The organism is Sedimentibacter sp. MB35-C1 (genome assembly GCF_030913635.1).
Taxonomy (GTDB): domain Bacteria; phylum Bacillota; class Clostridia; order Tissierellales; family Sedimentibacteraceae; genus Sedimentibacter.
Genome location: NZ_CP133188.1, coordinates 173,014 through 288,356, shown reverse-complemented (window position 1 = coordinate 288,356; position 115,343 = coordinate 173,014). Strand labels below are relative to the sequence as shown.

The following is a 115,343-nucleotide window of genomic DNA, read 5'->3' as shown; positions in this document are numbered from 1 at the left end:
TTTAATCGTGGAACAGAAATAACTCCTGAAGAGATCGTTGAAAAAGCAATAAGATACAAAGATTACTTTAAGAATAACAACGGTGGCATAACATTCTCTGGGGGAGAGCCTTTGATGCAGCCCGAATTTCTACTTGAGTGTCTAAATCTGTGCAAAAAAGAAAATATACACACTACAATAGATACTGCTGGGGTAGGACTTGGAAAATATGACGAAATTTTAAGAAATGCGGATTTGGTGATTCTGGATATAAAGCATCCTGATCCTAAAAAATACAAAAGTCTGACCAGTAGGGATATGGCTGATTACCACATATTTAAAGATTCTGTAATAGAAAATAAGACACAGCTGTGGCTTAAACATGTGGTAACGCCTGGTATAAATGATACATCAGAGGATATGAGGAAATTAGAAGATGAAGTCAATACATTTCCTAAGGAATTGATACAAAAAGTAGAGCTGCTTCCATATCACACCTTGGGGGTGTTCAAATATGAAGAGCTTAATATTGACTGCAAATTAAAAGATGTTCCTGCCATGTCAAAGGAAAGGCTTGAAGAATTAAAAAAGAGCTTAAGCATAGAAAAGTTAGTAAGACAGTAAAATGTATAGCAGAGCCTACGTGTAGAGGCTCTGCTATACTTATAATATTCTTAACGTAATAATTATTCGTCGCTTTCATCGTTGATAATTAACACAGGACATGGAGCATCGGAAATTACCCTTTGTGTAACAGAACCTACAAAAAATCTTTTTACGGCCGAGAAACCTCTTCTGCCCATTACGATTAAATCAAATTTTTCTTTTTTTGCATAATTCAGTATTTTGTCTGAAGGCTCGCCATGCAGTACTATTTTTTCAACATTTTTATCATCAACTTCCAACGAAGATACAAAAATATCCAAGAATTTTGTTTTTACTTGAATTAATTCTTCGGTAATTTTCGGATAATTAAAAGGAACGCTGATAATTCCGCCCACATCGTATGTATATATTCCGCGGGTATCTACAACATATATAAATACAAGCTTGCTGTTATATCTTTCTGCCAATTCTATGGCTTTTTCCGCTGCCTTTTGAGATACAGGCGAACCGTCTATCGGAACAAGTATTTTTTTCATAACTGCCTCCTATAATTTTTTATATATAATATTATACCCGATTAATATGCATGCTAAACTAAATATATGCAGAAGTTAATAATTCAATTCTGATAGCATAAAAAGCTAATAAATAACAAATATGTTTGAAAATTTTAAAAATAAGGTTGACAAATATACTTTATTAGTGTAAAGTATCACATGACAACTAAATAAGAAAAACTTCTTATCAAGAGAGACGGAGGGATCGGCCCTGTGAAGTCTCGGCAACCTACAGTTTACTGAAAGGTGCTAAGTCCGGCAAAGGTATCTTTGGCAGATGAGGAGACGGTTAGAACATTTACCCTCTCTTCGAAGAGGGTTTTTTATATTTAGGAGGATATAAATGTCTTTAGAAAAAGTAAGCGAATATTTAAAGAAATACAATAAGGATAATGATATTCTTATTATGGATGAATCGACGGCTACCGTAGAACTGGCAGCAAAGGCCTTGGGAACCAAGGAAGCAAGAATAGCCAAGTCGCTGTCATTTTACAATGGCGATAATGCAATGATAATTGTAGTAGCTGGAGACGCAAAGGTAGACAATAAGAAATTTAAAGGAAAATTCGGATTTAAAGCGAAAATGCTTGCTCATGAAGATACTGTAAGCTTTACCGGACATGCCATAGGTGGTGTTTGTCCGTTTGCTCTTCCGGAGAACGTAGATGTATATCTTGATATTTCCATGAAACGATTTGATACAATGTTTCCTGCGTGCGGCAGTTCAAATTCTGCAATAGAACTCACCTTAGACGAGCTGGAAAAATTATCTCAATGCAGGGAATGGGTTGATGTGTGCAAAAACTGGGAATAAATATTATTAGCAGCAGGAAATAAACATAAAATATTGTGATTAAATTTAAGCAAAGAAAGGGTATTATGCTAAACGAATTTTCAAGAACACAGCTTTTACTTGGCAAGGAAGCTATGAATAAATTAAAAAATTCAACAGTTGCTATATTTGGAATAGGCGGAGTTGGAGGGTATGTTGCCGAAGCTCTTGCACGAAGCGGGGTGGGCAGATTTGCCTTGTTTGATGATGACGAGGTATGTATTACAAACATAAACAGGCAGATTATAGCCACAAGAAAAACTATAGGAAGAAAGAAAGTTGAAGTGATGGCCGAAAGGATTGGAGATATCAATCCAAAGGCTGAAGTGGAAACATATGCAACATTTTATCTGCCTGAAAATGCAGACCTCTATGATTTTACAAAATATGATTACATCATTGATGCGATAGATACAGTAGCGGCTAAGCTTGAACTGATAGTCAGGGCAGAGGCTGCCGGCGTTCCGGTAATGAGCAGCATGGGTGCGGGCAATAAGCTGAGCCCTGCAATGCTGGAGGTTGCGGATATATATAAGACCTCCGTAGATCCCCTTGCAAAGGTAATGCGACGTGAGCTTAAAAAGAGGGGCATAAAAAAATTAAAGGTTGTTTATTCAAAGGAAGAACCTATTAAACCAATATATGACGAAGAGGCTAGCAATCCTCACGATTCTGAGGAAAAAGTGACAAGCAGAAGAGCCACACCAGGCAGCGTATCATTTGTTCCGTCAGTGGCTGGACTCATAATCGCAAGCGAGGTAGTAAAAGATTTAGCGGCTAAGTAAAGGAGAAATCAGCATGGGTACGACTCCATTGATTCAGTTAAAAGATTTAGAAAAGCATTATATCAGTCAGAATAATAAAGTGACTGCCCTGTCGGGAGTTAACCTTGACATTAATAAAGGTGATATATGCGGAATAATAGGAATGAGCGGTGCAGGTAAAAGCACCTTGGTCAGATGTATAAACTTTTTGGAGAGGCCTACGAAAGGTACTGTTATCATAGGCGGCAGGGATTTGCTGAAACTTAATGAAAAACAGCTTAGGGGTCTTAGGCAAAAAGTAGGAATGATTTTTCAACAGTTTAATCTTCTTATGCAGAGAAACGTTGAAGATAATGTGTGCTTTCCGCTTGAAATAGGCGGTGTAAGCAGAAATGAAGGAAGAAAAAGAGCAGGAGAACTATTGGATCTTGTAGGGCTTGCGGATAAAAAAAAGGCATATCCGTCCCAACTGAGCGGTGGGCAGAAACAGAGGGTGGCCATAGCGAGAGCTTTGGCAACAAATCCAGAGATACTGCTTTGTGATGAAGCTACCAGCGCTCTCGATCCAACCACAACTCGCTCTATACTTGAACTTCTGAAAGACATAAATAAAAAACTTGGAATTACTATTGTTATTATTACACATGAAATGTCAGTGGTTGAAGAAATATGCGATTTCGTAGCAATCATAGACAAAGGTAAATTGGCCGAAAAAGGCAGGGTTGAAGATGTGTTTTCAAACCCGAAAACCGATGCTGCTAAGAAGCTTGTCTACCACAGCGGAACTTCGGCAAAAGAGATGACAGGAAACAGGTGTATACGCATTGTATTCGATGGGAAGTCTTCTTTTGAGCCCGTTATTGCAAACATGGTTTTAGAATGCAGGGCGCAGGTTAATATACTGTTTGCAAATACAAAGGATATAAAAGGACAAGCATTCGGTCAAATGGTACTGCAGCTTCCTGATGATGAGATGCAGGCTGATAAAATTATAAACTATTTAAAAAATAAAAATGTTAATGTAGAGGAGTTGATTGGTTATGTTGGCTAACGATACGGTTATGATGCTGTTGGAAGGAACAAGAGACACTTTATACATGACAGTTGTATCAACACTCTTTGCATATTTATTTGCTTTTCCAATCGGAATAGCATTAGTAATAACTAAAAAAGACGGTTTACATCCTATTGGATTTATTTATAGATTTCTGGATATTGTTGTAAATGTGGGGCGTTCAGTTCCGTTTCTGATACTGTTGATAGCGGTTATACCCTTGACTAAATTTATAGCCGGCAAAAGTTATGGGCCCACTGCTACAATAGTACCGCTTGTAATTGCAGCTACGCCATTTATAGCAAGATTGATTGAATCTTCACTTCAAGAAGTAGATCAAGGAGTTATTGAAGCAGCACAAAGTATGGGAGCATCACTTTTAACCATAGTGTTCAAGGTGCTGATTCCGGAAGCCAAAAATTCGCTGATTGTAGGCGCAACAATTGCGATAGCGACAATACTGGGATATTCTGCAATGGCAGGTATTCTTGGTGGAGGAGGATTGGGAGACATAGCCATAAGGTACGGTTATTACAGGTACCAGACCGAAATTATGCTTATGACGCTGGTTCTTTTGATTATACTCGTGCAGCTGCTTCAGATGATAGGAATGAAAATCGCACAAAAGACAGACAAGAGAACTGTCTAAAAAAACAAGCTGAAATAACGCCAGATATGTCCGAGCTAGCTAAGGGCATACTGAATAGTAAACTCAGTGACATATTAAATACGACATAAAGGAGATAACTATGAAAAAATATATAAAATTATTATTAGTGGTGTCAATATTAGTGCTATCCCTTGCAATATTTGCAGGGTGTCAAAGAAATGAGCAGGCATCAGAAGAAAAACCAGAGGCGGAAGTGCCTTCAGAGAGTATGGCTAAAGGTAAAATTACCGTAGCAGCATCGCCGACACCTCACGCTGAAATTTTAGCGCAAGCTAAGGATATACTGGCAGAACAGGGATATGAACTGGAAATAATTGAATTTTCTGACTATGTACAGCCTAACCTTGTTGTTGATGCCGGAGACGTAGATGCGAATTTCTTCCAGCACAAACCATACCTGGATAACTTCAATGAGGAAAACGGAACGAATCTGGTTTCAGTAGCTCCAATTCATTATGAGCCACTTGCAATATATGCAGGTAAATCAGAAAATCTATCTGACATACCAGACGGTGCCGCAATAGCAGTTCCAAGTGATACTACTAATGAAGCAAGAGCATTGTTGCTTCTTGAGGCTAATGGCCTTATTGAAATAAAAGAAGGCGCCGGACTTGCAGCTACGAAAAATGATATTGAAAAAAATCCTCACAATATTGAAATTATTGAATTGGAGGCAGCTCAAGTTTCAAGAGTAATAGGCGAAGTGGATTTTGTAGTATTAAACGGTAACTATGCACTTTCTGCCGGATTAAATGTGTCAGATGCATTAGCAAAAGAAGAACAGTACTCAGATGCTGCTCAGGTCTATGCCAATATATTAGTTGTCAAAGAGGGAAACGAGGAAAGAGAAGATGTTAAAGCTTTGATTGAAGCTTTGAAGAGCGATGAAGTAAAACAATATATTGATGAAACATACAACGGAGCAGTAGTTGCAATAGATTAATTAAATTATAACAAAAAATATTCAAAGATGATAACTTTGCACTAGAATGGATGGTTATTAAAAAGAAATATATATGAAAATAACAGCTGAGGCTGTCCGATTCAAGGGCAGCCTTATTAAAGTGTTATTATTGTACCAATAAACATCTTTTATAAACTTGATTTTTTAATAGTTTATCCGATATACTATTAAATACACAAAAAAACACTGAAGGCGGATCATGGAACATACAGATAAAATATTTCATAGATTTTTAACAGACCCTATAAATGATTTGTTTAACAAACTAACAAACATTTCAATTATAGATAAAAATTTGAACATTATTCCCGATGAAGAATTAGTTCCTGTAATTAAAGAAATTAATCTGGGCTTTAACAAGCTGGATAAATTAATAGAACTAATAGAGAACATTAATAAGGATGTGTCATTTGAAGGAATTTTAAAGTTTATATACTCTACATTCTCAGAATTTATTCCTTATAATCACATAGGAATTGCTCTGCTAAAAGATGAGGATAGAATACTGGAAGCTTCCTATGGTATTTCCGACCCTATGTTGTGTGAACTTCCTAAGAAACTTATGGGACTTAGGGCGGAAATAAGCAGGACAAGTCTTGAAAATATTGTAAAAAATGGGACTCCAAGAATTATAAATGATTTGAATAGTTATACGAAAAACAAAGATGCAAATTATAACAAAATCCTTATGGAAGAGGGAATAAAGTCTTCAATTTCACTTCCTTTGAGTGTTAATGAAAAGCCAATCGGAATTATATTTTTCTCTAATGTTATGCGAGATGTTTATAATGAGGAACATGTGGATTTTTTAAAAACTTTATCAAGCAGTATTGCCATAAGCTTGAATAAAAATATATTTATTGACGAAATGCTTTACTCTACACTTCTGGCACTGACAAAGATGGCTGAAACCAGAGATGAAGATACTGCCGACCATCTTGACAGAATGACTGCATATGCGGTTAAAATTACAGAATTTTTGCAGGACGACAGAAAATATGAAGAAGAAATAACCATTCAGTTTATTAAGGGAATTGAGAGGTTCAGCGCTATGCACGATATCGGCAAAGTTGGTGTTAAGGACGGAATATTGCTAAAGCCGGGGCGCTTGACAAAAGAAGAATTTGATGAAATGAAAAAGCATGTAACATACGGTGTTGAAGTTTTAAAAACAGCAGAAAGCAACATAGCAAAGCAAAAATACAGCATGTTCAAAATGGGAATTGAAATAGTTGAGTGCCATCACGAGAAGTGGGACGGTTCGGGATATCCTAACAACAAGTCTAAAACAGATATTCCGTTAAGCGCCAGAATTGTAGCAGTTTCAGACGTATTTGATGCGCTGACCAGCAAAAGGCCTTACAAAGATGCCTATGGTTTTGAAGAAAGTTTTGAATATGTAATTGAAGGAAGCGGCCGCCATTTTGATCCTGTAATTATTGAGACGCTAAAAAAACATAGAAATGAATTTTATGAGCTGTACAATAGTTTTCAAAAGAATAAGCCGTCCGATTAGGACGGCCCATTCTTTATTCTCTCATCGTCTTCATAGCTTCAGACCATGATATTAGCTGGTTAAATAGTTCAGATACTTCATCATTGTGCCTTGGGTCAGGATTGAACTCGCTCATATTTACAAAATCAGTAAACAAATTCAGCATTACCTGAGCTCTTATATCGGCCATTTGAAGTCCACCTGTTATTTGTCGCAAGTGGTCAACAGCTCTTGCCCCGCCTACACTTCCATAGCTTACAAATCCGACGGCTTTATTTTTCCATTCAACGTTCAAAAAATCAATTGCATTTTTCAATGCTCCGGGTATGCTGTGGTTGTACTCCGGGGTTACAAATATGTAACCGTCAAATTCATCGATTTTCTGCGACCATTTTTTTGTGTGTTCTTTTGTATATTTCTGCATCATTGCAGGATATGGCTCATCATAAAGAGGTAAATTGTAATCAGCTATATCAACCAATTCGAATTTTGCATCTGCTCTATTTTCTGCCAGCTTATATATCCACTCAGCAACAGCTTTTCCGTTTCTCCCGGGCTTTGTGCTTCCTAAAATCACAGCTATTTTTACCATATTAACTCCTCCTGTGAAAATATCTTTAATAAAAGATTTGTGTTTATAATATATATACCCAAATTTCTAAAAACAAACAACTAAATATGTAATGTTTAGTGAATTGAAACAGACTATTAAAATTTAAACATCATGTATTTTATGTATTGTAATGGATGAAGCAATATGTTAGTATTATCTTAAAACTGCATTATAATGATAGAAGGGAAATAAAACTATGAAAAATTATATTATAGTAACAGATTCTACTGCGGATTTGCCTATAGACATTATTGAGAAATATGGAATTGTGGTTATTCCTTTGGGATTTGGCTTTGAAGGTGAAAATTACCTAAACTATCCTGATCACAGACAACTAAGCATAAATGAATTTTACGAGAGGATAAAAAAAGGAGAGAGATCTAATACTACCCTTATAAATGCAAAAACTTTTGAGGAATATTTTGAACGCATACTTATGGATGGAAATGATATTTTATACTTGGGATTTTCATCGGCACTAAGCGGAACATATAATTCTTCTCTGATAGCAAGGGAAGAGCTGTTGCAAAAATACAGCAATTTAAGAATTGAATGCATTGACACATTTGCAGCTTCATTAGGGGAAGGGCTGCTGGTATACTATGCATCAAAGATGAAGCAGGAAGGCAAAAGCATCGACGAGGTTATGAACTGGGTGGCAGATAATAAATTTCATTTGTGTCACTGGTTTACTGTAGATGATTTAAATCATTTGAAACGCGGCGGCAGAATAAATGCTATGACTGCTACTATTGGAACAGCTTTGGGAGTTAAGCCCATACTTCATGTGGATAACGGAGGATATTTAGTTCCCGTTTCGAATGTGAGAGGAAGAAAAAGATCAATCAATGCCCTTTTGGAGCGCATGGAGACAACATGCATAAATCCTGAAGATAATTCAGTTTTCATAAGTCATTCAGAATGCTTTGAGGAAGCAGAATATCTTGGCAACTTAATAAAAGAAAAGCTGCATGTTAAGGAAGTTGTTATAAACTACATAGGACCTGTAATAGGTTCACATACCGGACAAGGCACAATAGCGCTGTTCTTCTTCGGAACAGAAAGATAAGATTTGGAAGTCGATTCATTATTGCTTTACTGAATCGACTTTTTTATTTGGTAATTTATAAAAAAGGAGCACAATTTATATCCAAGATAAAGTGATGTGCTCCGCTTATTTATGAAATAAAATTGAATAAGAATATTAACTGGTTAATGACAATACTACAGATATTCTCTTAAGCTTTTAGAAATTTTGTTATCTCTGCCAATTGTTGTATCAGCATGGTATAAGGAGCTTATTACTGCTTCTTCTACTGCTTCTATGGCTCCTCTGAACACAATATCAATATTTTCGTCATAAATCATTTTTGTAGCGATAACATCCGAATCGCTGTAATGCTTCAAATTATTAGCCGTAGTGAAGGATAAGCAAATATCACCGCTTCCGTTTCCCATATGAGAACCTGTTCTCGCAATTCCAATAGCAGAACGCTTTGCCACCCTTTTCAGCTGCCTTTCATTCAAGGGTATGTCAGTTGCAATTATAATTATTATTGATCCCTTTTCTTTTTTGTTAAGATCAATTTCTTTCATCTTAGCGCCAACATTTTGTCCGCATATTGTTAAATCACCTTTGTTCCCAAAATTGGACATAACAATGGCGCCTATAACATACTCTTTGTTATCTAATTCCACAACTCTTGAGGAAGATCCGATTCCGCCTTTAACACCTAAACAAGACATTCCTGTTCCTGAACCGACTGCGCCCTCTTCAAAATCTTCAGCCGCATTGCTGATTGCTTCAAATATATGCTCTTCTTTAACATGAAGTCCTCTTATATCATTCAATCTTCCGTCGTTACATTCAGTAACCACGCAATTTACTGTGCCTGTCTCAAGACCTATATCGCTGTTTTGATCTAACATATATTTTATCAACCCGTTTGCAGCAACTCCTATGCTGAGAGTATTAGTCATAATTATGGGTGTTTCAATAGTTCCGAGTTCATCAATTTGCAGCAGCCCCATGCTTTTTCCGAATCCGTTCAGTACATATGATGAGGCCATTACTTTTTCTTTAAATATATTTCCTCCATGTGGCAAAATGGCAGTTACACCTGTTTTTACACTACCGTCGTTTAATGTAACATGACCGACTTTTACTCCCTGAACATCTGTTATAAGGTTTTTTTTGCCTTTTTTTAGTTTTCCTATAGTTATTCCGCTGTTTTTATCCAGTCCCATTTTATTTCCTTTCTTAAATGTCTCAACCTAAGAATACTCCGAAAGAGTATTTAATTATTATATATAAACATTATTTATGATATTTTTATTTGCTATTGAGCTTTAGATTTTAACTCGTCTTCATAAAATAGCTTGAAGTCGGGATCAACTGTACCTATTCCCATATATCTTGCTTTGTAGTCCTTTAGCAGTTCAATAAATTTACCACCTATCATAAACAGTACAGCTACGTTGATAAACGTAGGTATTACAGATGAGAAATCGGCCAAAACCCATATTTGCTCTGGAGTTCCTCCGAAGTATACGGAAGCTACTAATATGAAAAAGCCCCAAAGCGGATTTCCAATAACAAATAGCTTTGTGAATATTTTCTTTGTTTTTGAGCCGTCTTCAAATGCATGATTCAACAGGGTCATATAATATGCAAACCAACCTGTATTTGTTGTTAACCCGAACAAAAATATACTCAATGCTACAATTACTCTTGCAGTATAACCTATAACTGATTCGAATGCCGATAATGTTAAGTTTGCTCCTGACATACCTGAATTCCAGTATCCTGTAATTATAACTACAAGTCCTGTTATTGAGCATACTAAAATCGTATCGGCAAATACTTCAAATGCTCCTAATAAGCCTTGCTTAATCGGATGATCAACATCAGCGGTCGCATGTACCATAGGAGATGTTCCCCAGCCGGCTTCATTACTATAAACTGATCTGGCAAAACCCAGCCTCATAGCCTTTCCTACCGTGGCGCCTAAGAAACCGCCAGCTGCCGCTTGAGTTGTAAATGCTCCCTTAAATATTAACATAAAAGTATTAGGAACCTCTGAAATGTTAACTAATAAAATATAAATTCCACATAAAATATAGAATCCGCACATTATAGGAATTAAATAAGAAGCAATAACACCGATCTTTTTAAGTCCGCCTATTGTTACCAGATAAATGCAGATTACCAGTGCAATAGAAGGAATTATAAACGGTATGTTAAATGTTGTTCCTATAGCTTCTGATATGGTGTAATTCTGAATTGTTATAGGCCATGTCATAAATATACCTATTCCAAAGATAACAGCTAGAGGCTTCCAGAATTTAACTCCTTTTTCTGCACCCAAAGCTTTCTGAATATAGAATGTAGGACCTCCTCTAAAAGTGCCGTCATCGCCTGTCTCTCTGTAATACACCGCCAATGAAACCTCAGCCATTTTAATTATCATGCCTAAGAGAGCAGCAAACCAAATCCAAAATAACGCTCCAGGTCCACCTGTAGCAATCGCTGTTGCAACACCGCTTATGTTACTTACGCCGACTGATCCGCCAACAGCAATTGAAATCGCTTGGAATGGAGTCAATTTCTTTTTGTCGTCCAAGCTTTTTGATTCTTTATTGCTTTTAAAAATATTAGTAATAATAAAACCGAAATACTTAAATTGGAATCCGCGGGTTTTAACAGTAAAATAAAATCCTGTTACTATAATAACCACTAATAATGGCATGCCCCATAAAAAATTTGTAAAATTAGTAAAAAGTTCGAACATAGTAGCCTCCTTTAAATTATTTTTTATTTATATATAAGCAATTTATATGCCAATACACATAATAAAAATATTAATTGATAATACTAACGTTTTTATCTTATCAAAAAAGTCTAACAAGTTAAATGCTAATATTTAATAAGATTAAAATAAAAATTAATCCTATTATTATCCTATTATTTTAGTATTTGTGCTATAATAATATAATTAATCTTTAAGCAGGGGGATGCTTTTATGAAAATAATATCAGTAATTTACAGAAACAGAGAGAATATGCCGGCAATCGAGTATTTGAAAAATAATTTAGAATCTATCTTTGAAAAGTATATAAAAGTAAACAATATTTTTTTAAATGAGCTTTTTGATGATGAAATTATTGAGGGTGATATATTTTTAGTTTTGTTTGAATATATGATATACCCATTAAAAAAGCATATACAAAATTTTGATAATGTTATACTTATGACCAGAGGTATTGATAAAAAATTTATTTCTGATATTCTTGCGATTCCCCAAAATACTGATGTTTTAGTTGTAAATGATTCTTATGAGAGTACCATTCAAACAACAAATACTTTTTACGAACTGGGAATAAGCAGTGTCAATTTTATTTCTTACGAAAAAGACTTAGATACGGATAATTATTACGATGATATTAAAATAGCAATAACTCCCAATGAAGAAGATCTGGTGCCGAAGCATATAAAAAATATTATAAATATCGGCTACAGACAAATCGGATACGACACTCTTATTAAAATAATGCAAAAATTGCAATTAAGCCATAAGCTTATAAACAGAAACATAATCAGACATATGAACAGCATTGTTGAGCCTAATGCTACTTTTAAAAGCAATTACTTAAACAGCTATTTGAAAAGTGAAATGTTAAACATGGTGATTTTCAATTCTCATGAAAGTATACTGCTGACGGATAATGATTATAACCTAGTATATTCGAACAATAAATCAAATATTATTTTTGGCATTGACTATAACAGCTACGACAGGAGTATAAGAAATTTTGTTGACAAATCAGCTTTTGAAAAATTAATCAATTCTAATACAAAAACCAGACTTATTAAAATTAACGAAGAGAATTATACAGTTGAAAAAACTACAGTAATGCTTATGGATCAAATTGTAGGTTATTATATAATACTTAGAAATGAGAAGGATATAAGAGATTTAGAAATAAATTTGAAAAATCATTTGATAGATAAAGGGCTTTTTGCTAAGTATTCTTTTAGTGATATTGTGTATAAATCGGACAGTATGATGCAGTGCATAAACCTTTCAAAAAAGGCATCTCTGACAGATTTTACTATAATGATCAGAGGAGAAAGCGGTACGGGGAAGGAATTGCTTGCGCAGTCAATTCATAAATTTTCTTATAGAAGGAGCATGCCCTTTGTTGCGGTTAATTGTGCAGCCCTCCCTGAATCACTTCTGGAAAGTCAGCTTTTTGGATATGAAAGCGGATCGTTTACCGGAGCAAGCAAGAGTGGGAAAATAGGATTGTTCGAGCAGGCTAACACGGGCACATTATTTTTGGATGAAATAGGAGATATATCTCAAAATCTTCAAGTTCAACTGTTAAGGGTAATTCAAGAAAAGCAAATCATGCGTATAGGCAGCAACAGGCTGATAAATGTTGACGTAAGGATTATCGTGGCAACAAACAAAAATTTGGAAGATGAAGTGCAGAAGGGAAAATTTAGAAGTGATTTGTACTACAGGCTTAATGTAATTCCCGTTGAAATTCCGCCATTAAGGGAAAGACAGGAAGATATTTTGCTGTTGGCGGAAAACTTTTTGGGAGATTTGTATTATAGTTTGACAGAGGAGCAAAAAAAATCCATATTGAATTACTCTTGGCACGGAAATGTCAGAGAATTAGAAAGTGCTGTCAACTATTATAAGACACTTGGTATATTTCCAAATTATATGTCAAATAAATCTAATAATAAATCAACTGCGAATTCAAAAAACGATTATATATCTTTAATTTTAAGTATTATAAAAGAAAATACAGACAGTTTTCACGGTATAGGGAGAACTCAATTAATGTATGAGCTCAAAGAAAAGGGTGTAAAAATAAGCGATTCCAAAATCAGAACATTATTAAAATGGCTGCATGACAATAATTATATTGAAACAAGAAAAGGAAGAGCAGGAAATATGGTAACTCAAGAAGGGATTAATTACTTGAATTCTTTGTAGCCGAATAATTCGATCAAAGATAATACATATTAATTATTGGAGTTTGCGGGTTATTTGTACCTCTGGCAGTAATGCGAAATTCCAAATTTTTCTTTTAAGCTAACAGCAAAAAAACATTGACATAGAACATCTTTTCAGGTTATAATATCATTTGCTGTAAAGCACTTTGGAGAGTTGTCCGAGTGGTTGAAGGAGCACGCCTGGAAAGCGTGTATACGGGGAACCGTATCGCGGGTTCGAATCCCGCATTCTCCGCCAAATGAAAATCATGTATGAGTTCACATTTTATACATGATTTTTTGTTTTACTTATGATAATATTAATTAAAGAAAATTTATAACGGAGGGATTAGCTGTGATTATTGGGTTAATTATTATGCTGTCAGCCGGCTTGTTTTGTACTTGCTTTGGTTTTCTCATTTGGAAAAAAGAAAAAATCTCTCTTATACATTCCTACCATTATACAAACGTGAAAGAAAAAGATAAAAAAGCTTATACCACGCTGTTTGGGAAAGGAATTGTGCTAATTGGCACAGGGTGTATATTAGCAGGTATCCTTGATTATGTAACCTATACCGCTTATTGGTGGACTTGTTCTGTTCCATTCTTTATAATCGGGTTTATATTGATTGGAACGGCACAAAAGAAGTATAATGGAAGTTTATTTTAATTTCGCATTATGAGCAAAACACGAAGTGATGGTCTTTTCAGCATATTACCAGCATTTTGTGTTGTTGTCATTTTGAATTGAATTAGCTGCATAGAGAGCCAATAAAGTTGAAAAATGTTATAAATTGTAAAATGGTATTGATAATAAATGTTTTAATTGGTATAATTTTGGTAATTATATTATTAAAAGGAGGGATTGGGAAATGTCAAACTTAGATGTCAATGTTAATATTAATGGCTTAAGTTCAAGACAAGAATCGTATTTTGATGGGGGGGTATTGCAATTAATTGGATGGAGTATTCTAGGAACTTTGATTACAGCTGTAACATTTGGGATATGCTACCCTTAGGCACTATGCATGATATATGGATGGAAAACAAACCACACTGTGATTGAAGGGAAAAGATTAAAATTTAACGGAACAGCAATTGGACTTTTTGGTAATTGGATAAAATGGTTCCTGTTAACAATTATTACTTTGGGCATTTACGGACTTTGGCTAGGAATAGCGTTAGTAAAATGGAAAGTAAAAAACACAACATTGCATAATAACAATTATAATATTAAATATCTAATAATGGAGGCACAAAGTGAAAGTGAAAATTTTTAAGGGAAATATAAGTGAAACAATAGACGTTAACAATTTAGAAGGAGAGCTTAATGGCTTTATCAGCGACAAAAAAGTGTTGGACATTAAGCAGTCACAAAGTTACAATCATGAAACAGATCTTACTTTTCTAGTCGTAAGCGTGTTTTATGAATAAGAGTACATAAAAGTATAGGTTCAAGATTATAAGCTGCATATTGTTAATTAATATGCAGCTTGTTTTTATATTCAAATCAGTATTTAAATAATCTTTAACTTTAATTTCTGCTGTAAGTAAATAATTATATTTAATCTATATTCCTGTAACATGAGATATCGCAGCAAGTATATCTTTTTTTATCTGCTGGGAATCCAATGAAGGATCCTGGCATTTCTGCATTAGTTTATATTTGCAATAACTTACGGTAATTTCATTAAGCATAGATACGTTTTTATCTGTAACAAGATTTTTTTCTTTAATCAGCGGGTGCAAAAGATTTAAACATCTTTCATTAATATTGCTGCCAAAATACATAGATTCAATATCTTCGGAGAACTGATCGCGTTCTTCAGGGAAAATTTGATAATACAAATTCATAATTTCTTTCAAGTTGTCGCTTCTCTTTCCAAAGAAAAAATTATAAAATATGTGAGGGTTTGTTAAAATTGCATCAATAAATAGATTCCATATAGAAAGGAAATTTTCGACGGTAGATAACTGTTTTTGGCTCTGCAACTCAAGGGAGTGACTGTACTCTCGAAAATACTTCATAGAGGCAAGCATAATTAATTGATCAAGGTCCTTAAAATACAAATATATAGTCGAATTATGAAAGCCTGCTCTTTGAGAAATCTTTCGTATAGAGGCACCTTTGAGCCCTTCTTCATCAATTATTTCTTGAGCTGCATTAACAAAACGAATTGTATTATATTTTTTATTTTCTTCTTTTTCTAGTAATTCAAGCTCTTTCATAGTAAACTGCCCCTCTCTTTACGGCATAATCATAATTGAAAGTGCCGTGTAGTTTTTTATTTAAATTATGAAAAATAGTTATAAGTAAGTAAGAAGTTATAAAAATAGCTTGACAATAAGCGCGCTTATTGATATTATTTATACAATATCACATGCAATAAGCGCGCTTATTTATATTATTTGTATAATATCCAAATTATACAATAGCACAAATTATTGTGTTTATCAATAAGAAAAAGATGTGACATTAGGCAAGTGCAGTATCGCCGATATCTAAGATGCAAATAGCATAAGGAGGATTTACCATGAAATTGGAATTAGGAAATTTCTATGTAAAGGATATCGTTTTCGGAGATAAACTGTCATTTGATAATGGAGTCCTGACAATAAACAAACAGGAAGCTCTGGACTTTATCAAAAATGATGAACGTATCACGGAAGCGGACTTATACATAGCGAAACCAGGAGACAAGATTCGTATGTGTCCGGTTAAGGAAGCCATTGAGCCAAGAATCAGGCTGGATGGAAGAAGTGCTTTTCCGGGATATACAGGACCGTTGCAGCCGGCAGGAAACGGAACGGCACACGCATTGAAAAACTGCAGTGTATTAGTGGTAGGCAGACATTGGGGAGGCTTCCAGGACGGACTTATTGACATGAGCGGCGAAGGACAGAAGTACACTTTGTTTGGAGAATTGAATAACATTGTTCTTGTAGCAGACACTAACGAGAAGTTTGAACATCGTGAGCAGCAGAAAAAGAATGATGCTTTAAGAAGAGCCGGACATAAACTTGCAGAGTATGTTGCGGAATGTGTGAAAGAATTAGAGCCTGAAGAAAAAGAGGTATATGAACTTGGTGAAATTACAAAACGTGGGGATGAATTGAAAAAATTATTCTCTGTCGTATATGTAATGCAGCCGCAGTCTCAGATGGAAGAAATGGGCTATAACGATTTAGTCTACGGATGGGATATGAATCACGTTGTTCCTACAGTAATGCACCCAAATGAAATTCTGGATGGAGCGATGGTTTCGGGAAGTTTTATGCCGGTTTCCTCTAAGTGGTCCACATATGATTTCCAGAACTGTCCTAACATTAAGGCTTTATATAAGGAACACGGAAAAACAATTAATTTCCTTGGTGTTATAATGTCTAACCTTAATGTAGCATTGGAACAGAAAGAGCGTTCTGCATTGTTCGTAGCTCAAATTGCAAAGACTCTTGGTGCTGATGGAGCTGTTGTTGCGGAAGAAGGATACGGAAACCCTGATGCAGATTTTATAGGATGCTATGTTGCTTTAGAAGATGCTGGAATTAAAACGGTAGGCGTTACCAATGAATGTACTGGACGTGATGGACAGTCACAGCCTCTTGTAACATTGGATGAAAAATGTGATGCGATCGTATCTTGTGGAAATGTGTCTGAATTAATTGAACTTCCTCCGATGGAGACTGTATTGGGAGAACTGGAAGCTTTGGCAAGAGACGGATTATCTGGTGGATGGCCGGATGATGAAATCTTAGGGCCTTCAGTAAGACCGGATGGCTCCATTATTATGGAAAATAACTCCATGTTTTGCGGAGACCGAGTGTGTGGGTGGTCCCCCAAAACAATGAAAGAATTTTAGAGGAGAGATAAAATGAAAAAAGCGATTTTGTACGTTAATCAGTTTTTTGGACAAATAGGCGGTGAAGATAAGGCTGATTTTGCTCCGGAAATCAGAGAAGGAAAAGTAGGGCCTGCTCTTGAGTTCGCTAAAAAATTGGATGCAGAGATTACCCATACAGTCATATGCGGAGACAACTATATGGGAAGTAATACTGAGGATGCAGTTAACACTATATTGGGAATGCTGGAAGGAAAAGAAATAGATATCTTTCTTGCGGGACCTGCATTTCAGGCGGGACGATATGGAGTTGCCTGTGGAACCATATGTAAAGCTGTAAAAGAAAAATACAATGTACCGGTTGTGACATCTATGAACATAGAGAATCCAGGCGTTGAGATGTTTAAAAAAGACATGTATATTATGCAAGGCGGTAATATTGCATCTAAGATGCGTAAAGATGTGGCCGCAATGGTTAAGCTTGCTAATAAAATACTTAATGATGAAGAAATTCAAAGCGCTTCGGAAGAAGGATATTTTGCAAGAGGAATCCGTCGTCAGATGTGGCTTAATGAAGGTACACCTGCTTCTGAAAGAATGATAGATATGCTTCTTAAAAAGTTAAGCGGAGAAAAATTTCAGACAGAACTTCCGATTCCGAAAATGGAACGTGTTCCTATTGCTCCTGCTCTGAAAGATCTGAAAAAGGCAAAGATTGCACTTGTTAATACAGGTGGAATTGTACCTGTGGACAATCCTGACCGTATTCAGTCTGCATCAGCTACACGTTGGGGAAGGTACAATATAGAAGGTATAGATGCATTAAAAGCAGGAGAATACAAAACCATACATGCCGGTTTTGACCCTGCGGCTGCAGATGCAAATCCTAATGTAATAACACCAATCGATGCATTAAAAGTTATGGAGAAAGAAGGAGTGTTTGGAAAACTTCATTCATATTTCTATACTACCGTAGGAACGGGAACAACTCAAGCTGAGGCCATGAGAATGGCAAATGAAATTTTGCCGTATCTGCAAGAGGATAGTGTAGATGCTGTAATACTAGTATCAACCTGAGGCACCTGTACACGTTGCGGTGCAACGATGGTTAAAGAATTTGAAAAGGCCGGATTACCGGTTGTGCATATGTGCAACTTGATTCCGGTGTCGTTGACAGTAGGAGCAAACAGAATTGTTCCAACTATCTCCATACCGTATCCGTTAGGAGATCCAGGTACCTCAAAAGAAGAACAGTGGAAGCTTCGTTATCATAGAACTAAAGTAGCATTGGAAAGTCTTGCTACAGATGTGAGCGAACAAACTGTATTTAAGGTATAAGCGGGTACTGTAATTATGGAAAAGAAGGGAGAAGTGGTTTGATCAAAGAAAAAAATTATGTTTTTTATCTTTCTATGTTGCTTACAGGAGGAATTGCCATATGGGCGGTAGCATTGAATGATAGCTTTGTCTATGTTTCCAATGCTGTATATAATTTCCTTACAATAAAATTTGGATGGCTGTATTTATTGGCTATGCTGTTGTTTGTCATATTTATAATAAGCATTGCTTTTAGCAAGTACGGAAAGCTTCGTCTGGGAGATGATGATTCCAGGCCGGAATATAAGACTTCTTCATGGTTTGCCATGCTTTTTGGAGCAGGCATGGGTGTAGGATTAGTATTCTGGGGAATATCAGAACCGCTTTCTCATTATATTAACCCTATGGGCATGGAAGGTGGAACTGCTGAAGCTGCGTATTTTGCAATAAAGTCTTCATTTTTACACTGGGGAATTCATCCATGGGCTAATTATTCAATAATTGGACTGGCGTTGGCATATTTTCAATTTCGTAAGAAGAAACCTGCACTGATTAGCTCTATATTTGAGCCATTGATTGGCGAGAAGGGAGTTAACGGTGCATTGGGAAAGACGATTGATGTATTTGCAGTGTTCGCTACTGTTGCAGGTGTAACTACATCACTGGGCTTGGGAGTTCTGCAGATTAACAGCGGATTGGAATACATGTTTGGAATTCCATCGACGCTTCTGATACAGATAATTATTATTTCTGTGATTACAGTTGTTTATATATGGACAGCTGTGGCAGGAATAGAAAAAGGTATTAAAATTATATCTGATGTAAATCTGTACATTGCATTTATATTGATGGCTTTGGCCATGGTTGTAGGGCCCAAAGTTGAAATTTTGAATAATTTCACCAATGGGTTGGGACAGTATATCTGCAATATTATTCCTGACAGTCTTATGCTGGTAGTTTACGGAGATAACAGTTGGATTCAGGATTGGAGAATATTCTACTGGGCATGGTGGATTGCATGGGCACCATTTGTAGGAGTCTTTATTGCCAGAATCTCAAAAGGAAGAACTATACGCGAATTCATTGCAGGTGTAGTATTGGCGCCTTCAGTAGGCTCAATCGTATGGTTTGCGATTTTTGGAACATTAGGTATACACCTTGGAGAAGAAGGGATTTTATCCATTGAAGCACTGGAAAAAGTAGCGGCTGTTCCGGAAACAGGATTATTTACAGTGCTTGAAAAATATCCTATGGGTATAGTGCTTTCTGCAGCTGCATTAGTTCTGGTATGTACATTTTTCATAACATCAGCCAATTCAGGCACATTTGTACTTTCAATGCTGACTTCAAACGGCAATTTAAATCCGCCGAACAGTAAAAAGGTACTGTGGGGAATCGTACAATCCTTAATGGCAATAGGGCTGTTAATTGCAGGTGGGCTTAAACCACTTCAAATAATATCAATAGCGGCTGCATTTCCGTTTATATTTGTTATGCTCGCTGCCTGTGTTTCATTGTTAAAGGCATTAAAATCAGAACATGTTTAAATGATTTACGAAATGAACAAAGATGCAATTTGAAAGTGTGGCACCTGTTATAACAGACAAAGAATTATATTTCTTAAGTTATGCATAGAAGAGTTTTTTAGTTTAGAACGTGAAGAAAATTATTTCTCGGTGAGAAATAAAATACCTTGTTTTGTAAAAAAATTTATAAAACATTTATAACCATTACAATGATGAAGCATAAATGATGTTAAAATTTCATAGCAAAATAAAATTATTAAAAATCTTCAATATGGTATATATTTTGCTATACAGATGTTGGTAACCAAGAAATGAGGTATGTAATGAGCAAGGCTTATAATATTTTATAAGCATCGGATATCAGGCAGCTCTTACATCTGAACAAATTGAATGCCATGTAGAAAAGTATTTAACATTTTTTACTTCGCAACCTGTACGGGCATTCTTTTAAATCTTTATGGAGATTAAAAAATATAAATAAGGAAGTGAAGTTAATAATGAGCAGATTAGAAATTGCTTCACCGAGTAAAGCTAAAATTGTAATGGAAGGACTTTATAAGGACTTGGAGCGAAGAATTGAATCCAGTCCCCCTGGACTATGTCCGGTGGATATGTCGAGGGCATTTTTGGAGCTGTGTCATGCTCAGACTTGCGGGAAATGTGTGCCTTGCCGGATTGGTCTTGGTCAGTTAAATCATTTTATTAAAGATGTGTTGGACGGAAATGCGACGATGGAAACTCTTGATATTATGGAGCAGACAGCATTGTCTATCATGGATTCCGCAGATTGTGCCATTGGTTATGAAGCTGCCAACATGGTATACAAAGGGTTGATCGGATACAGAGATGATTACATTGAGCATATAAATAATGGACGTTGTACTTGTACGTATAATCAGCCGGTGCCGTGCGTGTCTCTGTGCCCTGCACATGTAGATATTCCGGGATATGTGGCATTAGTTGGAGAAGGCAGATATGCGGATGCAATTCGCTTGATGCGAAAAGATAATCCATTTCCGACAACATGTTCATATATATGTGAACATCCGTGTGAAGCCAGATGCAGAAGAAATATGGTGGATGATTCTATAAATATACGCGGTTTAAAACGTGTGGCAGCAGATTTTGCCGGGATAGTTAATCCTCCAGCATGTGCGAAGAATACCGGCAAGAAAATTGCAGTGCTTGGCGGCGGACCTGGTGGTTTAAGTGCAGCATATTACCTTCAGTTAATGGGACATAATGTAACTGTATATGAGATGCTCCCAAAACTTGGAGGAATGCTTCGATATGGAATTCCAAATTATCGCCTTCCAAAAGAACGGCTGCAGGAGGACATCGACAATATTTTGAGAACCGGTGTAGAAGTAAGGCATGGCTTGAAAATAGGTCGGGATATAACCATTCAGGAACTGAGAGAACAGTATGACGCAGTATTAATTACCATAGGAGCCAGTACGGACAAGAAACTTGGGCTCAAAGGTGAAGATGCAGATGGTGTACTGTCGGCTGTACAATTCTTGCGAAATGTAGGCAAGAACGAGATTATGGATCTGTCAGGGAAAGAAGTTGCAGTTATCGGCGGCGGCAATGTCTCAATGGATGCAGTCCGTACGGCAAAACGCCTTGGAGCTAAAAAAGTGAGCATAGTATACCGCAGAAGAGTTGCAGATATGACAGCGCTTCCAGGCGAAATAGAAGGAGCAGTTGCAGAAGGTGTAGAAGTGCTTACGCTTAAAGCTCCGGCGTCATTGGATGTGAATGAACATAACCATATTAAAGGGCTTTATGCCACACCGCAGATGGTAAGCGCCATCAAAGACGGTCGCGCAAGCATTAAGCCTACCGGCGAAAAAGATGTTTATATTCCATGTGATGTTTTGATAGTGGCAATAGGCCAAAACATTGAAATCCGTCATTTTGAAGAGTTTGGTATACCTGTGGAGCGGGGAAAAATTGTTACAAAAAGCAGCGGAACTTTTGAAAACTTCCCTGATGTATTTGCGGGAGGCGATTGTGCCAGCGGACCGGCATCTGTAATCAAGGCAATAGCTGCAGCTAAAGTTGTAGCAGCGAACATTGATGCATATTTAGGATATAGGCACGAAATTTCCTGTGATGTAGAAATTCCGGCCGTTAATCTGGATGATCATAGTCCTTGCGGAAGAGTGAATCTGACTGAACGGGAAGCGTGCGAGAGAGTCTGCGATTTTGAAGGCGTAGAGAACTGCATGACAGAAAAAGAAGCTAGACAGGAGGCATCTAGGTGCTTGCGCTGTGATCACTTCGGATATGGAATACTTAAAGGAGGCAGGGAAAGATTATGGTAAATATCACGATTAACGGAAAGAAAATTTTAGTTAAAGAAAATACCACGATTATGAAAGCTGCCGCAGAGAATGAAATTCCAATTCCGAGCCTTTGTTATCTGAAGGGGATTAATGAAATTGGTGCCTGCCGCGTTTGTATGGTTGAACTAGAAGGAAAAGATAAACTTATTACTTCTTGTAATAATGTAGTTGAAGAAGGAATGGTAATTTATACAAATAGCCCTAAGGTGCGAAAACATAGACGTACGACTGTAGAATTAATTTTATCTCAGCACGACTGCCAGTGTGTTACATGTACAAGAAGCGGAAACTGTAGCCTTCAAAAGATAGCCAATGATTTAAATATCCTGAGTATTCCGTTTAAAACTGAACTAGAGATACAAAAATGGAATCAAAATTTCCCACTGATACGCGATTCCAGGAAATGTATTAAATGCATGCGCTGTGTTCAAATATGCGAAAAAGTTCAGGGACTTAATATTTGGGATGTTGAAGGAACGGGCTCCAGGACTACAGTAAATGTTTCTAACAATGGTAAGATAGAAGAATCAAATTGTTCATTGTGCGGTCAATGCATTACCCACTGTCCCGTAGGTGCTCTGAGAGAAAGAGATGATACGGAAAAGATATGGGATGCTATTGCTGATAAGGAAAAGATTGTGGTTGCACAGGTCGCTCCGGCTGTTCGAGCAGCGTGGGGAGAAGAATTGGGACTCGCAACAAAAGAAGCTACTGTAGGAAAGATAATGGATTCCTTAAAGCGTATGGGTGTAGACTATGTATTTGACACAACTTTTTCAGCTGATTTGACAATTATGGAAGAAGGTAATGAATTTATAAAAAGATTTACCGGCGGTGAACTTAAGGACAGACCTATGTTTACTTCCTGCTGTCCGGCATGGATTAGGTTTATAAAGTCTCAGTTTCCGCATTTAGTTAAACAGCTTTCGACGGCAAAATCACCGCAGCAGATGTTTGGAGCTGTAATGAAAACTTACTTTGCAGAACGACTTGGTGTGTCACCGGAAAAGATTTATACAATATCTGTAATGCCTTGCGTAGCAAAAAAAGAAGAGCGCGAGATGGAATTATTCTACGGAGAATATGCAGGCCATGACATTGATACAGTTATTACAACAAGGGAGCTTGTGAAAATGATCCGTTCTGCCCATATAAGACCTGATACTTTACAGGATATTGAAAGTGATCGTCCGATGCAGGAAATTACCGGCGCCGGAGTTATATTTGGAGCAACCGGTGGTGTAATGGAGGCCGCACTCCGATCAGCATATTATCTGATCAAAGGAGAAAACCCTCCTGTAGATGCTTTTAAAGCAGTGAGAAGCCAAGGTTTTAATGATAATGAAGGACTTGCAGAAGCTGATTTTATTGTTGATGACATTAAAGTAAGGACGGCGGTAGTCAGCGGGCTGGGAAATACACGGTCACTGCTTGAAAAAATCGAAAGAGGAGAAGTTCAATACGATTTTGTAGAGGTAATGGCTTGTCCAGGAGGCTGTGTAGGTGGCGGAGGCCAGCCGATTCATGACGGAGAGGAGCTGGCATTTGAACGCGGAAAGAATCTTTATTATCTGGATGAAAATGCAAAATTAAGATTTTCTCATGAAAATTCTGATATACTGAAACTGTATGAAGAGTATTTCAAAGAACCAATGTCCCATAAATCTCATATGCTGCTTCATACAAAACATGAGAAAAGGGAATAGCATCAATGCATTGCTGTGATTAGCTGTCACGAATGATGCAAATAAAGCAATAACTATGTTATACAAATTTGCAGTTGCTTTACAGTAAATTATAATATGTTGGAGGTGTGAAATGAGCAAAGTATATGACGTTTTAATAGTCGGAGCAGGACCGGCGGGATTATCAGCAGGGCTGTATGCCGGAAGAGCAAGACTGAGCACTTTGATAATCGAAAAAGAAAAAGACGGAGGGCAAATAGCGCTCACATCAGAAGTAGAAAACTATCCAGGCTGCCTGGAAGGAGAATCAGGACCTACATTGATTGACAGGATGGCAGAACAGGCAAAACATTTTGGAGCCGAAAAAGTATACGATGAAATAGTAGAAGTAAAACTCGAAGGCAAAGAAAAAGTACTAGTAGGAAAAAAAGGCGAATACGTAGGAAAAACAGTAATAATCGCCGGAGGAGCAACATCCAAACCAATAGGATGCCCTGGAGAGAAAGTATTTACAGGAAAAGGCGTTTCATACTGTGCGACTTGCGACGGAGCATTCTTCGAAGACTTTGAAGTATTCGTTGTAGGAGGCGGAGACACAGCAGTAGAAGAAGCAATGTATCTGACAAAATTCGCAAGAAAAGTATCCATAATACACAGAAGAGACGAATTAAGAGCCGCAAAATCAATACAAGAAAAAGCCAAAGCAAACCCAAAAATTAACTTTATATGGGATTCAGTAGTAAAAGAAATAAAAGGCGACGGCATAGTAGATACAATGGTTTTAGAAAATGTAAAAACCAAAGAAACAACAGAAATAAAAGCCGACGAAGAAGACGGTACATTCGGTATATTCGTATTCATAGGATACGAGCCAAAGACCAAACTGTACGAAGGAATACTTAAATTAGAAAGAGGCTATGTAGAAACCGACGAAAACATGAAAACAAACATAGAAGGCGTATACGCAGCCGGAGATATTAGAGTAAAAAGCCTGAGACAAGTAGTTACGGCAGCCGGAGACGGAGCCATAGCAGCAGTACAGGCAGAAAAATATATAGAATCATTATAGGAGGGAAAGAATGTTAGTACTCGATAAAACCACATTTGAACCAGAAGTATTAAAAGGCGAAGGATACATATTAGTAGACTTTTTCGGAGACGGATGCGCACCATGCGAAGCATTAATGCCCCACGTAGAAGCACTGTCAGAAAAATACGACGGCAAAATAAAATTCACAAAACTAAACACAACAAAAGCAAGAAGAGTAGCAATAGGACAGAAAGTACTTGGCTTACCAGTTATTGCAATCTATAAAGACGGAGAAAAAGTAGAAGAACTCATAAAAGAAGACGCTACACCCGACAATGTAGAAGCAATGATAAAAAAATATATATAACAAAAAAACCAAATAAGGAGGAAAAAAATGAGCTTATTAAAAGGTAAAAAAGTAATAATAATAGGCGACAGAGATGGAATACCAGGACCAGCCATAGAAGAATGCGTAAAAACCGCAGGCGGCGAAACAGTATTTTCATCAACAGAATGCTTCGTCTGAACAAGCGCAGGAGCAATGGATTTGGAAAATCAAAAAAGGGTTAAAGAATTTGCAGAAAAGTACGGTGCAGAGAACCTAGTAGTAGTACTTGGAGCAGCAGAAGGAGAAGCAGCAGGATTAGCTGCAGAAACCGTAACAAACGGAGACCCAACATTTGCAAGGTCCATTGACAGGAGTTCAGTTAGGACTCTCAGTATTCCACGTGTGCGAACCAGAAATAAAAGAAGAAGTAGACGAAGCCGTTTACGACGAGCAAATCAGTATGATGGAAATGGTATTGGATGTTGACGATATAATAAGCGAAATGACACCAATAAGAGAAGACTATTGTAAATATCTTTAATATTTAGTACTTTATATAGACAATCGAATTTATTTGCTTCGCAGAAATGCGAAGCAAATTTTGAATAACGGAGGTTATTATGAACAGTGTAATAAAAGGAGCCAGCTATATATTGGCATTTACTCCTGATATGGTTATCCATAACGGAACAACCCAAACAACTGAAAGAACCGTAAATCCAAACTCAGAATACCTAAAACAAATAAAAGACCACCTGAGAACCTTTGAAGAAGTAGTGAACTATCTTCCAAACCAGACATATATAGGAAACATAACACCAGAAGAACTTGCAGGATACGCACAGCCATGGAACGACAAAAAGCTCGAAAAAGCAGAAAGATGGGGAAAATTCGGAGAAATAATGCCGCAGGACGAATTTATAGTTCTGATGCAGATGTGTGACGTATTCGACCTTGTAAAAATAGAAAACAACTTCTTAGCCGAAACAAAAGCAAAGCTTGAAAAACATCCATTATTTGATGAAGCATTGCTAAGCAGAATCAAGCAGGGAGAAGAAGCAGAAACAATAAAAAAATACGTTGATGAAGAACATTCAGAACCATTATACAACGACGGCAAACTAGTAGGCTGCGTAAAAAGAGCACACGACATAGACGTTAACCTAAGCGCCCATGTAATGATGGAAAACTTAGTATCAAAAGCATCAAACGTACTTGCATTATTAAACCTCACATACAAAAACGACATAAACAAAGAAGAAATAGACTATGTAATAGACTGCTGCAGAAGAAGCATGCGGAGATATGAACCAAAGAGGCGGAGGAAACTTTGCAAAAGCCTGCGCAGAAGTAGCAGGATTTGTAAATGCAACAGGATCAGACACAAGAGGATTCTGTGCAGGACCGACCCATGCGCTGATAGAAGCAGCAGCATTAGTAAAAGCAGGAGTATTCAACAACGTTGTAGTATCCGCCGGCGGATGCACAGCAAAACTTGGAATGAACGGAAAAGACCACATAAAAAAAGGACTTCCGATTTTAGAAGACGTATTAGGCGGCTTTGCCATACTCATAAGCAAAAATGACGGAGTAAGCCCCGAAATAAACCTAGACCTGGTAGGAAAACACACAGTAGGAACAGGATCATCACCACAGGCAGTTATATCATCATTAGTTTCATCCTTAGAAAAAGCAGGCATGAAAATAACAGATGTAGATAAATACTCAGTAGAAATGCAAAACCCAGACATAACAAAACCAGCAGGAGCAGGAGATGTGCCATTGGCAAACTACAAGATGATAGGAGCCCTGGCAGTAAAAATGGGTCACATGGAGAGAAAAGAATTAGCAGAGTTCACAGCTAAACATGGTATGGTTGGCTGGGCACCTACACAAGGACATATACCTTCAGGAGTTCCTTACATAGGATTCTGCAGACAAGATATCATGGACGGAAAAATAAAAAATACTATGATAGTAGGAAAAGGAAGTCTCTTCCTAGGAAGAATGACAAACCTGTTTGACGGCGTATCCTTTATTATTGAAGCAAATAAAGGAGAACAAGAACCGCAGTCAACAATTTCAGAGGAAAAAGTAAAAGGACTTATTGCAGAAGCTCTGAAGAACTTCGCTTCAAATCTATTGGCAGAATAGGAGGGCATTTATATGTCTGAAAAACAAGTAAAACAAATAATAGGCAAAGTGTTCGATCAGCTGGCAGACACACTGATTAGCGGAGAATACGGACAGAAGCCGAAGGTAGCCGTTACTGCCATGGGAAGCGAACACGGTGAAGATAATATTTATTCAGCAGCAGTAAAAGCAGCAAAAAGCGGAATAGATACTACCGTAATCGGATCAAAAGAAGCAGAAGGTGTAAAAACAGCATTTGTAAATACAGAAGACGAAGCACATACAATCATGGAATCACTACTTAATTCCAAAGAAGTAGATGCAGCGGTAACGATGCATTATCCATTCCCCATAGGAGTTTCAACAGTAGGAAGAGTATTAACTCCCGGAAAAGGAAAAGAGATGTTCATAGCAACAACAACAGGAACATCCTCAACCGATAAAGTGGAAGGTATGGTTAAAAATGCTATTTACGGCATAATAACAGCCAAAGCATGCGGGATAAAAAATCCTACAGTAGGTATATTAAATGTTGACGGAGCAAGACAAACAGAAATAGCACTTAAGAAACTTAAAGACCAAGGTTACGACATAAACTTCGCAGCATCGCAAAGAGCAGACGGCGGTGCGGTTATGAGAGGAAATGACCTTCTCACAGGTTCTGCAGACGTCATGGTAATGGATTCGCTGACAGGAAATTTAATGATAAAAATCTTTTCTTCCTATACAACAGGCGGAAGCTACGAATCATTAGGATATGGCTACGGCCCCGGAATAGGAGAAAACTTTGATAAACTGATTCTTATTATTTCAAGAGCTTCAGGTTCGCCGCTGGTTGAAGGAGCAATCAAATTTGCTGCTGAGCTGGTTAAGGGAGGATGCCTTGAAATAGCTAAAAAGGAATTTGAAAAGGCTCACAAGGCCGGCCTGACAGAAATATTAAGCGGGCTTAAATCTTCTAAAAAGCCTGCCGAAGAAGAAATAAAGGCTCCGGAAAAACAAGTGGTAACTTCTCAGATTTCAGGTGTTGAAATAATGGACTTGGAAGATGCCGTTAAGCTTTTATGGAAAAACGGAATTTACGCTGAAAGCGGAATGGGATGTACCGGACCTATAATTTTAGTAAATGATGCAAATATTGATAAGGCAATTGAAATTCTTGCCGAAAATGAGTATATTGCTAAAGAAAAATCTGATTGTTAGACGTGAAAAGATAAATTAGCTTTTATTAATTTTTAAGCTGAAATTTTAATGTAATTAAATATTGTATTAAAAGACTGTAGCAATTTTTGTTTTGCTACAGTCTTTTTTGTTTTAGTCTATATTTTTAAAATTGAATAAAATATCGACAATATTGGTCTATTATGGTAACATCTAAATAAAGATTTAAACCATAAGAAGATATGGGAAAAAATTAAGGAAATGGCTGAGGGGGATCAAAATGGGCAGTTTATTTGGAAAAAACAATGTAAATTCAAGAATAAAGAATTCTTTAAAATATAGAAATCTGCCGCCTGTGGTAACGATAACAGTTTCCATAATTGTTGTTATTCTTGCTGTAATTCTGGTGGCTAATTCGGTGTCTAAACGGGATGAATTGATAAGATATGTAAACAATTATGAAACATATCCTGAATTCATTGAAATAATAGACGGTGAAGATATTGCCAGAATTAACGAAATAATGGGAAATGTACGCTGGACAAAAGAAATTGCAATTCCTGCAGATGAGGGAGACATCAGCTTTTGGACTGAAAGAGAAGGGTTCAAAGAGAGATTTTTTGATTATGATATATGGTTTAATGTACAAACCATTGTATGGGATCCTTCAACAAATAAATATGGATTAATTGAGAACGCTGAGGACATAGATTATTTAAAATATATATTTTCCCATTATTCAGCAACAGATATAAATTATAGCTTAAAAATGGACATTTATACTTTTTTTGATACTCTTATTTCTCCTGAAACATATAAAATAGATATGTTTAACGATCCGGAAAAAGTATATGCTATTTTTGGCAAGTATTGCAATGAAAGAGGATTGAATGTTTTGCTTAAGAACAGAGTTGCGTTTAAAAATCGAAAAGTATTTGAAGAAAACAATATAACGGACTATTTTAATCTAAGAGTGGAATTAATTGGCGAAGAAGCCGACGCAAACTTATTATTCCAAAAATACAGAGTTTCTTATGAATATCAGGATGATAATTTTGATCTGCATGAATTTAATGATTATTATATTATAAATATAAAAGATAATAAAATAGACTATATAAAGCTTGATTTAAATGCTGGCGAAACGCGTTAATTAAGAATTTTATTTTATTGCTAAATTTTATAGCTTTTAAGGGAGAAACCTGGTATGTATAAATGCAGCTTATGCTCGGATAGATTTAAGTACAAAGACGTATTAAAATCAATATGGGTTAAGGGATATGCTCCGATAATATGTACAGTATGCGGCACAAAGCACTACCCAAAAATATCAACAAGGATTGTTATAAGTCTGGCTATGTTTTTGCCTCTGATAGTTATTAATTCGTTGAATTTATTTTTTGACGGATATGTTAAACTGCCGAATTTGTTTATAATTTATTACATCATTTGGACAGCGCTCCTTATATTAATAACGCCGTTTATTGCCGGGTACTATACCAAATCAGCAGATAAAAGCGACGAAACCAAGTCGCTGCTCATATCAAACCTTACTGTTGCGCAAGCAGATGTAATTATTTCAATGCTTGAATCTTATGATGTGCCATATTTTAAAGAAGTCGAAAAATCAGAATCTTTAGAAGTATTTCCGCTAAACAGCAATATAAACATATATATTCCGCCGAAAATGCTGAAAACAGCTAAAGAGCTGATAGATGTAAATAACATTATCCACTGAATTAAATATATAAAATAGTGCAGCAAGATCAATGATAACAGCGGTATTATTTTGGCTGCTGTTTGTGCTTTGTGGCAAGACATAAATAAGTATAAAATTTATTCGTAAAATAATTGAAACCTTGGAACTTAATTATAAATATGTAAATTTTTATAAAAAATTTAACAATATATTTCATATTGTGCTATAATTATAGTAAGCTTATATTTATTATAAATAAATGAGGTGCTATATGCAAGATCGGGAGTTTGTAATTCTTTGGATTCTTTTATTTTCAGCATCTGTTTTTATATACCAATTAATATTGCTGCAAAAATATAAAAAGCTTTTGATCAGATATGAAAACATAAGAAAATTGCTCTTTGAAACCAGCGAGAAAATATCTAAAACAAACGATGAGAATAAAATATATTACATTGTGCTGGATGCTGTGGTCAAGTTAATACCTTATGCAACAAATGGCAGTATTCTTCTTTATGATAATGAGAAAGATAAGTTTGACTATGAAGTGGTTATAGGTTATAGCAATGAGCTTAAAAATATTTCAATACGAAAAGAAGAGGCATTTCTCTATAAGATAAACGGTTTTAAAAAGGCCGCGGTAATATGCAATCCTGAAGAATTTGACAGACTAAATGCGGATAAAGGAACAACGGAAGGGCTCAAAAGAATTGATGCCCTTAATATCAGCTGCACTTTATCTGCTCCCATATATATTGACAGGCATTTAATCGGATTAATAAATATAGATTCTAGTATTCCACATCACAGGTTTACAGAAGAAGACCTTAATTTAATGGAACAAATTAAATGTGAACTGGAAATTTCCATTAAAAATGCACTAGCTCAGAATAAGCTAAAGCATCTGGCCAATTATGACGAACTTACAGGACTTATTAACAGGAGAAAGCTTATAAAGGAATTTGATGGAGAATTAAATGGTAAAGACAATTGTTTTCCATTTTGTCTTGTTATGATTGATCTTGATGATTTTAAGCTTATCAATGACAATTACGGGCATTACTACGGAGATATGATATTGAAGAATTTTTCTTCCAGACTCAGAAACTTTGCGGATAAATCCAGCATAGTTTCAAGGCTTGCGGGAGATGAATTTGTTATTCTTTTTAAGGGCCATGATTTAGAGATGACCGAAAGAAAAATGAAAGACATAGCTGAAGAGATTATGTCAGAAGAAATTTACGGTATAACAGTGGCATTTAGCTATGGAATTTGTGAAGTAAGCAGTTCTGAAAACATGAATTTTGACGAGGCACTTGCTTTTGCCGATGTTAAAATGTACAGGAATAAAAAAATGAAAGTATTAAATTCACGCATTTAGGCGTGAATTTTTATATGCTGAAAAATGAAAAGCATTTTATGCCGAAGGAACAATGCTTTATACATTTCATAAAACTATTTATGTAAAAATTACCTGATTTTTACTCTGTGAAGCTTTTGATTTTATATTATTTAGCTAATATGTAAGTGAAATATAATAATAATTATAATCGGAGGTTTCAATGAAGAAAATTTTATCTGCTATACTGTGTATAGTAATGGTAGCAGGAATTTTGACAGGCTGTGCAACTGCAAACGCTCAGCAAATATCACAACAGGAAGAACCGGCTGTAAGTCAAAAACTGGCGGCACAATCAAAATCAGCGAAGGCACCTAAGTACATATTTATGTTTATCGGAGACGGTATGAGCTTTGCACAAGTAAATTCGGCTCAGATATATGAGGGAAACAACACAAAAGGAGAAGTAGGTCTTAATTTGGTAAACTTCACTCAGTTTCCCATAGCAGGTATTGCAACTACGCAGGATTCAACATCTTTTGCACCTGACTCGGCTTCTACTGCAACATCACTTGCATGCGGCATCAAAACTCACAGTGGTACAATAGGTCTGGAGACTGACAAGACTACTGTTGCACCTATTATTACTGAACTTTTGAAAAAACAAAAAAATATGAAAATAGGAGTTATATCAAACGTAACTTTAAACCATGCTACTCCTGCAGCTTATTATGCTCATGCAGCATCAAGAAATAATTACTATGATATAGCTATGCAGATGGCTGATTCTGGATTTGACTTCTTTGGAGGCGGTACTATAAATAAGGCTACAGGTGCCGATAAAGATCAGAAAAATGCATTTGCAGTTTTGGAAGAGAAGGGATACGAAGTAGCAGATACAAAAGAAGAAATTCTTGCTCTTAATAACAAATCAGGAAAAGCATATGCATTAAGTCCTGTTCTTCAAGACAGCGGCGCAATGCCTTATGCGATTGATACTAAAGAAGATGATCTGCAGCTTGCAGATTTTGTTAAAAAGGGAATCGATGTTTTAGATAATAGAAACGGATTTTTCTTAATGACTGAGTCTGGAAAAATTGACTGGGCCGCTCATGCAAATGATGCAAAATCAGTAATTACAGATGTTTTAGCGTTCGAGGATGCTATTCAGGTTGCTTTAGATTTTGCTGAAAAGCATCCGTCAGAAACACTTATTATAGTTACAGGGGATCATGAAACAGGAGGTATGTCAATAGGATATGCTGCAACAGGATACAATACGGCATTTGATATACTTGATCAGCAAAAAATGTCTTACGTTGCATTTAATGAACTGATAAGCAGTATGAAAGAAGAAAGTGATGATTTGAAATTTGAAGATGTTATGCCTGTTATTACTGAAAATTTTGGCCTTGTTGCTCCAAACGGAATTGACGAAGAATCTTTGGGACAAGATGTAAATCCTTTAGAAATGACGGAGAGCGAATATAAAAAATTGCAGCAGGGTTTCGAGGAATCTATGAAGGAAGAAAAAAGCGACAGTGATGATGCGTATTTGTTATACGGTGGATATAATCCGCTGTCAGTTACACTTACTCATATTATAAATAATAAAGCAGGTATAGGCTGGACTTCTTATTCTCATACAGGAGTTCCTGTGGCAGTATATGCAGTGGGAGCTGGAGCTGAAAAATTTAGCGGATCGTATGATAATACCGATGTGTTTGAAAAGTTAGCAGAAGTTACAAAAATTAATACAAAATAAATATAATCGCGTTATCATTCAGGCAGCCAATCATTGCGTCTGTTCAGATATGTTGAGGTTGGTTGCTTTGATGACTTAGTTAATGAAACAGACCGGGTGTCCGGTCTGTTTGTATATCTAAATAATTTTGCACTGCATTACAGCTGAAAGGATGATATTTTGATAAATGTAAACAAAAAAGAAATTATATATGTCTTGGTAGTTATTGCTTTTATAATAATTTTAAGCACTATTCAAACTGGATTTGATAAACAAATTTATTTTAATTCAGAAGGTGTAAGAGCTAAAGTAATTTCAGCTGACAATTCAACAATACACAGCATAGGGCTTGTCAATCAGGGAGAGCAGAGATGCTTGATAGAAATTGAAACAGGAAGCCACAAGGGAAGCAGGATTGAAGCTGTAAACTTATTTACTGGAAAATATGAATTTGATAAAGTTTTTGAAAAAGATGATAAGGCGTGGGTTCTTTTGGAGTTTGATGACAAAAATAACATAGCCTATGCTAATATGGTAGATCATTACAGGATTAACAAGGAAATAGTCCTCGCAGGATTATTTGCTGCGGCAATTATAATTTTCTCGGGATTTACAGGAGTGAGGACTTTATTATCATTTGCTTTAGCGATGCTCAGCATATGGAAAATTTTAATTCCATGTATGCTGAACGGATATAACCCGCTTATCGTGGGGCTTATCGTTGGAAATATATTAACAATTACAACTTTGTTGTTGGTGGCAGGATTTACCCGAAAGGCATATGCAGCTATAATAAGCTCAATGCTGTGCTCGTTTTTAACTGCTTTGATGGCTGTTTTCTTTACCGGCTATTTTAAAATTGACGGTACGGTTATGCAATGGTCTGAATCATTATTATATTCAGGCTTTATGTCACTAAATTTAACGGCGATATTTCAAGCGGGAATTTATCTGGCATGTTCGGGAGCAGTTCTTGATTTGGCAATAGATATATCCTCCGCTTTAGAGGAGATTGCTTTAAGCAATCCTGAGGTTTCAAACGCAAGTTTGATAAAATCTGGCCTAAACATTGGAAAGTCAGTTGTGGGAAGTCAGACTACTACATTGCTTCTGGCTTATATGGGAAGTTATATTTCGGTAATGATGGTTTATATGGCGCAGGGAACTCCGATGCTTAACATTTTAAACTCTAAATCTATAAGTGCGGAAATAGTTCATACTTTTGTAGGATGCTTGGGTCTTGTATTAGTATCCCCATTGACATCACTAATTTGTGGATTAATTTATGAAAATGGGAAGGAAGCTGTGGATAAAAACTTACAGGTTTAAAATTCTTTAATTAAGTGTAGCAGCATGGTAGCTGTACAGCAATTTTTTATTGCCATATTTTATATTTAGGTTATAATTAAGTAAAAAGAAATGAAGAAGGCTTAGATGATAATTAAAAATATTCCAAAAGAGGTTAAGACTGCATTAAATATCTTAAATAAAAATGGATTCGAAGCATACATAGTGGGTGGCTGCGTAAGAGACAGCCTGCTTGGTGTTGTTCCTAATGATTGGGATATAACTACTTCAGCGAGACCGGAGGAAATAACCAAATGTTTTGATGGCTTTAGGACTATAAATACAGGGCTTAAGCACGGAACTGTTACTGTTATAATAAACGGCAGACAGCTTGAAGTTACAACCTACAGAATAGATGGAGAGTACACTGACAACAGACGTCCCGACTCAGTAATTTTTACAAAAGATGTATCCTGCGATTTAAAACGAAGAGATTTTACCATTAATTCACTTGCTTATAACAAGGGCGGTATAATAGATCTGTTTGGCGGAGCGCGTGATATTGAAAGCAAAATAGTTAAGTGTGTGGGCGACCCGGATGAAAGATTTAATGAGGATGGGCTTCGAATTTTAAGAGCGCTTAGATTTGCTTCTGTTTTAGATTTTAATATAGACGCAAGAACATCTTCGAGCATACATAGCAATAGAAATCTTCTGAGCAACATTTCAAGAGAGAGAATATCTACGGAACTAAATAAGCTCATTACAGGTGTAAATTATTACGATATACTGAAGGAATATAAGGATGTAATAGAAGTGTTTATTCCTGAAATAGCAAACATTAGTGAAGATAATTGGAGTGTGATTTTAGATTCAATGGGTTATGGGGAAGGTGTGGTTTTAAGGCTTGCTTTGATGCTGCATGAAACAAATGAAGCAGAAAAAATATTGAGAAATTTGAAATATGACGGAGCGACGATTAAAAGTATCAAGTTTATAGCAGCACACAAAGATGAAGAAGTGGTACCTAGTAAAGTGCTTATTAAAACGATGTTGAGTAAAATCGGTTATGATAATTTTGTAAACTTATTAAAGTTTAAAACAGCTGTATTTAAGGCGTTAAAACGTGAGCGTGAGCTGGAAAATATAAAAAGTGCGGAAAAAATATTGAATGAAATATTAATTAACAAAGAATGTTACAATTTAAATATGCTGGAAATAAACGGGGAAGATTTGATTAGGGAAGGATTTACTAAGGGAGTTGTTTTAGGTTCTGTTTTGAATGAAATTCTGAAACTTGTGATTGAGGAGAAGCTAGAAAATCGCAAAGAAGCGTTATTTGATTGCGCAAGAAAATTAAAAAATAATTGTTGACAAACAAAAATTACGGTGATACAATCCTATTCAAATACAAAAACAAACCGTTGAAGCGAAGATTAAACTGATACGTGCACTTACAGAGAGCAGGTGGGGATGAGAGCCCTGCAGAACGCAGTACAGACAAATGGATCGCCGAGGGTGAGGTGAACGAGTTAACACTCTAGTATCTGAAACGTATGCCTACGTTACAGGCAGAAAATGTGATGGCATTTTTGTTAAAGTGGATTGAATTTTCAGTCAATTAAGGTGGTACCGCAGGTTAGACCTGTCCTTTTTCTAAAGGACAGGTTTTTTTTATGCACTGCCGGAAATTGTAAATAATCAGGAAATGATACGGCGAGTTTTGTATAATATTCTAATACAAAAAGGAGAAATAAAATGAAAAAAATAGTATCTATTATCACAATTATTTCAATTATGTTTATGTTGTTGGTAGGGTGCACAACAAGTGCGGAAACTAATGAAGCAGATCAGGATTCTCAGACATCAACTGAAAGCTCTAAAATTAAAATAGGGATAATTCAGCCTGTTGAGCATCCATCATTAAATCAAATCAGAGAATATATAATTAAAGGGCTGGAAGAGCAAGGATTGGCAGATAGAGTTGAAATAACTTACAGGGATGCTCAAGGAGACCCATCAAACATCAATACAATAATATCACAATTCACAGGTGATAAAATGGATATCATAGTTCCAATAGGAACCGGAACTGCTCAGTCTGCCGCTGCAGCTACAAAGGAAACTCCCGTAATTTTTGCGGCTGTAAGCTACCCTGTTGAAGCAGGCTTAGTAGAGGATTTAAGCAGACCTGAGGGAAATGTGACCGGAGTTTCTGATGCAATTGATGTTAAGCAAATATTTGACCTTGCTTTTGAAATTACTCCCGATATAAAGACATTCGGTTTTGTATATAACACAGGAGAAGTGAATTCGGTAGCGGCTGTAAATAAAGCTAAAGAGTATTTAGATGAAAAAGGCATAAACTATGTGGAATCCACTATTACAAATTCAAGCGAATTGATGCAGGCAGCTCAGTCATTGGCAGCAAAGTCAGATGCTATATTTACGCCTACCGACAATACGGTGGCATCTGCAATGCCTGTTCTGGCATCAGAGGCTCAAAAAGCTGGTATTCCCGTATATACGGGTGCTGACTCACTGGTTGCAGACGGAGGGTTTGCAACAGTTGGTATTGATTACACTGTTTTAGGAAGACAGGTTGCGGAAATGATCAAAAAGGTTATTGAAGGCGAGAGTATAGAAAATATACCTGTGGAAACCTTAAAGGAGTATGAAAAAATAATTAACACGAGCACAGCAGAACAAATAGGAATTGAGATTTCAGATGAAGCATTAAAGGAGTTTAAGATCGTAGAATAATGCTTTTAATAAATAAATTTTATGCTACAAGGGCTGTTAAAACAGGAGGTTTAAAGTGAGTTTAACATCATTTATGGGAGCAATTGAATTAGGGCTTGTTTATTCGCTCCTGGCATTTGGAACGTATATATCTTTTAGAATATTGAATGTGGCCGACCTGACGGTTGATGGAAGCTTTGTGCTTGGAGCTTCCGTCTCGGCAGTATTTGCATTGGGAGGCAGGCCTGTACTTGGTCTTATTCTTGCACTCCTGGCAGGAGCGATAGCCGGTATAATAACAGCAGCATTGCAGACGAATATGGGCATACAGCCTATTTTGGCAGGAATATTGACAATGACGGGATTGTATTCAGTTAATCTAATGGTTATGGGCGGCAGAGCAAACATACCTTTGCTAAACAAGGAAAGTCTGTTTACCTATGCCGAAGCAGTATTTGGCAGCAGTGCGTACAGAGTATTGACGCTAATATTGATTGTTTTTTCAATATTTGTAATTTTGAATTGGTTTTTCAGAACACAGCTGGGATTGTCAATAAGGGCGACAGGAGATAATGAAAGCATGTGCAGAGCATCCTCTGTTAATACGGATTTTGCTAAAATGGTCGGATTTGCCATTTCAAATTCAATAGTTGCATTGTCAGGAGCTCTTGTGGCGCAGATGCAACAGTCAGCTGATGTGAACATGGGCGCTGGAATGGTGGTTATAAGCTTTGCATCTATAATTATAGGAAGTGTTGTAATCAAAAATATAAATATTACAGTAGGATTTATATCTGTAATAATAGGTTCGGTTATTTACAGATTTATAATTGCCCTTATACTTACGACTAATTTTCCTCCATCATATTTGAAACTGATATCCGCACTGGTTGTTGTATCTGCTCTTTCGGTTCCAAGTATTAAAAAGAAAATGGAATTTAGAAAACTAAGAAGCGGGAGGTTGAAATGCTGAAGATAACTAATGTGAACAAGGTATTCAATAAAAACACACATGACGAGCACAAAGCATTAGATAATTTGAACCTGGAAGTCTGTGAAGGCGAATTCGTAACAATAATAGGGGGAAACGGTGCAGGAAAATCAACTATGTTCAATATTATATCCGGTTCGCTTCTTTGTGATTCTGGGAATGTTATTCTCGGTGGAGAGAATATAACATATATGCCGGAACATAAGCGGGCTTCATTTATAGGACGTATTTTTCAGGATCCTATGAAGGGCACTGCGCCGAATATGACTGTAGGAGAAAATCTCGTTGTAGCATATATGAGAAGCTCTATGAAAGGTTTATTAAAAATGCCTTCCAGAAAAGAAAAAGAATATATAAAAGAGCACCTTGCTGATTTAAATCTTGGACTTGAGGACAGGATAGATACTAAAATAGGCTTGCTTTCCGGAGGCCAAAGACAGGCTGTTACATTGGTTATGGCTACATTAGTCAAACCTCGTTTGCTGTTGCTTGACGAGCATACGGCAGCTCTTGATCCTTTGAGTGCTGAGACTGTGCTGGAATTAACAAACAGAATAGTATCGGAAAACAACATTACAACATTGATGATAACTCATAATATATCATCTGCACTTAAACTGGGTACAAGGACTATAATGATGGATTCCGGAGCTGTTGCCATTTGTATTAACGGCGAAGAGAGAAAAGGACTTTCTGTACCCGATGTGATTCAAGAATTCAGCAGAATAAAAAATAAAGAGTTTGATGATGATAACATGCTATTGTAAGCACTTTAGACAGCTGATGCAGTACTTTTTTACAGTATTGCATCAGCTGTCTTGTTAATCTGTATAAATAAATACTTCTTCAAATTCACACTGTGGACAGACAACTGTAATTTCATAGCTGTTAGCGGAAAGAATCTTTACATTTTTGCATTCGCTGTAATTTTCATCTTTACCTTTAAATTTTGCTTTATTTTGAGCAGCTTCTCCCTTTGCATAAGTGTAGTAGTATTTTTTGCCGCAGTTTTCGCATCTGCGTCTTCCTTTAATTGCAATCATTCTTTCACTTCCCAGTAAGATTTATTTCAGACATAACTGATTTGCTTAAAAGTATAACATAATTAAAATAAAAATCAATTGTCAGATAAATTATTTACATATTTTATAGTTATGTTTATGAAGCCTATGACAATATTTATTAACTAAAATGTTTTCATAATGCTAATTGAGAAAATCGTTAACAAATGCTATCATAGAATATATTATTCGGAGGGAAAGCTATGGATTGGATTTGTGAAGATAGTAATTTAAGCGAAAATAAGCTTTACAATTTAAAAGTTAAAGGACAATTTACAGAGCTCAGTGACGATACAGAAGAAGGATATCTAGAAACTCCGGTTGTTGAAACAGAAAAATTTACTGAAATAACACCTTCGTGGAATTCTATAACTGACTCCCACAGTTCTGTGGAAGTGCTTATAAGAATGAGAGTTGAAAGCATTTGGACACCATATATCAGCTACGGAGTTTGGTCTGCCGGAGGAAATAATACAGGAATTAAAAATTATTACAGCGATGAGATAATCAGAGGTACAGAAGACAGAATATTTGTCAAAAACGGAAAATTGGGAGACGCTGTACAAATAAAGGTTTTTTTAAGAGGGAGAAATCCAAGGCTTAGACTTGTTGCTTTTTCAACTGACGGAGGTGAGGATGAAGAAGTTCAGGGAAATTATCTTCAGATATTGGAAGGTGTTCCGCTGATTTCGCAGATGGTAAGCGGGCACAAAGATGCTCGTGTTATTTGCAGTCCTACATCACTTACAATGGTTTTGAAATATCACGGGAAGAATGTTGAGTTGGATCAGGTGGCTAAAGGGACATTTGATTTGGGAAATGAAGCTTACGGTAATTGGCCTCAAAATACTGCGTTTGCAGGAGAAATGGGTATGAGGGCTTACACGAGAAGGTGTAAATCTATAAATCCTGTCAAAAACTACATAGCAAAAGGAATGCCTGTAGTTGCTTCAGTTTGTATGAAAGAAAAAAATATGCTGGATGGAGCGTATTCTGCTTTTCCCACAGGCCACTTAATGGTAGTAGTTGGATTTTCGGTCAAAGAAGGGGTCGAATACATTGTAGTGAACGATCCTGCTGCAGGCTCGGATGAAGAAGTGCGTAAATATTACAGGCTGGATCAATGGATTAAGGTGTGGAGACACTATATTTACGCGGTTACAAAATAATTATATTTAAACAAAAAAACCGGCATGGATTCAAATAATAAAATCATGCCGGTTTTTTAATTAACTATATTTCAAGCTCCATTAAGTGTGAAGCAAGAATGATTTCACCGCTGTAATGTTTAGATGCCTGTGTAATTAGGTCCCCATGATTTCCAAAATGGGGAAGGTGGGTCAACAGCAGTTTTCCTACGTTTGATTTCTGTGCAAGCAGCCCTGCTTGTGAGCTGTTTAAATGTCCCGCTTGGGTTCCATCCATGTCAGCATAGAAGCTGCATTCGGATATTAGAAGATCCGATTCACTGAAAAAGTCGGAAAGATCATCAAAATAGGACGTGTCTGAAGTGTAGGAAAATACTGTATTTCCGCATCTTATTTTAACACTGTATGCTTCAACGGGGTGGCGGTTTTTAAAAAAACTGATTTCGAATGGACCAAGATTAAGTACGCTGCTTCCATCAAAGCTTACGCCGTAAGTATAGGTTTCCCATTTTAAAAGACTGAAAAAATCTCCCATGGGGGCATATATTGGAAGACTTTTGTTCATGAGCCCGAGAAGTGTCTTGATTTGCGCGGCATATTGAAGTGCACCTATATCACAGAAATGGTCATAGTGATAGTGGGTAACCAGCACTGCGTCCAATTCCTCCAGATTAATCTTTTTCTGCAGGGAGCTGATAACTCCGCTGCCGCATTCTAAAAGAAGTTTGTAATTGTTATGTTCAATTAAGTATCCTGAAGTTGCCTCCCCAACATGGGGGAAGCCTCCCCATTGACCGATTACAGTAATTTTCATTGAATCTCCTAAGCTATATCTTTAAATTGGGAATTATATAATTCTGAATATATTCCTTTTGTTTTTATTAAATCTTCGTGCCTTCCTCTTTCCAGAATGCCCTTATCTGTAATAACTATTATTTCATCTGCATTTTTTATTGTAGAAAGTCTGTGGGCAACAACAACGGTTGTTCTTCCTTTTGAAAGCTCTTCCAGAGAGTTTTGAATCATCAGCTCAGTGGCGTTGTCAAGAGCTGATGTTGCTTCATCAAGTATTAATATAGGAGGATTTTTCAAGAATACTCTTGCTATGGAAATTCTCTGCTTCTGACCGCCGGATAATTTAACTCCTCTTTCGCCAACGAATGTATCGTAGCCTTCCGGTAGAGACATTATAAAGTCATGTATGTTTGCCATTTTTGCTGCTTTTATAACTTCTTCATTTGTGGCATCAAATCTACCGCATTGAATATTGTCTGCAATGGTGCCTGTAAATAAAAATACGTCCTGCTGAACAATTCCTATGCTTTTTCTCAAGGATTTAAGGGTATAATCCTTAACATTTGTATTGTCAATATATATGTTTCCTCCCTTAGTTTCATAGAAACGCGGTATAAGGTGGCAAAGAGTTGTTTTTCCTCCTCCTGACGGTCCAACAAAAGCTACGGTTTTGCCTGCTTCAATATTAAAAGAAATATCATTTAATACCTGTTTGTTCTTATCATAAGAGAATGTTACATCTTCAAATTTTATATCACCTTTAACGTCATATATATCTTTAGCGCCCGGTTCATCGGTTTCAATTTTCTGATCTATAACTTCAGTAAAACGCTTAAAGCCTGAAATTCCTGATTGGTATTGTTCAACAAAATTTATAAGCTTTCTTATTGGGTTTAAAAAGTTGCCTATGTACAGTATGAATGCTGCAAAGTCTCCAAAATTTATATATCCTTTGAAGAAAAATATGCCGCCTGCACTTAAGACCAATATATTTAAAAAATCTATTATAAATGACGAACCTACATGAAATTCAGCCATTACCTTGTAGGCTTTCTTTCTTGCGTTTTTAAATCTTTCGTTGTTGTTTTCGAATTTTTGTATTTCGTTTTCCTTATTGCTGAATGCTTTTGAAACTCGTATTCCAGAAATGCTGTTTTCAATTGTTGCATTAACTTCACCTATTGTAACTCTTGTCTCCATAAAGGAATCCGCCATTCTGATTCTCAGTTTCATGGCAAAATAAATCAGGAACGGTATAATGGAGAATACTATGAGTGCAAGCGGTAAATTGATTATGCTGAGAGCTATGAAAGAACCTATAAGCATAACCAGCGATATGAACAGATCCTCAGGGCCGTGGTGTGCAAGTTCAGAAATATCCATGAGGTCGTTAACTATTCTGGATGACAGAGTACCTGTTTTGTTTTCATCAAAAAAAACAAATGGCAGATCCTGAAGATGTTCAAATATGTCTCTTCTCATATTTGCTTGCATTATGACTCCCATTATGTGACCGTAATACGTTATGTAATAGTTCAGCCCAACTTTAAGTATGTATATTAGACCTAGAAGCACAAGCCATGTGATCATTAAGTTAAGTTGCTGGTTAGGTACGTAAATGTTAATAATGTTTCTTGTAATCATTGGATAAAATAAGTCGCACAAAGCCATGATGAATGCGCAAGTCATATCCAGTATAAATATTTTTTTTACCGGTTTCGGTTTATAATATGAAATAAATCTTTTAAGCATCTACATATCTCCTGTCTTTAATTTTGAGCAAATATAGGCAATAGCAACATAAACTGCAATTGTAAGAATGTCAAGTATGATTATTAATAAAACACCAAGCTTATTGAAATAACAGAATGCAGCGATGGCCGCAAGAAAAATAATCATAGCAGCATTAGCTGCTGGTGAGTATTTGATTTTAAATAGCTTTTCAGATAATGTTCCCACACTTTTACCATGAAGAATAAGGCTAATGAGTATTACCGGAAGAGTGTATCCTATGCTTGACCTTATTATGGACGAGCCTTGAGAAAATAAAAAAATTGCGGTTGCAAGCAATGCGTAGGGATACCATTTTTTCTGCTTTAGTTCCTGCATCTTTTTTTGACGTATTTCGTACATGCTACACCTCAATATATACAATATATATATAATAATACCATTATATTAACTATTAATCAACGAGCAAAAAAATATCTTCCGAAGCCTGCTCTTTCCTAAAATATGTTGACATTTTAATAAAATTATGATAAGACTAAAAAGGCTTATAATAATGTTGATTTAAAAATTTTATTACAGGTACAGCAATGATTTGATTATAAAAGGTGAAAATCGAAAGAATATTATTATAACTACTTCAGTAAAAGATATTAAAAAAAATTTTATTAACTGAAAGGATACGAAAATGAAAAAATTCAAAATTACTTTACTTATTGCTGTCGCTTTAATGCTTTTTATGGCAGCGGCATGCTCAAATCAAGAAGACATTTCAGATGATGCAGGCAACACCAAGACGGAATTAACAATGGGCTATACAACCGAGCCCGAAGGTCTTGACCCGCATAGAACTGCAGCAGCTTCCACTTTTACTGTTACAAATAACATATATGATACTTTGGTAGGAGTAACACCAGATTGGGAAATTATACCCAGACTAGCAAAGGAATGGGATATTTCAGAAGATGGAATGGAAATTATATTTAAATTGCGAGATGATGTTAAATTCCATAACGGCAGGCAAATGACTGCAAAGGACGTTTTATATTCATTTAACAGGCTTAAGGATGAGGAAAGCCCTAAAGCTAGGGATTATGAAAATATAGTGGGTATAGATGCAGTTGACGACTATACAATTAAATTTACTACAGAGAAACTGGATGTGGAACTTCTGAAAAGTTTTGCTTATCCATGGACGGCAATTGTTCCGGAGGAAGCAGCTGACAATTTAAAGAACAACCCTGTGGGGACAGGTGCTTTTACGCTTAAGGAATGGATTCCACAACAGCACGTTGTTCTTCAGCGAAATAATGATTATTTTGGCGACAAAGCAAAGCTTGAAACGGTAAAATTAGTGCTGATACCTGACGCGACGTCTATGATGGCTAGCTTCCAGGTTGGAGACCTTGATATAGTTCCGCTGACCGGTGATCAGGTTACAATGGTTCAGAACAATTCAGACTACAAGGTTATATCTCAGCCCATGAATGCGGTTCAAGTAATGTCGCTGAATACGGATAATGAAATATTGGCCGATGAAAAGGTTCGAAGAGCAATAGCAATGGCGATTAATAAGCAGGAAGTCATAGATGCGTCAATGTTCGGATACGGAGACCAAATAGGCTCGCACCTTCCGCCAACATCTCCTGATTATTTTGATACGAATGACATAATAGAGTATAATCCTGAGAAAGCCAAGGAGCTTCTAAAGGAAGCGGGATATGAAAATGGGTTTGATATAGATATGTCTCTTCCGAAAAACTACCAGCTTCACGTGGATGCAGGGCAGGTTATTGCTGACCAGCTGAGTAAGATAGGTATAAATGTTAACATAGAGATGGTGGAATGGGGAACGTGGCTCAGTGAGGTGTATGGAGCTAAGAATTTTGAAACAACGGTTATAGGTCATACAGGAAGGCTTGATTCATATGCGTTTCTGTCAAGGTACTATTCCGACAGTAACGATTACATCAGCTTGAAAACAGGCGAAATTGATGAGCTTCTTGATAAAGCAAAACAGGAGCTTGACGATGAAAAGAGAAAAGAAATATACAAGGAAATTCAGATTATTCTTGCAAACAAGCTTCCTGCCATATATCTTCAGACACCTCAGACGATGCTTACGTTGCAGAAAAATGTCAGCGGAATGGAGATATTCCCTATAGATTTTTATGATTTTAAGGAAGTATATTTTACTGAATAAACAGGTGCGAAATGTTAGGATATGTAATAAACCGAGTTAAAAGTTCAATAATCGTTCTGCTGGTTGTTTCAATGATTACATTTTTTGTTCTCATGATTATACCGGGAGATCCGGCGCAGCTTATTTTGGGTACTGATGCTACTCAGGAAATGGTTGAAGAGCTTCATAGTGCAATGGGGCTTGACAGGCCTGTTTACCAGCAGTATTTTGGCTGGCTTGCTGACCTTGCCGTATTTAATCTGGGAACATCGTATGTTTACGGTGAATCGGTTTTGACATTGATAATAAGAGCTTTGCCTGTAACGTTGGCACTTTCGGTGCTGGCAATGACAATTGCGGTGGTGTTTGCTTTTTTATTCGGAATGCTGTCTGCAATTATGAAAGACAGTTTTATAGATTATTTTTCAAGAAGCATTATGCAGCTTGGAACAGCCATTCCTTCCTTTTGGATAGGAATGGTTTTTATTGTTTATTTTGGGCTTAAACTAAAAATATTTCCTGTTCCCGGTGTTCCCGTAACAGGCGTTGGGCTGTCTGGATTTATGAGAAGCATAATACTGCCTTCCATAGTATTGGCTATAGGAGAAACAGGGACGCTTTTACGCATTGTCAGGAGCTCGGTTCTTGATTCGCTTAAGCAAGATTATATGGATATGGCTAAAATAAAGGGATTGAGCAGTGGAAAGGTGTACTTAAAGTATGCCTTGAGAGGTGCTTTGGTAGCACCTGTTACAATAATTGGAATGCAGTTTGCGAAACTTGCCGGAGGAACGGTGGTTATCGAAACTATTTTTGCTCTGCCGGGAATAGGAAGGCTTGTTCTCACGGCTGTGGAGCACAGAGATATTGTTCTTTTACAGGGACTGGTCATGTTTATAACCTCGTCTGTAATAGTTATTACGCTTCTGGTTGATGTTCTGATTATGGTTATCAATCCCAGGATAAAGTCCGTTGAAAGAGGGGAATAATAAATGAAAAGGAAATTAAGCCTAAGCCTTGGAATTATACTTGTTTTAACAATAGTTGCGGTATGGGTGGTTTCATTTGTATACATGCCTTACCCACCTAATGAAATGAATATATCTCAAAGATTTATTAAACCGGGGGAAGACAGCGGACATATATTGGGTACCGATAATTTTGGACGAGATATATTTTCAAGAATTATGTATGGCTCAAGAAATGTATTGCTGGTAGGAATAGGTTCAGTTACACTTGGGACGATAATAGGCATTATTCTTGGTGCGTCGGCAGCGATGTTTAAGAAAATGAGCTCTGTAATAATGAGAATAATGGACGGGCTGATGGCATTCCCGGGAATACTTCTGGCGTTGATGCTTGTAACTGTTGTGGGAAAAGGAACAAAAGGATCAATTGCAGCAATTAGTATTTTTATGATTCCAGTATTTTCAAGGCTGGTTTATTCGATGATTCTAGATACGGAAAATCTTGTTTATATAAAAGCCGCAAGAAGTTATGGCAGTACGTATTTTCAAATATTTACGAGGCATTTTGTCCCGGCTATGCTTCCAAGACTTATAACACAGTACAGCTCAGCCATCGGTTCGGCAGTAATGATTGAAACATCACTCTCTTTTTTGGGGCTTGGAATTCAGCCTCCGCATGCTAGTTGGGGAATGATGCTTAGCGAATCAAGACAGTTTTTTCTGCTGCATCCTTATCTAGCTGTAGCGCCGGGAATTGCAATTATAATTACGGTTCTCGGGTTTAACCTCATAGGTGACGGATTAAATGACATGCTTATTAACAGGAGGTCTGCCAATGAATGAATCCGTGGTTTTGAAAAATCTAAGCATTAAAGCAGGAGAGAAACATCTTGTCAGGGAGCTGTCTCTTAATATTCAGGAAGGCGAAATATTCGGACTTGTGGGAGAATCTGGATCTGGTAAGACGCTTACGGCTAAATCCATAATAAATGTACTGCCGGAGGGATTAAGTTATGCAGCGGATGAAATGCGGACCGCAGGCAGAGATATATTGAAAATGTCGAAGAACGAAAAAAGAATTCACATAGGTAAAAATGCAGGATATATTCCGCAAAACACGGTTTTTTATCTTCATCCCATGATTAAAATAAAGAACCAGATAGCCGACGGTTATATGTACCATATGAAAAAAAACAAAACAGAAGCATTACTAAGGGCTTCTGTACTTCTGGAAAAAGTAGGATTTGATAATCCACGGAATATTTTGAATTTTTACCCGTGGCAGCTGAGCGGAGGCATGCGTCAGAGAGTTAACATAGCAATGGCGTTGATGAACGATCCGAAGGTAATTATAGCCGACGAGCCTACAACCGCCTTGGATTCCACCGTGCAGAGGCAGGTAATGGAGTTGTTTAAGGAAATAAACAAGGAATTGGGCATTTCCATATTATTAATTTCTCATGATTTGGGACTAGTAAGGCATTACAGCCGCGGCTTGGCTGTTATGTATGCTGGTAAGGTAGTAGAATCAGGACGAACAGAAGAAATATTCAATAACCCCAAGCATCCATATACTCAGCTTTTGATGAAAATTATACCGTCTCTTAAAATGAGAAAGAACGAGCCGCTTGCAGAAATTCATGGATACGTACAGGATGAGGAGAGAGATGCCGAAGGATGTTTGTTTATAAAAAGATGTCCTCATGCAACGGATGTATGTGCAAAGTATGCTGAGGAGCATAATAACGACGGACATTATTACAGATGCAATCTGGAGTAAAAATTTCTGCTGTTATGTCAGGGGAGAAGCAATATGGAAACCAATAATAATGAAATAATTTTGGAAGTTAAAAATATAAGAAAAGAATATGCCGTTAAGAAACATTTCTTAACAGGCAGGGTGTTGGAAAAAATTGCGGCTGTAAAAAACACTTCTTTTGAGGTCAGAGAAGGGATGGCTTTGGGAATTGTGGGAGAATCCGGAAGCGGTAAGTCCACAACTGGAGAAATAGCAGGCGGATTACAGAGACAGACATACGGCAGCGTATTTTACTGCGGAAAAAATATTGATGAAATGTCAGACTATGAGTATCAGGAATATAGACGCAATGTCCAGTTTATATTTCAGGACCCCAAAAGTTCAATGGACCCTAATTATACAATAGGAGACAATGTTTCATTTCCGATTTTAACATTAAAACTTGCTAAAAACAAAAAAGAAGCGTACGAACTGGTTTCGGAAATGCTTGAAAGAGTGGGCCTCAATGAAAAAATAAAAGACAAATATCCGTCTGAAATAAGCGGAGGGCAATGCCAAAGGGCAGCCATAGCCAGAGCGCTGATTGTGAATCCAAGAGTCATAATATGCGATGAGCCGGTATCTGCTCTTGACGTTTCAATTCAGGCGCAGATATTGAATCTTTTGAAGCAGCTTCAAACAGAACTTAAAATTTCATATATTTTTATTTCTCATGATATTGGAGTAGTAAACTATATGTCAGACACTATACTTGTTATGAACAGGGGAAGCATAGTTGAATCGGGAGAGGCAAGGGAAGTCCTTATTAATCCACAGAATGAATACACAAAGAAGCTCATAAACAGCGCATTTATAAATTAGTATAAATGCATGATGCGTTAAATATAATCAATTAGGAAAGGATGCTATGGAAGTAGAATTAAGAGAAAATGAAAAAATAGAAGATCTCCAGTGCAACGGACTGAAAATAATTCAAAATAAAAGCTGGTTTTGTTTCGGCATGGATGCTGTTTTGCTTACAAATTACTGCGATATAAAAAACAATTCTAAAATAGTTGATTTGGGAACCGGTACAGGAATTATTCCAATACTTCTGAGCGGAAAGAGAAATTATTCAAAGGCATATGCGGTTGAAATCCAGGAAGAAGTTGCAGAAATGGCAAGGCGCAGCGTGGGGCTTAATAATCTGCAAGATAAAATTGAAGTACTTAATATAGATTTGAAAAATGCGTTGGATCACATGGAACCAAATTCTTTTGATGCCGTAATCTCCAATCCTCCGTACAAGCTTGGCAACAGCGGAATTGTTAATCCCTCTGATAAAAAGGCAATTTCAAGACATGAAATTATGTGTTCGCTGGAGGATGTAATAAGTACCGCGGCATCTCTTTTAAAGCAATATGGAAGGTTTTACATGGTGCATCGCCCTGACAGACTGGCTGATATTATGTGCCTGTTCAGAAAATACCGGTTGGAGCCGAAACAGATTCGATTTGTTCATCCCAGATCTGCTGCCAAACCTAATATGATGTTGATAAGGGCATCAAAGAATGGTAATCCCGAGTTGAAATTTGATCCTCCGCTTTACATCTATGGCGATGACGGAAATTACACCAATGATGTGTATGAAATTTACGGGATGGAAAAATAATTATAAATTTAATAGAAAAGCTCTGTTTGCTATCATACCTAATCGGACGGCAGTTTAAACAATTTTCGCTCATAGTTGACCCCCTAAAGAAAGTATTTGTTAATAGTCTAATTACTTAATGTGTAAAAAAACATACTGATTGTAAAATAATACTTAATAATACCGTGCTTCTAACGTGTAAGTGTTAATAAATGTATATTGTTTTTAAAAAGCAATTTATTCCTTGACTTTGTCTGCGTTTTAATATATCATTATACAGAAATAAAATAAATAAAGGCAGTGATTGGAACAGTAGGCACAGAGCGGTCTATAAGAGATATAATCGAGTGGTGAAAGATTATAATTCCAAATGTGTTGAAGATCATCCATGAGCTTGATTTCTGAAACTAAGTAAGAAATTACGTATAAATGCGTTAAATTTTTGAGTGACATATTTAGTGTATTTATATGTAATTTGGGTGGTACCGCGGATTTCGTCCCATGTCTTAAGACATGGGATTTTTATGTTGGACAGAGAGTTAACCTTTTTTGCCGATTAATCTGCGGCAAACCGCTTTTACAGCAGAATTAAGACAGGATATATGTGACAATCAAGCCGAATTATTATATTAAATAGCAGGAGGAAAAAATGAAGCAATTTAAAGATATCTCAAAAGCCGATTATAAACAGACAGAGCAAGAAATATCAAAATATTGGGATGAGATAAACTTGCTCAAGCAAAGCGTTGAGACAAGAAATGATAAAGAACCGTTCATATTTTATGAGGGGCCGCCGACAGCTAACGGCAAACCAGGAATTCATCATGTTATAGCAAGAACTCTGAAAGATTCTGTATGCAGATTCAAAACAATGGAAGGTTACCAGGTAAACAGGAAGGCAGGATGGGACACACATGGACTGCCGGTTGAAATTGAAGTTGAAAAACAGCTGGGACTAAAAGATAAGACAGATATCGAACAATATGGAATAGACAAGTTTAACGAAAAGTGCCGTCATTCAGTATTTACTTATGAGGCGCTGTGGCGTGAAATGACAAAGAGGATGGCATATCTTATAGATCTTGATCATCCATATATAACACTTGAGAACGACTATATTGAATCCGAGTGGTGGATACTTAACAACATATTCAAACAGGGACTTATGTATGAAGGTCACAAAATCCTTCCATACTGCCCGAGATGCGGAACCGGTCTTGCTTCACATGAAGTTGCTCAAGGCTATGAAGAAATAAAGACTATGACTGCATATGCAAAATTCAAGAAAAAAGGCGCAGATGAATATTTCCTTGCATGGACAACAACTCCATGGACGTTATTGTCGAATGTTTCGCTGGCAGTGCACCCGGATGTAGAATATTTGAAGATAAAGATAAAAGATACCGAAGATGCCAAGGGAGAAGTTTTCTATATTTCCAAACCGTTGGTTGATAAAGTAATTTCAGAAGAATACGAAGTGCTGGAGGAAATGAAGGGCAAAGATTTGGAATTCATGGAATATGAGCAGCTCATGCCTTATGTTGAAATACCTTCAGGCAAAAAAGCATTCTTTGTAACATGTGCAGATTACGTCACTACCGAGGACGGAACAGGTATAGTTCATACAGCTCCTGCGTTCGGTGAAGATGACTACAATACGGGAAGCAGATACAATCTTCCGGTTATAAATCCTGTTGATGATACAGGAAGATTCAGAGGAACACCATGGTCAGAAATGTTTGTAATGGATGCTGATAAGCCTATATTAAAATGGCTGAAGGAAAACGGAAAACTGTATAAAAAAGAACAGGTTCTCCACAACTACCCACACTGCTGGAGATGCCATACGCCGTTACTTTACTATGCAAGACCAAGCTGGTACATTCAAATGACAAAACTGAAAGACAAATTAATAGAAAACAACAACTCTGTGGAATGGTATCCTGAGTTTGTAGGTGAAAAGAGATTTGGCAACTGGCTTGAAAATCTAAATGACTGGGCTATTTCAAGAAGCCGTTACTGGGGAACTCCGCTGCCTTTGTGGAGATGCGAATGCGGTCACGTGGAAAGCATAGGCTCAAGGAAAGAATTAGCCGAAAAGGCAGTTGAAGAAATAGATGAAAAAACAATTGAGTTGCACAGACCATACGTTGATGATGTGCACATTGTCTGCCCAAAATGCGGCAAGCATATGACTAGAGTAAAGGATGTAATAGACTGTTGGTTTGATTCAGGAGCAATGCCTTATGCACAATGGCACTATCCGTTTGAAAACAAGGATGAATTTGATAAGTTATTCCCTGCGGATTTCATATGCGAAGGAATTGACCAGACAAGAGGCTGGTTCTATTCATTAATAGCAATCTCAACATTTGTTATGGGAAAATCACCATATAAGAGAGTGCTGGTTAATGATTTGATACTTGACAAATACGGCAAAAAAATGTCTAAATCAAGAGGAAATACAGTTAATCCGTTTGACTTGTTTGATAAATACGGTGCAGATGCGTTGAGATGGTATTTGCTTTACGTATCTCCGGCATGGGCACCTACAAAATTTGATGAAGACGGATTAAAAGAAGTGTTAAGCAAGTATTTCGGAACTATCAAAAATGTATATACGTTCTTTGCACTGTATGCAAATACAGATTCCATAGACCCGAGCAAGTTCTTTGTTGAGTACAAAGACAGACCGGAGTTGGACAGATGGATAATTTCCAAATTCAACAATTTGGTTAAATATGTGAGAGAAAGCATGAATGCTTACGACCACAACAAGAGCGTAAGAGCAATTCAGGAATTTGTTAACGAGGATTTGTCAAACTGGTACATCAGACGTTCGAGAAGAAGATTCTGGGTGACAGAGCTTACAGAGGATAAAAAAGCCGTTTACAATACAACATATGAAATATTGGTAGGCATTGCACAATTAACTGCTCCGTTTGCTCCTTATTTATCAGAAGAAATATACAGAAACCTGACAGGAGAAGTATCTGTCCACATCAGCTACTATCCTGAAGTTCATGAAGAGTTAATAGATGAAAATGTTGAAAAGAGAATGGATCTTGTAAAAGATCTTGTCAAGTTGGGAAGAGCTTCAAGAGAAAATGCAAAAATAAAGGTAAGACAGCCTATACGAAGAATTCATATAGATGGAAAATATCAGCAGCTTATTGACGATTTAGTTCCTTTGATCAAGGAGGAGCTCAATGTCAAAGAGGTTGTCTTTGAACACGATTTAAATGAATTTATGGATTTCGCATTAAAACCAAATTTCAAGGTTGCAGGCCCGATGCTTGGGAAAAATGTAAAGGCATTTGCCGCAACGCTGGCAAAGGCTGATTCTTTGGATATAATCACAAAAGTTCAGGCAGGGGAAAAATGTGAGTTGACAGTTAATGATCAGACTGTGGAACTTAACGAAGAAATACTTGATATACGTATTTCAGCGAAGGAAGGCTACGATGTTTCAACCGGAAACAACCTGTTTACAATTATCGACACTAACCTTACAGAAGAGTTAATAAATGAAGGATATGCCCGTGAGTTCATATCAAAGGTTCAACAGATGAGAAAGAATAACGGATATGAAATGATGGACAGAATTAAAATATTCTATAACGGTTCGGAAGAAATAATTAAGGCTGTTAATAAGTTTGAAGAATTTATCAAGAGTGAAACATTGGCTGATGTAATAGAAAAATCAGAAGACAGCTCTATGGAAGTTCAAAACCTGAACGGTATTGAAACAGGAATGAAACTTGAAAAAATTAAATAAATAATATTACTTTTTAGGTATAAACGGTATAGAATTTTACTATACCGTTTTGCCTGTTTCTGAAAAAAATTTATTTTCTGTGATTTCCCACATCGGAACAGCACAAATTCAACAATGAAAACATTATCCCTTAAAATGTTGAAATTGCAATATTTTTTTCGTTGACAACAGCTTGCTATGGGTAATATAATAATATAAATTGGCGAAAATATATCTATAAGAAAATTATCATTTTAAACATACAAAACAGATAATTGTAAAATCTGAAAGGTAGTGATTAGATGAAAGGGTTAGGCGTTTCACCGGGAATTGGGATTGGAAAGGCTTTTTTAATAGAGAAAAAAACTATGGATATAAGGAAAATTTATATCTCAGATGTCAAAAAAGAAATTATAAGGCTCAGAAATGCTGTTGAAAAGGGAAAAAAGCAATTAGACGAATTATTTTTGAAAACCCTCGACGAAGTCGGTGAAAAGGAAGCGCAAATTTTTAAATCCCATGAAATGATGCTTGAGGACGAATCATTTATTTCAGAAGTAGAGACAAAAATTGAAAGCCAAAAAGTCAACGCTGAATATGCTTTGAACGAAGTGTCGATGTATTATATAAAGATGTTTGAAAACATTGAGGATGAGTATCTCAGAGAAAGAGCAGAAGACATAAAAGATGTAATGTACAGAGTTATAAAAATTCTTTCTGGTATAAAGACTGCAGATTACTCAAAACTTGAAAAAAATTCAATAATCATTGCAAAGGATCTGACCCCTTCAGATACAGCGCAGTTTGAAAAGGGTAAAGTGGCTGCCATGATTACGGAAATGGGAGGCAAGACATCCCATGCTGCCATAATTGCAAGAATACTTGGAATTCCTACAGTAGTAGGGCTTGATAATATAACGGAAAAAATCAAGGATGATGACATCGTCGTATGTGACGGGAAAACAGGAAAAGTATTAATTAATCCAAATGATAAACAGCTGGATTATTTTACTCAAAAAAAATTAAGACTTGAGGAAATTAACAACGAGCTGAAAAAGCAAGTCGGTCTGCCTACAGTGTCCGTGGATGGATTTAAGGTTTCACTGTCTGCAAACATTGGAACTCCTCACGATGTGGATATGGTTTTGGAAAATGACGCAGAAGGAATCGGACTATTCAGGAGCGAATTCATTTTTATGAATCGTGAATGTCAGCCATCTGAAGATGAGCAGTTTGAAGAATACAGAGAAGTTCTCCAAAAAATGGGGAATAAGCCCGTAATAATAAGAACTCTTGATATAGGTGGGGACAAAAATGTTCCGTACATAGATATACCGGCAGAAATGAATCCGTTTTTAGGATATAGAGCTATAAGGCTGTGTCTTGGGAATGTAGATGTTTTTAGAACACAGCTGAGAGCAGTTTTAAGAGCAAGCATTTACGGAAACGTAAAAATAATGTTTCCTATGATATCAACAATGAAAGAGCTCAAAGATGCAAAAAAAATTCTGGAGAAAGCTAAGCAGGAGCTTGACAGCGAAGGAATTCCGTACAGCAAAAACATTGAGATAGGAATTATGATTGAAATACCTTCAGCCGCAATTATATCAGATTTGCTGGCTAGAGAAGTGGATTTTTTCAGTATCGGAACTAATGATCTCATACAGTATACACTGGCGGTTGACAGAATGAATTCAAAACTGTCTCATTTATACAGTCAGTACCATCCTGCAATGCTGAGACTGATAAAGGGAATTATTGATAATGCTCACAAAGCGGGCATATGGGTAGGAATGTGCGGTGAAGCTGCCGGAGACCCGAAGCTGATACCTATATTTTTGGGTATGGGGCTGGATGAGTTCAGCATGAATTCGCCGTCAATCTTGAGCACCAGATATATAATAAGAAATTTAAAGAAAAGTGAAATGGAAAAAATAGCGGAAGGCACACTGAACATGGAAACAGCAGTTGAAGTGGAAGATTACTTAAGCTGTCTGTTTGCAGATGAAGGTGACTATTTAAACAGATGCAGACCAAGGAGAAAGAACTGATGAGTAAAAAGGTATCAATAGTATTTCACAGCGTATGCGGCAACTGCTACCTTATGGCAAGGGAATTTTATGACGAATTTAAAAAGTGCGGTGCGGAAACTCAGATGCTGAGAGTAAAAGATCCCAACTACGCGGAGCTTGCTAAGCAATTTGCGGTGGCAGGTCAGTATAAGAACGAGATAATGGATATAGAAGAGGCAAAAGCCGAAAAACTTCTTGACAGTGATATTATAATAATGGGTTCTCCCACATACTACGGAAATGTGTCGGGAGCTATGAAGTGTTTTATGGATTCATTTTCTCCATATTGGACGGAAGTTGCGTTTTGGGGAAAGAAACTATTTGCATATACGACTGCTGCCACAAGCGAAGGCGGAGCAGACATGTGCCTGAATGCAATAAATATTTTTGGGCAGCACATGGGAATGATTCCTGTTCCTGTCCCATCAAATCTTTTGTCCACTCAAAGTTTCCCAGCATACGGGCTGGCGCATTATGTGGGCGACTATTCAAACTTGAGACCTGACAGGGATACAGTGCTGGCAATAAAGGAAATGACCGATAGATTAATGAACCTATAAACATACGACTGCCTTCGGCGGTCGTTTAACATATAAAAGAATAGAAAGTAGAGGGGCGCTATGAAGTATAAAGTACAGAAAAAACAATTTGTAAGTAAAAACTGTTTCGTGTGCGGTACAGAAAATGATGAATCGCTGAAAACAAAATTTTATGAACTAGAAAACGGTGAGCTCATGTCGATTTCAACCCCTGCACTCACACACCAGAGCTATCCTGACAGAATGCACGGAGGAGTAATATCGGCAATATTGGATGAAGCTATCGGTAGAGCTATAATGATAGAAGAACCAGATGCGTGGGGAGTGACTGCAGAGCTCAATATTAAGTATAAAAAGCCTATATCTCTTGACAGACCTGTAAAATGTGTCGCAAGAATAACAAGAAACACAAGGTTAATATTTGAAGGGACAGGTGAAATAATACTGGAGGATGGAAATATAGCTGCGACAGGATATGCTAAATATGTTAAAATGAGCATCAATAAGATTGTAGACGAAATGGATGCGAATAAATCATTGATAATAGAAGATACAACAAAAGCACCGGATACAGTAGAATATTAATAACCGGTGCAATTTACAGATTAGAGATTTTGCCTGAAAGGCCGTTTCCATGCTGTAAAGCGATGAAGAGTAAAATACTAACCAGGAGTACAAATGAAAAAGAACGATATAATTGAAGTAACAATAGATGAAATTAACTTTCCAAACGTAGGTACAGCAGTATACCAAGGTAAAAAGATTAAAATAAAGAATACGCTGCCAGGGCAGAAAGTAAAAGCCAGGATCAGCAGAACAAGAAAAGAAAGAGCAGAGGCAAAGGTAGTCGAAGTCATAGAACCTGCATGCTTTGAAACTGATTCCGGCTGCAGTCATTTCACTCTCTGCGGAGGATGCTCTTACCAGACCGTACCATACGAAAAACAGCTGGAGATCAAATCATCACAGGTAAAAACCATACTGGACAGAGTGCTGACAGACAACTATGAATTCCTTCCTATAGTTCAAAGTCCGAAAAAAACCGAATACAGAAATAAAATGGAATTCTCATTCGGAGATGAAGTGAAGGAAGGTCCGCTGACACTGGGCATGCACAGGAGAAACAGCTTTCACAGCATCGTGAACACAAGCGGATGCTCCATTGTTGACGAAGATTTTCGACAGATCCTATGTCAAATTCTAGGTTATTTCCAAGGAAATAGTCAGACCTTCTATCACAAAAGCACCAATATAGGATTTCTAAGGTATTTATTGGTGAGAAAAGCAGAAAGAACGGGACAAATTTTAATAAATCTTATTACAACCTCTCAAAGCTCATTGAATGAAAAAGAATTTGTTGATTTAATATTAAACATTAACCTTGAAGGTACAATAAAGTGCATAGCACACTCCATATTTGACGGAGTAGCTGACGTTGCAAGGGCAGATGAAATGAAAATACTGTACGGCGAAGACAAAATAGTTGAGGAGCTTCTGGGACTACATTTTAATATCTCTTCATTTTCATTCTTTCAGACAAATTCCCTGGGAGCAGAAAAGCTTTATTCAATAGTCAGAGACTTCATAGGAACAACCAAAGACAAAACTATTTTTGACCTCTATTCCGGAACCGGAACTATAGGCCAGATCCTTGCGCCAACAGCCAAAAAAGTCATAGGAATAGAAATAGTGGAAGAAGCCGTAGAAAAGGCAAATGAAAATGCAAAACTTAACAACCTGAACAACTGCACATTCATAGCCGGAGATGTCCTCAAAAAAATAGATGAGCTGGACGACAAGCCCGACATAATAGTCCTTGATCCTCCGCGGGAAGGCATCCATCCTAAAGCAATACAAAAAATAATCGACTACAAACCAGAAACATTTATCTACATATCCTGCAAACCAACCTCCCTGGAAAAGGACCTGCCATACTTCCTAGACAGCGGATACAAGGTGGAAAAAGCACAGTGCGTAGATATGTTCCCGATGACGCCGCATGTTGAGACGGTGATTCTGATGACACGTTGTGGTGAAAATGATAAATAAGGCGTCGAAACCACAAGATGTTGTGGTTTTGGAGTGAAAAACGGGCAAAAATCAGGCTAAAAAATGCCCGATTTTTGCCCTGAATTTTAGGGGAAAATATAGATGACATCATAAAGATTGATACTTTTAATAAACTGTAATATATTATATATAATACAATAAACAAAAATGGAGGAATAAAATGTATAATCAAAATTTTGATCCATTAAGTATAAAATACACAGGAACTGAAGAAGTTGTAATCAAGTCTTTGAAGAGAGAGATTAAAAATATTTTGAGTTCTTATGTTGGCTGGTTTGATACTTTTTGCGAATTAATACAGAATGCACTTGATTCTGTTGAGGAAAGACAAAAGTGTGCAGAGAAAAATTATATTCCTAAAATTAATATTTTAATTAATATTATGGATAATTATGTGGCAGTAACTGATAATGGAATGGGTTTTTCAGAGGAACAGTATGTAAAGTTTTTGGCGCCGAATTTTTCATTTAAAAGTGGTCAAACAAGAGGTCATAAAGGTGTTGGTTCAACGTATTTGGCATATGGATTTAATTATATTCAAATATCAACTAAAAATAATGATTTTAATGCACGTGGGGTAATGAGTAATGCGCGTAATTGGTTAGATGATGAAAATCCTGCGGGCAATCCAAGAGTAGTTCCAGATACCAAAGATACCAAAGATGATTTTTATAAAACAATAGATCAAGGCGTATCGGTATGTGTAAAATATGATACTAATACTTATCCAAAAGATTTATCGTGGATAAAGGTAGATGATGCAGATAATTGGTTGAAGCTTTTAAGAGTGAAGACAGGATTAGGTGCTATAATTGAAAATCCTAAAATACATACCAGCGTAAAAGTGATATCGAAACAAGGAAAAGAAACTTTATCAGAAATGGAAGGAATAAGGTATTTATCCATTGATGAGTTCGTAAAAAAATCATTGAAATATACAGATATAAAAGTTAAATTTGATAAACTGTATAAAGAATATGGAGCAGAGTATAGAATACCTTCTAAATATTGCAACTTAGATTCAATATATGATATGTGGAATTATAATAGAATTTTAGAAGAAATATCTCTTGATGATAATCAAAAAATATTAATTAATAAATATAAACCGACAGTATATTTCTGCTACGTATATTCTGTTCAGATTTGGAATAAAATTAATTCTGTTCTTAAGCTTAGATCCGGTGTTAATGCTCTATATGGTGGCATCCAGCTTGCTGCTAATAATATGCCTCAGGGTGAATTAATTCAAATACCACTAACACGTAACATTGGTAGACAAAATCAAGCACATATAGTTGTTCATTTTGAAAATTGTAGTGCAGATTTAGGAAGAAAGGGTTTTCAAAAAGAAATTACTGATTTAGCCAAAGAAGTTGCTAGAAAAATTTTGGATGGGCCGCTCTTAAAGATGAAAAAATGCTTTAGAAAAAATACTGGTACGGCTCCAGATTTAATGAGAGAACAGAAATTAGACGAGTGGAAAACTATAATGCTTGAGCATGAAAAAGAATGCCCTCTAGAATTAATAAATGAAAACTTTTTTATACCACTTAAGCAGATTTCAATTACTTCAATTCCAACAAGAGAACAGGATGTAATTGCATTATTTAATCAGCTAATAGCAGGTGGAGTAATTAGGGGGATTAGGATAATGTCCACTAATGAAAGATTTACTTATGATGGGTTATATAAGATTGTGATAGAAGAACCTACAGAAAATCATATATATAACAAAATAACTAATCCATTAGGAGTATCAGAAGAAAATGTTGTGGATATTCTTGATAAATCTCCACATGGTTTTTCTTCTTATCCGAAGGTATTGGAATATAAATATTCGTTAGATGGGCTGATTGAAGACTTGGAAAGTGGATTGAAAAATTCAAATGATATAGGATTAATTATCGCTTGGAATGCCGGGCAGTTATATAAAAAGAGTTTTTATATAGAGTCTTTACTATCGGAAGACAATATACAATTACGTCAATATCATGGTGTTACACATAGATTGCTAGATATATCTAACAATGAAATTGTGGCAGACATGATTTTATTAGAGGATTTAATATTATATTTAAACAATCCAAATGAGTGTGCATTACAACAAGAAAAATACGATGAATAGTTGATTAAAATTAAATAAATCTGCCATTGAGCAAAAGTTAAGAGGTTATGTTCTTCGTTACTGAAAAACATAGCCTCTTTTTTGCTGTCTGATTTGTAGAAAAAGAAAGGACTGAATGAAGTGATTACAAGATTTATGAGAGATACACCTCTCGCTGCTATAGAAATAGAAATGCAACTTATTCCCGGTTTTACTCCTCGTGCTTGCGGAACATTCCGAAGCCAGCAAAGATATGCGAATCAATCCCCAAATCGGTATGAAGAATTGCTGGGACTATTCCTCAAAGAGATAGAGTTACAGGCATTCGCTCTTCGAGTGCAAAGAATTATAGAGGTTACGAGCAATCTCGGAGAAAGTGAGGTAAACCAAATGCTTTTTAGAAATGCAGAGCATAAAAAGAGATTTCAAAGTATCTGTAAAAGCGGTCTGTTTCCGAAGCTAGAAGAAAGCTACGGATATGCAGCCGCTATTTTTTTACTCTCTGCAGATGCGTTTGTCTGGAGTAAGGCAAAAAATTGTATAGACAGCCAACTCATTCATTTTGAAGCTATCCGTATTCATGGTGTGGATTTAGATGGATATGTCATCTTTCATATGGCAAAGGAGCTTTACTCTGGAAAGAGTGGCAAGGGGACGTTTTGTTTGCCATTAAATAGAAGTCGTTAAATAAAGTGTATAAAATTATTTGTTGAATTATGGATAAAATTGGATTAAAATAATATAAATATTTTGCTTTTTAATTATCAGTTTTAAAGGAGGTGTATATATGCCGCGAAGCGCAAGACTTAAAAGCGAATCAGGAATATATCATGTAATGCTAAGAGGGATAGATAAAAGAAATATTTTTTTAAAGCCTGGTGATTATGAGAAATTTATTGAAAGTATGATTAAAGCAAAAGAAAAGGTGAAATTTTTTGTATATGCATATTGTTTGATGACAAATCATGTTCATATTTTAATTAAACGAGATACTGAAGATATAGGAGATACTGTAAGAAGAATAGCTGTTAGTTATGCACAGTATCATAATAATATGTATGGAAGAACCGGACATCTTTTTCAGAATAGATTTTTAAGCGAAGTAGTAGACAATGGCCAATACTTTTTGACTGTAATTAGATATATACATCAAAATCCCCTTAAAGCAGGTATTATAAAAGATATTAATGATTATAAATGGAGTAGTTATAATGAATACATTAATGATAATGAATTTATAGTAGATTCAGAGTTTGCATTGAGTTATTTTAAAAGTATCGAGGAATTCATTAATTATCATAATGAAACAAATGAAGATGTATGTTTGGATTATGACGAGAAAAAAAGGTGGACCGATGAAGAACTGAAAAAATTCATATTAACTTATCAGAATATTTCTTGCTTGCAAGCACTTGATAAGAAAACTAGAGATACAATAATTAAAAAGATAAAAGAAGATACAGGAGCCAGTAATAGACAATTGGCAAGAGTACTCAATATTGGAAGAGGAATTTTGGATACTATTAAATGATAGTAATAATATCTATAGCATGGCATGGCAAAAGAAACGTCCCGGTGGCACGGTGGCACGTCCCGGTGGCAGTCCGACGTTGATATGTATGATTGAAGAAGTAATACGGCAAAAATAATGTTATGCAATGTGAAAGGAGCAATTATGGATATATCGTGGGATGAGATTACACAGGAAGAGCTAAAATATTTATATTATGATGAGGAGTTAACTGACCGACAGATTGCTGATATATTTGGTGTTACAATAGGTAAAGTGACCTATAAGAGAAAAAAATTTGATATAAATATAAAAAATAAGGTATACCAAGAGTTCATGAATCAAAATAGTGATTTGCTTAAAGAAGCAAACTCAAATTCTAAAGAACGTTTATTAAAGCGGGAAAATATTGATTCCATATCTAAAGCAATTACTCATTTTGTTTTCAGAAATGGGCCTGTAGAAGATATGCATGCTAACAATCAACTTTCGGAAGTTGATATGAAAACACTGAATAAATTTATGGTAAATAGAATAGCTGGTCTGCTTACTGCTATAGCAGATAATAAGTGGTTACAATTAGAGCTATTATTATCTTACTATAAACTATTTGGAACTGAGTGGGATAAGGCTGAGCCAGATATGAAAGAAATCAATTTAGCTATGAAACTTTTACTCATTGATAGACTTTAATAAATACACTTCAGTAAAGTTAGTTACAAAGAAAATAAAATTCGTACAAGGCAAACCTAAGTCAGAGATAATTCAATTATTCAACAGGTATAAGTAATTGAAAAAATCGGTTTAGATACAGTAAAAAATTGGAATAAAAATAATGGAACATCATATGTTATTTTTCACCAAGGGTATAACATATACACTTGACATCATTATTGTATACTCGAGCCATGTAGAGCCTGTACTTTTTATAAACAAATTCAGCGACCCCAAATCCAAAAATAAATTCTATGGCAAATAATATTTCTAAACATATAAATTAACTTACAATTCATGACTTATATATGAAACAACTTAATATGAATACGTAAAAACAAGACTGGTTTGATCGGTCTTATTTTTTATATATGGAAAAAATTTTATTTTCAATTTATTGTACATGGTGAATATAGATTTTTCTGAAAAAAATTAAATTGCAAAAGATTTTATTTGGATACAAAAAAGATACATTTATATGATATTATGTACATGGAGGTGGAATATGGTATTTAAACTGTTCGTGTAAATGATGATGAAGTTGTTCTTGCTCCTATAGAATTCACAATTTTAAAAATCCTTATTGAAAGTAATGGTAAGGTGGTGAACCGTAACAGACTTATTATTAGAATTTGGGGATATGATTTTGATGGTAATGACAGAGTGGTAGATAACCATGTGAAAAAATTGCGTAAAGCTTTAGGCAGTGCTTCTGCTCAAATTAAAACTGTATTTAAAAAAGGTTACAAGCTGGAGGTAGGCAATGAATAAGAATAAAACAAAAAACTTTATCTATTTGCGTATTTTTATTGCATTCTTGGCTACTTACATAGTGTTGATGATTGGTTTTACAGCATATCTTGTATCATTGGAAAAGGAAGCTGCAGGGAAAGAGTTAAAAAATCGAACTCCTCAAATCAGTGATAGAGCAGAGGAAATTTTAAATGATAATATTGATAATGATAAACAAATTATTGATTTAGCCAAGGTAAAAAAGGAATTTGTAAAGATATCACCTGTATATTTGCTAAATGGTGCTGAAGCTGCAATATTTACTAGTGATTATAAGCTCGTTTATAGTACATATAATACGAATGATTACTGGAAATGTATTTATTCAGAATCTAGAGATGGACATCATTCGCCTGAAAGTGTAGGATTACTAAAACTAAATGATTGGTTAAGTGAAGAAGAAATAAAAGAACTTGAAAGTTATTTATATGATAAACCTAAAGCAGAAAAAATTGGTGATGTTTATGGATATTCCATACATATTGATAGCTTTTGGGTGGATGATGAAATTATTATTCCCCATAGTATATCTGTTTCACCTACGTATGCTAGTGGTTTTGATGAAGAAGGAAATGTAGATTCAGGAAGAGGAACAGTTACTAAAGGTAATTTTTACAGAAAAGATTTTGATAATGCCAAGAACTTGCCATATTATGAAATTGGCACCATCGTTCCAGAGTATTATGAAAATTTAAAAGGTAAAAACCAAGATGAACTTCGCAAAATGGTTACAGATGAATCAAATTTAACTAATTATTTACAACAGTATTTACAAAATGTGCAAAATTGGTTACCTGTTTCTCTTAAACCAATTGAAAGAGTAAATATGTTAACCTATCGCTATTACTTGGTAGTGCCTTATGAAAACACAATTAGGGTATTGGATGATAATAGTTTGTACAGTGAATTTTATACAGTTGTAGGTATTGACATTAACATATGGGAGCGCATTTCTTCTACATTAGCATATGTTTGGATTTCGTGCTTATTAATATTTATAATTGCAGCATATATCCTTTCGATGCAATCTTATAAAACATACTTGAAGCGAGAGAAACTTGACAGTCAGCGTAAAGAAATGACTTATGCTCTTGCTCATGATTTAAAGACTCCATTGAGCATTGTTTCAGGTTATGCACAGAATTTACAAGAAAATATTCATACTGAAAAAAGAGAGCATTATGCCAGCCATATTCAGTCTAATATCTATCGAATGGATAAAATTATAAAAAATATGCTGGAAATGTCTAAATTAGATTCAGATTCTTTTAAAATTAAGTTTGAAGATGTGTTTTTACATGAGATTAGTTGCGGAATTATTAATCGATACAAGAATATATGTGATGAAAAATCTATAACAACTTATATCACAGGTGAAGCAGTTATAAAGGCAGACAAAGCATTAATAGAGAGAGTTATAGATAACTTTTTTGTTAATGCTCTTGATAACATGAATGATGGTGGAGCGATTCGTATATTAATAAAAGATGATAAATTTGAAATATACAATAGCAGTAGCCATATACAAGAAGATATTATTGGAGACATTTGGCTTCCTTATAAAAAAGGCAACTTAGACCGCAGCAATACAAAAGGGTCAGGTCTTGGTCTTTCAATTGTACGCACAATTTTAGAATTACACAAGTTTAAATATGGTGTAAGAAATGAAGAAGATGGTGTTACATTTTGGTTTAAATTTAAGTAATATTATTAAACATAATTTTTATTTAGTTAATGATATAGTGAAAAGAGTGAAATGAAATGGGAGGGACAAGACTATAGGTTTTGTCCCTTTATTATTTTATAGTTGTATTAACAAAGCATATAAAGAAGTTACTGCTCCAATATCCGTAACCGCTGAACAAAAGACCGTATTAACTAAGCTGCTGGAATTTGATATAATGTAAGCAGGAGCAATACGGTTATTTGTTTGCCAATAAATCTTTGTTTACCTTTAGCACTTCCGAAGCAGATACCTTCACATAGTCAGGAAGAGATCCTGATCAAGGTAGATATTGTTTCAGCTGCTCTTCGTCGGTTGGATTTTCCAAGTGCGGAAGCTCTGCCAACAGATATTCGATGTACTTAAATATATTTAAATTGTTGATGCCGGCAGATTCAACCAATGAATACATCACCGCATTGCACACAGCTCCAGCAGGGGTATCGGCAAACAGCCACGCTCTCCTGTGGACTGCAAATGGTCTGATTGATCTTTCTACTAAATTTGTAGTCAGAGGGATTCTTCCGTCATTCAAGAACTGACCAAGCTCCACATGTTGATTTTTTATGTACGTTAATGCTTCTTTGAGTTTTTTTTTGGTTATTATCTTTTGAGACGTTTTTTCATGCCATGCTAAAATTTCCTCATAAATCGGTCTTGGAAATTTATTCCTATTCTCAAGCTTTTCATTATCAGGCATATTTGATATTTCTTCTTCTATTTCGGACAAGCGCCCTACATACTTAAGTCCTTCTTCTGCCGCCGTTCCTTTTATTGGTTTTTTATTGCTATCCAGAGCAATGGAGTCCAACAGTTTTCTTCGAAAATGTGCCCAACACTCGGCATGCAACGCTTCCGGCACAGCATTATAGTCACTGTAACCATCTGTTACAAATATTCCCTTGTAATTTTCAAGCATACCCTTCGCTACTTCTGAACTGCGGCTTGGGCTATACTTGAACACTACCCCTCTTTTCTCTTCATTCTCTCCGGAATGCAAACCCACATGAATGAATCCGTGCTTGGTGACCTTCCTTTTTCCTTATTACACTGTATCCGGGTTTCATCTACCATTACCAGTTCATTTTCTGCCAATATTTCTTTATGCATTAAATCTCTTACTAAAGAAATTGATAATCTTAATAATTTTGCAAAGTATTATAAAGGAATGGGAAAAGAAACATGGAGATTTGATAAGCTTGTGAGTTATGTTAGCACCCGCACTAATGGTGAATTGCTTGAGCTTGCAGAATGTATGCACGAATTTGAATTGTTTGACGGCATAAAAAGTGCTGAGAGTTATATATGATGAGCGAGGAATCATCTTAATTCAATTCTTACATAATAGTATGTAAATATATTGACAAAATTACAAAAATATGATATACTTAATTTAACTTAAATAAAGAAAGGAAGTTGAGAGTATGTCATTAGGGAAAAATGTTACACAGGCAAATGTTTATCGTAAGGTGTCCAACTTAAGTAAACCATTCTGGGGTTTGACAAAGAATCGCATTGACCAGTTAGATAAGGAAGGATATGATTATTATGTGAGACTTGATTATCCTGCAGGGTCTATTGTGTTGACATCTGATCAAGTTAAAACTCTAGTATCTAAAAAAGTGGTTGCAAAAGATGGTGATTATAAAATCACACTTTCTGATTTCCGTTAATGGGGGTAATATTATGGATGAAATAAAAACTATCTCTCTAAACTTGAATGTATTACTTACTTTAGCTGTTGATGTAGCTACTAATAAGGTTGAAGTTCAAAATTGTGATGCAAAAGTAGTCAAAGTAGCAAGCGATGATAATAATCAAATACAATATACTGAGCATCAGATTAATGAAACTGAAAATAGGTATGGAATACTGACATTGGGAGCTAAATCATTAGTTGGAATGTTAATGCCAACCGCTACTGAAGTAACTATTGAAATAGATGGTGTGAAATTTATAAGTTCAAAGTCAATTAGGAGTCATCGTAGCACTCGTGGAAGAATAGATGGGTTAACTCAGCTTTTTCGTGAATTTCCAGATAAACTTGCTGTTGGAGCTATTCTATCTGTTTCATATGATTCTCAGACATCAATTTTAGCACTAAAAAGTAATTAAAATAGTTTTTCCATAAAGCATCTACAATGGTAGGTGCTTTTTAAATACAATTTTTAAGGAGGCACAAAAGTGAACATTCCAATTATATCAAAATTAATAAAAGCACGTGATAAGCCTGTAGAAAATACATTGATATCTAATTACACTTATTTATTTGGACCAACCACAAGTGGAAAAAGTGTTAGTGAATATACTGCAATGCAGACCACAGCTGTTTATTCATGTGTCAGAATATTAGCTGAAGCAATAGCATCACTTCCACTTCACATTTATAGATATAAGGAAAACAGTAAGGAGAAAGTATATAATTACCCTTTGTATTATATTTTTCATAATGAACCTAATCCTGAGATGACTTCATTTGTGTTTAGAGAAACACTTATTAGTCATTTTCTTATTTGGGGAAATGCGTATGCACAAATTATCAGAGATGGCAGGTAGAGGCTGTCAGTTAAAAGACGTGGTTATTGACAGCACAGGTTGCATTGTAGGAATATCAATAAATAGATTATATTTTAGATTGAAAAAACTGGTACTTTTAAAGGGGATAGGTATAGTTAAATAAAACTACATATTAATTAGTTCCAGTTTGCTCCTTTGATTAGTATTTCAATTTTACTACGTGCATCGTTAAGTAACTTGATAATTAAATTTTTTTTATCTTCATTGTAGCGAAAAGTTGGTATTGCAACACTTATCGCTGCTATATTAACTCCGTTATTGTTAATAGGAACTGCAATGCATTTTATCATAATAGCATTTTCTTCAGATTCAGTAGCTATACCTGATTTTCTAATTTCAGACAATTGTTTCATTAGCACATCTATATCTGTGATAGTGTGTTCAGTAACTGGGATTAGTCCTTTAGGGTATAGTTTTTCTATTTCTGATTTTGTTTTATAAGCTAACATAGCTTTGCCCATTGCCGTTGAATATGCAGGCAATCTTCTTCCAGGGGCGGAAACCATTCTAATAGCTTCAGGAGAGTCGATCTTTAATAAGCAAAGAGCATCTCCACCCTTAAGTTCAGTAAAGTTACATGATTCAGAACACATCTTTACTACATATTGCATTTCACTAATAATATCATCATAAATTCCAGTATGGTTAGCATATTTCATTCCTACCTCAAATGCTTTAAATCCCAAACTAAAACTTAGAGATTTTTTATTGTATTTTAAGTATCCTCTGTCAGCGAGGGTATGTACCAATGGAAATAAACTGCTTTTTGGTATTCCTAATATTGTTGCGATTTCACCTAATGTATAGCTTTTTAAGTTATCATTAGACACTAATTCTAAAATATCTAGCACTCGTTCAGTAGAACGGTGATTTTCAGCCTGAGTACCCATTAATAGAATTTGCCCCTTCGTAATATATTTTATTATTTATGGAGTTATTATAGCTTAGACTATCTTCTTATGCAACTGTTTTTATCATACAATAGTGACAAAAAATTTAAAGTTATTTAAATTTTAAAAATTCTAATTATAGAGTATTGACAAATTAGGGTAACGAAAGTATACTGTATTTGTAAATAAGAACAACGTTCTTATATAAGAACACAAGGAGATGATTTTGTGAAAGCATTGGTCTATGTTGGACCTAATAAAGTAGAATACAAAGATGTTCCAGATCCTAAATCAATACCGGGATATGCAAAGATAAAAATGAAGTATTGCGGAATATGTGGAGGGGACAAGGGGATTGTAGCTGGGAAGCATCCTCGAGCAAAAGCGCCTTTAATTGTTGGACATGAATTTTTAGGTATAATTGAAGAAATATCAAAAAGCAATAAACAATTAAAAGTTGGTGATAGAGTTGTTGCATATCCTCTTATTTCCTGCGGTAATTGCCTTCCATGCAAAACTGGCAAACCTCACGTTTGTAAAAATTTAAAGCTTTTAGGTATTGATGTTGACGGTGGAATGGCTGAATATGCATATGTAAATGAAAACGTTCTATTTAAAGTTGATGATAACGTTTCAGATATTGTCGCATCTCTAATAGAGCCTTTAGCGGTAATAGTTAGAGCTATTCATCAATCTGGATTTAAATATTTAGATTCTACTGTTGTAATGGGAGCAGGACCTATTGGCATAATAGCTGCAATTGCATTAAGAAATGCTGGTGCATCTAAAGTTGTTATTTCAGACTTAGACCCATTTCGTTTAAATGTATGTAAAGAATTAGGATTTAAAACTGTTAATGTTAAGGAAGAAAATTTAAAAGAAGTTATAGCTAATATGACAAATGGTGATGGGGTAGATGTAGTATTTGAAGCTAGTGGTACAGAAGCAGCTACTTTTGAAAGTACAGAATTAGCTAAAATTAACGGTACTATTTGTATGTTAGGAATTCATAAAGCTCCTCATGTATCAAACCTACCGCAGTTTAGTTTTAAAGAACAAAATATGGTGGCTACTAGGGTATACACAAAACATGAATTTCATCAAGCAGTTGAACTGGTAAAAGAGTTACACAATGAATTAGAAAAAATAGTTAGTCATATTATACACCTTAGTGAAGGACAAACTGCTTTTAATTACATTAATGATCCTAAAATGAACACTATTAAGGTGCTATTAGATTGTGAAAAATAATTGTTATGTATTAAGGAAGGGGAATTATATGGATTACTTTAATATTTCAGGTAAAAAGGCAATTGTTACAGGTGGGTCTAGAGGATTAGGAAGAGGTATGGCAGAAGGGCTTATGAACACTGGTGTTGAAGTAGTACTTTTTGCAACAACTCCAAGAATTAAAGAAATTGCTGAAAATTACACAAAAAAAGGTTTTAAATGTAAAGGAATTTCAGTAGATATTGGAAATCAAGAGGAAAGTAAAAAAGCATTTAACGAAGCACTTAAATTTTTAGGTGGAAAAATTGATATTTTAGTTAATGCCGCTGGTGTTCAGCGAAGGCATAAAAGCGAAGAATTTCCATTAGAAGACTGGAATACAGTTATTGATGTTAATTTAACTGCAGTATTTTCTCTATGTCAATTGGCTGCTAAAGAAATGATTAAGCAAAAAAGCGGAAAAATTATAAACATTGCTTCTATGTTAAGCTATTTTGGAGGATATACAGTACCTGCTTATGCAGCTAGCAAAGGTGGAGTTGCTCAATTAACAAAAGCTTTTGCAAATGAGTGGGCTAGCCATGGAATAAATGTTAATGCAATTGCTCCAGGTTATATGGATACAGAAATGAATACTGCATTGATAAATGATGAGAAGCGTAATGAAGAAATACTTGCTAGGATACCAGCAAAAAGGTGGGGCAAACCTGAAGATATGGCTGGTGTGGTATTGTTTTTGGCATCACCAGCTTCAGATTATTTAAATGGAGCTATAATACCTGTCGATGGAGGTTATTTAGGAAGATAATTATTATGCTAATCACATCGAGCATATTAAAATAGAAGATTTAATATGAGGAGGACATATGGAAGTAATAATAACAGATTGTGATCATAAAAACATTGATATAGAAACAACTATACTAAATAATGCAAAGTTATCGTTTAAATTGTTACAGTGTAAGACTGAAAAAGATTTAATTAACAATTGTAAAGGTGCTAATATCTTAATCAATCAATATGCACCAATTACTGAAACTGTTATGAAATCCCTTTTACCAGAGCTGAAACAAGTTGTTCGATATGGAGTTGGTGTAGATAATATTAATTTGGAAGCAGCAAAGAATTTGGGTATAATTGTATGTAATGTACCTGATTATGGCATGAATGAAGTAGCGGACCATGCTTTAACGCTAATGCTTGCCTTAGAGAGAAAAATTGTTTTAATGAGCAATTATACTAAGAATACTAAATGGGATTATACTAAGTCTATTCCAATTCACCGTCACAATACTTTGACTGTTGGTATTATAGGTTATGGGCGTATTGGTAAAGAATTTGCTAAGCGTGTTAATGCATTAGGCTGTAACATTGTGGTATCTGATCCTAAATCTAGTAATTACAATACTAAAACTGACAGCTTAGTTAAGTTTGTTTCTATGGATGAATTATTAGAAAAATCAGATGTTATATCCATACACTGTCCATTGGACAATAATGTAGGACTTTTTAATGATGAAGCTTTCGATAAAATGAAAAATACTGCTTATATAATTAATACTGCAAGAGGTGGAATAATCAACGAGGACGCTTTAGACAGAGCACTGACAGAAGGAAAGATTGCTGGAGCTGCTTTGGATGTTGTAAAAAAAGAACCACTAAACACTGAGGCGCCACTTTTTAGACATGAAAATTTCATATGCACACCTCATATGGCATGGTATTCTGAGGAGGCTGCATTGGAATTGAAAAGAAAGGTTGCTGAGGAAGCTGTTCGATTTGCTAGGGGCGAAGAATGTTTTTACCCTGTAAATTTTGTATTAGCATAATAAAAGATTACTTAAAATCTACAATGTTATAGTTTATGCTATGGTTGTTTCTATAAAACATGTTCATATGTACATCAATAAATAGTAAATTTTAAATATACACTAGTAGATAGTGTAAATGGGATGAAATTAAAGCTATTCAATAAATTGCTTAAATTTATAAAAGCCATGCGCATGGTGTAATATATAGAAGTGTCAATTTGACACTATCAATTAGTATAGAGGAGACTAAAAATGAATTATTTATCGGATATTACGAGAAATTATCCTGCTTCAGGTATTAGGAAAATGTTTGACCTTGCTGAGCAATATGATGATGTAATTAAACTCACTGTAGGAGAACCAAATTTTGATACTCCTTTGAATATTAAGAATGCAGCAAAAAAAGCAATTGATGAAGGTTATGTACATTATTGTCACAATTCAGGCTTACAAGATTTAAGGGAGGCTATAGCAAATAAGTATAATCAATATTCCAATAATTACTCTTATGAAAATGTTATGATAACAGTTGGAGGTATGGAAGCTATTTTGTTATGTTTGTTATCAACTGTAAATAGGGGTGATGAAATTATAGTTCCAAATCCATGTTATCCTAATTACATTGGTCAGATAATGCTATGTGGAGCCAAAGCTGTAGGGGTACCTGTATATGAAGAAAATGACTTTAATATAAAATCTGAAGACATTGAAAAAGCAATAACTTCAAAAACAAAGGCTATTTTGTTAAATTCACCAAGTAATCCATTGGGATCAGTATTGAAGAAAGAAGAAATAATTAAAATAGCAGAAATTGCGGAGAAATATGATTTGCTAATTTTTTCTGACGAAGTGTATGACAAGATAATTTTTGATAATTTAGAATATTTTAGTTTAGCTCAGATATCTGAAATAAAAGAAAGAGTTTTGATAATTAATAGCTTTTCAAAATCTTATGCTATGACAGGTTGGAGATTAGGATATATTGTGGGTAGCAAAGAGATTATTTCTAATATGCCGAGACTACAAGAAGGGGTTGTTTCATGCGTTCCAACTTTTATACAAAAAGCAGCTATAGAAGCTATTACAGGGTCTCAAGATAGTGTAAACAGTATGTTAGCAGATTATACAAGACGACGTGATATAATTGTAAATGGGTTGAATAACATTCCAGGCATTAGTTGTAAAAAGCCAAAGGGAAGCTTTTATGTCTTTCCAAATATTAAACAATTTGGTAAAAGTTCAGAAGAATTTGCAGAAGAACTTATACGACATGCTAAGGTAGTTGTAGTTCCAGGTTCAGCTTTCGGAAGTATGGGTGAAGGTTACTTACGAGTTGTATTTGCAAATTCTGATGAAAATCTGAAAGAAGCATTGAGAAGAATTAGTGAATATATAAAAAGAAGATACTAAAAAATAATTACTTGTTAAACTTATGCCTTTTAACATAAAGAAGAAAAAAATAATTAGTGTAATAAAAATATTTTAAATATTATTTAAATTAGGAGGAAGTAAAGATGTTACAACAACTACTAGATAGTATTAATGGTATTTTATGGAGTAATATATTTGTTGCTTTAGCGTTGATTACGGGGCTATATTATACAATTCGAACAAGAGGTGCACAATTTAGACTTATTAAGCTAATGGGAAAGTATACAGTTGAAAAGAATGGCACAGGAGTGGGGCGTTCAGCATTTCAATCATTTGCAGTAACTTTATCAGGCAGAGTAGGTACGGGAAATATTGCAGGTGTTGCGACTGCTATTTTTATAGGTGGACCAGGTGCGATTTTTTGGATGTGGCTATCTTCAATTTTAGGTGCAGCAACATCCATAATTGAATCAACTTTGGCACAAGTTTATAAAGTCAAGGATGGAAATGAATACAGAGGTGGAACACAGTATTTTATAGAAAAAGGATTAGGTATGAAGAAATTTGCTATTGCTTTTGCTATTGCTTCTGTATTTGCTCTAGGTTTTTGTACACCAGGCATTCAAGGAAATGCGATTGCTGATTCCTTAAATAATGCTTTTGGATTCAACAAACAAATTGTTGGCATTGTTGTAGCCATATTGATTGCATTTATTATAACTGGAGGTATAAAAAGAATTAGTGAATTTGCCGAGAAAGTAGCTCCAATTATGGCTAGTATATATTTATTAGTTGCTGTTACACTTATTATAATTAATATAAAAGAAGTTCCTGAATTGTTTTCTATAATTATTTCAAGTGCATTTGGAAAAAATCAAATTTTTGGAGGAATTGCGGGAACCGCAATTATTTGGGGAGTAAAAAGAGGAATATATTCAAACGAAGCTGGTAATGGTACTTCAACTCATGCAACAGCTACTGCAGAAGTAAGTCATCCTGTTAAATCGGGATTAATACAAGCATTATCAGTTTATGTTGATACTTTATTCGTATGTACTTCTACAGCATTTATGGCATTGTTAACTGGACAGTACAATGTAGATGGTATAGTTGAAAATCTGGCTGGAGTTCAAGCTGGACCAGGGTATGTACAAGGCGCGATAGATTTATATGTTCCGGGTTGGGGATCAGCATTTGTTGCAATATCAATGTTCTTCTTTGCTCTTACTACAGTTACATATAACTATTATTCGTCTGAAACTGGAATTTTCTATCTAATTAGCAAATTTAAAAAAGCAAATAAAAAAAGTCTGATAATTATATTGAGAATATCAACTGTAGTTGCTATTATATTATTTTCTTCCAAAGAATCAAGTCTTGCATGGGCTCTTGGAGATGTTGGTGTAGGAATTATGGGATGGCTAAGCTTTATTGCATTATTAATGATGGGAAATGTCTTTATGAAAGTTTTTAAAGATTTCGAAGAACAATATAAGTCTACGGGTAATGCAATATTTGAACCGGAAAAGTTAGGAATTAGTAATGCTGAAGCATGGAATGATATAAGTAAATGGAAAATTAGCGTTGAAAGTGAAAGCAAGTAGATTACTTAAGTTACTATTAAAGTAGGTGTATATAATGAATAAATTATTAAAAAGAATATCAGAATATGGAATTGTCCCAGTTATTAAAATCAACGATTTAGAAAAAGCAGTTCCATTAGCAAAAGCGATTATGGAAGGGGGACTTCCATTAGCAGAAGTAACCTTTAGGACAGAACATGCCGAAGAAGCAATCAAAAGTATTTGCAAAGAGTTTCCAGACATGTTAGTTGGTGCTGGAACAGTATTGACTATTGAACAGGTTGATAAAGCTATTTCAGCAGGTTCCAAATTCATTGTTAGTCCTGGATTCAATAAAAAGATTGTAAGCTATTGTATAAGTAAGGGAATTACAATTATTCCAGGAACATCAACTCCAAGCGATATGGAAGCAGCAATGGAATTGGGATTAGATGTTGTTAAGTTTTTTCCTTCAGAACAGAGTGGTGGAGCAGCATATCTAAAAGCGGTTGGTGGTCCATATACAAATCTAAAATTCATACCAACAGGCGGTGTGAATGCAAAAAATCTTAACGAATACCTTTCAATGAAAAATGTTGTTGCGTGTGGTGGAACATGGATGGTTAATGAGGATTTAATTAAAAAAGGTGATTTTGATGTGATTACCTCCCTAACAAAAGAAGCAGTAAAGAACATGCTTGGTTTTGAGCTAGGACATATAGGTATTAACTGCGGAAATGAAGAGGAAGCTAGAAATGTTGCACAACTTTTCTCTAGTTTGTTTGGTTTTGAATATAAATTAGGAAATTCTTCAATTTTTGCAGGAGATGCTGTTGAAGTAATGAAAGCTCCTTACCTTGGTGAAAAAGGACATATTGCAATAAAAACTAAATCAGTAGAAAGGGCGATGGCTTTTCTTAGTAGAAAAGGAATTAAGTTTAATTTAAATACAAAAAATGTTGATGAATCCGGGTTCATTAAAGCAATTTATTTTGAAAACGAAATTGGTGGATTTGCGGTTCATCTAAAAAAATAGGACGGTGGTAATATGAAAATACTAACTTTTGGAGAAATAATGTTAAGATTAAAATCTCCAGGGCATGAACGGTTTTTCCAAAGCCCAACCCTTGAAGCTACCTTTGGGGGTGGAGAGGCAAATGTTGCAGTTTCACTTGCAAACTATGGTATGGATGTTTCATATATGACAATTCTACCTGAAAATATCTTAGGAGATGAGTGTTTAAAGGAACTTAGAGGTTTTGGAGTTGATGTTTCTAGAATTAAACGTGGTCCAGGACGTATGGGTATTTATTTTTTGGAAGCAGGGGCTAATCAATTACCTAGTAAGGTTGTATATGATAGAGACTATTCTGCAATAGCGTTAGCAAAGCCTGGAGACATAAATTGGAATCAGGTTTTTGAAAATATTGATTTGTTTCATATAACAGGTATTACTCCAGCTATTTCAGAAGGAGCGATGGAACTTTCTTTGGAAAGTGTAAAATATGCAAAATCAAAAAATATAACTGTTTCTTGTGACTTGAACTTCCGTAAAAACTTATGGAAATATGGGAAAAAGGCTCCTGAGGTTATGAGAGAGTTAACTAAGTATGTAGATGTTGCTATTGGAAATGAAGAGGATTGTCAAAAATCCTTAGGCATGGAATTAGATGTTGAAGTTGAAGGTGGAAAGATTGATAGAAATAAATATGAAAGACTTACCTCTGCTGTTTTAAATGAATATCCAAATTTAAAAACAATTGCAATTACACTTAGAGAAAGTGTTAGTGCAGATATAAATGGGTGGAGTGCGTGTATAAACGATAGAGAGAATTTCTATATAAGTAAAAAATATGAAATTCGAGATATTATTGACCGAGTTGGTGGCGGTGATTCTTTTGCAGGGGGATTAATTTATGGCTTAAATAAATATGAAGATAAAAAAGAAGCATTAGAGTTTGCTGTTGCCGCTAGCTGTCTTAAACATTCAATTATTGGTGATTTTAATCGTGTAAGTGTTGCAGACGTAGAAAAACTTGCTGGAGGAGATGGCTCTGGGAGAGTTCAACGATAGCATATGCAGATTTAAATAAGACACGGGGACGTTTCATAAGACACGGGGACGTTTCACATATCTTCATGTATCTTATCAAGACAAGGATACTGAGTTATTGGCAAAAAGCAGTGCGGAATCAACATAGTAGAATAATTCAGAAAATGTAATGTTACAATAACCCCGTCCCTATATAATAATTTAAACGAGCGAATATGCAAAGAGTAGCAGGAGAAAAGGATTACGGTGATATATATAGTATAGGCTTAGAGGAATAAACCAAGACAGGCGAAACGTCCCGATGTCTTCTTCCGATGTCTTCTTGAATAAATTAGCTATTCGACAGTTAGAAGCAATTGAAAAAATCGGTATAGATACAGTAAAAAAATTGGAAGAAAAGTAATAGAAAATCATATATTATTCTTTCCACCAAGGATGTAACATATACTTTTGACATCATTTTTGTCGCTTCAACGCATGTGGAGACGTGCGTACTTTTGTCCCACAAAAACCCACAAACATCTCCACCATCTTTATAAACAGGAAAATTGAATAAAATAGACTTCAAAGGCAATTTAGCCTCATCACATGGAAAAATCTCTATTTCTTTGATTAGCGAAGAAATTAGAGATTTTTTCTCTTCATCGCTGATTTTATCATACACTTTATCAAAGTTTGAACTACCCATTATTAAAAGATGTAGATAAATTTTCTTGCACATAGTGGCTATTCTCCAAAGCTTCTACAACAAATAATGGGCGTACGAAATCATCTGCTGAACTACGGCTTTTTTTATTGCCATTCAGCAGGTGATTTCGATTTTTACTGATTAACTATGTGAAAACTTTTTATGTCTCCATCCTTTCCGATAAAAATAAATTGTACCAACGATAGCCGGCAATATCGGAGAAAGTGCCTGTCCTATATAAATTCCTGTAAAACCATAATGAAGTACAAAAGCTAACGACCAGCTTATAGGTAAACGTACAATGACTGCATCTAACAGTGCATTACACATGGCTATGTTTGCAGCCCCAATACCAATAGCAAAGGAGTCAAAAGTATACATCGCCGCGTAAATCAAACTGTTTATTGAGCAGCATATTCTTAAATATAAAACGCCTTCTTGAATCACCCCTAAATTTTCTGGTTCAAAAAGCATTACAATAGGTTTTGCAAATATCTGTACAAGTATCACAACAAGTAAAGTAATGATTATATTCAAACGCAGTCCTATTGTCGTAGTATGTTGAACACGTTCAATGTTTTTCGCTCCTATATTTTGTCCTACCATAGTAGTAACCGCTTGACCAAGCGCCCAACAAGGCATACCGGCAAAAGTAGTTACTTTTAATCCGATTCCCGAAGCTGCTGCTACCGAGACGCCAAAGTGATTGAGCATACCTGTAATCAAGAGATACGAAATATTAACAACTACCATTTGAATTGCAGTGGGTAATCCTACTTTCAAAATGGCAATCAGTTTGTCCATATCAATGTCAAAACTTTGCAACTTGAAATCAAAAATAAAACCGCTGCGTCGCAAGCAAACAATTGAAATTATGAGAGAAATGCCTTGTGAAAAAACTGTTGCATATGCAGTACCTTTTGTCCCCAATCCAAAAGGCCCAACTAGAATCAAATCAAGAAAAATATTAACGACAGTAGCCACTGCAATAAAATAGAGTGAACTTTTTGAGTCGCCAAATCCTTTCATAATTGAGCAGACAGCGTTGTATCCAAACACAAAAAATGTTCCTAAACATATTATCAGCATATAATCGCAAGCGTCTTTCATAGAAGCAGACGGCACGCCGAGAAGTTCAAACACGGGCTTATATACAAGTAGCCCTATCACGGTAACGATAATCGAAGCAATGACAGATATTGTAAACAAGGTTCCTATCGTCTTTTTCTGACCCTGTTCATCATTAGCTCCTTTATACTGAGCAACTAATACTGTGCCGCCCATTGTCACGCCAATACAAATTGAGTTAATGATAAAGCTAATCATTGAGGCATTGCTGATTGCTGCAAGCCCAGTGCTCCCAACTATTCGACCAACAACCAACATATCTACAATGCTGTAAAATGATTGGAGCAAATTAGCAACAAATAAGGGCATTGCAAATTTTATAAGTTTTTTTGGTACACTTCCAATTGTTAAATCCTGTTCTGAGTTTTCCATTTTTAGACTACATCCTTTTCTTTTAAAATATAAACAAAAAAGCAGAGGGAACTATACACCCGTAGGTGTAAGCCCTCTGCTTTTATACTAATTATGCCAATATACATAATTAGTTCTTAAAAATAGCATAGCAAAAGGCCGCAGACAAAACATTGTCTACGGCCAAATATTCAAATTCAATATTTATTTATCTAAAAGAGCATCACAAAACAACCAACATAAGCTTAAGCTTAAATTGATTGTGCTGAAATCATCTATCAAATAAATATTTACTTAATTTGATTGGGCTCCGCACAATGTTTTATCATATCGAGTTGTGTGGAGCCTTTTACAATACCGGATTTTCCAAATAACTTCATTGTGTTCACCCTTTCATAATCTTTGACTATATCATAAGGCACTTTGCGGTAATTGTCAACGAAAAAAGGGCAAAAGTCAAAATTTAATAAAATTCACGATTATAGTGTCATGAGAGTGAAATAAGTCTTTTGTAAAAAAGTAAAATTATTATCGATATTTTTTCGGGGTGAAACCGAAAAGTATTATGTCAGAAGATGACAGGTCATATAGGCTTGTCATCTTTATTTTTTATTACGTTGAAAAATAGATAATGTAAAAGTGTCATTGATACCACAAATGTCATTGATGGCATGGTATAATAAATAAAAACACTTATGGTTTAAATTAATTATGATTCCAGTTATTGTTCATACTGGTAATAATATTATGGAACTTCTTATTTGTTGTAGCGTCTAAATATATATAAAAATTAGAATAAATATTTGGAGGCTTTATGAAAAAAAATAATATTTTAAAAAGAATAGGATCATTAGTTTTATTAGGTATACTTGCAGTAACTGTAGTGGCTTGTTCAAAAAGTGAACCCACTACTGGAGAATCGGGGGGGAATCCTTCGGTAAATGAGAATCCACTGGACTCAGAATCTTTAAGTTCTATACTTGATAAGATTTATGAAAAGGCAGGGCTTGAAACGCCAAAACTTGCTCAAACAGAAATTAATGCTGAAAATATTGAGTATTTTCTCGGTACAAATAACATTGAGTATACAGAAGGCATTGCATCAGAACCTATGATGGGTTCTTTCGCCCATTCAATTGTATTGATGCGAGCAAAAGATGGAAGTGATGTAACAAATATAATGAATGATATTAAAACAAATGTAGATCCAAGAAAGTGGATTTGTGTTGGGGTTGAGCCTGAAAATGTAATTGTGGATAATATTGGCAATACGATTATTCTTATTATGGATGAAATGTCCGAAGAATATCACAATGCATTTTTAGAACTTTCAAAATAAAATAATAATTGTTTAAAAATAGAAACACTCCATCTAGTTTTTTTAGAAGGGGTGTTTTTTAAACAATGTAAGTCATCTTAGAAAGGAATTCATAATCATGGTTTTTTCCAGTATTACATTCTTGTTTTACTTTTTACCTTTAGTAATAATCATATACTTTGCTGTTCCGTACAAAGTAAAAAATATGGTTCTTCTTATGGCAAGTTTGGTGTTTTATTTTTGCGGTGAGCCAAAATATGTATTTATATTTCTTTTTTCAATAGTGTTGAATTATATATTTGGTATATTAATTGAACGATGCAATCAATTGATATTAAGAAAAATGGTTACAGGTATTGCTATTTCTGTGAATATTACACTGATTGGATTATTCAAATATGCGGATTTTACTATTAAGAATATTAATACGTTGTTTTCCACGGATATACCGCTTTTAAAGCTTGCACTTCCAATAGGTATTAGCTTTTATACATTTCAAGCAATCAGCTATATTATAGATGTGTACCGAAGAGAAGTTAAAGCACAAAAGAATATTATAAATTTATCCTTATATATTTCACTTTTTCCACAGCTTATAGCAGGACCAATTGTCCGATATCAAACGGTGAATAATGAGCTTGCTGAACGTACACATAGCTTTGCTGATTTTTCATATGGGGTGCGACGCTTTATATTTGGATTATCCAAAAAGCTGCTTATAGCAGATCAAATTGCAAACTTATGGACACTTGCTACACAAACCAATCAGCCATCTGTATTATATTATTGGTTGGGTGCTATTGCGTTTTCTTTGCAGATATACTTTGATTTTTCTGGATACAGTGATATGGCTATTGGTATGGGTCGTATGTTTGGATTTCATTTTTTGGAAAATTTTGACCATCCATTTTGTTCAAAAAGTATTACTGAATTTTGGCGCAGGTGGCATATTTCCCTGGGAAGTTGGTTTAGAGACTATCTATATATACCTTTAGGCGGAAATCGTCAGGGTAAATTACGATGGATATTTAATTTGTTTGTGGTTTGGGGATTAACTGGTTTTTGGCATGGTGCAGACTGGAATTTTGTTTTATGGGGACTTCTTTTTGGCATAGCATTAATGTTTGAGAAACTTTTCATGTTAAAGGTGCTTGAAAAAATTCCATCTTTTTTCTCACATATATATACCATATTAATTGTTGTTTTAAGCTTTGTACTGTTTAATAACAGCATTGCTGATGCGGCTACATTTATAAAATCCATGATTGGATTGACGAATATTCCATTAATTTCAGCTGAAAGTCTTTATTATTTACACAGCTATTTTGGTGTCTTGGTTATTTCAATAGTTTTTTCTACAGATATTCCAAGCGCCATTTTTCGAAAAATAACTATTAATCAAACTTTTAAAAAGATTGCCGATTATATTGAGCCTGTATTGCTGATTATTCTGCTTTTATTATCTGTAGGATATTTGGTAGATTCCTCATTTCAGCCATTTTTATATTTTAGATTTTAGGAGGTATAGGATGAAACATAAGATTATATCACTTTCGTTTACGGGAATATTAATAGCAATGCTTCTTTTAAATAGCATTTTGCCCGCTAAGGAGGTCTCAAAAAGTGAACGTAGAAAGCTAACACAATTTCCTACCTTGTCATGGCATACAATAAAAGACGGTGAGTTTATAAAAAAATATGAAAAATATGCACTTGATCAAATAGTTTTCAGAGATTACTTTAGAACTTTAAAAACATCAGCAGGTTTTTATTTATTTGGCCTTTCTGATCAGCATGATATTTATTTGCAAAATGATCATGTGTTTAAAATGGAATATCCATATCGTAAAGCAAGTGTGGTAAATATGACAAAAAAGCTTAATTCTATTTATGAAGCATACCTTAAGGACATGAATGTATACTACTCTGTAATTCCTGACAAAAATTATTTTGTAAGAAATGATGATGAGCATCTATTCATTGACTATGAAGATATGCTGAATACACTAAATGACAGGGTGGCAAATATGAAATATATATCATTGTTTGATATTCTTTCGTTAGATGATTATTATAGAACTGACTTGCACTGGAAACAAGAAAGCATTATTAAAGTCGCTGATAAACTTGCTGCTACTATGAATCCAAATTATAATTCTATTGATATGGATTATAAAAAGACAGAGTATTATCCTTTTTATGGTTCATACTATGGTCAGGCGGCCTTGCCTATTGCTCCAGACACACTTAGTTATTTAGTTAGCGAGACGCTTAACAACGCTTCTGTATTTTATTATGACGATTCTGTATCAACTCCGGTAGAAACAGAAATATATGATGAAAAAAATTTATTAGGTGTAGATTCTTATGATGTGTTTTTATCTGGAGCTAAACCAATAGTAGAAATATATAATAATAATACTCAGGCAGATAGTGAATTGATAATTTTTAGAGATTCATTTGCAAGTAGTCTAGCGCCGCTTTTACTTGATGCGTACAGTAAGATTACACTTGTAGATTTAAGATATATTAGCTCTGATATGATTGGAGATTTCATAACTTTTGATGATCAAGATGTACTGTTTTTATATAATACTTCAATTATAAACAACAGTACAATGCTTAAGTAATTTGCATAAAATTTAGAATTTTTACTGTATATCAATATTTAAAATTAAATATTTACTGATGCAAAATAAAATTTAGAGCTCTTATACTACTGCATAAGCTAAAAGTCTGCACCATAAATGGTGTGGACTTTTATTTGACATTGTGTATTAAAAAGGTTGTGAGAGGACTGACGGTGTGCTATATGTGAGTTTATTTTGAACTATGAAGGTGAAGCTTTGACTTTAAAAATTAAAAATAGAATAAAAATAAAAAACAACAGTTGCAAAATACAACTGTTGTATGATATTATGATTGTGAGGTGATGAAATGATAAATCAAGGAAGTGAAGTTTTGCGTGAGTTAATTCGAATACTTGTCAGAGATTTAGGCGCTCTGGAAAAAAACGATGCCTCCTGCTGTGGGGTTAGCTTAGCACAGTGCCATGCCATAGTTGAAATCGGACGAAAAGAAAAGATTTCATTAGTTGACCTGGCAAGCTTGTTGGGCTTAGATAAAAGTACAATGAGCCGAACTATCAATAATCTAGTTAAATCGAACCTGGTTATCCGGGATATAGATATGGAGAACAGACGTTATGTAATTATTCAGTTAACTGAAAAAGGTAGTAGTGTATTCAGAAATATTGAAGAAAGTATGGATGAATATTATAAATGCATCTTCAATTCAATTCCGGAAAACAAAAGGAGCCAAGTGATTGAGAGTTTACAACTTTTTAAAGAAGCTGTCGAAAGTAACAATTGTTGTTAAGTAATTTCAATTCAATAAATTTTTTAACAGGAGGTAAGTTATTATGGAAAAGAGTATTCAGGATGAAATTAAAACGTATTATGGCGGTATTGCAAAAAAGGTAAGCGAAAATGCAAAAATGTCCTGTGGATGCAAAACATCATGCTGTGGCGATACAGCGAAAGAATCCGTTTTGTATTCTGAAGATTTTACAGCAGGGATACCTGTTGAAGCAATTAATGCATCTTTAGGGTGTGCCAATCCACTTGTGCTTGCAAATTTGCAGCCGGGTGAAACTGTACTTGACCTGGGCAGCGGCGGAGGTATCGATGTCCTGATCTCATCGAAATATGTAGGTGAAACTGGGAAAGTCTATGGTCTTGATATGACTGATGAAATGTTGGAATTAGCAAATCAGAATAAGAAAAAAAGCGGCGCAAAAAATGTGGAATTCATCAAAGGATATATAGAGGATATTCCTATGCAGGATGAAACCGTTGATGTTGTTACCTCAAATTGCGTAATTAATTTGAGTGAAAGCAAGGAAGATGCCTTGGGAGAGGCTTACCGTGTTCTGAAAAAAGGCGGCAGGCTTGCCATAGCGGATATCGTTCAATTGAAACCTGTTTCAGATGAAATAAGGCAGAACATTCAGATGTGGGTAGGCTGTATTTCAGGTGCATTAACAGTGGAGGAATACGAAATAATTCTGAAAAAGATTGGCTTTAAAGAGATTGAGATCACCCCTGTAAATATCTACACTAAGGATGTTATCAAAGAGATTGCAGTATCTAAAAAATTAGGCAACATTTACTCTAAAATGGATGAAGAAGCATTAGATGGAGCTTTTGCAGGTGCACATGTTAAAGCATATAAATAGGGGGGGGAATATGGATTATGAAGTTGAAGTGATGAAAGCATCTGACTGGTCACAGGTTGCAAAAATTTATGCAGAAGGAATTATGACCAAAATAGCTACGTTTCAAAGTGAGGCGCCGAGCTGGGAAGAATGGGATAAAGGACATTGCAAATCCTGCCGCCTGGTAGCCAGAACAGGTGACATCATCCTGGGTTGGGCAGCTTTATCACCTGTATCCAGTCGGTGTGTTTATGCTGGAGTTGCAGAAGTAAGCATCTATATCAATAAGCAGTATCGAGGTCAAAAAGTTGGAACAGCGCTTCTGGAAAAATTAATTGAACTCTCAGAAGAAAACGGGTATTGGACCCTGCAATCAGGAATTATTAAAGAGAATACCTCCAGCTTGAATCTACATAGAAAATGTGGCTTTAGGGAAATAGGGTATAGAGAAAGACTTGGTAAAATGGATAATGGAAAATGGCACGATGTAGTATTAGTCGAGCGAAGAAGTAAGCTCGTCGGCTAATAGATAAAGTAAGAAACTACCTTTTTCCGACCTTCTGTTATAAATAATTCTTTACATTTATACGGAAAAGTCTTACAATATGCGTTGATTTCAATGATTATATTGATTAATAATCTGGGGCAAATTTTTAGCATTTACTTGCTATAAATTTGCCCGTTTATTATTTCGCCATCAAATCATTAATAAAGTTTTCTAATTCAGTTGCTGATTTCTTTTCTATGGCATCTAACGAATGTATATATGACTCCATTGTACATTCTAATTTTGATAGTCTTGCTTTACTTATGTAATTTGGTTACTGAAAAATTAATGATTTTATAATAATATTTTATTTATTGTTTCAAAAACATTATATTAACTAGATGAATTTATTGTGAAAAAACTGATATAGCAAGACTATAGCATAAATATGATTGGAGAAAAGTTATGTTTGAGGGAATTGTAGCATCAAATAGTATTAGCTTTATACTTGTATTTTTAGAAGGAATATTGTCCTTTTTTTCACCTTGTGTAATACCACTAATCCCAGTTTATATGAGCTATTTAGCTGGCGGTGGAAAAAGAGTAAATGAAGATGGTATGATTGTATATGACAGGAAAAAAGTATTCCTGAACACAATGTTTTTTGTGTTAGGAATCTCTTTTGCATTCTTTATATTAGGAATGTCCTTTACGATTCTTGGCAGTTTTTTTAGCAACAATAAGCTGCTGTTTACAAGAATAGGCGGAATAATTATTGTTATATTAGGGTTATTTCAGCTTGAAATATTTGATTTTTCGTTTTTACAAAAAGAAAGAAAAATACATATTGAATTGACTGATAAGAAAATGAATCCAATTATAGCCCTTATCATGGGATTCACCTTTAGCTTTGCATGGACACCATGTATTGGACCAGCCCTTTCTTCGGTGCTTATTATGGCATCAGGAGCAACAACTTCATTAGTAGGCAATCTGCTTGTATTTGTTTATGCAATTGGATTTTTAATTCCATTTCTTTTACTTGGAATATTTACGACACAGGCTTTGAATTTTATAAAATCAAAACAAAGACTGTTGAAATATACTATTAAAGCCGGAGGAATAATTCTCATCATCATGGGAATTATGATTTTTACGGGATGGATGAACAATGTATCAGCTTATTTGAATTCTTATAGCTATAATAAGCAAAGCAGTTCACAGGACATATCAGATAAAACAGATGAATCTGAATCTAAAAATAGTTCAGAAACTGAGAGCCTAGATAATAATTCAGATGAAGAAAATGAAACAAGCGATCAATTCCCAGCATTTGATTTCACTTTAATAGATCAAAACGGTAATGAACATACACTTTCTGATTATAAAGGCAAAGTTGTATTTTTAAATTTTTGGGCGACTTGGTGCCCACCCTGTAAAAAGGAAATGCCTGATATAGAGGCACTTTACAATGAGTATAATTTAAATCAGAGCGAAGTGGTATTTTTGGGAATTGCGAATCCTAGAAGTGAAGAGTATCCAAACAATCAGGATGGCGAAAAGGAAGAGATTAAAACTTTTCTACATGATAATGGATATACTTTCCCCACACTATTTGATGAAACAGGAGAAGTGCTACAAAATTATAACATATCGGCATTTCCAACCACCTTTATGATTGATAAGAAAGGAAACATTTTTGGTTATGTTCCTGGTATGATGACCAAAGATATCATGGTTAATATAATTAATCAAACTTTGCAGTCAACAGAATAAAAACAAGAATAAAAATCCTAAATGATAAGGAGATACAAAGTTATTATTCACAAATTTGATGTTAATATATTGTGACAGGTACACTACTTAATAAGTGAGGTTAAGCAACCTGGAAAATACATTGGAAACTGTCCATTTTTCTGACCTTCTGTTATAAATTATTTTTGTATTTATACAGAAGACTCCCGTAATATGCGTTAATTTCAATGGTTGTATTGATTAATAATCTCGGGCAAATTTTTAGCATTTACTTGCTATAAAATTTGCCCGTTTATTATTTTGCCATTAAATTATTAATAAAGTTCTCTAATTCAGTTGCTGATTTCTTTTCTATGGCATCTACTGAATGTATGTATGACTCCATTGTTGTTCTTGCATTAGAATGTCTCATTCTCTTAGCTACTGTTTGGACATCCACATTAGCACCAATTCTTATTTCTGAATTTCTTAAACCATAGAATATATCTAAATAATACTGCCTTATGCATTAAATTAGTTTCTTGCTCAAATATTTCAAATAGTTTTCCTATTTCATGCATAGGCATAGAAGTTCAGAATATACAGTTGTAAAGACTGCTTTTAATCGTTTACAGCAAAAGGAAGATATTATTAAAGAGATCATATTTGCTAATCAATATTACAATACTTCTGAAGATTATGATGGTTTTCATGGAGGAAGAATCATTTCAAATGCGCCTTTTAGTAAATCTGAAATAAAGATTGCAGAAACAAATTATATACGTACTATTTCAGCTCAATCATTGAATAATATGACATGGAAGTTATTGTATAATTAATGAGTCCATAGGGGACGGTTAGTTGTTGAAAATACATATCATGTGGTATATAATGGATATGGCATATTAATAACCTGGAAGAAATCTCCGAAATAAAATGGATAGATATTTCAAAAGCAGACAAATTAATGCCTTATCACAAATTTGGTATAGCCAAATTGATTAATGGCTCAGCTCTGTACACATATCAAAAATAATAAAATTTTTCATATTGCTATACATAATTCAAAAATTACGTCGCAATAGTAGAATATTAGGACGTAAATTAAAGCCTCAACACAGTTGGTAATGGTATAACAGGACGCCTTGTATTGTTGTTATGTCGTAATCTTCAAATAATAATATTTTGTAAATAGGAATTTGATAGGAAAGTTTGTATTGCAGATTTGAACTGCAGATTATTTATGTTTCGTGAAAGGGGTACCTTAATGAATATATTAGTTTACGGAGCGGGCGTTATTGGTAGTATATTTGCAGGAAAACTTGCTCTTGCAGGAAATAATGTTAGTGTTTTAGCACGAGGAAAAAGACTTGAGGAGATAAAAAATGATGGAGTTATCCTCGTCAATCCAAAAACGAAAAAAAATGAAAAGGCAAGTGTTAAAGTTATTGATATGCTACTTCCAGATGATAAGTACGATTATATTATTGTTGCAATGCAACGGACACAAGTTGATCATATTCTTCCTGCCTTATCTCAAAACTGCTCAAAGAATATCGTATTTGTTGTTAATACAGCAGGTGGATATGACAGATGGGTGTACGCTATTGGAGAGAACCGACTTATGATAGGTTTTCCTTCTGCTGGCGGAGAACGCAAAGATGGAAAGGTATATTACTTTGTTGGTAAAGGGATACAAAGGACGTTTCAAACAACAACCTTTGGAGAGTATAGCGGCGAAAAAACAGAACGTGTCAAAATATTAATAAAGCTATTTAATCAGGCAAAAATCCCATCTGTTTTTTGCAATGATATGGATGCTTGGCAGAGAACTCACGTTGCCATAGTAAGTAATATAGCCAACGCATTATATAGCTTTAACTGCGATAACTTCAAATTAGGTCATTCATATAAAGGTGTTAAAGATATGGTGTTGGGAATAAAAGAGGGACAAAAAGTGCTTAAAAACAGTGGCATAAAGGTCACACCACAAAAGCTATGGTGGATAGAACTGCCTACTCCAATTTTAACTTTTTTATTTGCTATATTTATGAGGACAACACTCGCAGAAACAACGATGGCAAAGCATTGTATTGTGGCAAAATCTGAAATGATATATTTGCAAGAAGAGTTTGACGAATTGATACGAAAAAGCGGTGTTGAAACGCCCATAATTGATAAGCTAAAGAAAAATCTGTACATGAAAAATGAGCATAGTTAAAGCAAGTAAATTTCAATTTGTAGTTGTGAAATATACTACACGTGTTGTAAATTGGACTAAAGTACATATTGAAATATTTGGAGAAAAGCTCCGTTTCTAAGAGAGAATTTTGTTCAGAAAATAATTGTAAGATATAGAAATATAATAGCTGGTCAAGGAATAGCATTTATTAATTTAGTTCTAAATAATTCATGCGGATAGTCGCAGAACGAATTTGTCCAGATATTTGGTGAATTGATAAAATTAAATGAATTTAATGAGAGTCAAGAATATCCATAATTGCATATCATGGTGGAGTATATGATAAAAGAAAGATGGACAGCTATCTGAGCTTTCGAGCGGTAAAGAAATTGACTAGATTTATTTAAGGAAAGGGTGATCTATGAGCTTAGATTTATTTACTACCATTAACACGTATATGTTTGTTAATTATATATGTACTTTCATATTAGGCATTTCATGGTATCGAATCAAGGATAAATATGACGGTATTCTGTTCATTTTTATAGATTTCATTTTTCAATCTATAGGGCTCTCATTAGCTAGTCTGCAATCAGTTTTATCTCCAATATTTTCTGTAGTTCTAGCTAACGTATTAATGTATATTGGAGCAATATTTCTTCTTTACGGTATTGGACAGTTTATAAGCATAAACATACGAAAGTTGCAATATTTTTTTTTCAGCATACTTTTTATGGGTTTATATAGTATATTTACTTTTTTTATTCCCAGTATCAGAATGCGACTTGTTGTATTTACTGTTATGATTTTACCTATTTTCATACATACAGTTTATATTATCTTATTCAAAGCTGATAGAAAACATAAGAAGTTTGCAATTCATGTAGCAATTGCACACATATTTTTTATATTGGTTCACGGCTCAAGAGCTTATATTGGCTTGAACAATTTTAGGTTGTCTGATTACAATAAGTTGCATCAAAGTGAGTCAATGTTAATTATGATCAGCATGTTACTTATGATTTATCTCACATTTTCTATAACTCAAATGATTCATATGAAACTTCTGCATCAATTAGATCAATCCATCGGCTATACTAAAGAACTGTTAGAAAAAACACAGCATCTAGCTACTACTGATAATCTAACACAAATCTATAATCGAGGAAAAATTGAAGAAATCCTAAAAATGGAAATCAATACTTATTACAATTATGCTAGTATATTTACCATATTGATGGCTGACATCGACCATTTCAAACGATATAATGACGTGTATGGTCATGATTTTGGTGATCAAGTGATAATTGAAGTTTCAAGGCTTCTACAAGAAAATCTACGTACCACAGATGCAATTGGACGGTGGGGTGGGGAGGAATTCTTAATTGTTTTAAAAAACTCAAATTTGAAGATAGCTCAATCTGTTGGTCAAAAACTTATTGATAAAGTAAGCACCTATGAATTACATTATGGCGAAACTATAGAGAATATTACTATTAGTATTGGATGTTCAGAAATGACAGAATCGCATACGATGAGTACACTTATTAAAAGCGCTGATATAGCCTTGTATAAAGCCAAGAACAACGGACGCAATCGAATAGAGTAAAATTTCTGATTTGGTACAGATGTAGAATTCAATCTTATACTTTTATTTGTTAAATTATATTAGAATCACAAATACTTGAGGTTACAACGTATTATTTATATGAGGTGAAGCTTATGAAAACTGGAAAGTTAAAAAAGTATATTCGAAGCGCGATATTTGTGGTAATAGGCTGTTATATATCGGCTGTTATTATATCTAGTGCGATGATGAGTCAGATGACGCAGATAACTTATAATGCCACTGCGTATGGGACAACTTTAAGAGAGGATATTGTAGATTTTAAAACAAATACCGTTCAACGAAATTATTATGATTATTACGGTAACCCAACAGGTCACAAAGAAAATCTAATTAATCCAACAAAAGAATTTGGAATAAAATGCGTATGCTCATTTTCTTTGCTTCCATTGTGGCGCAAGAATTATTTTAATTTGCTTATTATGGATGGTGACCAATATAACATTGTGAGAAGCTATAAGGAAAGCGAAAATGTAATTTATGGCAGCAATGCGTACCCGTTAACATATTGGTTTGTTCTTCAGGCAATCGATAATACTTTAAAATGAAGAGTATGAGCATGACACTAAGCTGACAAATTTCATACGTACCGCAGAATTTTGCGGCAGTAAGAAACGGGAGGTATATATTCTCCAATTACACAGAATCAGCGACACTTAGAATTAACGAAAAAAATAAAAATTGATAATAAAAGTAATATTTTAACTAAGTTTATGGTAGACATATATTTCCTTGTTTTTTAGGGCGATTTACAGATGGCATAAGGTAAAATTAAATTTACAAGACTATAAACAGAAATTTGGGACAAATATTACGCTAAAACTGAATCATAAGGTCAGAAATAGGCAGTGGATGATGCATAAAATCCACTGCCTATTTTTTGCATAAAAGTAATTAAAAGGAGAATTTGAAATGTCAAGATATTTTTTTACGGCACAAAACTTTCTGAGATTGAGCAACTGTTATTACACTACACACATTACAGACAAGGCTGACGTCTTGTTTGCTTATGAAGATCATTGAATTATGTTAATAATTCTGAAACTATTTCTGAGAGAATTTTTATACCGCGATCTATTTGTTCCAATGATATATAAGAATAAGAAATTCTTATATATCGGCTTGAATGAAAGTCATATAAATCTCCGGGGTAAATCAGGAGATTCCTTTTTAAAGCCTTATAAAAAATCTCATGCATTGATACATTATTATTTAACTTTAGCCAGATAAAAAAACCTCCCGATGGGACAGTCCAAGAGCCGAGGTTGCTAAAGTATTTATTTAATGCCGAAAGTGTAGTATCACGCCGTGTTTTAGCATTTTTTCTCAGCAATTCATTATGCTCATAATACAGACCGCTGGCAAGTAATTCTTCAGTAACATATTGAGAAATGGAACTTGATCCATAATCATTCTGCATTTTAATATCCGCCAGCCGTTCAATAACCTTCTCCGGCCCGACAACCCAACCAATCCTGAGACCAGGGCTTAGATTCTTAGACACACCGCCAATATACAGGACAAGCCCATTTTGATCAAATGCTTTTAGTGGCGGTGGTGGTGTTTCTTCAAACCAAATCTCACGATAAACGTCGTCCTCTATAATCGGCAATCTTTCGGACTCGCAAGCCTCAATCAGTTCTTTACGCCTTCGTAGCGACATAACATTTCCTGTTGGATTGTGAAATGTTGGTATGGTGATAAGCATTGATCCTCTTCTACGTTGATGCTTTCCAAGCAATTCCTTTATATTGATGCCCTCTTGATCGAAAGGTATTCCTGACAGTTGCATTCCAAATGATTGGAACGTTCTTAGAGAGTACAGATAAGACGGTTTTTCCAGGTATACAACAGAACCTCTATATAAAAGGCCCAGCGATATGAGCTGAAGTGCCTGTAAGGCTCCGGAAGTGATCAATATTGATGAAGGCTCCGTTTCTATGCCGATGTTCTTAAGATAAGCACAGATTTCTTTTCGCAGATCAATTGAACCCCTTGGCTCTTCATAGTTTAAAGATTTTATAGAATTGGAGAGCTTTTTCAATGTTTTTTGAATCTTTTCATATGGAATCAAGTCGGGTGCGGGTTCACAGGGGCCCAGATTGATGATGTCCGTTCTACGTTCCGCCTGATAAATCTGCTGCGTAATAGTTTGATTTGGCTGGTGTGCTCCTGAGGAAATATAGCAGTTCCAATTGGGAGAACGTGTTGTTGAAAGTAAGTTCCATGTATTGCTGACGACTGTCGTGCCGCCGCCGGCATTGCCTTTAATAAGACCTTCCGCAGCCAACTCCTCAAGTGCAGCTACGACCGTGCTCCTGTTGACGCCTAAAATTTCAGAAAGCACTCTCTGGCTTGGCAGTTTTGAGCCGATCTCCCATTCACCATCAGCGAGTTTATCCTTTACATATCTTACTATTTGCAAATACAGTTGAGTTGAATCGCTCCTGTCCGGTTTCCAATCAATATCAAACATCATCATTCCTCCTTGAAAGCATTATACAACTTGGTTGGTTAATAATCAACCATGAATGGTTGGAGACTTTTTAAAACACATTTATTATAATTACATTGTTAAATAAAAACTAATTAAGGAGTGTGAAAAATGATACCTGTAAGAATTCTAACTGACGATGATGTTAAAAGTATGCTTGACATAAGAAGTGCAATCGAGTCTGTTGAAAAAGCCTATGCTATGAAGGCATCCAATAAGGCAAGACTATTTCCGCTGATATCGGAAGATCTTCATCCGGGCTCAGCCGATATGGATATCAAATCCGGAGTGCTGAACGAAGAGGATGTGTTTGGACTTAAGCTAGTGGCTTGGTTTGGTAAAAATGTTAAGATTGGCCTTCCGGCTTTAACCGGCTTATCTATGTTGTTTGATTTAAAAACCGGATTTCTAAAATCAATCATAAATGCGAGATATTTAACAGGATTGCGTACCGGAGCCGCCGGTGCGATTGGTATTAAATATTTGGCAAGACAGAATTCGAAAGTGCTGCTGGTTGTAGGAACCGGAACCCAGGCAGTATTTCAGGTTGCCGCCGCTTTGTCAGCAGTAGAGTCAATCAAGAAGGTATATATCTTTAATCCCGCGCAATATGAAAGTGCTGTTAGATTTCAGCGTTCCATCAAGAAGGAGCTTGGGAAGATCGCGAATGATTTTAAAGATCCGGACAATAAGAACTGGCACAAAAGATTAGAAGCCATTGAGTTTATTGTTGTTGCCAGCCCGGTGGAAGCACTGGCGGAAACAGATGCGGTCATTACCATTACCCCTTCCCGAAAACCGTTAATTTTAAAGGAGTGGATAAAACCGGGCATACATTTCAGCTGCATTGGAGCAGATATGGGCGGCAAGCAGGAAATCGACGAGAAAATCCTTGATGATGCGGTTGTCTTTGTTGATGATATTGCGCAAGCATCAACTGTAGGTGAAACACAGAAAGCAATAAGGGAAGGTAATTTATGCATCGATCAACTGACTGAAATCGGTCATTTGATTCTGGGAAATACCAGAGGCCGACAATCCGACAAGGATATAACCGTATTTGACAGCACGGGTATCTCCCTGCAAGACATTGCCGTCTCCAGCTATCTATTAGCAAAGGCCGAGGAAATGAACATTGGAACGATAATACAAATATAATGCAGTATATCTTATATGGATATAGTCAGGAGGAATAAAATGTTAATAAAAGCTTACACACTAAATACCTTCACAAAATCTACCAAAGGCGGAAATGCGGCAGGAGTGGTTCTTGACGCTGATACCTTGACGGAAAAGCAGATGAAAAGAATTGCGGCTATACTAGGATACAGTGAGACCGCATTTGTCATGAAATCTGACCATGCTGATTTTAAGGTCAGATTCTTTACTCCCAATGAGGAGGTTGACCTGTGTGGTCATGCCACAATAGGTACCTATTCCGTGTTATCTAGCCTTGGACAAATTGAACCGGGTAATTATACACAGGAAACTTTAGCTGGAATTTTAAACGTGGAAGTAAAGAAGGATTTGTCAATTATGATGAATCAGCCGGTCCCTGTTTTTTATGAGACAATTGATAAGGATGAGATCGCAGGTTCAATGAATATCCAAATCTCTGAAATTGACAGTTCTCTGCCTATTCAGATCGTTTCGACAGGATTGAGGGATATCATGGTACCAGTTAATAATCTTGATGTGCTTCGTTCCATACAGCCGGATTTTAAGAAGATTGTAGAAATATGCCAGAAGTATAATGCTATTGGTTATCATGTTTTCACTATGGAATCAGAGAACAGTTCTAATGCACAATGCAGAAATTTTGCTCCTTTGGTTGAGATTCCCGAAGAGTCGGCCACTGGTACTTCAAATGGCGCTCTTGCCTGTTATCTTTTCAAATATGGCAAAATCAACAGTGATCAAGCAAGGAAAATCATTTTTGAGCAAGGTTACACGATGAAAAAACCATCCGAAATATTAGTGTCATTATTAACTGAAGATAATGAGATTCTAGAAGTCAGGGTCGGCGGAAGGGCATCAAATCAGTCTGAAACTGGGATAGAAATATAAATGTTATTATGACTGAGTAAAAACAAATTTGTTTGAAAGGGAGGAATGTGAGATGGCGCAGAAGTGATTGAGGCCAAAAATAAACCCAGCTATCCGATGGGGGTACTTACCTTTGATGCTATCGGCAAGAGATTTCTTTACGACAGCAGTCATCGAAAGCGATTTGAAAATATTATCAAAATAAAAAACAGAGTGGTAAAGAATATTGATTTGTAGTGACCCCAATAAGTTAGACTTGATAGCGTAGTAGTAAATCTGCTACGCTATTTTTATGCAACTTGATAATTTAGCCTGTACTGGACAGGAGTAAAGTAGCCAAGTTTTTGCTTTGTGCGTTTATCATTGTAATAATCTATATATTTTTCTATTTCTGCTTTTAACTTGTCAAAACTATAAAATGTGTTTCCGTAATAGACTTCTTGCTTTAAGATACCAAAGAAATTTTCCATTACTGAATTGTCTAAACAATTACCTTTGCGTGACATGCTTTGATATATCCTATTATTTTTTAATGTTTTGGAATATGCTTTCATTTGATATGCCCAGCCTCTATCAGAATGAAAAGTCCTTCTGTATTTGCAATCATTTGTTGCAGCTATCGCTTGATTTAAAGCGTTCATAATACCATCTGCTGATGGTGTTCGGGTAATACTGTAACTTAGAATTTCTCCATTAAACATATCTAAAAATGGATCGAAATACATCTTCTTTGTTATCAATCTTCCTTTGTCGTCAAATTCATAATACTTAAACTCTGTTGTATCAGTTGTAATTTTTTGATGAACAATGCTTGTATTAAATCGTCTGTTAACCATGTTTTTTGCAATTCTGCCTACAACGCCTTTATATGATGAATATTTTCTGCTCTTGCGTGTATATGATTTTACTTGCAAACCAAGCTTTTGAACTAGTCTTTAAACTTTCTTTTTGTTGATTTTTAAGCTAAGTTCTCCATATATTCTTCGATAACCAAAATCCTTGTGTTCCTCGCGAATTTCTATTGATGAGAAAGCCTTTCGAGTAATTGTTCATTCCATACTCCTTGCCAAGTATGGAACAGAGATATTAAGTACCTGCAAATAAAAACAGACTCTGTATTAGCAAGATTTACTTTTCATATTTCATTTTAAACCAATGACATTTTTGTTGACAAAAAAAGTGTAAAGGAGTATGCTTACATTACCAACGGTAATTACCGTTGGTAATGTAAGATGGAGGTGCAAAGTGAAAAGGAATATAACTAAAAAGCAAATTGTAGAAACAGCTCTTGAGCTTATGCGCAATAATAGTGATTTGCGAGGTCTTAATCTTCGAGAAATAGCCCGAACATTAGGATGCGCCCATACAAATTTATATAATTATTTTCCCTCATACAATGATTTGTTATGGGAAACACACGTTGCTATACAGGAGATATTTATGAAAATGCTCACAAAAAAGCTGAATGTAGCAAATACTGCAGAGATGCGCCTTACTTATTTCTTCGAGGCCTGTGTCGAAATGTATCTGGATAACAAAGGATGGTTTCGACTTGCATGGCATGAATATATTGATGGAGATCGTCCGCAGGAAGATATTGAAACAACAGAAGCAACAAACAAAATGCTAAATCAGCATATATCCAACATATGGAAAGAACTTTATGGGCAATACCCAAATAGAGATGTGACCAAACGAATTCTTCATAATACCCATTGCTACATTGTAGGAGAAATTTCAAATTATCTTTTAGGAAGAGGTTTGATTGAGAATGAAACAGAGCTAAAGGCCTATATTACTCGTGAAGCCGTCCGTATGTTTCGGTTATGTCTTGCAAGCAGTGATGAAGCGTAATCTTTTGAAACAAAGCTGTTGCAATAGGGTGAACCCTAACCACCAATGTGGGCATTGAGCAATATAAATGATTGTCATGATGCTAATGTTAGATTTTACCATTCGAAATGAGGTGTTTACTTGGAAAACTATGAACAGGAATTTAAAATTGAACTTGCTCATTACAATGAGATTCTTGATGTCATTCACGAACAATTGGAGGATGCTAAAAAAGTCAACTCCAAAAGCATAGAAGCCTTAAGAGAAACAAACCGAGAAATGTGGGAGAATGCCTCCCATTCCGCAGATGATTTTGATGGAGCGGCTCAGTTAAGCCAATTTTATCAACCACTTGCCAGCAATACTTTGGCAATAGAATCCAGTGCAAAAAAAGTACAGCTGCTGGAGCGATTATTGCAATCGGCCTATTTTGCCCGGATTGATTTTTGCTCTGTAAGTAAAGAACAGTACGAAAAAATCTACATTGGCAGAGGGACATTATTTAATGATCAGGAGAAAAGAATTATCATCTATGATTGGCGTTCTCCTATTGCAAGCCTGTTTTACCGTTTTGAAACCGGAAATGCATATTATGATGCACCGGGTGGCCGCATTACCGGAGATATTGGGCTGAAACGGCAATATGAAATAAAAAAAGGAGTCTTTGAGTACTTTTTTGATGCCGATGTTCAGATTGCAGATGAGTTTTTACGTAAAATGCTCTCTGAAAACACATCCAGCAAAATGAAAACCATTGTAGAAACTATCCAAAAAGATCAGGATATTGCCATCCGAGATGTGTCTCACGACTTGCTTATGGTGCAAGGCATTGCCGGAAGCGGTAAAACCTCCATTGCTTTGCATCGTGTGGCTTACCTCAAATATCAGGGTCTTTCAAGCCGACTGAAAGATATTATTATTCTATCCCCTAACACTCTATTTGAACAATATATTTCCGATGTTTTGCCGGAGCTGGGTGAGGATGAAGTGAAATCTGTTGTGTTTGATGATTTGGTAACGAATAGTCTGCCGGATAAGCCAGCATTTCAGTCCCGCTACAACCAAACCGAAATGCTGATTTCCTTCACATCATCTGCTGCGAAAGCTCTGCAAAAGCAATCAATGGAATTCAAAATGTCCAGAGCCTTTGTCAGAATAATAAACAGATATGTAGATAGCCTGTCAACATCTCATATCGTCTTTCCCGATATTGAGTATGATGGAAAAATAGTTTTTACAGGGCAGCATTTAAAAGAACGTCTGCTGCAAATGAATAGAAATATTAGTCTAGCGGTAAAACTGAGCCATTTGCGCCGGTATATCTTTGATAAAATACATGAGATGCGTAAAGATCGGATGCCTAAACTGTTGCGGCAAGCAAGGGAAGACCCTGAGCATCCTTTTGATTGGGAAGAATATGCAAGAGAGCTGTCTATTGAAGAAAGCACTCTTCTCGCTCAAAAAGTTGATGAGTTTGTCAAATTGGATGCTATTGCGCTTTACAAAAAATTGATAAACACAGATGGTTTATTGCTTTCTCTTTCAGCTGAAATTGGATTGCCAAACAACATTGAGGAAATACTGACTTACTCAAAGAAACAGCTCGCAGAATCTACGCTTCAAAATGAGGATGCTTTGGCTGTAACCTATTTGCAGCTATTGATCAGTACAAATGATAACTACAGAAACATCCGGCAGGTCGTAGTGGATGAAGCACAAGACTACTATGATTTTCATTTTGAGATCTTAAAACGATTGTTTCCAAATGCACGGTATACCATATTGGGTGATATCAATCAAACAATTGAAAAAAAGGAAAATATGAGCTTGTATGAAAGAATCACGGAGATCTTGCAACCGTGCAGTTCCTGCTTAATGGTTATGAATAAAAGCTTTCGATGCACCAAAGAGATACTTTCATTTAGTATGCAGTTTTTGGACGATAGTACTCTATTTGAGAGTTTTAATCGCAGTGGTGATATGCCACAGGTTATTGAAGCTACTGAAATGGATTTGCTTGACGAGAAAATTATCGAAGAAGTTATTTACAGCAAAAACCAAGGTTATGGGTCTATCGGAATTATATGTAAAGATGCACAGCAAGCAGAATTTCTTTACATGCGTTTAAAAGATAAATTGAGCCTTCATCTGGTACGCTCGGGTGAAAACCTAAATACAGCAGGAGCGTTTATTATCCCTATCACCATGTCAAAAGGATTGGAGTTTGATTCTGTCCTAATTTACGGTGTAGATAAAAAGCATTATCATTCAGTCAATGATAAAAAGCTGTTGTATATCGCCAGCACCCGTGCTCTGCATCGACTCAATCTGTTTTATACAGGTGAAAAAAGTTATTTGGTTCAAGGAGGTATCAGAATATGACTCTGGATATTATTATTTCTTTGCTCTGCAAGATTATAAGTGCTTCCGAAAATGATTTAAGTGGAAAAACACCATTGACACCAGAATACAATATTGAACCGATTGATATTGCAAAACTGATGATCGAAATTGAAAAGCGTTTTGAAGTGACAATTCACGATGAAGATGTTCATACATTCCAGACAGTGAATGATGTAGTTAAATATGTGGATGCACTGATTGCAGAATAGGAGGAAATAAATGAAAAAGGTTATTGTTGTTGAGGGTATGGATAATATGCCAATGGGCAGTGCCGTATCTCGAATTTTAGAGGGCATGAGCGGTGTGGATAAGGTAATCTTAAATTTAGAGGAAAAATCCATCATTGTAGAATATGTCCGGGGTGTATTAACGGAAGATGAATTATGTGATGCCATTAACGAGGAGGGGTTTGAGGTTATAGAGATATTTGAAGAGGGCTAATAATAATTGAAAAACAGGTGACTTTCTGAACTGATTACTATAAATACCTTCTTGACGCTTCTGGAACTTTTGCTCCAAAGATAAACCAGATATTTTATCTTCTATCTTAAAAAGCTTATTTATATATTCCCGGCCCTCATTTCCTTTTAAACCGGGCACTTCTATACCTTTTGAATCCAAAGGTATACTATTAAGAAAGTATCTCCTTACGTGCGCCCAGCAGAAGACATTTGTTACCTCGTCTATATTCTGATATGGGGTGCTTTGAGAAATAAGCACTCCACTTTGATAGTGATTTGATATTTATAAAAGTAGTAAATGATGTTGATATGTTCTCGAAAACTTCAAAACCATTGATATTTTTCCACATACCACGAAAACCCTAAAAAATGGTCGACATATTTCCAAGAAACCTGATGTCAATAATGGCAACTCAAAACATGTGGAAATAGTGCTTCTGTTAAGCAAATTCAATAATTACAAAGCCTGAAATAAGTTTTTGGCAAATAATAGTTTATTAACATTTAAAAACAACTGTAAATATAGTAAAATTACTTAAAAGTAATCAAAATACTACTCAATGACCTAATACGCCGCATGTGGAATGTGCTTCTGATAACCAGTAATTCCAATGGGTCCAGAGGCTAGGATATGTGCTCTGGGCAAATCTGGGGCAAAAAATATTTTTTAACATTGGAAACTACCCATTTTCCTGATATTCTGTTATAAATTATCTTTTATATTTATACAGAAAGGTTTCATGATATGCGTTAATTTCAATGGTTACATTGATTAATAATCTCGGGCAAATTTTTAGCATTTACTTGCTATAAATTTGCCCGTTTATTATTTCGCCATCAAATCATTAATAAAGTTTTCTAATTCAGTTGCTGATTTCTTTTCTATGGTATCTAATGAATGTATGTATGACTCCATTGTAGTTCTAGCATTAGAAAGTCTCGTTATTTTAGCTAATGCTTGAATCAACATTATCACAAATTAAAAAGTCTTAGGTATAGAAAGGCAAGTATTTTATAATAAGATAAAAGAACAAAACATTAAAGTGTGTAAAAATAATTAACAGCAAAAACCAAAGATTCTACTAAGGTGCCTAATTATTTGACAGTATTATTAATCATATTTTTAAAAGCAACTATAATATTAGTCAAATTACCCAACACTGCAATGATTTCAGCTATAACTAAAGTTTATATAGGGTTTGGCACAAATTTTGCTTATACTATAATGTCATAAAAAATAGGGGTGTCTAGTTGACACTACCACTTAATTAAAGAGAGGTACGAAATGAAAAAGCCAGTTATTGGAGTAACATGCCCATGGAGCGTTGAAACCTGGGGTGATTCTATTGAAGGCGGCGGCTATTATTATGCAGGTCGTCCTTATTCGCAAGCGATAGTTAAATTTGGCGGAGTTCCATTACTAATAGCTCCAGAATATAATGACGACTCTTTAGATTCTTATTTAGATTCAATATTGAATGTAGTTGATGGATTGCTATTTACAGGAGGAGGGGACGTTAAAAGAAAATCAAAAGAAGGACTCCCAACATTGAGAGATCAGCAGCCAATAAGATATGATTTTGAAGCTGCTCTAATGAAGAAAGCTTATGAAAAAAGAATACCTATACTAGGAATCTGTAGAGGGTTTCAAATGATACTGGAAGTTTTCGGTGGCAGTTTGTCTGATGATGTTATTGATGGTCATAAGCAAAACTTATATGGTGGAGATCCGTGGCATGAAGTTAAGGTTAATAAAGATAGCAAGTTATACGAAATAGTAGGTGCTGAAACATGGAATGTCAACAGTTTTCATGTTCAAAAGGCAGATAAGCTACCTAAAGACTTTATTGTTTCTGCAAAGACTAACGATGATGTTATTGAAGGTATCGAGTCAACAAGTTATCCATTTCTAGTAGGAACTCAATTCCATCCAGAGGAGTTATCATGGAAGGATGAAACTGCTGGAGAAATATTTAAATGGTTTATAGAAGCGGCTAAAACTAAAGAATGATTCAAAAATAAAATAAATTATTAAAGGGAGACATTATATGAAAAATAAAACTGGAAATGAAACAGTAAAGAAAAGAAAACCTTTAAACCCAAATGGTTATACTATAATAATATTATTAATATTTCTTGCAGTTATAGCTACATGGGTAGTACCAGCTGGTCAGTATGAGAGAGTCAAAGATGTAGCAACTGGAAGAGAAGTTGTGGATCCTTTATCTTTTAAGTATATAGAACGTTCACCTGTAGGGCTTTTTGACGCCGTAGTAGCTATACCATTAGGGATAAAAAACATGTCTGGTATAATTGCATTTATATTTATTGTTGCTGGTGCCACAGCTGTAGTAAAAAGTACTGGTGCAATAGATGCTGGACTTCTAGCATTAGTAGAAAAGTTTAAAGGAAAGGATGCACCTTTATTAATTGTAACTATTATCATATGCTCTCTAGCTGGTTCTTTGCTAGGGTTTGCTCAAGAGATAATACCGTTTATTCCTCTAGGAGTGGCAATGGCACTCAGTCTAGGTTACGATAGAGTAGTTGGATTTAACATAGTAAGAACGTCTACTTGGGTAGGATTTGCTGCTTCAACAATAAATCCATATGTTGTAACTGTAGCTCAAGAGATGGCAGGACTTCCTATTATGTCTGGTTTAGGATATCGTACTGGAGTCTATGTGGTATTTATGGCAATAAGCACCGCATACTTCCTGTATTACGCTAAGAAAGTAAAAGAAGATCCTAAAAATAGTGTAATATGTAATTATGAAAGCAAAGAAGATCAATCTCAGTTCAAAATTCAAGATATTGGACCTTTAACAACAAGACATAAATTTATATTATTAATATTTTCTTTAGGTCTAATAATTGCAGTTTATGGGATTGAAGGGTTTGGTTGGGGTACTAATCAAATGGCGGCTGTATTATTAATAGCTGGTGTAGTAGCTGGTTTCGCTGGTGGTTATAAGCCAGACACTATAGCTAAGGAATTTACTACTGGAATGGCTGGGATTACTAGTGGAGCATTAATAGCTGGTTTCACAGGTGCAATTGCTATTATTTTAGCAAATGGTAAAATATTAGATACTATAGTGTACTCATTAGCTCAACCATTGTCTCAAGTAAGTGGAGTTGTTACAGTAATAGGAATGGTTTTACTTTATAGTGTAATAACTTTCTTTATTGGTTCATCTGCAGGTAGAGCAGCAGCTACTCTTCCTATTTTAATTCCATTAAGCGATATATTAGGAATAACTAGACAAACTACAATTTTAGCCTTTATATTAGGTGGCGGAATAACCAACATGATTTGGCCAAATATGATTTACGTACTTTCATTTGCAGATATACCATATGGTAGTTGGTTCAAACATATATGGAAGTTAACAGCTACTTTAATAGTAGTAGCTTGTATAGCAGTTTCAATAGCATACTTTATAGGATACGGACCATTTTAGTTGAATACTTATTAAATTTTTAGAGACTGGTTTAACTAGCCTCTAACTTTAACAAACTATTATAATATCCTTATATTGTGTATCTCTTTTTATTATAAACTTTCTAATATTTCAAATATTTTTATATATTATACATTAGTGTCAATTAATTTGACGAATCTTTTATTAAATATATTAAGATTGTCTAATTTATTTACAGTCTATTGTATTTTAAGTAATGTTATAAATTGATGAATTGTAAATTATTAGGTATAATAAAGTAAAATTAATAGCTATTATAAGAATTAACATGGCACTATTATTGAAATATTAAAAGAAATGGAGAAAATTGATTTGAAAAAGCTGAATTAATTTTTGGAAAGTTTATTTGAAGTATACAAGGGAGGAAGCTGTAATGATTAATAAGAAAAAGAGTAGTTTTATTGAGGGTATAAAGAATCCTAATTCATATATAATTATATTTTCAATTATTATTATAAGTATGGTGTTAACTTGGATTGTACCATCAGGAAGCTTTGACAGGATAGAAGACCCTGCATCTGGAAGGACGGTTATAGATCCGGATTCGTTCAAATACATAGAAGATAGGTCAGTAGGTATATTTGGAGCTCTTAAAACTATTCCAAAGGGTATATCAGATTCAGGCGGAATTATAGCATTTATATTTATCATATCTGGAGCCGTAGAGGTTATTAGAAGCACTGGTGCACTGGATTCAGCTATTTTGCATTTAGTTAATAAAATGAAAGGTAAAGATACACTGTTATTAGTATTTATATCATTTTTGTTCACAATGCTAGGTGCTGTTTTCGGCTTTGCAGAAGAAACAATTCCATTTATACCGCTAGGCATATCAATGTGTCTAGCTTTAGGTTATGATAGAATGGTTGGCTTTCATGTTGTAAGAACTGCAGCATGGATTGGCTTTGCTGGTGCATTCTTAAATCCTTTTTCAATTGGTGTTGCTCAAAGTATAGCAGAGCTGCCTATGTTTTCAGGTTTAGGGTATCGTTTATTTTGTTATGCAGTATTTTTTTTAATTGGCATTTGGTTTATTTTAAGCTATGCCAAAAAAGTAAAGGTTGATCCAACCAAAAGTGTTTTATATGGTTATGAAAGTCAAAGAGATTCCAGTGATTTTGAACTTAGAGACACTGGTGAATTAACAATAAAACATAAGCTGGTTTTACTTGTATTTGGAGGTAGCTTATTATTATTAGTATACGGAGTTATAAAACACGGATGGTATACAATCGAATTATCAGCTTTATTTTTAGGCGTTGGTATATTAGCTGGACTTGTAGGAGGGTTTACACCAAATAAGGTTGCCAGTGAATTTACTAAGGGTATGAAAGGTGTAACATATGGAGCATTAATTGTAGGCTTCGCTAGAGCTATTGTGTTAATATTGGAAGAGGGAATGATACTGGATACATTGGTATTCTCATTTTCACAGCCATTAATGGTGTTGGGTTCATCTGTAGCTGCAGTTGGAATGTTTGCTGTTCAATCAATATTGAATTTCTTCATCGGATCAAGTAGTGGATTAGCAGCAGCAACTATGCCTATTATGATTCCATTATCAGATGTATTAGGAGTTACGAGACAGACAGCTGTATTAGCTTTTCAATTTGGAGATGGCATAACAAACATGTTATGGCCTGCTATGATTTACTATTTAACTTTTGCGGATATTCCTTATAATGTTTGGGTTAAACATATAATAAAATTAAATATAATACTTAGCATTGTAGCTGTTGTTTTAGTAACTGTTGCACAAATGATTAGTTACTGACCTTTCTAAAGGGGCATTTAGTTAAATAAATTTCGCATATGTTAAAGGGGATGAACTAATGGCAAAAAATACGAAGGGTACTGATTTATATTTACTATCAGAAACATTTGATCAAATTTCAAAGGTTAAGGATTTTCAAGCTGCATCTGATATTATATTTAATTTTATAAAAAAATTTATTGTATTTGATATGGCGGTCATATATAGAATAAATGACAATGAAAACACTTTAGAAATAGCTTCTTGTCTAGGAAGTGATGCAGAAAAACTAAAAAGAAGAATGCCCTTTAAAATTGGTGAGGGGGCAGTTGGATTAGTTGCAAAAAATAAAAAATCAATACTTATCAATGATGCTCTTAAAAATAATGAAGTAAAGGTAAGGCAATATTATAATGAGGATCCCATTATAAGATCGTTCTTAGCAGTACCATTAGTTGTTGGAGATAAAAGCGTAGGAATTTTGAGTGTATCTAGCTCAAAAACTAATCAATATGTTGATTATGAGGTTCAATTAATCAATATCATTGCTTCCCAAGCAGCATTATTATTGGAGCTAAATAGTAACATTAAGGAAACTAAAAATTTTTCAAACAAAATACTTGATAACGTTAATAGCGGTATTATGGTTATTGATAATTCAAGTAATATAATTATTTTTAATAAGTCAGCAGAAGTAATAACAGGGTTCAGCGTTGGTGAAATATTAGGTATAAATATTGAAGTTTTACAGCTTGAACTGGAAAATAAAGAAAAAGCATTAAGCCTTAATAATCAAAGAACATTTTTTGAAGAGCCCGGGTATTTGGTAAGAAAAGATGGAAGTACTTTAAGAATAAGGTTTAGTACATCATTTATGTATAATTATGACAACACTATAAAAAGCTGCATTTGCATATTTAGAGATAATACGGAAATAGAAAAACTTCAAAGGCAGATAGTTATGGCAGATAAGTTAGCTGCATTAGGGAGGTTAACAGCGGGTTTAGTTCATGAAATTAGAAATCCACTATTGCCAATAAGGAATGCTAGTGAATACCTATTGTCTAAATATGGTAATGAGGGAACTGAGTTATCAAATCTTTTAAACATTATCAAGGAAGAGAGTAACAGATTAAATAGGGTTACGGATCAACTTGTAAGCATGAGCAAGGATAGCTATTATTCTATAGGAAACTGCTATTTAGATGAAGTTATTGATGAGGTATTAACATTATTAAAATATACTATTAATAAGAATGAAATAAAGCTAAACATAGAATATAATTCGGATGAAATTATATTACCTTATAACAAGGATAATTTAAAACAAGTATTTATAAATTTGTTATTAAATTCAATTGATGCATTAAAATCAATAAAAGAAAATAAAGAAAGAATTATTGAAATTCGTATAAATAAAAAAACCTACGATGCTTATATAGATATTAAGGATAATGGAACAGGTATCTCTAAAAATGATATTAACCTCATTTTTGATCCCTTTTTTACTACAAAGGAATGTGGTACAGGTATAGGCTTATCAATTGTTTTTAACATTATAAAAAAATTAGGCGGGGACATATTTATTGAAAGCGATATATCTAGAGGAACTACGGTATCATTAATGTTACCTATAGTTAAAGAAAGGAAGTAACATTATGAAAAATGCTAATTTATTGATAGTTGATGATGAAAAGTCTATTAGAGAAACACTAAGGGTCATATTGAGCGACTTAAATTACAATGTTTTTACCGCAATGGATGGATTTGAAGCTTTAGATATTTTAAATAATAATATTATAGATATTCTTATTACCGATTTACGAATGCCAAAGATGGATGGCATTGAGTTAATGAAACATGCATTAGAAGTTGACCCGTATATAGAAACAATATTTATATCTGCATATGCAGATGTAAAATCAGCAGTAAAGGTTGTGAAAATGGGAGCTATAGATTATATAGAAAAGTCATTTTCTAATGATGAGCTTATATTTGCAATAAAAAGAGCTATTGAGCATAGAAGTTTAAAAGAGGAAAACAGAAACCTAAAACGAAGAATAGAAAGTAAATATGAATATGATGGTGTTATTGCTAAGAGCGAAAAAATGCAAAGGGTTTTTGATATAGTAAATAAAGTAGCAAATAGCAGAGCAAGCATTTTGGTAACAGGTGAAAGTGGAGTAGGTAAAGAAGTAATAGCTAAATTAATTCATAATATGAGTAGCCGAAGAGACAAAAGCTTTGTTGTTATTAACTGTGGTGCAATACCTGAAAACCTTATTGAGTCTGAGCTATTTGGATTTGAAAAGGGTTCATTTACAGGTGCTGATCGTTTTCAGAAGGGTAAATTTGAGTTAGCTAATGGTGGCACTTTATTTTTAGATGAAATTGGGGAGCTTCCCTTTCAAGCACAGGTAAAGTTTTTAAGAGTACTGCAAGAAAAACAAGTTAATAAAATAGGATCTGAAAAAAGTATAAATGTAGATGTAAGGATTATTGCTGCTACAAATAAAAACCTGTCTGATGAGGCTAAGAACGGTACCTTCAGAGAAGATTTGTATTATAGATTAAATGTAGTTAATATTGAAATTCCACCATTAAGAGAGAGAAAAGAAGATATTCCTTCTCTTGCAGATTTATATATGGCACAATTTTCTGAGGAATATAATAAAAAATTAAAATATTTTGATCCTGTTGCTATAAAATATTTGTTAGAGTATGAGTGGAAGGGTAATGTCCGGGAGCTAAGAAACGCAATAGAGCACGCTGTTCTGATTGCACCTGAGGAAGAGGAATTTTTAATGAGAGAATATCTTCCTAAAGAAATAACTGGCATTACACATAATGAGTTAGAGGAAGAAAAAACAGAAAAAACACTGTCTGATTATGAAAAGATGATAATAATGAGTACATTAAGTAGATTTAATGGAAACAAAACAATGACTGCTAAGACCTTAGGTATAAAAAGGCAAACATTATATAACAAAATAAAAGAATATAATAATGAAGAGGCTAAAATAAACAACTAAAATAATAAGCATATTTAATCAAAAGGTTGGGGTGGGTAAGACTACTACAAATGTTAATCTGTGCGCAGCTCTAGTTTTAAAAGTTAAAAATGTTCTTAGCATTGACGTTACCCTCAAGATAGAAAAATCTGATAAAAAGAAGTAAAATCAATTATCAGATTTTTTGCATAGCGGGTATTCAATGTAGCGGAATTAAAGGGTTTGCGTTGTTTTTACTAAAAATATGAATCTGGCCACAATTATTTACATTATGACTATATCTAGCAGAATAAGTTATTAATATCATTATTCCACGTCCACATTATTTTAAGGGGCATATCTTTACGCAAAAGCAAAATTAATGCGTAAATTCTACTGATCATAAAATAATTTAAAGCACACTCCCGCTAATTCTTCAGAACTAATTAACATATCAGTTTCAATCCATTCAACAAGCATATTAAAGAACATCCCAACTAGACCATAGATACGGTAACGTTCTGTAACCGAAGAGATTTTTATGCTGTTAATGTAAAAGTTATTCAGGTAGTTCAGAATGAATATCTTATAGTTGCAGTCAAATAATAACCTGACGCTTTCTACATGCTCTGCAAAATGATCAAATAGAACCTTCCAATATTCATACCATTGTTTTGTTTGTATATAGGGAAGAGATATTTTAGTTATCTTTGTCATAAAATCATCAAAAATATCCATTAGGATATCCTCTTTAGATTTATAGTTGCGGTAATAAGCCATACGTGATACGCCTGCTTTTTCAACAATATTGTTTATAGTAATATCGTCCAACTTTTTCTCTTTTAGAAGCAGTATTAATGCTGTTTGAATACTTTCTTTCGATATTTTCTTAATTTCTAGGTTTGAAGCTAGTGACATAAGAACTCCTTTTGTAACATCCCTTTAGTTTTTATTGATAAATAAGATATGCGATGTTACAATTATAACATCCACCTTAGTATAGTAAATTATATATAAGAAATCAACTTTATTTTAATAATTATTTATTTTGGATTTTAGATTATTGGAAATTGACTACTATAGTGGTTTTATAAAAGTACGATATAGTGCAGATTTTCAATATTTTATTTATAAGAGAGGTAGAATAACTTGAATAAAATTATTTTAAGTGCAGATAGTACCTGCGACCTTGGTGATGTATTAAAAGAACGATATGAAGTTAATATACATCCGCTTCATATTAATTTAAATGATAAACTATATAATGATGGGATAGATATTACGCCGGATAACATTTATGATACATACCAAAAGCATCTAATTTTACCGAAAACATCAGCTCCTAACCCTATAGAATATATGGATTATTTTAAAAAGTGGACAGATGATGGCTATCAGGTTATTCATTTAAACATTGGCTCGGGAATTTCTTCTGCATACCAAAATTGCTGCATAGCAGCAAAAGAACTAGGGAATGTTTATCCAATAGATTCAGGCAATCTTTCTACAGGAATGGGACTGCTTGTTATAGAAGCTGCTGAACGCATAGCGCAGGGAATGGTGGCAAATCAAATCTGTCAGGAAGTTAATAAATTAAAGACTAAAGTACATGCAAGTTTTATAGTAGATAACCTTACTTATCTTCGTGAGGGCGGAAGATGTTCAGCCGTTGCTGCTCTAGGTGCAAATTTATTTAATATTAAGCCAAGCATAGAGGTTGATAATTCAAGTGGAAAAATGAAGGTAGGAAGAAAGTACCGTGGTACTTTGCCCAGAGTTCTAAAACATTACACATTGGATAAATTAAGTAACAAAACTGATTTAAAAGACGATAGGATTTTTATTAGCCACTCTGGCACATCTTCCGAGAATATTAACCTTATAAGAGAAACTATAGAAGAAATATCTGATTTTAAAGAAATTTTAGTTACACGCGCGGGATGTACAATTTCTTCCCATTGTGGTCCAAATACAGTTGGCATATTATATATGTCAAAATAAGGAGAAGGCTTATATGTTTGTTGAAGAAATAGAACAAAAATTTATACATGTTTTTGATTCTTTAAGCGCTTCAGCCGGTGAGACATTGATTTGCAGAAAAATACATGATCTTGCAGAAAGTGGGCTAGAGGAACTTGAAATTGTAGAAATGTTGGGTTGAGCTCAACTTATGCACATGACGGTGGACTGGTATTATCATTTTAATTTTAAATCGCAATAAAAATCACTTGTTTACTTAGGAAGATTATATGATGTCTGCATCTAAGGCGAATACCTATTATCAGGTTATAAAGGAGAATGATTGAATATGTTTAAATATATTTTAACTTGTTGTTCTACAGCAGACTTGCCCTATGATTATTTTAAAAAAAGGAATATTCCATTTGTAAGTTTTCATTATATTTTAGATAAGAAAGAATATTTTGATGATTTGGGCCAAACCATACCTTTTGAAGAGTTTTATAGAAGAATTTCAGCAGGATCAATGCCTACAACCTCACAAGTAAATGTAGGACAGTATATAGAGTTTTTCGAACCATTTCTGAAGAATGGAAAAGATATTCTCCATATTTCGTTTTCTTCTGGCTTATCAGGAGCCTATAATTCTGCTACTATTGCTCGAGATGAGCTGCTATCAATATATCCGGATAGAAATATCCTCATTGTAGATTCCTTAGGTGCGTCCTCAGGCTATGGGCTGCTTACAAGTATGGCGGCAGATATGCGGGATAATGGAGCATCAATTGATGAAGTATATAATTGGCTTCAGGAAAATAAGCTTAATGTACATCATTGGTTTTTCTCTACGGACCTTACACACTATAAACGCGGTGGTCGTATATCAGCTGCATCTGCAACTGTAGGAACTTTGCTTAATATTTGCCCGTTGCTAAATATGAGCTACGATGGAAAACTTACTCCACGTAAAAAGATTCGTGGCAAAAAGCATGTGATTTCGGAAATTGTTCATATGATGGAGCTGCATGCAAAGGATGGTATAAATTACTCTGGAAAGTGTTTTATCTCCAATTCAGCATGTTATGAAGATGCACGCAGGGTGGCTGATTTAGTAGAAGAAAAATTCCCTTTACTCAATGGGCGTGTAATGATAAACAGCGTTGGCACCGTAATCGGCTCTCATACCGGTCCAGGAACCGTGGCACTTTTCTTTTTAGGTGACAGGCGTGAAGATTAGTTTAATTCAAATTTATAATTGTATCGCAGGTAAAATAAATGAATAGAGAAAATAAATTTGCAAAAATAATCCGGGTGATTACTGTAGTGCCAGTTATGGCATTAATCACACTTAGTATTCTTTATAGATTACAGCCTAATATTTTTCAGGAAACCTCCCAATATATTATATCAATTATATTTTTTATAGTATTACCGTTATCTGCTTATCCCTTACAATTAGTTTTACCGAAATACCGTAACAAAGGCAGAGAGGGGCAGCGCAATCTCGCTATCATTACTGGAGTTTTAGGGTACTTATTTGGTATTGTTTTCGTGTTGTGCTATCATACTACTAAAGAATTACTAATGATTTATTTAGTTTATTTTTTATCAGGTATTGGAATTTTAGTTTTTAATAAAATATTTAAAATTCGTGCAAGTGGGCATGCTGCTGGGATAGCAGCTCCAATTTTAATTTTAATATATTTTATAGGTATTAAAGCTCTTGTCAGTGTATGTGTCCTTGCACTGGTATATTGGGCATCAATAAAAACGAAACGTCATACGGTGCCGCAATTACTTTGGGGTAGTGTGATTCCCATATTTGCGATTATAATAGCGGTATTACTAACTTCTTAGGGCACCTTTACATTAGGGGGTACATCTTTACGCAAAACCAATATTAATGTGTATTTGTATCATCTTATGCCAAAACACATGTGGAAACTGTATTGCTAATAACGGGTAATTAACAACAATTTTAAATAATGAAGAATAACTCAATCTGCCTACCATTTGCAACCTTAATTTTTGTTGGTAGGCAAATTATGATATCATGTATGTCTCCCGTTCCTTATAATTTTCTTATTACGTTACAAGTTTCAACATAACAGATGAACGAAATATTTGATCTGAAAACTCAAACTTTACTTCACCGTAATATTTATCGGATACTGCCTGAACAGAAGTAATACCAATACCTTCTCCGTCCCGTTTTGAAGAAAGAAAGGCATTATTTTCTTTTAAAATGGAACCTTCATAACTGTTATCTACAGTTATAATGATATATTCGCCTGCCACTGCTGCACTAACAGTGATAAATTTTTCTCCTGTTTTTTGTCGGTTACATGCCTCCCAAGCGTTTTCTAGCAAGTTTCCGAAAACTACACACAAGTCACTATCAGCAATTTTAATTTTCTCAGGGAGGTTCAATAGAACATCTGTATGAACCCCTGAATGTTTAGCCTTCTCTATATAATGGCGGACAATAGTGTCAACTGCATAATTTTTACAAAGTATGATTGTGGAATCCTCCGCAACTGTTTGCAGATACTGACCGATGTATTCCTTAAGTTTCTGCTGTTCGCCCGCAGCTAAATACGCCTGAAGCAGTGTAAGGTGGTGGCGCAGATCATGCCGTGCAGCCTTTGTTTCATCTATATGCGCTACAATCGCCTGAAAATATTCATGCTCCAATGCAAGCTGGCGTTCACTCAGGTTGGCTTTTTCCTCCAGATAGATATTTTCTGCAGTTTGTTTCAGTGCTATGGAAAAAATGATACTACTCCCCATAATACTGCCGAAACAAAATATTCGAATCAGATAGTCATAGAGCGTATCCGATCGCTCAAAACCCAGACCTCCTGTTGTAAGGAATGTTCCGCTGTAAAGAAGAATAAAAATAATCCAAACTATATGCCATGACTTTCCTGAGGCGATTTGCAACGCAGGTCTTACATTCTGTTCCATATGCTTAATTACAAAAGGAAAAATGATGGCAATCTGTAAAGCTGAGGCAATATTAGCAAAAAAATAATAAGGGACAGAATCTGTGTATTTTGCAAAAAACAGGCTTTCCAAAAAATTAGCGTTTGTCATTATAAATCCTGCTAGGGAAAATGCAATACCCCAAACAAATACTTGCTTTATTAGTTTTTCGCGGACCAGAAAAAAGGATAAAATCGAATTAAAAATAGAAAAAGCCAGTTGATAGCGCTGGGTCATAGATAAATCCCAAAATGGTTGCCGGGTAGCAAAACAAAAAAGACTTGCCTGAACTAAGATTAGAACAACATAGAGCAGGAAAAGAGTCTTAACGGAAATTCTAAGCTTATCCCGAAACGGATAAAATCGAAGTGTCGCAAAAGGAGCTACAAAAATGACGATATATATAAAAGTTATGGTATCAGCAAACACTGCTCCTCCTCCTTATTGTGCTAAACAAATAGTCAGAGTACTTTTGACGCATTAACTGTCTATCTTTTTTGGGAATTGGGATTCTCACACCATCTTTTAGGACAAAGTCGGAATCGTCCTGAGATGCGATGAAATTCATATTGACAACATAACTTCTATGACAGCGCAGAAAGTTTTCCGCTGGAAGAAGTTTCATAAACTCATCCAATGATATATAGGTCTTCACTTCTTTGGAAGGAGTATGAATTAACAGGGTGTTGCTATATATCTCAGCAAAAATCAGATCATTCAAAAGAATGCGGGTAATTGTCCGTCCGGATTTTACCTCTATGTACTGTCTGGACTGTGTAAATACCTGTTTACAACGTTCCAAACCACTTTTGACATTTTCATAGTTCAGTGGTTTCATTAGATAATGTACTGCACCAACCTCGAACCCGTCTAAAGCGTGATCTGGACTTGTTGTAGTAAAAATGATTAGGCATTCCAGACCTGCATCCCTTATGGTGTGGGCTATTTCTATGCCATTTTTTCCTTCCATGTAAATATCCAGAAACAAGATGTCATACTGTTTATATTTTAAATTCTCTAACAGATCCTCTCCGCTTTCAAACTTAGAGATCGTGCAGTCGATACTTTGTGTATTCATATAATGCAAGATATATTTTTCCAAAAGCGCTAGATCTGAACATAAATCATCGCAGATACCAATATTCAATTGATTTCCTCCATTCTGCAATATAATATTTCATTGCTAGAATAACATATTTTTGTTAATTTTTCTATAGTAAAGGACATGAATTTCTTTTTGTCAAGTTTTTTATAGGGTTCGATGTGCTTTTTACATCGAAAAGATGCTGTTTACATCGACTTTATTGAATAACTTTCTCAAAAATCATAAAATATATGTAGTCTGATTTTCTTATATATCAGAGACTTTTGTTTTCGTTACTGCTTATGAAAAGAACAAGCAAGGAGGTGTGACATTGAATATCTCTGTTTACAATGATAATGTAACGGAACAGGAAATGATAATCTGTTATATCAAAAGCTATTACCACGGAAGAAACATGGCTGTCAAAATTCATGCGCTCGGTTCAGGAGCTTTCCTTGATGAAAGCATAGAAGCAAATGTTCCGGATATTGCGCTGATATGTCTGGATGATGATAAGGGGATTCGAACAGCACGACATATTAGAGAATTGTACAAAGCCTGTGAGCTGGTTTTTATCAGTGATACTCCGAAATACGGAATGGAAGCCTATGATCTGCATGTAGTACATTATCTTGTAAAGCCTGTCGGGTACAGTCAGCTTTGCGAAGCACTGTCACGTTGCGAAAAGCAGAGATAACAGGGGAACAGAAGGAGAAAACCGAGGTTTAGGTGAGACTTGAATCGAAGAATGGGGCAAAGAAGCAATAAAAAGGAATCATGGATTGCAAGCTGTGGTTCCATCATCAATATTGAATTTCTTTGTCAGAATTTATTACATAAGGATGATAAGGAGGAAAATATGCAGAAAAGAATCTTAAGCATACTGCTTACAGTATGTATGATTATGGCTATGTTGCCAGTGATGGCACTGGCGGAAGACTACCAAGATTGGACGGCTGCGATGGCAGAGGACGTAACGCTAACCGCTGATACGGACACCATCACCATTGACGGCGTAAGCTATACATACAAGGGCGACGTTAGCAACGCGGGGCTTGATTTGTCCAGCAGTACCCCCACAGAGACGACCGCCTACATAGCGGAAGACGGCTATATCCTATGGGGGCCGACTGTGGATACCGATAGTAATGTCACAGGAGGTACGCTGACGCTGAACGGCGCATCTATATCCGTCACCAGCGGCACAGCCCTGAAACTTCCAAACGTAGAAATAACCATCGATGTGGAAGGAGAAAACACAATTTCAGGCGGCTCTTATGGAATTTATAAAAACATTGGAACAACCACCATCGAAGGCAGCGGCACGCTGACCGTTTCACATATCGAATATGGC

Annotated in this window: 102 protein-coding genes, 1 tRNA gene, 9 pseudogenes, 1 riboswitch and 1 other annotated feature (2 of these 114 only partly in view); of the genes and pseudogenes, 92 read left to right on the top strand and 20 right to left on the bottom strand. The window is 35.1% G+C overall.

All coding sequences use genetic code 11. The features are described 5' to 3' along the window. Positions 1 to 603, top strand: partial view of a pyruvate formate-lyase-activating protein gene (pflA, locus tag RBQ61_RS01380; protein WP_308138753.1) — the 3' portion only. 126 nt of this gene lie to the left of the window's left edge; 603 of the gene's 729 nt are visible here — the last part of the coding sequence; the start codon falls outside the window, past its left edge; it ends in the stop codon at positions 601 to 603. 62 nt (positions 604 to 665) lie between these two features. On the opposite strand, the gene RBQ61_RS01375 is transcribed toward pflA, so the two are convergent. After that, positions 666 to 1,121, bottom strand: coding sequence for a universal stress protein (locus RBQ61_RS01375; RefSeq protein ID WP_308138752.1), 456 nt, complete (start codon positions 1,119 to 1,121; stop codon positions 666 to 668). Between the two features lie 202 nt (positions 1,122 to 1,323). Then, a riboswitch (SAM riboswitch) is annotated at positions 1,324 to 1,426 on the top strand. A 59-nt stretch (positions 1,427 to 1,485) separates the two neighbouring features. On the opposite strand from RBQ61_RS01375, the gene RBQ61_RS01370 reads away from it, so the two are divergent. The 6 genes from RBQ61_RS01370 (at position 1,486) to RBQ61_RS01345 (ending at position 6,942) form a co-directional block, all read left to right on the top strand. Continuing rightward, a complete protein-coding gene (locus RBQ61_RS01370) occupies positions 1,486 to 1,956 on the top strand; it encodes a YbaK/EbsC family protein (protein ID WP_308138751.1) in 471 nt (156 codons plus the stop codon). Positions 1,957 to 2,021: 65 nt separating this feature from the next. Next, positions 2,022 to 2,759: a tRNA threonylcarbamoyladenosine dehydratase gene (locus RBQ61_RS01365; RefSeq protein WP_308140081.1), complete on the top strand. Its 738-nt coding sequence runs from the start codon at positions 2,022 to 2,024 to the stop codon at positions 2,757 to 2,759. 13 nt (positions 2,760 to 2,772) lie between these two features. After that, the gene (locus RBQ61_RS01360) at positions 2,773 to 3,789 is read left to right on the top strand and encodes a methionine ABC transporter ATP-binding protein (RefSeq protein ID WP_308138750.1); all 1,017 of its coding nucleotides are present in this window, start codon (positions 2,773 to 2,775) and stop codon (positions 3,787 to 3,789) included. Then, positions 3,779 to 4,441, top strand: a complete 663-nt coding sequence (locus tag RBQ61_RS01355) for a methionine ABC transporter permease (RefSeq protein WP_308138749.1) — start codon at positions 3,779 to 3,781, stop codon at positions 4,439 to 4,441. Before RBQ61_RS01360 ends, RBQ61_RS01355 begins: the two co-directional genes overlap by 11 nt. 100 nt (positions 4,442 to 4,541) lie before the next feature. Next, positions 4,542 to 5,405 (top strand): MetQ/NlpA family ABC transporter substrate-binding protein, encoded by an 864-nt coding sequence (locus RBQ61_RS01350; protein WP_308138748.1) that lies wholly within the window; start codon positions 4,542 to 4,544, stop codon positions 5,403 to 5,405. 220 nt (positions 5,406 to 5,625) lie between these two features. Next, a complete protein-coding gene (locus tag RBQ61_RS01345; RefSeq protein WP_308138747.1) occupies positions 5,626 to 6,942 on the top strand; it encodes an HD domain-containing phosphohydrolase in 1,317 nt (438 codons plus the stop codon). 13 nt (positions 6,943 to 6,955) lie between these two features. Here the strand turns inward: RBQ61_RS01345 and RBQ61_RS01340 are convergent, their stop codons facing one another. After that, a complete protein-coding gene (locus RBQ61_RS01340; RefSeq protein ID WP_308138746.1) occupies positions 6,956 to 7,513 on the bottom strand; it encodes an NADPH-dependent FMN reductase in 558 nt (185 codons plus the stop codon). A gap of 217 nt (positions 7,514 to 7,730) precedes the next feature. On the opposite strand from RBQ61_RS01340, the gene RBQ61_RS01335 reads away from it, so the two are divergent. After that, positions 7,731 to 8,603: a DegV family protein gene (locus tag RBQ61_RS01335; protein ID WP_308138745.1), complete on the top strand. Its 873-nt coding sequence runs from the start codon at positions 7,731 to 7,733 to the stop codon at positions 8,601 to 8,603. A gap of 155 nt (positions 8,604 to 8,758) precedes the next feature. Here the strand turns inward: RBQ61_RS01335 and RBQ61_RS01330 are convergent, their stop codons facing one another. Both RBQ61_RS01330 and RBQ61_RS01325 read right to left on the bottom strand, forming a co-directional pair. Further along, positions 8,759 to 9,781 (bottom strand): P1 family peptidase, encoded by a 1,023-nt coding sequence (locus tag RBQ61_RS01330; RefSeq protein ID WP_308138744.1) that lies wholly within the window; start codon positions 9,779 to 9,781, stop codon positions 8,759 to 8,761. A 92-nt stretch (positions 9,782 to 9,873) separates the two neighbouring features. After that, entirely contained in the window at positions 9,874 to 11,325 is a 1,452-nt protein-coding gene (locus RBQ61_RS01325; protein ID WP_308138743.1) for a sodium:alanine symporter family protein, read from the bottom strand. A gap of 231 nt (positions 11,326 to 11,556) precedes the next feature. Between RBQ61_RS01325 and RBQ61_RS01320 the strand changes: the two genes are divergently transcribed. The 5 genes and pseudogenes from RBQ61_RS01320 (at position 11,557) to RBQ61_RS01300 (ending at position 14,978) form a co-directional block, all read left to right on the top strand. Next, positions 11,557 to 13,545 (top strand): sigma 54-interacting transcriptional regulator, encoded by a 1,989-nt coding sequence (locus tag RBQ61_RS01320; RefSeq protein WP_308138742.1) that lies wholly within the window; start codon positions 11,557 to 11,559, stop codon positions 13,543 to 13,545. A gap of 168 nt (positions 13,546 to 13,713) precedes the next feature. Then, positions 13,714 to 13,803: transfer RNA gene (locus RBQ61_RS01315), tRNA-Ser, on the top strand. A 96-nt stretch (positions 13,804 to 13,899) separates the two neighbouring features. Further along, positions 13,900 to 14,214: a DUF3784 domain-containing protein gene (locus RBQ61_RS01310; protein ID WP_308138741.1), complete on the top strand. Its 315-nt coding sequence runs from the start codon at positions 13,900 to 13,902 to the stop codon at positions 14,212 to 14,214. A 202-nt stretch (positions 14,215 to 14,416) separates the two neighbouring features. Then, positions 14,417 to 14,764 (top strand): annotated as a pseudogene (locus RBQ61_RS01305) (hypothetical protein); the annotation flags it as partial. Between the two features lie 40 nt (positions 14,765 to 14,804). Next, complete coding sequence (locus RBQ61_RS01300) at positions 14,805 to 14,978, top strand: hypothetical protein (protein WP_308138740.1); 174 nt, start codon at positions 14,805 to 14,807, stop codon at positions 14,976 to 14,978. Positions 14,979 to 15,113: 135 nt separating this feature from the next. Here the strand turns inward: RBQ61_RS01300 and RBQ61_RS01295 are convergent, their stop codons facing one another. Beyond that, on the bottom strand, positions 15,114 to 15,773 hold the full coding sequence (locus tag RBQ61_RS01295) for a TetR/AcrR family transcriptional regulator (RefSeq protein ID WP_308138739.1): 660 nt from the start codon (positions 15,771 to 15,773) through the stop codon (positions 15,114 to 15,116). Between the two features lie 305 nt (positions 15,774 to 16,078). Here RBQ61_RS01295 and RBQ61_RS01290 point away from each other — a divergent pair, with 305 nt between their 5' ends. From RBQ61_RS01290 to RBQ61_RS01200, 19 genes and pseudogenes are all read left to right on the top strand, one after another. Then, positions 16,079 to 17,404, top strand: a complete 1,326-nt coding sequence (locus RBQ61_RS01290) for a glycine/sarcosine/betaine reductase component B subunit (protein WP_308138738.1) — start codon at positions 16,079 to 16,081, stop codon at positions 17,402 to 17,404. Positions 17,405 to 17,416: 12 nt separating this feature from the next. Next, positions 17,417 to 18,721, top strand: a complete 1,305-nt coding sequence (gene grdH, locus RBQ61_RS01285; RefSeq protein WP_308138737.1) for a betaine reductase selenoprotein B — start codon at positions 17,417 to 17,419, stop codon at positions 18,719 to 18,721. 41 nt (positions 18,722 to 18,762) lie between these two features. Further along, a complete protein-coding gene (locus RBQ61_RS01280; RefSeq protein WP_308140080.1) occupies positions 18,763 to 20,247 on the top strand; it encodes a BCCT family transporter in 1,485 nt (494 codons plus the stop codon). A 476-nt stretch (positions 20,248 to 20,723) separates the two neighbouring features. Beyond that, positions 20,724 to 22,556 carry an NAD(P)-binding protein gene (locus RBQ61_RS01275; RefSeq protein WP_308138736.1) on the top strand — a complete coding sequence of 611 codons (1,833 nt, stop codon included), beginning with the start codon at positions 20,724 to 20,726 and terminating at the stop codon, positions 22,554 to 22,556. Continuing rightward, positions 22,550 to 24,283, top strand: a complete 1,734-nt coding sequence (locus tag RBQ61_RS01270; protein ID WP_308138735.1) for a [FeFe] hydrogenase, group A — start codon at positions 22,550 to 22,552, stop codon at positions 24,281 to 24,283. The genes RBQ61_RS01275 and RBQ61_RS01270 overlap by 7 nt, the downstream gene beginning before the upstream one ends. A 112-nt stretch (positions 24,284 to 24,395) precedes the next feature. Further along, positions 24,396 to 25,331 (top strand): thioredoxin-disulfide reductase, encoded by a 936-nt coding sequence (trxB, locus tag RBQ61_RS01265; protein ID WP_308137585.1) that lies wholly within the window; start codon positions 24,396 to 24,398, stop codon positions 25,329 to 25,331. Between the two features lie 10 nt (positions 25,332 to 25,341). Beyond that, positions 25,342 to 25,659, top strand: a complete 318-nt coding sequence (locus tag RBQ61_RS01260; protein ID WP_308137584.1) for a co-chaperone YbbN — start codon at positions 25,342 to 25,344, stop codon at positions 25,657 to 25,659. Between the two features lie 27 nt (positions 25,660 to 25,686). After that, positions 25,687 to 26,161: pseudogene (gene grdA, locus RBQ61_RS01255) on the top strand (glycine/sarcosine/betaine reductase complex selenoprotein A). 79 nt (positions 26,162 to 26,240) lie between these two features. After that, positions 26,241 to 27,774, top strand: a pseudogene (gene grdC / locus RBQ61_RS01250) (glycine/sarcosine/betaine reductase complex component C subunit beta). Between the two features lie 12 nt (positions 27,775 to 27,786). Further along, entirely contained in the window at positions 27,787 to 28,956 is a 1,170-nt protein-coding gene (gene grdD, locus RBQ61_RS01245; protein WP_308138734.1) for a glycine/sarcosine/betaine reductase complex component C subunit alpha, read from the top strand. A 238-nt stretch (positions 28,957 to 29,194) separates the two neighbouring features. Next, positions 29,195 to 30,067, top strand: a complete 873-nt coding sequence (locus RBQ61_RS01240; protein ID WP_308138733.1) for a hypothetical protein — start codon at positions 29,195 to 29,197, stop codon at positions 30,065 to 30,067. Between the two features lie 54 nt (positions 30,068 to 30,121). After that, complete coding sequence (locus RBQ61_RS01235) at positions 30,122 to 30,652, top strand: TIGR04104 family putative zinc finger protein (RefSeq protein ID WP_308138732.1); 531 nt, start codon at positions 30,122 to 30,124, stop codon at positions 30,650 to 30,652. Between the two features lie 232 nt (positions 30,653 to 30,884). After that, positions 30,885 to 31,994: a sensor domain-containing diguanylate cyclase gene (locus RBQ61_RS01230; RefSeq protein WP_308138731.1), complete on the top strand. Its 1,110-nt coding sequence runs from the start codon at positions 30,885 to 30,887 to the stop codon at positions 31,992 to 31,994. 181 nt (positions 31,995 to 32,175) lie between these two features. Then, positions 32,176 to 33,717 (top strand): alkaline phosphatase, encoded by a 1,542-nt coding sequence (locus RBQ61_RS01225; RefSeq protein WP_308138730.1) that lies wholly within the window; start codon positions 32,176 to 32,178, stop codon positions 33,715 to 33,717. A 156-nt stretch (positions 33,718 to 33,873) separates the two neighbouring features. Continuing rightward, the gene (locus RBQ61_RS01220) at positions 33,874 to 35,025 is read left to right on the top strand and encodes a YibE/F family protein (RefSeq protein WP_308140079.1); all 1,152 of its coding nucleotides are present in this window, start codon (positions 33,874 to 33,876) and stop codon (positions 35,023 to 35,025) included. A gap of 105 nt (positions 35,026 to 35,130) precedes the next feature. Continuing rightward, positions 35,131 to 36,357: a CCA tRNA nucleotidyltransferase gene (locus tag RBQ61_RS01215; protein ID WP_308138729.1), complete on the top strand. Its 1,227-nt coding sequence runs from the start codon at positions 35,131 to 35,133 to the stop codon at positions 36,355 to 36,357. A 384-nt stretch (positions 36,358 to 36,741) separates the two neighbouring features. Continuing rightward, positions 36,742 to 37,746 carry an ABC transporter substrate-binding protein gene (locus RBQ61_RS01210; protein ID WP_308138728.1) on the top strand — a complete coding sequence of 335 codons (1,005 nt, stop codon included), beginning with the start codon at positions 36,742 to 36,744 and terminating at the stop codon, positions 37,744 to 37,746. A gap of 55 nt (positions 37,747 to 37,801) precedes the next feature. After that, positions 37,802 to 38,698 (top strand): ABC transporter permease, encoded by an 897-nt coding sequence (locus RBQ61_RS01205; RefSeq protein ID WP_308138727.1) that lies wholly within the window; start codon positions 37,802 to 37,804, stop codon positions 38,696 to 38,698. Beyond that, complete coding sequence (locus RBQ61_RS01200; protein ID WP_308138726.1) at positions 38,692 to 39,483, top strand: ABC transporter ATP-binding protein; 792 nt, start codon at positions 38,692 to 38,694, stop codon at positions 39,481 to 39,483. Before RBQ61_RS01205 ends, RBQ61_RS01200 begins: the two co-directional genes overlap by 7 nt. Before the next feature lie 54 nt (positions 39,484 to 39,537). On the opposite strand, the gene RBQ61_RS01195 is transcribed toward RBQ61_RS01200, so the two are convergent. Further along, on the bottom strand, positions 39,538 to 39,759 hold the full coding sequence (locus RBQ61_RS01195; protein ID WP_308138725.1) for a hypothetical protein: 222 nt from the start codon (positions 39,757 to 39,759) through the stop codon (positions 39,538 to 39,540). A 221-nt stretch (positions 39,760 to 39,980) separates the two neighbouring features. On the opposite strand from RBQ61_RS01195, the gene RBQ61_RS01190 reads away from it, so the two are divergent. Beyond that, complete coding sequence (locus RBQ61_RS01190; RefSeq protein ID WP_308138724.1) at positions 39,981 to 40,946, top strand: C39 family peptidase; 966 nt, start codon at positions 39,981 to 39,983, stop codon at positions 40,944 to 40,946. A 64-nt stretch (positions 40,947 to 41,010) separates the two neighbouring features. Here RBQ61_RS01190 and RBQ61_RS01185 read toward each other — a convergent pair whose 3' ends face one another. Genes RBQ61_RS01185 through RBQ61_RS01175 form a run of 3 tightly spaced genes read right to left on the bottom strand, consistent with a single transcriptional unit; the run spans position 41,011 to position 43,853 of the window. Next, a complete protein-coding gene (locus RBQ61_RS01185; RefSeq protein ID WP_308138723.1) occupies positions 41,011 to 41,739 on the bottom strand; it encodes an MBL fold metallo-hydrolase in 729 nt (242 codons plus the stop codon). Between the two features lie 8 nt (positions 41,740 to 41,747). Continuing rightward, entirely contained in the window at positions 41,748 to 43,472 is a 1,725-nt protein-coding gene (locus RBQ61_RS01180; protein ID WP_308138722.1) for an ABC transporter ATP-binding protein, read from the bottom strand. After that, the gene (locus RBQ61_RS01175) at positions 43,473 to 43,853 is read right to left on the bottom strand and encodes a hypothetical protein (protein WP_308138721.1); all 381 of its coding nucleotides are present in this window, start codon (positions 43,851 to 43,853) and stop codon (positions 43,473 to 43,475) included. It abuts the gene before it with no gap. A 283-nt stretch (positions 43,854 to 44,136) separates the two neighbouring features. Here RBQ61_RS01175 and RBQ61_RS01170 point away from each other — a divergent pair, with 283 nt between their 5' ends. The 17 genes and pseudogenes from RBQ61_RS01170 (at position 44,137) to RBQ61_RS01090 (ending at position 65,253) form a co-directional block, all read left to right on the top strand. Next, the gene (locus tag RBQ61_RS01170; protein ID WP_308138720.1) at positions 44,137 to 45,651 is read left to right on the top strand and encodes an ABC transporter substrate-binding protein; all 1,515 of its coding nucleotides are present in this window, start codon (positions 44,137 to 44,139) and stop codon (positions 45,649 to 45,651) included. An 11-nt stretch (positions 45,652 to 45,662) separates the two neighbouring features. Then, positions 45,663 to 46,619: an ABC transporter permease gene (locus tag RBQ61_RS01165; RefSeq protein WP_308138719.1), complete on the top strand. Its 957-nt coding sequence runs from the start codon at positions 45,663 to 45,665 to the stop codon at positions 46,617 to 46,619. Between the two features lie 3 nt (positions 46,620 to 46,622). Then, the gene (locus RBQ61_RS01160; RefSeq protein ID WP_308138718.1) at positions 46,623 to 47,441 is read left to right on the top strand and encodes an ABC transporter permease; all 819 of its coding nucleotides are present in this window, start codon (positions 46,623 to 46,625) and stop codon (positions 47,439 to 47,441) included. Further along, positions 47,434 to 48,378: an ABC transporter ATP-binding protein gene (locus RBQ61_RS01155; protein ID WP_308138717.1), complete on the top strand. Its 945-nt coding sequence runs from the start codon at positions 47,434 to 47,436 to the stop codon at positions 48,376 to 48,378. The genes RBQ61_RS01160 and RBQ61_RS01155 overlap by 8 nt, the downstream gene beginning before the upstream one ends. A 33-nt stretch (positions 48,379 to 48,411) precedes the next feature. Beyond that, positions 48,412 to 49,218 carry an ABC transporter ATP-binding protein gene (locus tag RBQ61_RS01150; RefSeq protein ID WP_308138716.1) on the top strand — a complete coding sequence of 269 codons (807 nt, stop codon included), beginning with the start codon at positions 48,412 to 48,414 and terminating at the stop codon, positions 49,216 to 49,218. Positions 49,219 to 49,264: 46 nt separating this feature from the next. Beyond that, complete coding sequence (locus RBQ61_RS01145) at positions 49,265 to 50,008, top strand: tRNA1(Val) (adenine(37)-N6)-methyltransferase (RefSeq protein ID WP_308138715.1); 744 nt, start codon at positions 49,265 to 49,267, stop codon at positions 50,006 to 50,008. A 270-nt stretch (positions 50,009 to 50,278) separates the two neighbouring features. Next, positions 50,279 to 50,492: a binding site (T-box leader), on the top strand. 144 nt (positions 50,493 to 50,636) lie between these two features. Further along, positions 50,637 to 53,765, top strand: coding sequence for an isoleucine--tRNA ligase (gene ileS / locus RBQ61_RS01140; RefSeq protein WP_308138714.1), 3,129 nt, complete (start codon positions 50,637 to 50,639; stop codon positions 53,763 to 53,765). Between the two features lie 281 nt (positions 53,766 to 54,046). After that, a complete protein-coding gene (gene ptsP, locus RBQ61_RS01135; RefSeq protein WP_308138713.1) occupies positions 54,047 to 55,795 on the top strand; it encodes a phosphoenolpyruvate--protein phosphotransferase in 1,749 nt (582 codons plus the stop codon). Then, positions 55,795 to 56,376 (top strand): flavodoxin family protein, encoded by a 582-nt coding sequence (locus RBQ61_RS01130; protein WP_308138712.1) that lies wholly within the window; start codon positions 55,795 to 55,797, stop codon positions 56,374 to 56,376. The genes ptsP and RBQ61_RS01130 overlap by 1 nt, the downstream gene beginning before the upstream one ends. Positions 56,377 to 56,436: 60 nt before the next feature. Beyond that, the gene (locus RBQ61_RS01125; protein WP_308138711.1) at positions 56,437 to 56,940 is read left to right on the top strand and encodes a PaaI family thioesterase; all 504 of its coding nucleotides are present in this window, start codon (positions 56,437 to 56,439) and stop codon (positions 56,938 to 56,940) included. Between the two features lie 93 nt (positions 56,941 to 57,033). Further along, positions 57,034 to 58,404 carry a 23S rRNA (uracil(1939)-C(5))-methyltransferase RlmD gene (gene rlmD, locus RBQ61_RS01120; RefSeq protein ID WP_308138710.1) on the top strand — a complete coding sequence of 457 codons (1,371 nt, stop codon included), beginning with the start codon at positions 57,034 to 57,036 and terminating at the stop codon, positions 58,402 to 58,404. Between the two features lie 181 nt (positions 58,405 to 58,585). Then, positions 58,586 to 60,553: an ATP-binding protein gene (locus RBQ61_RS01115; protein ID WP_308138709.1), complete on the top strand. Its 1,968-nt coding sequence runs from the start codon at positions 58,586 to 58,588 to the stop codon at positions 60,551 to 60,553. Positions 60,554 to 60,688: 135 nt separating this feature from the next. Continuing rightward, entirely contained in the window at positions 60,689 to 61,219 is a 531-nt protein-coding gene (locus RBQ61_RS01110) for a hypothetical protein (RefSeq protein WP_308138708.1), read from the top strand. A gap of 100 nt (positions 61,220 to 61,319) precedes the next feature. Continuing rightward, positions 61,320 to 62,063, top strand: a complete 744-nt coding sequence (locus RBQ61_RS01105) for a transposase (protein WP_308138707.1) — start codon at positions 61,320 to 61,322, stop codon at positions 62,061 to 62,063. Positions 62,064 to 62,207: 144 nt separating this feature from the next. Beyond that, a complete protein-coding gene (locus tag RBQ61_RS01100; RefSeq protein ID WP_308138706.1) occupies positions 62,208 to 62,735 on the top strand; it encodes a hypothetical protein in 528 nt (175 codons plus the stop codon). Positions 62,736 to 63,302: 567 nt separating this feature from the next. Next, positions 63,303 to 63,527: pseudogene (locus tag RBQ61_RS01095) on the top strand (winged helix-turn-helix domain-containing protein); the annotation flags it as partial. Beyond that, the gene (locus tag RBQ61_RS01090; protein WP_308138705.1) at positions 63,520 to 65,253 is read left to right on the top strand and encodes a cell wall metabolism sensor histidine kinase WalK; all 1,734 of its coding nucleotides are present in this window, start codon (positions 63,520 to 63,522) and stop codon (positions 65,251 to 65,253) included. The pseudogene RBQ61_RS01095 and the gene RBQ61_RS01090, both read left to right, overlap by 8 nt. Positions 65,254 to 65,551: 298 nt before the next feature. On the opposite strand, the pseudogene RBQ61_RS01085 reads toward RBQ61_RS01090, so the two are convergent. Continuing rightward, positions 65,552 to 66,345 (bottom strand): annotated as a pseudogene (locus RBQ61_RS01085) (IS66 family transposase). A gap of 94 nt (positions 66,346 to 66,439) precedes the next feature. Between RBQ61_RS01085 and RBQ61_RS17615 the strand changes: the two are divergent. The 5 genes and pseudogenes from RBQ61_RS17615 to RBQ61_RS01060 all read left to right on the top strand — a co-directional run bounded on the left by RBQ61_RS17615 (position 66,440) and on the right by RBQ61_RS01060 (position 67,951). Next, positions 66,440 to 66,580: a hypothetical protein gene (locus RBQ61_RS17615; RefSeq protein WP_374049895.1), complete on the top strand. Its 141-nt coding sequence runs from the start codon at positions 66,440 to 66,442 to the stop codon at positions 66,578 to 66,580. 115 nt (positions 66,581 to 66,695) lie between these two features. Continuing rightward, entirely contained in the window at positions 66,696 to 66,944 is a 249-nt protein-coding gene (locus RBQ61_RS01075) for a hypothetical protein (RefSeq protein ID WP_308138702.1), read from the top strand. 13 nt (positions 66,945 to 66,957) lie between these two features. Further along, a complete protein-coding gene (locus tag RBQ61_RS01070) occupies positions 66,958 to 67,386 on the top strand; it encodes a hypothetical protein (protein WP_308138701.1) in 429 nt (142 codons plus the stop codon). A gap of 75 nt (positions 67,387 to 67,461) precedes the next feature. After that, positions 67,462 to 67,821 (top strand): annotated as a pseudogene (locus RBQ61_RS01065) (phage portal protein); the annotation flags it as partial. Beyond that, the gene (locus tag RBQ61_RS01060; protein WP_308138700.1) at positions 67,799 to 67,951 is read left to right on the top strand and encodes a hypothetical protein; all 153 of its coding nucleotides are present in this window, start codon (positions 67,799 to 67,801) and stop codon (positions 67,949 to 67,951) included. The pseudogene RBQ61_RS01065 and the gene RBQ61_RS01060, both read left to right, overlap by 23 nt. Before the next feature lie 13 nt (positions 67,952 to 67,964). On the opposite strand, the gene RBQ61_RS01055 is transcribed toward RBQ61_RS01060, so the two are convergent. After that, positions 67,965 to 68,738, bottom strand: a complete 774-nt coding sequence (locus RBQ61_RS01055; protein ID WP_308138699.1) for an IclR family transcriptional regulator — start codon at positions 68,736 to 68,738, stop codon at positions 67,965 to 67,967. Positions 68,739 to 68,966: 228 nt separating this feature from the next. Here RBQ61_RS01055 and RBQ61_RS01050 point away from each other — a divergent pair, with 228 nt between their 5' ends. The 7 genes from RBQ61_RS01050 (at position 68,967) to RBQ61_RS01020 (ending at position 76,786) form a co-directional block, all read left to right on the top strand. Then, the gene (locus RBQ61_RS01050) at positions 68,967 to 69,989 is read left to right on the top strand and encodes a zinc-binding dehydrogenase (RefSeq protein ID WP_308138698.1); all 1,023 of its coding nucleotides are present in this window, start codon (positions 68,967 to 68,969) and stop codon (positions 69,987 to 69,989) included. 28 nt (positions 69,990 to 70,017) lie between these two features. Continuing rightward, entirely contained in the window at positions 70,018 to 70,776 is a 759-nt protein-coding gene (gene fabG, locus RBQ61_RS01045; protein WP_308138697.1) for a 3-oxoacyl-ACP reductase FabG, read from the top strand. Between the two features lie 58 nt (positions 70,777 to 70,834). Then, the gene (locus RBQ61_RS01040; protein WP_308138696.1) at positions 70,835 to 71,797 is read left to right on the top strand and encodes a C-terminal binding protein; all 963 of its coding nucleotides are present in this window, start codon (positions 70,835 to 70,837) and stop codon (positions 71,795 to 71,797) included. Between the two features lie 234 nt (positions 71,798 to 72,031). Continuing rightward, complete coding sequence (locus tag RBQ61_RS01035) at positions 72,032 to 73,189, top strand: pyridoxal phosphate-dependent aminotransferase (RefSeq protein ID WP_308138695.1); 1,158 nt, start codon at positions 72,032 to 72,034, stop codon at positions 73,187 to 73,189. A gap of 104 nt (positions 73,190 to 73,293) precedes the next feature. Beyond that, on the top strand, positions 73,294 to 74,754 hold the full coding sequence (locus tag RBQ61_RS01030; protein ID WP_308138694.1) for a sodium:alanine symporter family protein: 1,461 nt from the start codon (positions 73,294 to 73,296) through the stop codon (positions 74,752 to 74,754). Positions 74,755 to 74,788: 34 nt separating this feature from the next. Beyond that, positions 74,789 to 75,748, top strand: coding sequence for a bifunctional 4-hydroxy-2-oxoglutarate aldolase/2-dehydro-3-deoxy-phosphogluconate aldolase (eda, locus tag RBQ61_RS01025; protein WP_308138693.1), 960 nt, complete (start codon positions 74,789 to 74,791; stop codon positions 75,746 to 75,748). 12 nt (positions 75,749 to 75,760) lie between these two features. After that, the gene (locus RBQ61_RS01020) at positions 75,761 to 76,786 is read left to right on the top strand and encodes a sugar kinase (RefSeq protein WP_308138692.1); all 1,026 of its coding nucleotides are present in this window, start codon (positions 75,761 to 75,763) and stop codon (positions 76,784 to 76,786) included. A gap of 325 nt (positions 76,787 to 77,111) precedes the next feature. Here the strand turns inward: RBQ61_RS01020 and RBQ61_RS01015 are convergent. Then, positions 77,112 to 77,444, bottom strand: a pseudogene (locus RBQ61_RS01015) (hypothetical protein); the annotation flags it as partial. A 150-nt stretch (positions 77,445 to 77,594) separates the two neighbouring features. After that, positions 77,595 to 78,953, bottom strand: coding sequence for an MATE family efflux transporter (locus tag RBQ61_RS01010; protein WP_308138691.1), 1,359 nt, complete (start codon positions 78,951 to 78,953; stop codon positions 77,595 to 77,597). 793 nt (positions 78,954 to 79,746) lie between these two features. Between RBQ61_RS01010 and RBQ61_RS01005 the strand changes: the two genes are divergently transcribed. From RBQ61_RS01005 to RBQ61_RS00975, 7 genes are all read left to right on the top strand, one after another. Next, a complete protein-coding gene (locus RBQ61_RS01005; RefSeq protein WP_308138690.1) occupies positions 79,747 to 80,271 on the top strand; it encodes a DUF4358 domain-containing protein in 525 nt (174 codons plus the stop codon). Between the two features lie 322 nt (positions 80,272 to 80,593). Then, positions 80,594 to 81,769 carry an MBOAT family protein gene (locus tag RBQ61_RS01000; protein WP_308138689.1) on the top strand — a complete coding sequence of 392 codons (1,176 nt, stop codon included), beginning with the start codon at positions 80,594 to 80,596 and terminating at the stop codon, positions 81,767 to 81,769. Positions 81,770 to 81,779: 10 nt separating this feature from the next. Continuing rightward, positions 81,780 to 82,880 carry a DHHW family protein gene (locus tag RBQ61_RS00995; protein ID WP_308138688.1) on the top strand — a complete coding sequence of 367 codons (1,101 nt, stop codon included), beginning with the start codon at positions 81,780 to 81,782 and terminating at the stop codon, positions 82,878 to 82,880. 307 nt (positions 82,881 to 83,187) lie between these two features. Beyond that, the gene (locus tag RBQ61_RS00990) at positions 83,188 to 83,628 is read left to right on the top strand and encodes a MarR family winged helix-turn-helix transcriptional regulator (protein WP_308138687.1); all 441 of its coding nucleotides are present in this window, start codon (positions 83,188 to 83,190) and stop codon (positions 83,626 to 83,628) included. Between the two features lie 43 nt (positions 83,629 to 83,671). Continuing rightward, positions 83,672 to 84,487: an arsenite methyltransferase gene (gene arsM, locus RBQ61_RS00985; RefSeq protein ID WP_308138686.1), complete on the top strand. Its 816-nt coding sequence runs from the start codon at positions 83,672 to 83,674 to the stop codon at positions 84,485 to 84,487. 10 nt (positions 84,488 to 84,497) lie between these two features. Then, positions 84,498 to 84,992 (top strand): GNAT family N-acetyltransferase, encoded by a 495-nt coding sequence (locus RBQ61_RS00980; protein ID WP_308138685.1) that lies wholly within the window; start codon positions 84,498 to 84,500, stop codon positions 84,990 to 84,992. 426 nt (positions 84,993 to 85,418) lie between these two features. Further along, entirely contained in the window at positions 85,419 to 86,729 is a 1,311-nt protein-coding gene (locus RBQ61_RS00975; protein ID WP_308138684.1) for a cytochrome c biogenesis protein CcdA, read from the top strand. Positions 86,730 to 87,003: 274 nt separating this feature from the next. Here the strand turns inward: RBQ61_RS00975 and RBQ61_RS00970 are convergent, their stop codons facing one another. Further along, the gene (locus tag RBQ61_RS00970) at positions 87,004 to 87,147 is read right to left on the bottom strand and encodes a hypothetical protein (protein WP_308138683.1); all 144 of its coding nucleotides are present in this window, start codon (positions 87,145 to 87,147) and stop codon (positions 87,004 to 87,006) included. 115 nt (positions 87,148 to 87,262) lie between these two features. Here RBQ61_RS00970 and RBQ61_RS00965 point away from each other — a divergent pair, with 115 nt between their 5' ends. The 4 genes from RBQ61_RS00965 (at position 87,263) to RBQ61_RS00950 (ending at position 91,044) form a co-directional block, all read left to right on the top strand. Then, on the top strand, positions 87,263 to 87,526 hold the full coding sequence (locus RBQ61_RS00965; RefSeq protein WP_308138682.1) for a hypothetical protein: 264 nt from the start codon (positions 87,263 to 87,265) through the stop codon (positions 87,524 to 87,526). 428 nt (positions 87,527 to 87,954) lie between these two features. Further along, the gene (locus RBQ61_RS00960; protein WP_308138681.1) at positions 87,955 to 88,908 is read left to right on the top strand and encodes a ketopantoate reductase family protein; all 954 of its coding nucleotides are present in this window, start codon (positions 87,955 to 87,957) and stop codon (positions 88,906 to 88,908) included. Between the two features lie 382 nt (positions 88,909 to 89,290). Continuing rightward, positions 89,291 to 90,478, top strand: a complete 1,188-nt coding sequence (locus tag RBQ61_RS00955) for a GGDEF domain-containing protein (protein WP_308138680.1) — start codon at positions 89,291 to 89,293, stop codon at positions 90,476 to 90,478. Positions 90,479 to 90,591: 113 nt separating this feature from the next. Then, positions 90,592 to 91,044 carry a hypothetical protein gene (locus RBQ61_RS00950; RefSeq protein ID WP_308138679.1) on the top strand — a complete coding sequence of 151 codons (453 nt, stop codon included), beginning with the start codon at positions 90,592 to 90,594 and terminating at the stop codon, positions 91,042 to 91,044. A 476-nt stretch (positions 91,045 to 91,520) separates the two neighbouring features. Here RBQ61_RS00950 and RBQ61_RS00945 read toward each other — a convergent pair whose 3' ends face one another. Next, positions 91,521 to 92,972 (bottom strand): PLP-dependent aminotransferase family protein, encoded by a 1,452-nt coding sequence (locus RBQ61_RS00945; RefSeq protein ID WP_308140078.1) that lies wholly within the window; start codon positions 92,970 to 92,972, stop codon positions 91,521 to 91,523. A gap of 129 nt (positions 92,973 to 93,101) precedes the next feature. On the opposite strand from RBQ61_RS00945, the gene RBQ61_RS00940 reads away from it, so the two are divergent. The 3 genes from RBQ61_RS00940 to RBQ61_RS00930 all read left to right on the top strand — a co-directional run bounded on the left by RBQ61_RS00940 (position 93,102) and on the right by RBQ61_RS00930 (position 95,273). After that, positions 93,102 to 94,148 carry an ornithine cyclodeaminase family protein gene (locus tag RBQ61_RS00940; protein WP_308138678.1) on the top strand — a complete coding sequence of 349 codons (1,047 nt, stop codon included), beginning with the start codon at positions 93,102 to 93,104 and terminating at the stop codon, positions 94,146 to 94,148. Between the two features lie 39 nt (positions 94,149 to 94,187). Beyond that, positions 94,188 to 95,057, top strand: coding sequence for a PhzF family phenazine biosynthesis protein (locus RBQ61_RS00935; protein ID WP_308138677.1), 870 nt, complete (start codon positions 94,188 to 94,190; stop codon positions 95,055 to 95,057). Between the two features lie 63 nt (positions 95,058 to 95,120). Continuing rightward, positions 95,121 to 95,273: a hypothetical protein gene (locus RBQ61_RS00930; protein WP_308138676.1), complete on the top strand. Its 153-nt coding sequence runs from the start codon at positions 95,121 to 95,123 to the stop codon at positions 95,271 to 95,273. Positions 95,274 to 95,326: 53 nt separating this feature from the next. Here the strand turns inward: RBQ61_RS00930 and RBQ61_RS00925 are convergent. Continuing rightward, positions 95,327 to 96,058 (bottom strand): annotated as a pseudogene (locus tag RBQ61_RS00925) (IS3 family transposase); the annotation flags it as partial. Between the two features lie 223 nt (positions 96,059 to 96,281). Here RBQ61_RS00925 and RBQ61_RS00920 point away from each other — a divergent pair. The 4 genes from RBQ61_RS00920 to RBQ61_RS00905 all read left to right on the top strand — a co-directional run bounded on the left by RBQ61_RS00920 (position 96,282) and on the right by RBQ61_RS00905 (position 99,713). Continuing rightward, the gene (locus RBQ61_RS00920; RefSeq protein WP_308138675.1) at positions 96,282 to 96,890 is read left to right on the top strand and encodes a TetR/AcrR family transcriptional regulator; all 609 of its coding nucleotides are present in this window, start codon (positions 96,282 to 96,284) and stop codon (positions 96,888 to 96,890) included. A gap of 120 nt (positions 96,891 to 97,010) precedes the next feature. Next, positions 97,011 to 99,251, top strand: coding sequence for an ATP-binding domain-containing protein (locus RBQ61_RS00915; protein ID WP_308138674.1), 2,241 nt, complete (start codon positions 97,011 to 97,013; stop codon positions 99,249 to 99,251). Beyond that, positions 99,248 to 99,481, top strand: coding sequence for an acyl carrier protein (locus tag RBQ61_RS00910; protein WP_308138673.1), 234 nt, complete (start codon positions 99,248 to 99,250; stop codon positions 99,479 to 99,481). Before RBQ61_RS00915 ends, RBQ61_RS00910 begins: the two co-directional genes overlap by 4 nt. 10 nt (positions 99,482 to 99,491) lie before the next feature. Further along, positions 99,492 to 99,713 (top strand): heavy-metal-associated domain-containing protein, encoded by a 222-nt coding sequence (locus RBQ61_RS00905; protein WP_308138672.1) that lies wholly within the window; start codon positions 99,492 to 99,494, stop codon positions 99,711 to 99,713. Here the strand turns inward: RBQ61_RS00905 and RBQ61_RS00900 are convergent. After that, on the bottom strand, positions 99,654 to 99,992 hold the full coding sequence (locus tag RBQ61_RS00900) for a transposase (protein ID WP_308138671.1): 339 nt from the start codon (positions 99,990 to 99,992) through the stop codon (positions 99,654 to 99,656). The genes RBQ61_RS00905 and RBQ61_RS00900 overlap by 60 nt on opposite strands. 1,026 nt (positions 99,993 to 101,018) lie before the next feature. Here RBQ61_RS00900 and RBQ61_RS00895 point away from each other — a divergent pair. The 6 genes and pseudogenes from RBQ61_RS00895 to RBQ61_RS00870 all read left to right on the top strand — a co-directional run. Further along, entirely contained in the window at positions 101,019 to 101,744 is a 726-nt protein-coding gene (locus tag RBQ61_RS00895; RefSeq protein ID WP_308138670.1) for a gamma-glutamyl-gamma-aminobutyrate hydrolase family protein, read from the top strand. Positions 101,745 to 101,781: 37 nt separating this feature from the next. After that, a complete protein-coding gene (locus RBQ61_RS00890; protein ID WP_308138669.1) occupies positions 101,782 to 103,197 on the top strand; it encodes a YfcC family protein in 1,416 nt (471 codons plus the stop codon). 394 nt (positions 103,198 to 103,591) lie between these two features. Next, entirely contained in the window at positions 103,592 to 104,992 is a 1,401-nt protein-coding gene (locus RBQ61_RS00885) for a YfcC family protein (protein WP_308138668.1), read from the top strand. A gap of 58 nt (positions 104,993 to 105,050) precedes the next feature. Continuing rightward, a complete protein-coding gene (locus RBQ61_RS00880) occupies positions 105,051 to 106,625 on the top strand; it encodes an ATP-binding protein (protein WP_308138667.1) in 1,575 nt (524 codons plus the stop codon). Between the two features lie 4 nt (positions 106,626 to 106,629). After that, entirely contained in the window at positions 106,630 to 108,003 is a 1,374-nt protein-coding gene (locus tag RBQ61_RS00875; protein ID WP_308138666.1) for a sigma-54 dependent transcriptional regulator, read from the top strand. A gap of 1 nt (position 108,004) precedes the next feature. Continuing rightward, positions 108,005 to 108,112: pseudogene (locus RBQ61_RS00870) on the top strand (ParA family protein); the annotation flags it as partial. 242 nt (positions 108,113 to 108,354) lie between these two features. Here RBQ61_RS00870 and RBQ61_RS00865 read toward each other — a convergent pair. Then, positions 108,355 to 108,879, bottom strand: coding sequence for a TetR/AcrR family transcriptional regulator (locus RBQ61_RS00865; RefSeq protein ID WP_308138665.1), 525 nt, complete (start codon positions 108,877 to 108,879; stop codon positions 108,355 to 108,357). A 231-nt stretch (positions 108,880 to 109,110) separates the two neighbouring features. Here RBQ61_RS00865 and RBQ61_RS00860 point away from each other — a divergent pair, with 231 nt between their 5' ends. The 4 genes from RBQ61_RS00860 (at position 109,111) to RBQ61_RS00845 (ending at position 111,777) form a co-directional block, all read left to right on the top strand. Next, on the top strand, positions 109,111 to 109,962 hold the full coding sequence (locus RBQ61_RS00860; protein WP_308138664.1) for a DegV family protein: 852 nt from the start codon (positions 109,111 to 109,113) through the stop codon (positions 109,960 to 109,962). A 13-nt stretch (positions 109,963 to 109,975) separates the two neighbouring features. After that, entirely contained in the window at positions 109,976 to 110,122 is a 147-nt protein-coding gene (locus tag RBQ61_RS00855; RefSeq protein ID WP_308138663.1) for a hypothetical protein, read from the top strand. 147 nt (positions 110,123 to 110,269) lie between these two features. Further along, positions 110,270 to 111,157 carry a DegV family protein gene (locus tag RBQ61_RS00850; RefSeq protein WP_308138662.1) on the top strand — a complete coding sequence of 296 codons (888 nt, stop codon included), beginning with the start codon at positions 110,270 to 110,272 and terminating at the stop codon, positions 111,155 to 111,157. Between the two features lie 38 nt (positions 111,158 to 111,195). Beyond that, positions 111,196 to 111,777, top strand: coding sequence for a hypothetical protein (locus RBQ61_RS00845; RefSeq protein ID WP_308138661.1), 582 nt, complete (start codon positions 111,196 to 111,198; stop codon positions 111,775 to 111,777). A gap of 228 nt (positions 111,778 to 112,005) precedes the next feature. Here the strand turns inward: RBQ61_RS00845 and RBQ61_RS00840 are convergent, their stop codons facing one another. Together RBQ61_RS00840 and RBQ61_RS00835 are read right to left on the bottom strand one after the other, a co-directional pair. Further along, positions 112,006 to 113,334 (bottom strand): sensor histidine kinase, encoded by a 1,329-nt coding sequence (locus tag RBQ61_RS00840; RefSeq protein WP_308138660.1) that lies wholly within the window; start codon positions 113,332 to 113,334, stop codon positions 112,006 to 112,008. Then, a complete protein-coding gene (locus RBQ61_RS00835; protein WP_308138659.1) occupies positions 113,324 to 114,052 on the bottom strand; it encodes a LytTR family DNA-binding domain-containing protein in 729 nt (242 codons plus the stop codon). Before RBQ61_RS00835 ends, RBQ61_RS00840 begins: the two co-directional genes overlap by 11 nt. A 268-nt stretch (positions 114,053 to 114,320) precedes the next feature. Between RBQ61_RS00835 and RBQ61_RS00830 the strand changes: the two genes are divergently transcribed. Both RBQ61_RS00830 and RBQ61_RS00825 read left to right on the top strand, forming a co-directional pair. Continuing rightward, on the top strand, positions 114,321 to 114,686 hold the full coding sequence (locus tag RBQ61_RS00830) for a hypothetical protein (protein ID WP_308138658.1): 366 nt from the start codon (positions 114,321 to 114,323) through the stop codon (positions 114,684 to 114,686). 51 nt (positions 114,687 to 114,737) lie between these two features. After that, positions 114,738 to 115,343, top strand: partial view of an S-layer homology domain-containing protein gene (locus RBQ61_RS00825; RefSeq protein ID WP_308138657.1) — the 5' portion only. 4,323 nt of this gene lie beyond the right edge of the window; only the first 606 of its 4,929 coding nucleotides appear in the window; the start codon lies at positions 114,738 to 114,740; its stop codon lies off the right edge, out of view.

What these genes read in the sequence shown, in the direction of transcription:
- RBQ61_RS01375 (WP_308138752.1), bottom strand. Translation starts at nt 1,121, where the DNA reads ATGAAAAAAATACTTGTTCCGATAGACGGTTCGCCTGTATCTCAAAAG.
- RBQ61_RS01370 (WP_308138751.1), top strand. Translation starts at nt 1,486, where the DNA reads ATGTCTTTAGAAAAAGTAAGCGAATATTTAAAGAAATACAATAAGGAT.
- RBQ61_RS01365 (WP_308140081.1), top strand. Translation starts at nt 2,022, where the DNA reads ATGCTAAACGAATTTTCAAGAACACAGCTTTTACTTGGCAAGGAAGCT.
- RBQ61_RS01360 (WP_308138750.1), top strand. Translation starts at nt 2,773, where the DNA reads ATGGGTACGACTCCATTGATTCAGTTAAAAGATTTAGAAAAGCATTAT.
- RBQ61_RS01355 (WP_308138749.1), top strand. Translation starts at nt 3,779, where the DNA reads ATGTTGGCTAACGATACGGTTATGATGCTGTTGGAAGGAACAAGAGAC.
- RBQ61_RS01350 (WP_308138748.1), top strand. Translation starts at nt 4,542, where the DNA reads ATGAAAAAATATATAAAATTATTATTAGTGGTGTCAATATTAGTGCTA.
- RBQ61_RS01345 (WP_308138747.1), top strand. Translation starts at nt 5,626, where the DNA reads ATGGAACATACAGATAAAATATTTCATAGATTTTTAACAGACCCTATA.
- RBQ61_RS01340 (WP_308138746.1), bottom strand. Translation starts at nt 7,513, where the DNA reads ATGGTAAAAATAGCTGTGATTTTAGGAAGCACAAAGCCCGGGAGAAAC.
- RBQ61_RS01335 (WP_308138745.1), top strand. Translation starts at nt 7,731, where the DNA reads ATGAAAAATTATATTATAGTAACAGATTCTACTGCGGATTTGCCTATA.
- RBQ61_RS01330 (WP_308138744.1), bottom strand. Translation starts at nt 9,781, where the DNA reads ATGGGACTGGATAAAAACAGCGGAATAACTATAGGAAAACTAAAAAAA.
- RBQ61_RS01325 (WP_308138743.1), bottom strand. Translation starts at nt 11,325, where the DNA reads ATGTTCGAACTTTTTACTAATTTTACAAATTTTTTATGGGGCATGCCA.
- RBQ61_RS01320 (WP_308138742.1), top strand. Translation starts at nt 11,557, where the DNA reads ATGAAAATAATATCAGTAATTTACAGAAACAGAGAGAATATGCCGGCA.
- RBQ61_RS01295 (WP_308138739.1), bottom strand. Translation starts at nt 15,773, where the DNA reads ATGAAAGAGCTTGAATTACTAGAAAAAGAAGAAAATAAAAAATATAAT.
- RBQ61_RS01290 (WP_308138738.1), top strand. Translation starts at nt 16,079, where the DNA reads ATGAAATTGGAATTAGGAAATTTCTATGTAAAGGATATCGTTTTCGGA.
- RBQ61_RS01275 (WP_308138736.1), top strand. Translation starts at nt 20,724, where the DNA reads ATGAGCAGATTAGAAATTGCTTCACCGAGTAAAGCTAAAATTGTAATG.
- RBQ61_RS01270 (WP_308138735.1), top strand. Translation starts at nt 22,550, where the DNA reads ATGGTAAATATCACGATTAACGGAAAGAAAATTTTAGTTAAAGAAAAT.
- trxB (WP_308137585.1), top strand. Translation starts at nt 24,396, where the DNA reads ATGAGCAAAGTATATGACGTTTTAATAGTCGGAGCAGGACCGGCGGGA.
- RBQ61_RS01260 (WP_308137584.1), top strand. Translation starts at nt 25,342, where the DNA reads ATGTTAGTACTCGATAAAACCACATTTGAACCAGAAGTATTAAAAGGC.
- grdD (WP_308138734.1), top strand. Translation starts at nt 27,787, where the DNA reads ATGTCTGAAAAACAAGTAAAACAAATAATAGGCAAAGTGTTCGATCAG.
- RBQ61_RS01240 (WP_308138733.1), top strand. Translation starts at nt 29,195, where the DNA reads ATGGGCAGTTTATTTGGAAAAAACAATGTAAATTCAAGAATAAAGAAT.
- RBQ61_RS01235 (WP_308138732.1), top strand. Translation starts at nt 30,122, where the DNA reads ATGTATAAATGCAGCTTATGCTCGGATAGATTTAAGTACAAAGACGTA.
- RBQ61_RS01230 (WP_308138731.1), top strand. Translation starts at nt 30,885, where the DNA reads ATGCAAGATCGGGAGTTTGTAATTCTTTGGATTCTTTTATTTTCAGCA.
- RBQ61_RS01225 (WP_308138730.1), top strand. Translation starts at nt 32,176, where the DNA reads ATGAAGAAAATTTTATCTGCTATACTGTGTATAGTAATGGTAGCAGGA.
- RBQ61_RS01215 (WP_308138729.1), top strand. Translation starts at nt 35,131, where the DNA reads ATGATAATTAAAAATATTCCAAAAGAGGTTAAGACTGCATTAAATATC.
- RBQ61_RS01210 (WP_308138728.1), top strand. Translation starts at nt 36,742, where the DNA reads ATGAAAAAAATAGTATCTATTATCACAATTATTTCAATTATGTTTATG.
- RBQ61_RS01200 (WP_308138726.1), top strand. Translation starts at nt 38,692, where the DNA reads ATGCTGAAGATAACTAATGTGAACAAGGTATTCAATAAAAACACACAT.
- RBQ61_RS01195 (WP_308138725.1), bottom strand. Translation starts at nt 39,759, where the DNA reads ATGATTGCAATTAAAGGAAGACGCAGATGCGAAAACTGCGGCAAAAAA.
- RBQ61_RS01190 (WP_308138724.1), top strand. Translation starts at nt 39,981, where the DNA reads ATGGATTGGATTTGTGAAGATAGTAATTTAAGCGAAAATAAGCTTTAC.
- RBQ61_RS01185 (WP_308138723.1), bottom strand. Translation starts at nt 41,739, where the DNA reads ATGAAAATTACTGTAATCGGTCAATGGGGAGGCTTCCCCCATGTTGGG.
- RBQ61_RS01180 (WP_308138722.1), bottom strand. Translation starts at nt 43,472, where the DNA reads ATGCTTAAAAGATTTATTTCATATTATAAACCGAAACCGGTAAAAAAA.
- RBQ61_RS01175 (WP_308138721.1), bottom strand. Translation starts at nt 43,853, where the DNA reads ATGTACGAAATACGTCAAAAAAAGATGCAGGAACTAAAGCAGAAAAAA.
- RBQ61_RS01170 (WP_308138720.1), top strand. Translation starts at nt 44,137, where the DNA reads ATGAAAAAATTCAAAATTACTTTACTTATTGCTGTCGCTTTAATGCTT.
- RBQ61_RS01165 (WP_308138719.1), top strand. Translation starts at nt 45,663, where the DNA reads ATGTTAGGATATGTAATAAACCGAGTTAAAAGTTCAATAATCGTTCTG.
- RBQ61_RS01160 (WP_308138718.1), top strand. Translation starts at nt 46,623, where the DNA reads ATGAAAAGGAAATTAAGCCTAAGCCTTGGAATTATACTTGTTTTAACA.
- RBQ61_RS01155 (WP_308138717.1), top strand. Translation starts at nt 47,434, where the DNA reads ATGAATGAATCCGTGGTTTTGAAAAATCTAAGCATTAAAGCAGGAGAG.
- RBQ61_RS01150 (WP_308138716.1), top strand. Translation starts at nt 48,412, where the DNA reads ATGGAAACCAATAATAATGAAATAATTTTGGAAGTTAAAAATATAAGA.
- RBQ61_RS01145 (WP_308138715.1), top strand. Translation starts at nt 49,265, where the DNA reads ATGGAAGTAGAATTAAGAGAAAATGAAAAAATAGAAGATCTCCAGTGC.
- ileS (WP_308138714.1), top strand. Translation starts at nt 50,637, where the DNA reads ATGAAGCAATTTAAAGATATCTCAAAAGCCGATTATAAACAGACAGAG.
- ptsP (WP_308138713.1), top strand. Translation starts at nt 54,047, where the DNA reads ATGAAAGGGTTAGGCGTTTCACCGGGAATTGGGATTGGAAAGGCTTTT.
- RBQ61_RS01130 (WP_308138712.1), top strand. Translation starts at nt 55,795, where the DNA reads ATGAGTAAAAAGGTATCAATAGTATTTCACAGCGTATGCGGCAACTGC.
- RBQ61_RS01125 (WP_308138711.1), top strand. Translation starts at nt 56,437, where the DNA reads ATGAAGTATAAAGTACAGAAAAAACAATTTGTAAGTAAAAACTGTTTC.
- rlmD (WP_308138710.1), top strand. Translation starts at nt 57,034, where the DNA reads ATGAAAAAGAACGATATAATTGAAGTAACAATAGATGAAATTAACTTT.
- RBQ61_RS01115 (WP_308138709.1), top strand. Translation starts at nt 58,586, where the DNA reads ATGTATAATCAAAATTTTGATCCATTAAGTATAAAATACACAGGAACT.
- RBQ61_RS01110 (WP_308138708.1), top strand. Translation starts at nt 60,689, where the DNA reads ATGAGAGATACACCTCTCGCTGCTATAGAAATAGAAATGCAACTTATT.
- RBQ61_RS01105 (WP_308138707.1), top strand. Translation starts at nt 61,320, where the DNA reads ATGCCGCGAAGCGCAAGACTTAAAAGCGAATCAGGAATATATCATGTA.
- RBQ61_RS01100 (WP_308138706.1), top strand. Translation starts at nt 62,208, where the DNA reads ATGGATATATCGTGGGATGAGATTACACAGGAAGAGCTAAAATATTTA.
- RBQ61_RS01090 (WP_308138705.1), top strand. Translation starts at nt 63,520, where the DNA reads ATGAATAAGAATAAAACAAAAAACTTTATCTATTTGCGTATTTTTATT.
- RBQ61_RS17615 (WP_374049895.1), top strand. Translation starts at nt 66,440, where the DNA reads ATGGGAAAAGAAACATGGAGATTTGATAAGCTTGTGAGTTATGTTAGC.
- RBQ61_RS01075 (WP_308138702.1), top strand. Translation starts at nt 66,696, where the DNA reads ATGTCATTAGGGAAAAATGTTACACAGGCAAATGTTTATCGTAAGGTG.
- RBQ61_RS01070 (WP_308138701.1), top strand. Translation starts at nt 66,958, where the DNA reads ATGGATGAAATAAAAACTATCTCTCTAAACTTGAATGTATTACTTACT.
- RBQ61_RS01060 (WP_308138700.1), top strand. Translation starts at nt 67,799, where the DNA reads ATGCACAAATTATCAGAGATGGCAGGTAGAGGCTGTCAGTTAAAAGAC.
- RBQ61_RS01055 (WP_308138699.1), bottom strand. Translation starts at nt 68,738, where the DNA reads ATGGGTACTCAGGCTGAAAATCACCGTTCTACTGAACGAGTGCTAGAT.
- fabG (WP_308138697.1), top strand. Translation starts at nt 70,018, where the DNA reads ATGGATTACTTTAATATTTCAGGTAAAAAGGCAATTGTTACAGGTGGG.
- RBQ61_RS01040 (WP_308138696.1), top strand. Translation starts at nt 70,835, where the DNA reads ATGGAAGTAATAATAACAGATTGTGATCATAAAAACATTGATATAGAA.
- RBQ61_RS01035 (WP_308138695.1), top strand. Translation starts at nt 72,032, where the DNA reads ATGAATTATTTATCGGATATTACGAGAAATTATCCTGCTTCAGGTATT.
- RBQ61_RS01030 (WP_308138694.1), top strand. Translation starts at nt 73,294, where the DNA reads ATGTTACAACAACTACTAGATAGTATTAATGGTATTTTATGGAGTAAT.
- eda (WP_308138693.1), top strand. Translation starts at nt 74,789, where the DNA reads ATGAATAAATTATTAAAAAGAATATCAGAATATGGAATTGTCCCAGTT.
- RBQ61_RS01020 (WP_308138692.1), top strand. Translation starts at nt 75,761, where the DNA reads ATGAAAATACTAACTTTTGGAGAAATAATGTTAAGATTAAAATCTCCA.
- RBQ61_RS01010 (WP_308138691.1), bottom strand. Translation starts at nt 78,953, where the DNA reads ATGGAAAACTCAGAACAGGATTTAACAATTGGAAGTGTACCAAAAAAA.
- RBQ61_RS01005 (WP_308138690.1), top strand. Translation starts at nt 79,747, where the DNA reads ATGAAAAAAAATAATATTTTAAAAAGAATAGGATCATTAGTTTTATTA.
- RBQ61_RS01000 (WP_308138689.1), top strand. Translation starts at nt 80,594, where the DNA reads ATGGTTACAGGTATTGCTATTTCTGTGAATATTACACTGATTGGATTA.
- RBQ61_RS00995 (WP_308138688.1), top strand. Translation starts at nt 81,780, where the DNA reads ATGAAACATAAGATTATATCACTTTCGTTTACGGGAATATTAATAGCA.
- RBQ61_RS00990 (WP_308138687.1), top strand. Translation starts at nt 83,188, where the DNA reads ATGATAAATCAAGGAAGTGAAGTTTTGCGTGAGTTAATTCGAATACTT.
- arsM (WP_308138686.1), top strand. Translation starts at nt 83,672, where the DNA reads ATGGAAAAGAGTATTCAGGATGAAATTAAAACGTATTATGGCGGTATT.
- RBQ61_RS00980 (WP_308138685.1), top strand. Translation starts at nt 84,498, where the DNA reads ATGGATTATGAAGTTGAAGTGATGAAAGCATCTGACTGGTCACAGGTT.
- RBQ61_RS00975 (WP_308138684.1), top strand. Translation starts at nt 85,419, where the DNA reads ATGTTTGAGGGAATTGTAGCATCAAATAGTATTAGCTTTATACTTGTA.
- RBQ61_RS00965 (WP_308138682.1), top strand. Translation starts at nt 87,263, where the DNA reads ATGCATAGGCATAGAAGTTCAGAATATACAGTTGTAAAGACTGCTTTT.
- RBQ61_RS00960 (WP_308138681.1), top strand. Translation starts at nt 87,955, where the DNA reads ATGAATATATTAGTTTACGGAGCGGGCGTTATTGGTAGTATATTTGCA.
- RBQ61_RS00955 (WP_308138680.1), top strand. Translation starts at nt 89,291, where the DNA reads ATGAGCTTAGATTTATTTACTACCATTAACACGTATATGTTTGTTAAT.
- RBQ61_RS00950 (WP_308138679.1), top strand. Translation starts at nt 90,592, where the DNA reads ATGAAAACTGGAAAGTTAAAAAAGTATATTCGAAGCGCGATATTTGTG.
- RBQ61_RS00945 (WP_308140078.1), bottom strand. Translation starts at nt 92,972, where the DNA reads ATGTTTGATATTGATTGGAAACCGGACAGGAGCGATTCAACTCAACTG.
- RBQ61_RS00940 (WP_308138678.1), top strand. Translation starts at nt 93,102, where the DNA reads ATGATACCTGTAAGAATTCTAACTGACGATGATGTTAAAAGTATGCTT.
- RBQ61_RS00935 (WP_308138677.1), top strand. Translation starts at nt 94,188, where the DNA reads ATGTTAATAAAAGCTTACACACTAAATACCTTCACAAAATCTACCAAA.
- RBQ61_RS00910 (WP_308138673.1), top strand. Translation starts at nt 99,248, where the DNA reads ATGACTCTGGATATTATTATTTCTTTGCTCTGCAAGATTATAAGTGCT.
- RBQ61_RS00905 (WP_308138672.1), top strand. Translation starts at nt 99,492, where the DNA reads ATGAAAAAGGTTATTGTTGTTGAGGGTATGGATAATATGCCAATGGGC.
- RBQ61_RS00895 (WP_308138670.1), top strand. Translation starts at nt 101,019, where the DNA reads ATGAAAAAGCCAGTTATTGGAGTAACATGCCCATGGAGCGTTGAAACC.
- RBQ61_RS00890 (WP_308138669.1), top strand. Translation starts at nt 101,782, where the DNA reads ATGAAAAATAAAACTGGAAATGAAACAGTAAAGAAAAGAAAACCTTTA.
- RBQ61_RS00885 (WP_308138668.1), top strand. Translation starts at nt 103,592, where the DNA reads ATGATTAATAAGAAAAAGAGTAGTTTTATTGAGGGTATAAAGAATCCT.
- RBQ61_RS00880 (WP_308138667.1), top strand. Translation starts at nt 105,051, where the DNA reads ATGGCAAAAAATACGAAGGGTACTGATTTATATTTACTATCAGAAACA.
- RBQ61_RS00875 (WP_308138666.1), top strand. Translation starts at nt 106,630, where the DNA reads ATGAAAAATGCTAATTTATTGATAGTTGATGATGAAAAGTCTATTAGA.
- RBQ61_RS00865 (WP_308138665.1), bottom strand. Translation starts at nt 108,879, where the DNA reads ATGTCACTAGCTTCAAACCTAGAAATTAAGAAAATATCGAAAGAAAGT.
- RBQ61_RS00855 (WP_308138663.1), top strand. Translation starts at nt 109,976, where the DNA reads ATGTTTGTTGAAGAAATAGAACAAAAATTTATACATGTTTTTGATTCT.
- RBQ61_RS00850 (WP_308138662.1), top strand. Translation starts at nt 110,270, where the DNA reads ATGTTTAAATATATTTTAACTTGTTGTTCTACAGCAGACTTGCCCTAT.
- RBQ61_RS00845 (WP_308138661.1), top strand. Translation starts at nt 111,196, where the DNA reads ATGAATAGAGAAAATAAATTTGCAAAAATAATCCGGGTGATTACTGTA.